The following is a 115343-nucleotide window of genomic DNA, read 5'->3' on the forward strand; positions in this document are numbered from 1 at the left end:
CGCAAGTTCGCAGATAAAAACAATACAGTTGTAAAGACACACTAAAGGTGTACTGTGTATTCCCATTCGGGATCGCAGTACACCTTTTTAGGTTGTTCACAGCAATTTAAACAGCCGTTCCTTACGTGTTCCTCTGAATGGTTGCATCCGGTTCCCTTCACCCATCTCTGGAACACAGTCCAGCAAGTTCAATTGGGTGCAATACGTTATGTCATGTATCCTCCCTAGCCTTTCCAGCCTTCGACCACCAGCGGATACTCTAACAAGATCGGGTAATTTATCCTCGGCATGAGAGGCAGCCTGATGGAGCGCCAGGCCCAAATCGTTCAGCCTAATGGGGAAAGTGGATTGTCGGTACAACTCCTCGATAATGCTGCCTGCACATAAACCATCTTCCAGCGCGAACTCATCCTGATCCCCTGCGCATAACAATAAAATATCCCGGCGCAGCTCGCACAGAACATCCGCGACAGCCTTCACATTGAGAAATGAGCCTGCGAACACATGTCTAGCCTTGGATGCCTTGATCAGGGCACGTGTACCATCTGTCGTAGTCAGAATAATGGTTTTACCCGCAATATTCGGAGTCATATATTCATAGGGGGAATTGCCCACCTCGAATCCTGTAATTTTTTTATTAAAACGCTCCCCACCACGAATGGCATCCTGCACGTTCAATTGTTTCGCTTGAGGAACAGTTTCTACAGCAATGACGTCCGCTGCATCGTATGCCAGTGCCGTAACGATGGTACTGGTCGTTCGCAACACATCGATGACAACCACACATCGTCCTGCAATATCCATTCTTCGAACTTCATTCACATTACCTACCACATCGACTCGCACTCCCCACAACTCCTTTCTGTATTTGGGGATAGGTGGTTCTGTCCTTTTTATCCCGGAATGAATATCACCTGTCTGCAAGCACTATATGCACTTGGATCTAGACGGGTGCCTAGAACAAGAACAGTAGTCTGATCTATGATTTTTAAACTCTCCTCCCTATTTTGAAGAAAATGATAGAGTTCAGCGTCATAAATTCAATGTACACACATAAACTTGAGATATGAACAAGCACCAGGAACGCAATAAAACCGAATTCAAGGTTGGAGGGGCCTATTCATGATGGTGAACTGGAAGGATCTCTTTCCGGAACCGATTCGAACCATTCTGGGAAGAATGCCGCCCGCTTTATTAGATAAAGTGGAGGAAGTACGTATCCGTGAAGGAAGACCACTGGAAATCAATGCAGGAGACACCTATCACTTCCTCACACCCCAGGGCAGTCCGACTTCGAAGCCTGATGAAGCCTATATTCCTTTAAAAGAGGTAACACACAGGCTGCTGGATCTGATCAGCAATCATTCGCTTTATACATTGGAAGAGGAGCTGCGTAAAGGCTTCATCACTATTCCTGGCGGGCATCGGATTGGACTGGCTGGCCGAACAGTGCTAAGTGGAGGCCGCGTCGAATACCTGCGCGACATCAATGGATTCAATGTCAGGGTGGCCCGAGAAATTCACGGAGTCGCTGATCGGATTTTGCCATATCTGCTGGACATGAAAAGTGGACAGGTCATGCACACCTTAATTCTTTCACCTCCGCAGCAAGGCAAGACCACATTACTGCGGGATCTGGCAAGACAGATTAGCAGTGGAACCAAACTTACGGGTGTCAATGAACTTGTTCAGGGCATGCGTCCACGTCTAAAGGTTGGCATCGTTGATGAGCGGTCCGAAATTGCTGGAAGCTACAAGGGCGTACCTGGATTTGATGTGGGACCTCGTACCGATGTCATGGACGGTTGTCCAAAGGCTGAGGGCATGATGATGATGCTTCGCTCCATGTCTCCCGATGTTCTGATCGTGGACGAGATAGGCCGACCGGAAGATGCGGAGGCGGTCATGGAAGCACTACATGCAGGCGTATCGGTCATCGCCACTGCGCATGGTCGTGATCTGGCCGAGCTTTCTTCCAGACCTGCACTGAGAACCCTGATCGTCGAGCAGATGTTCCAGCGTTATGTACAGCTGCAACGGACGAGCCGGGGCATGACCTTTCGAATGGCCGATGGCAAAATGCGCGGTCTCCAGCAGGCAGAAGTGGGAGGTGAGGCCTTTGGTTAACATGCTCGGTGCCGTCATCATTCTGCTGGCCAGTACCCTAGCCGGATTCTACAAGGCGAGGCAGTATGCCTTGAGGCCAAGACAACTGCGAGAATTAATCGCTGCTCTTCAGCGGTTGATGACAGAGATTAACTACGGGCTGACCCCGTTGCCTGATGCTATGGGGAAAATGGGGGCCCAGACAAAAGAGCCTGTTCGGACGCTGTTCCTCCACGCAGCCAAGCAGATGGAGCCACCTCATGGACACACTGCTCGTGAGAGTCTTCAGTCTGGTATAGAAGAGGCGTGGGGAAGATCAGCCATGAAGGCGGACGAGCGGGAGGTCATGCTGCAATTGAGCTTCAGCCTTGGCACCAGCGATCGTCAGGATCAGACCAAGCACATCTCGTTAGCCATTCAGCAACTAATGCATGAGGAATCCCGCGCCCAAGCCGATCAAATGAAATATGAACGAATGTGCCGCAGTCTCGGGATGCTTGTCGGAGCGTTAATCGTCATTCTGATCTTCTGAAATAGCCGGGATAGTGAGGTGCCAAGGTCATGAATTTAGAAGTGAACGCAATCTTTCAAATTGCGGGCATCGGAATCATCATTGCAATGATTCATACGGTGCTGAAACAAATGGGAAAGGAAGATATGGCTCACTGGGTGACCGTGATCGGATTTGTCGTTGTATTGTTCATGGTGGTCCGAATGCTGGACAGCCTGCTGCAAGAGATCAAATCGATATTTCTTTTTCAATGAAAACGGTCATGAAGCCGGGATGGTGGTGACCTGTGGAAATTATCCAAGTTGTAGGTCTGGCGCTCATCGCAACGGTGCTCATTCTAGTTATCAAAGAACAGAAGCCGATGTTCGCTTTTCTGATAGCTGCTGCTACCGGCATCGTGATCTTCATGCTGCTGATTGGCAAGATTGGCGCGGTGATCGAGGTGTTGAAACGGCTTGCCGAGAATTCAGGCATGGAGAGCATTTATCTGAAAACTGTACTGAAAATTATAGGCATAGCGTACATTGCTGAATTCGGCGCACAGATTGTCAGGGATGCAGGCCAGGAGAGCATTGCTTCTAAAATTGAACTTGCTGGCAAGGTGCTGATCCTTGTACTCGCGATACCCATCATCAGCATTATTATCGAAACCGTCATGAAGCTGATGCCGGTATAGAGGGAGGCGTGCGGACTTCATATGAAAATGATGCATCACAAGCCGCAGTGGCGCCTTACCTTCGTGCTGACGCTGTGTTTTCTATTTGCCATCATGGGACAGGTGGCCGCTGGTTCTCCCTCGGGAGAGTGGATGCAGCAGCAGGCTGACCAGCTTCCCAAGGATCAGGTGGAAAAATACTGGGACCAACTCATGCAACAATACGGCGGTTTTTTTCCGGAAGGAAAAACGCCTTCCTTTATGGATATGTTAATGCCCGGCAATGAAGGGTTTAGCCTGAAGTCGGTGTTTATAGCGATTGGAACCTTCATGCTTCATGAAATTTTATATAACGGCAAGCTTCTGGTCACGATTGTGATGCTGAGTGTGCTGAGCATGATTCTGGAGACGTTGCAGACCGCTTTTGAGAAAAACAATATTAGCAAAATCGCTTATTCCATTTGTTACATGGTCATTATTATCATCGCCATAAACAGCTTCAGTGTGGCGATTGGATACGCCAAGGATGCCATTGCCAGCATGATCAACTTTATGATGGCCATGGTGCCCCTGTTGTTTACACTGCTGGCTTCCATGGGAAATGTCATTACCGTTTCTGTGACTCATCCGCTGATCATTTTCATGATTCATCTGGTCGGTACATTGATCCACATGCTGGTGTTCCCGCTACTCTTTTTCTCAGCCGTATTACATCTCGTCAGTTCCTTGTCCGACAAGTACAAGCTTACACAGCTGGCAGATCTCTTACGGAATATTAGTGTAGCTCTGCTCGGTATACTGCTTACGATGTTCCTGGGCGTAATTTCGGTGCAGGGGGCATCGGGCTCCGTGGCAGATGGTGTCAGTCTGAAAGCGGCGAAGTACATCGCAGGCAACTTTGTCCCCATTGTCGGCAGAACGTTTGCGGATGCAACGGACACGGTGATCACAGCGTCACTCCTGGTGAAAAATGCAATCGGACTAACGGGTGTCATCATCATCTTGTTTTTATGCGCGTTTCCTGCACTTAAAATTCTGACGTTAGCCCTGATCTACAACATAACTGGCGCGATCATGCAACCGTTAGGAGATACGCCGATTGTAGGATGTCTGCAAGCGATAGGTAAAAGCATGCTTTACGTATTTGCAGCACTTGCTGCTGTCGGACTGATGTTTTTTCTGGCAATCACGATCCTACTAACCGCAGGCAATCTGACCGTCATGATGAGATGAGGGGATGCTCGATAGAAAGGGGCTGGAAGGATGGGGTGGCTGAGCAGCTGGCTCCGGGAATTGATCATGATAGTTCTGCTGGCGACTTTCGTGGATATGTTATTGCCCAACAGATCCATGGAACGCTATGTCAAGCTTGTGCTGAGCCTCCTTATCCTGCTAACCCTGTTATCGCCTATAACAAAGCTCTTGAAAAGTGATCCTGTTGGCGAGCTTAAGCGAGCGATGACCGCCATGGATTCGCCATCGGATGGAAATGCAACACTTGAACAGATTTTGGCTCAGGGCAGGCGGCTGCAATCCAATGAACAGGAACAATCGCTGCAATGGACAGCCAAAGAGCTGGCTAACGTAATGAAAGGGCAAATTGAAGAAACAACCGGGGAGCGAGTGCAGTCTGTTGAGGTAAAGCTCGCCATGAGTACTACTAAGCCGGAGACGGACTTGACTTCCTCGGTGGAACTTCCGGTGATCCAGTATGTTTTGGTGGAGATGACAGGTGAGGCAGCAGCGGGGAAAGTCAGCCTCAACACAGATCAGCAGGAAGCAGCGGCAACGACAACACCGATATTCGAATCTGACCCGGAATCCGAAGCCACTGAATCACCTCCAGTAAAGGAGCCAATCCAGATTGGTCAGATTGAGGTCCCTGATGTACAGATCGAGGTGAACAGTGGCAGCAATCATGAAAGTAGCATGGGTAAGGGTAACTCTGGCGAACCGCAAAATGGACAGGGAGCTGACTCCACACCTGTGTCGGGTGGGCAGGCAGAGACAAACTCTCAGCAAGGACAGACGTCCTCCCGATCTGAACGAGCAGTACAAATAATTACGCTATTGACAGAGAAGTGGGATATCGATGCCAACAAAGTACAGGTGAAAGAAAAGAAAAGCGCTTCGGCGCTGTAAGAAGGAGGGTATCCGATGAGGCAATGGCTCAAAAAGATGGAAAGCTGGCTCGGCGGAGGAGAAGGCGGGCAGCGGCGCAGTCAAACCTTTCGCTGGCTGATTATCCTTGGTTTGATCGGTGTCGGAATTATGCTGTTCAACTCTTTCGTCAATGTCAAAAAGATTGATTCCGAAAATATCGGTCGCGAGCCTCCTGATCCGGCTACATCCATGGCATCCATACAGGCGGATCCGACGGATCAGAATCCATTTCAGGCGATAGAGATCGCATTTGAGGACAAGATCAAGGGTGTGCTGGAAAATATCGTTGGTGTGGGAACTGTTGATGTGATGGTGACCGTGGATTCTACAGAGGAGCTTGTTGTACAGCGTAATGTGAAGGATTCGCAGCAGCTCACCGAAGAAACGGATGCAAACGGGGGAAAGCGACATATGACGCAATATACCCGGGATGGCGAAATTATAACGTATGAAATATCAGGGGATCAGACACCGATTGTCACGAAAAAGCTCAAACCGCAGATCCGGGGCGTGCTTGTCGTTGCCAGAGGTGCAGAGAACAAGGTTGTGAAGGACCTGATTACAGATGCTGTGGAAAAAGGACTGAATGTTGCGGCCTACCGGATTTCGGTTGTTCCGCGCAAGCAGGATTAGTCCAGAACATGTATCACAAAATTTGATTGTCATAAGAATGAAGCCAATTCGAGGAGGAAGTTCTAATGAATAACAAACGTCAAACGGTATGGCTCGTATCCATGCTGAGTCTGATGGTCATTTTGTCCGCCTATTACCTGTTCACTGAAGATTCCGGTCCGATTAATACGCCTGTAGCTGACAGCACCCAGGTGGATGGTATGAAGCAAGGAGAAGCGAAGGAAACGGCTGGAATCCTTGATCCGACAGAAGGTCTGGTTGTGAATGAAGTGGTGAATGGCGGCGAAGTTACAGGCACTGAAGGAGATCAAACGGCAGCTGAATCTGTGGATAATCCTGCGGTTGTAGACGGTAAAGAAGCTGGAGACACCGAGAAATCACCAGCTGCGGAATCCGGCGAGAAACAAGGTGAAGCGGGTAAAGGCAGCGAGAAAGGTACAGACAAAGGTACAGACAAAGGCGCAGTAACCACCCCTGAGACAAGTACTGGAACAGAAGGCAGCGCAACGAAAACCGATGAGGACGTTCTCAAAGAGATGGAGGAGCAGAATACGGCAGCGTCTGCGAGCAGCCAGTTCCAGAACTACCAGTGGCAGCGTGAGGAGAGCAACAATCGCAAGTATGAAGAACTTATGACCGTTGCGGGTGATCTGAGCAAAACACCAGAAGAAAATGCCAAAGCAACAGAGCAGCTTCGTACGCTGGAAGAAAAAGAAGCCAAAATCAATGGCATCGAAGAAACCCTGTCACAACAGTTTGCCAATGCCATCGTTCAGGAGGATGCCGACAAGTATAAAGTTGTTGTTCTCAGTGACAAACTGGATGTAAAACAGGCGGTTTCCATTGTGGATCTGGTTATGAAAGAACTGGCTGTATCCCAAAATAAAATCAGCGTGCAATACGTGACAGAACAGTAATCTAAAAAATGGAAAAGTAGCCCCGAGAACTGGATCAGATCTCGGGCTCTTTCCATTTTTAATGATTATGATATAATACATAAAGCCATATGACCGTCCTAGTGAGACTGGCATGATGCCGAAGGAGTGAATAATGGAAATGTTTAAATTGAGTGAGATCAAAGAGCTGATCAAACTGGTAGATGAAAGTTCCGTTCAAGAGTTGGAAATTGAAAACGAAGGATCACGGTTGTCGATTCGCAAACCGGGTAAAACCGAGTATGTTCAGGCAGCTGCTATTCAACCGCAAATGATTGCTGCACCACAGGTGCAACCCGCTGCAGTGGTGGCTGAGGCTGCTCCTCAAGTCGATACTACAAGTCATTTACATAAAATTGTATCCCCGATGGTGGGTACTTTTTACAGAGCTTCCTCGCCGGAAGCGGGTCCTTTTGTAAGCGCTGGTGATAAAGTTGTTGAGAAAACAACGGTATGTATCATTGAGGCGATGAAGCTGATGAACGAGCTTGATGCTGACATCAAGGGAGAAATCGTTGAAGTGCTGGTTGAGAACGGACAGCTGGTTGAGTATGGACAACCCCTGTTCCTGGTGAAACCGGAATAACGGTTATAACCGCATAACGGCAACTGCATGAGCTTCGAAGGAGGACAATAACGAAATGAAATTTCAAAAAATACTGATTGCGAACCGTGGCGAAATTGCGGTACGTATTATTCGTGCCTGTCGTGAAATCGGCATTTCGACGGTAGCAGTCTATTCGGAAGCGGATAAAGACTCCCTGCATGTTCGTCTCGCAGATGAAGCGTATTGTATCGGGCCTACACTTTCGAAAGACAGTTATCTAAACTTCACCAACCTGATGAGTGTAGCTACACTGACAGAATGTGATGCGATCCACCCAGGTTATGGATTCCTGGCAGAGAACGCTGATTTTGCAGAAATCTGTGGTTCCTGCAATATTACGTTCATCGGCCCTTCTCCAGAAGCCATTACCAAAATGGGTGATAAGGCTGTCGCCAAACAAACGATGAAGGATGCAGGTGTTCCTGTCATTCCGGGATCCGACGGTTTGGTTGAAAATATGAATGAAGCCATTATGATTGCTAGAGATATTGGATATCCTGTCATTATCAAAGCTACCGCTGGTGGTGGAGGTAAAGGGATTCGTATTGCTGAAGATGAAGAGGCGCTGATCAAACAAATTACAGCTGCCCAGCAGGAAGCACAGAAAGCTTTCGGCAATGCCGGAGTATATCTGGAGAAATTCCTGACAGGCATGAAGCACGTGGAAATTCAGATCATTGCAGACAAACATGGAAATGCAGTGCATCTGGGCGAGCGTGATTGTTCTGTTCAGCGTCGACGTCAAAAGCTGGTGGAAGAAGCACCTTGTCCAATCATCTCCGAAGATGTGCGTACATTGATGGGAGAAGCCGCAGTAAGGGCAGCGCTTGCGGTGAATTACTCGGGAGCAGGTACACTTGAGTTCTTGCTCAGCCCTAACGGTGAATTCTATTTCATGGAAATGAATACACGTATTCAGGTTGAACACCCTGTAACTGAAATGGTTACTGGCGTGGATTTGATCCGCGAAATGATCTCGGTAGCTGAAGGCAATCCGCTTTCATTCCGTCAGGAAGATGTTGTGATCAATGGCTGGTCCATTGAGTGCCGTATCAACGCAGAAGATCCGGACCGTAATTTTATGCCGTCACCAGGCAAAATTGGTTTCTATCTTGCACCAGGAGGACCGGGTGTACGTGTAGATAGTGCAGCTTATCCGGGATACACGATCTCTCCTTATTATGACTCCATGATCGCCAAATTGATCGTGTGGGGAGCAAACCGTGAAGAGGCTATCGCGAAGATGAAGCGTGCATTGGCTGAATTTGCGATTGAAGGCATTTCCACAACGATTCCTTTTCATCAGAAATTGCTGGAGCATCCAACGTTTGTTCGTGGGGACTTTGATATCAAATTTCTTGAGGAAAATGAGATTTAAAAGGTATATTGGGCTTGTTTGTCATAATGTAGCCCAAATGATATAGTATGTAATAATAAGAGCGCATGTCTCCTGCAGAGGATAAGCCGCCGCACATACGCGGATGAAGTTGCAGGAGTTCCGGTAAAGCCGGACCGGAAGGGTTCTGAAGGCCAGGTAGGCCTGAGCACCAGCGCCCTGACGGATGGCCGCAAACTTATTTCGCGAAAGGTGTGTTGAACAGTTATGAGTACACTGCCGACAGAATTTGAACGAACGGATATCGGTGAAATCCAGATCGCACCTGAAGTTATTGAAGTGATCGCTGGACTGGCTACAGTTGAAGTTAAAGGTGTTGCAGGCATGAGCGGTGGATTCGCTGGTGGATTTGCTGAATTGCTTGGTCGCAAAAACCTTTCCAAAGGCGTTAAGGTTGAAGTAGGTCAGCGTGAAGCTGCTGTGGATGTTTCCGTTATTATTGAATATGGTTACCGTCTGCCACAGGTGGCTACCGAAATTCAACAGAACGTGAAGCGCTCCATTGAGAACATGACAGGATTGAATGTGAATGAAGTGAATGTGCACATTCATGACGTTCAGTTCAAGAGCACCGAGAAAGTGGAAGAAATCGACCTGAACAGTCAGCGCGTAAAATAAAAGAAGACAGATTCCCCCGGCATCACTGCCGGGGGTTATCCCGTCTTGGACAGGTCTTCATAATAACCGTAAGCTTGCACCTGAGGGTTATCCTTTTGCCAAAGGGCAGGTTAAGCCATGTTAGTGAGCAAGGGAGGCTGTGCAGTTCGTGGCTAAAATACTGGATCGGCTTCTGTTGTTTATATACAGCATAAGCGTTGGAGCAATATCGGCAGCAGTCATACTTCTTATCAGTGGTGTGCTGCCTTACGAATTGAATTACCAGCAGGAACAAAACGTCATTATTGCGGCGGTAGTTGCAGCAGCGATTTTGTTTATCCTGAGTTTGCGATTTTTCTACATCTCGGTTCGGCGTGATCGTGCTTCATTGCCATCTGTAGATCAGCGTACTGAGTATGGTGATGTGCAGATTTCGATGGAAACGATTGAAAATCTCTGTCTCAAAGCAACTTCCCGTTTCCGGGGAGTTCGTGATGTCAAAGCTCGTATTCGTGTGGTTGAATCCGGACTGGAGATTATGATCCGTGCAGTAGTGGATGGCGAGACGCCAATCCCGACGCTGACAGCCGAACTGCAGAAGGCAATACATGATCATGTACAGGAGATTACGGGTATCCCGGTTTCTTTTGTCACCGTGTATATTGCCAACGTTACCCAGTCGCCTAACTACAAGAGTCGAGTGGAATGAGGTGAGTTTCACTGATGCTGTGGAGAGAGATTTGGGATAGTCACAGAGGCCGAATTACTGGAATTGTCGGCGGCATCTTTTTTGGATTTCTTTATGTATGGATCGGTTTTTGGGATATGTTGTTCTTTGCACTCTTGGTGTTCATCGGTTATACGTTGGGCAGACGAAGCGACTCGAAGCTGGGCTCGTTCATTCCCTGGAGGGAATGGGGGCAATGGCTTGGTGATCGCTGGCGTCCCTTTAAGTGAGCCACCTGAACCCTGCAATATGTTTCTTCCGAAAATAGAGCTGTAGTTTAGGTTGCCCGTTTTTTGGAGGAAACGATTGCAGGTTTTTTTGTGAAAAGGGATAACAATATAATAAGATCTCTGATTCCATCAAAGATTTTATATTTTAAAATAAGCATGATGACGCTCCACAGGGAGCGCTGCAGGAGGCAGGACATGAAAAGACGTTTGGCAAGGGAAATTGCAGTACAAAGTCTGTATCAGATGGAAATGAATGAAGTGGGCGCAGCTGAAGCCGTGAATATGCTGATCAATGAAGCCGCTGAAGACAATGAAACTGAAGTGGTTATTCATGATGCAGATGTAATGCGTACCTACGTGACCGAAATGGTACAGGGCGCATGGAACAATAAAGAAGCGATTGACGGATTGTTGGTCGATTATTTGAAAGGCTGGCAGATTAGCCGTCTGTCACGTGTAGATCGCCAGATTTTACGGCTTTCCACGTATGAAATGGTGTTCCGTGATGATATTCCGGCAAAAGTATCTGTCAACGAAGCGATTGAATTGTCCAAGTATTTTGGTACAGATGAATCGGGTAAGTTCGTTAACGGCGTACTTGGGCGCATGATTCAGGAAGTCAGCACCATCAAAGCAAAACTGTCTTAAGTTACAATTAACTACAGTGCGTGTTCAAAAAGACCGATTTTCAGTACCGAGAAGATGGGATGAAGCTAGAAATGGAGTAGCGGAGCGTAGGGAAAACTACGTGAGCAACGGACATTTCGGCTGAATTTCATATTCGATGCTGATGATGCCGATAGGCATCCTTCGTAATCAAAAGCTGACTTTTTGAACAACCTCTAAAATATGTTCACATAAGGGAGAGAGAGTACAGTGACAGCATCTATTATTAACGGAAAAGAAGTATCCCAAGAAATGCGCGCAAGCATGACAACAGAAGTGAAACAGCTTAGCGAACAGGGGGTAGTACCTGGCCTGGCTGTTGTGCTCGTCGGGGAAGATCCGGCATCCCAAGTATATGTGCGTAACAAAGAAAAAGCATGTCATGACCTCGGTTTCTATTCCGAAGTTCATCGTTTGGATGCAAGCACGTCCCAAGAGGATCTGCTCGCGTTGGTGGACAAGCTGAACAAACAGGAATCCATTAACGGTATTTTGGTTCAGCTCCCATTGCCGAAACATATCGAAGAGAAAGCGGTGATTGATGCAATCGCCGTGGACAAGGATGTGGACGGATTCCATCCGGTTAATGTGGGGAACCTCGTCATTGGAGACGATAGTTTGTTGCCATGTACGCCTGCGGGCGTGATTGAGCTAATCAAGCGTACGGGTCTCGAAATGTCAGGCAAACATGCCGTAGTTATCGGTCGCAGCAATATTGTGGGCAAACCGGTATCCTTGCTGCTTCAACGTGAGAACGCAACGGTAACGATGTGTCATTCCCGTACAGCGAACATGAAAGAGATCACCCGTCAGGCAGACATTCTTGTGGTTGCTATCGGTCGTGCAAACTTTGTGGATGCCGATTTCGTCAAACCGGGTGCTGTTGTAATCGATGTGGGAATGAACCGCTTGGATAACGGTAAACTGGCAGGGGATGTAGATTTCGAGAGCGTGAAGACGGTATCTGGCCCAATTACTCCAGTTCCTGGTGGCGTTGGTCCAATGACAATTACCATGTTGATGCAAAATACACTGATCGCTGCCAAACGCGCTCACGGATTGGCCTAGGTCGAATCTGTGGCAGATCAAAAGATTTACTCCATCAAAGACCTGAACCGATACATCCGGATGAAACTGGAATCGGATCAGGTACTGTCGGATGTATGGCTGCGCGGAGAGATCTCCAATTTTACACATCACTCCAGCGGTCATATGTATTTTACATTGAAGGACAAGGACAGCCGAATTAAGTCCATTATGTTTGCTTCCCATAATCAACGATTGCCCTTTGTACCGAAGGAGGGTGCAAGGGTTATTGCTCGTGGTAATGTTTCGGTATATGAGCGGGATGGACAATATCAGTTCTATGCCACACACATGCAACCGGACGGTATTGGAAGTCTGTATATGGCCTATGAGCAGCTGAAAAAAAAGCTGGAAGACGAGGGGCTGTTCTCTGCATCACGGAAAAGGCCGATTCCCCGTTTTCCACAGACGATTGGTGTGGTTACTTCACCTACAGGTGCTGCGGTAAGGGATATCATGATTACATTGCAGCGCAGATATCCATCTGCCCAAGTGATTCTATATCCAGTACTCGTTCAAGGTAAAGGTGCGGCTCCATCCATTGTGAAGGCCATCAATAACCTGAACCGAATGGGCGAAGCCGATGTGCTGATTGTTGGACGAGGCGGCGGATCACTGGAGGAGTTATGGGCTTTCAATGAGGAGATCGTGGCAAGAGCAATTGTGGGTTCGGCCATTCCTGTGATTTCAGCGGTTGGGCATGAAACGGATTTTACGATTGCCGATTTTGCTGCTGATCTGCGGGCGGCAACACCTACGGCTGCTGCCGAACTGGCAGTACCCAATCGAGCTGAGCTGCTTGATCAGATCGCTCAGCGCCAGCGTCAGCTGCAGCACAGTTTACGTCAGCGTGCTGTTCATAATCGGGAGAGATTGGCCAGATTGCAACGATCACCTGTGCTTGTGCATCCCAGACGTACCTTAATGCAGCATACGGAGCGGCTGGATATGCTGCAGCAGCGTCTTCTGCGAACTGTAGATACACGTATGAAATGGACGACCGAGAAACAGGAGCGTTTGCGTGCAGCGCTGCAGCGGTTCAATCCTCGTGAACAGGTGAATGCTGCAAGACGGGAGAATGCATCAGCCCGGCGTCAGCTGGAGGTTGCAATCCGATCCATCACGAGAGCGAAGCAGCAGCAGTGGAAATCATCTGTACGTCATTTGGATGCGCTAAGCCCGCTCAAAGTTATGTCACGCGGATACAGCCTTGTATACGACGAGCAGGAGCAACGATTGATCAAATCGATGAAGGATGTACAGCCAGGAGATTCGATAAAGATTAAATTAACAGACGGACAGCTGGACTGTCAGGTTTGGGGAATGAAGGAGGACGACAATACCCATGGCGAATGAACCGGAATTGAATTTTGAAGAGGCAATGGCGGCATTGGAAGACATCGTAGGTCAGCTTGAGCATGGTGATGTTCCACTGGAACAGGCCATCGATTTGTTTCAGCGCGGAATGAAGCTTTCCCAACTTTGTGGTTTGAAGCTGGAACAAGTGGAACGTAAGATCGAGATGATCGTAGAAGAGGATGGGGAACTTCGCAAGAAACCGTTCGGCGCTGCCGTCGACGAAAGCGGTGAAGTCAATGAGTAATCGTCCTTCGTTTGAAATGTATCTTGAGGAAGTTACAGCTGAAGTGACGGGAGAGTTGAGGCAGGCTCTTCCTGTTCACTGGGATGTGCCTCAGTCACTGGTTGACGCGATGCAGTATTCACTTATGGCCGGGGGCAAACGCCTTCGTCCACTTCTGGTCGTTGCTGCGGCGGAAGCCTTCGGTGCACAGCGTACAGCTGCATTGCCGGTAGCCTGCGCCGTGGAGATGGTTCATACGTATTCGTTGATCCACGATGACCTGCCTGCTATGGATAATGACGACTATCGCAGGGGAAAATTAACGAATCACAAAGTGTTTGGTGAAGCGACTGCTATATTGGCTGGCGATGCACTGTTAACGCATGCTTTTTACAGTATTGTTCAGGCAGGTCGTCGCAGCGGTGTGTCAGCAGACGCATTATTGTCCATTGTGGAGGATTTGTCCGAACTGGCAGGAGCAAGAGGCATGGTTGGCGGACAAGTGGCCGATATGGAAGGCGAGCAGGGCATGACAGATCTTGCCCAATTGCAATATATTCATCTGCACAAGACCGGAGATTTAATTGTGTTTTCCCTCATTGCTGGCGCTCGTATTGGTGGTGCGACAGAAGGACAGTTGGAGGCGCTGCGTGTATTTGGCAGAGACCTGGGGCTGGCATTCCAGATTCAGGACGATATTCTGGACCTGACGGGTGACGAGCAGAAAATGGGAAAGAAAACGCAAAGTGATGTGAATCAGCAGAAGGTCACATACCCCTATTTTATTGGCATGGATGCCTCTCTTCAAGAGGTGAAGTCCCTGACGCAATCAGCTAAAGATGCACTTGTTAGAGCGGAGTTACCTGACCCTTCCCGACTGATGGAGATCGCAGATTATCTGATGAGTCGAGATCATTAGTTTTGGTTGAGGGTAACTGTTTCAAATCATTCGGAATCGTGTAATCAATTTAATGTGCTTTTTCTGGGCTTCATGAGGAAGGGTTGGTCCAAGTAGGTATGTGAATACATATTGAGGAAGATCATACGAACCATGCTGGCGAAAATACTCGTTATCTGGAGTAAAGTGCCGTAAATTATGATTCTTGTTCTTTTATGTTATAATGTTTTAATGTTATTTAATAAACTGTGTATATATGGATTACACCAAATCAAACAATCTAGGAAAGCGGGGAGATTCTCGTGCTGCTTCCACAAATTAAACAACCCAGTGATCTAAAGTCGATGTCTCAGGATGATCTTGTTCTTTTGTCGGCAGAGATCCGGCAGTTTCTGATTGAGAAGCTGTCCGTTACAGGGGGCCATCTCGCACCCAACTTAGGAGTGGTTGAGCTCACGGTAGCCCTGCATTATTGCTATAACAGTCCAGTGGACAAAATGATTTTCGATGTAGGGCATCAGGCTTATGTGCACAAGGTTCTAACGGGGCGGATGGATCGCTTCGATACACTGCGTCAGCATAATGGCTTGTGCGGATTTGTTAAACGTAACGAGAGTGAACATGATGTATGGGAAGCGGGCCACAGCAGTACATCGTTATCTGCTGCAATGGGCATGGCGCTTGCCCGTGATCTTAAGGGTGAAAACAATCAGGTTATCGCTATGATCGGGGATGGAGCGCTTACAGGTGGTATGGCCTTTGAAGCTCTCAATCACATTGGTCATGAACAGAAAAAGCTGATGGTTATCCTCAATGATAATGAAATGTCCATTGCTCCGAATGTTGGGGCAATGCATAAATATTTGAGCAAAATTCGTTCGGATCGCCATTATTTGAAAGCCAAGGATGACGTGGAAGGAATGCTCAAAAAAATTCCTGCCATCGGGGATCGTTTGGCCAAATCGGCGAGCTGGATTAAAGATAGTGTCAAATATATGATGGTTCCAGGGGTTCTGTTCGAAGAGCTGGGCTTCACCTATTTGGGACCTATTGATGGACACGACATTCCGAAATTGATTGAAACGTTCAAACAGGCGGATAACGTAGATGGGCCTGTAATGGTTCATGTACTGACAACCAAAGGTAAAGGCTATCAGCCGGCTGAGGCCGATTCACACAAATGGCACGGAATTTCTCCGTACAAAATTGAATCAGGTCAAGTACTCAAAGCTGTGGGCAAACCGATGTATACGGAAGTTTTTGGTAAAACGTTGATTGATCTTGCCAAGCAGGATAAACGAATTGTAGCGGTAACACCGGCCATGCCAACAGGTTCGGGTCTCATTCCTTTCAGTAAGGAATTCCCTGATCGCATGATTGACGTGGGTATTGCCGAACAGCATGCAGCAACCATGTGTGCAGCACTGGCTATGGAAGGGTTAAAGCCGGTATTTGCGGTCTATTCGACATTTATGCAACGTGCGTATGATCAAATTGTACATGATATTTGTCGTCATAACGCCAATGTCATGTTCGCCATTGACCGTGCCGGATTTGTCGGTCCGGATGGTGAAACACATCAAGGTGTGTATGATGTAGCGTTTATGCGTCATATTCCGAATATCGTACTGATGATGCCTAAGGATGAGAATGAACTGCGCCATATGATGAAGACGGCGCTTGAATATAACGAAGGCCCGATTGCTTATCGTTATCCACGAAACAATGTTGTAGGGGTGCCTCTTGACGATGAACTCATTCCGATTCCAATCGGTACATGGGAACAGCTTCGTCCATCAGAAGGCTATGCAATTATCGCTTCGGGATCAATGGTACAGCTTGCTGAAGAAGCTGCCGAAACGGTTAAAAGAGAAGGGATTACGGTTGGTGTAATTAACGCTCGTTTCCTTAAACCGCTTGATGAGCAGATGCTGAGTGATCTGGCAGTTCGAGGCACGAAGTTAATTGTGCTTGAAGAAGCTTCCCAAGCAGGCAGTATGGGCAGTGCAGTTCTGGAGTTTTACGCAGAACAAGGGCTGCATGATGTTCATGTGCAACTGATGGGCATTCCGGATCGATTCATTGAACATGGCAGTATTGAGGATCAAAGAGCTGAAGTGGGACTCACGGTTGAGAATGTGAGTTCGGAGCTGCGCAGCATGGCAGCCCAATCTTCATTTGGTATGTCCAGAACTCGGTTCCCTTCATAACAGGAACAATTAGAGAAACTGGAACACATTATTGATTAATTAGGATTACTAGATGATAGGAGAAAGACATGTCACTCCCGAAAGAACGAATTGATGTTCTGCTGGTTGAGCAGGGATATTACGAAAGTCGTGAGAAGGCAAAAGCTGCAATCATGGCTGGTCTGGTATATGCCAACAATGAGCGGATTGAAAAAGCGGGCATGAAGATTCCACGGGAAGCCGAACTGAAAGTAAAGGGTTCAGTACATCCCTATGTCGGCAGAGGCGGATTAAAGCTTGAAAAAGCGATCCGTCACTTCGATCTCGACATGAATGGACTTGTGATGCTCGATATCGGTTCATCCACTGGTGGATTTACCGATTGTGCCTTACAACATGGCGCATCTCATGTATATGCCATCGACGTAGGTTATAATCAGCTGGATTGGTCACTCCGTAATGATAAACGGGTTACTGTAATGGAAAGAACCAATTTTCGTTATGTGACTCCAGAAGATCTACATGGACCTGTGCCGAATTTTGCCAGTATTGATGTATCTTTTATTTCGCTGAGAATTATTTTGCCACCGTTGCTGGCACTTCTGAAGCAACCGGCAGACATTGTAGCCTTAATTAAACCCCAGTTTGAAGCAGGCCGTGAGAAAGTTGGCAAGTCAGGTGTTGTTCGTGATACTAAGGTTCACAAGGACGTTTTGCAGACGATGCTTCGTTTCGCCAATGAACTTGGATTAAAGCTGAACGGTTTAACATTTTCGCCGATTACAGGCGGAGAAGGCAATATCGAATTTCTCGCTCACTGGCGTCTGGAAGAACCAGAAGCAACACTACAAGAGAACGTTCAGGCTTCACTTGATGCACTTGCAGATCAAGTTGCAATGGAAGCTGCCCATACTTTTACAGGAAACTCATCATAGGATGGGTTTCTTTTCGCTGGAAAGGTGACATTATAAAAGGAAATCGGTTGTCGAAGCTCGAATATGTCTTCGAGGTGAGCGATGATGGATGGGCAATATGACACAATGGTTATTGGTGTACTTGCTGTCTGCTTGATTATTTGGCTGTTCTTTGGCTTTCGTAATTGGGTTAATCGTCCGATTCCGGTAAGCTTGTCGGGTATGCAACTGAATTCAGAAATTCAGGATTCACCGGCAGTCGATCTGCTTGAAGCGGAAGGATATGAAGTCATCGGAGGTAAAATGAAAGTTCCTTTAGCTATTGAAGCGGATGAATCCGTTTATTACAGCAGGCTGTTCATTGATTATGTAGCCGAGCGTGATGATGAGAGATATCTGGTGAAGACGTCCCGTCGCAGGCAACCTCTTGAATTTACTGGGCCCTCCCTGCGCGATCGCTTCCTGTATTATTTATTGTTATATCCCGGCTGTGAAGGGCTGCTGTATGTGGACATGGAGGAATTGGATATCAAGGTCATCAGACTCATGGACTATCAGGAAGACGTGTACGATGGAGATGATCTGGACTAAGGGTACTTATGGAGCCTGAAAGTTGTTTATATAACGAATGAGGAATAATGGATGGCAAACTTTAAGGAAATTAGAATTAGTCATTTGATGCAATACATTGAACTTTTAACTGGAGGCATGTATGAAAGGACAACGACACATTAAGATACGTGAAATCATTAGTCAAAACGAAATTGAAACCCAGGATGATCTGGTTGAAGCTTTGCGGAAATCCGGATTTCAGGTGACTCAAGCCACGGTATCACGGGATATTAAGGAGCTTCTTTTAATCAAGATCCCGATGGATGATGGACGATATAAGTATTCGCTGCCTACAGACCAACGATATAATCCGATTCAGAAACTGAAACGGGCCCTCGTGGATAACTTCTTACACATCGATCATACAAACAATCTGGTCGTGATGAAGTGTTTGCCTGGCACAGCTAACTCCATTGCTGCCTTGCTCGATAATATTGAGTGGACTGAAGTGATGGGCACCATCTGTGGAGATGATACGATACTCATTATCTGCCGGACGGAAAGTAACAGTGTGACCGTAATCGAGCGGATTATGGGTTATATTTCCTAGAATATAATGGTTCAAAAACATAATTTCTGAGTGAGTCATCCGGAGGTGTTTTTGCAGATGTTAGTAACATTGTCGATTCGTAATCTGGCTGTTGTAGAAGAAGTTGATGTGGTTTTCCACCCGGGCTTCCATGTCTTGTCTGGTGAAACGGGAGCAGGTAAATCGATTATTATTGATGCCCTGGGTTTGATTGCAGGTGGACGAAGCTCTGCCGATCTGATCCGTTATGGATGTGAGAAGGCCGAGATGGAGGCTCTGTTTGAAATGGAGCCAAGCCATCCGGTATGGGAAACGCTGGAGAAGCTTGGTATCCATTGTGAGCCGGAGGAGCATCTCGTGATTCGCCGTGAACTGAATACCCAAGGCAAAAGTACATCTCGTATTAACGGCCAATTGGTCAATTTAACGATGCTCCGTGAAGTTGGAGAGAAATTAATTAATATTCACGGACAACATGAACATCAAAGTTTGTTGCGCGCAGAAAGTCATCTGGGGCTTCTGGATACATACGGGGCAGCAATCATCGGTCCAGTCAAAACGGAATATCAGGCACGCTACAGTAAATTTATTACGGCGGAAAAAGAACTGCGTGCACTTCAGGAATCCAGTCAACGTGCGTATCAATTGCTGGACATGTATCGCTTTCAGCTTGAAGAGATTGCAGCGGCTTCTCTAACGCAGGGTGAGGATGAATTACTCGGAGAAGAACGGGTCAAACTATCCCATAGCGAGAAAATGATGGACAGTGTTGCTGGTGCATATGATTTGCTTAGCGGTCAACGTGGGTTAGAAGCTGTAAGTATCGCATTGTCACGAATTGAAGATATATCAGGATATGACAGCAAAGGCTTGCAGCCTATTGTTGAACAGCTCCAGTCTGCATTTTATCAGCTGGAGGACGCGACGTTTCAGTTGCGTGATTATCGGGAGAAGATCGAATTTAACCCGGGTAGATTGGAAGAAGTGGAACAGCGGCTGAATCTGATTTCTGGCCTCAGACGGAAATACGGCGACAGTGTGGAACTTATTTTGAATTATTATGAACAAATTAGCCATGAGACCGACCAGCTGGAGAACAAGGATGAACGTCTGGAGAAGCTGCGTAATGAACGTGACAAATTGCTCAAATTAGTCATGGAGTCTGCGGAGGAGCTCAGCCGGGTTCGTAAACAATGTGCCGAGGAACTTGCAGCGCAGGTGGAGAGTGAGCTAAAGGATCTGCAGATGGAGAGAACGACGTTACGCGTTCAGATTACGCCTTTTGAAGATGCAAAAGGGATTGAATGGAATGGGCGTCGCATTCGTCTTACGCGTCAGGGTGCAGATAATGCAGAATTCCTGATTTCTCCGAATCCAGGTGAGCCTTTACGTCCGCTCGGCAAGATTGCTTCCGGTGGTGAGTTGTCCCGAATGATGCTGGCGATGAAGAGTATTTTCGCACGTCATGACCGGATTCCGGTGTTGATCTTTGACGAGGTGGATACGGGGGTAAGCGGAAGAGCAGCACAATCCATTGCGGAGAAATTATATCGCCTGTCCTCCACTTGCCAAGTATTCTCTATTACTCACTTGCCACAGGTCGCCTGTATGGCGGATCATCAGTATCTCATCGAAAAGCATGTGTATGATGGACGCACGATGACACAAGTGGAGTCGCTGTCAGACGAAGGCAGAGTGAAGGAATTGGCACGTATGCTGGGCGGAGTGGAAATTACAGAAAAAACGCTGCATCATGCACAGGAAATGTTGAATTTGGCGGAAGCCAAAAAAGGGTGAAACGAGCGGCTGGCGTAATGATTGACAGTAATAAAAGCCTGGGGGCGAGGTTATCTTATAGGTACGCAATTGGCGACCACCTTTCGTCAAGCGAAAGAAGCAAAGGGAGTGTGACAGCCATTGAATTCCCCCCTCAGGAAGAAATTGCTAGGTCTTTTATTTGCCTTCTTTCTATGTGTGATCAGCCAGGTCATTCAGCCTGTGCAAAGTTATGCTTCATTGCCTGATGAACTTCAGGTATTTGCAGGCAGGCAAGCTGACGTTCATCTCGCTGTACCGGCTGCTTCAAGCGCTGTTGTGGACCGTCCTGACATCATTGGTTTTGATGGAAAGGAAACTGCGGTCCATGTAACGAAGCAACAACCTTTGCATCTTCATCCCCAACAAACGGGACATGCCAAATTAACGTTGAAGTTGTGGGGCAAAATTCCGGTGAAAACGGTTAACGTAAACGTGATTCCGGATTTGCGTGTAGTACCCGGGGGACAAACCATTGGCGTCAAAGTAAAATCTGCAGGTATTCTGGTTGTGGGGCACCATCTGGTCCGTTCTGGACAAGATGAACGTGTATCCCCTGGAGAATCAGCAGGGATTAAGCTCGGGGACCTGATTACTCATATGGACGGTAAACGTCTTGATGGTGTATCGGGCGTAGCTGAAGCTGTTGAGCTTGCAGGCAAGAGCAAAAAAGGAATTGATGTGGTGTTAAAACGCGGCAAAGAAACAGTTAAGACGCGTTTGACACCGGCTTATGATGCCGAAGACAAAGCCTGGAGGCTGGGATTGTACATTCGTGACTCTGCTGCAGGTGTAGGGACATTAACCTTTTATGCTCCGGATCAGGGCGTATATGGCGCTCTGGGACATGTTATTACGGATATGAACACACAGACCTCCATCGTTGTTGGTAGTGGTCAGATTGTTCAGTCTAATGTAACATCGATCTCCAAGAGTGAGTCCGGTGATCCGGGGGAAAAACGAGCTCATTTCCTGAAAGAAAGCAAAATTCTGGGCAATATTGAACGTAATACGGCTTTTGGTATCTTTGGTAAAATGTCCGGTAATCCTGAACATAGCTTGTATTCAAAAGGCATTCCCGTTGCTTTTTCCCATGAAGTAAAAGAAGGTCCTGCGGAAATTCTCACTGTCGTTGAGGGCCAGCAGGTGGAACGATTCTCGATTGATATTGTACACGTAGCAGACCAATCCGAACCGGCAACCAAAGGCCTGGTGCTTCGAATCACAGATCCGAAGCTGCTGGATAAGACCGGAGGCATTGTGCAAGGCATGAGCGGCAGCCCCATTGTGCAAAACGGTAAACTGATTGGTGCTGTGACCCATGTGTTTGTCAATGATCCGAAATCAGGTTATGGCTGCTTCATTGAGTGGATGCTACAGGATGCAGGAGTCATGATGAAAAAGGAACATGCGAAAAACCTTAAGGCGGGTTAACCTCCTTAAGGTTTTTTTGTCGAATGGAAACATATAATATCGGATAATGAAATAAATTATTTATTATATAGCAATGCGAAAAAAAAATAAAGAAAAATAATTTTCGACAGAAGGAATTTCCTCCCCTGTGTCGAAAATTTAACCTGTAAGGAAATGTACGAAACGATGTTTAAATTAAAGGAGGATACCGTTTTGCAAAAAATTGAGGTATTGCTGGCCGATGATAATCGTGAATTTACGAATTTGCTTGCCGAATATATATCCGAACAGGAAGATATGGAAGTAACCGGAATTGCATACAATGGAGAAGAAGTGCTGCAGTTGCTGGAGCAGACTCGCGATGTACCGGATGTACTCATTCTGGATATTATTATGCCTCACCTGGATGGACTTGGTGTTTTGGAGCGTCTGCGCAACCTGAATCTGTCTCCACAGCCCAAAGTCATTATGCTTACGGCTTTCGGACAAGAGAATATCACGCAGCGTGCCGTGCAACTCGGAGCTTCTTATTACATCCTGAAACCGTTTGACATGGAAGTGCTCGCGAATCGTGTGCGTCAACTGGTGGGCACGCAAACTACGATCTCCACAGGTGGTGGTGGCGGTTCATCGATGTTTATGAACAAGTCCAACGTGGTACCGATGGGTAAACACAAAAATTTGGATGCAAGCATTACGTCCATCATACATGAAATCGGCGTTCCTGCGCATATTAAAGGATATCAGTATTTACGCGAAGCCATCACCATGGTGTATAACAATATCGAAATTTTGGGTGCCATCACCAAAACCCTGTACCCAGCGATTGCCGAAAAGTTCAAAACAACGCCGTCTCGCGTCGAACGAGCCATCCGTCATGCCATTGAAGTGGCTTGGACACGTGGCAACATCGACAGCATCAGCCACCTGTTTGGCTATACGATCAACATCAGCAAGTCGAAACCGACGAATTCCGAATTCATCGCGATGGTTGCTGACAAGCTGAGAATTGAGCATAAGGTGTCCTGAAAGGATCAGGAATAACGATCACCTGAACCCAATAAATACTTATTTACACATAAGCGAACACCACGTTTTTATTGAGTCTTCCAAGACCATTAGAACGTGGTGTTTTTTTGCGCGAATAATATGGAATTCCTTTTTAGAAAAATGAAGCAATCTTTATTAAACAGGAGTGGCTGTAGTGAGGCTTTCTCAGATATAAATTTTTGAATGGTGAAATTTTTTACAAACTTTTACTTGCAGTTAACGCTTTCTCAGCAAGAAAGTGGTACGATGTGACCACTGACAAGATCCACATTATAGGTATAAAGGATGAATTAAATGAAGAGAACGACTTTTTTCTGTACATACATAAATGAACTATACAATTCTCTGAAATATGTACATAAATCACTTCAACATTCTATGCTTAGTTACAGACAATTCACCGGACTGCAAAAAATTATGCGTAATAGAATGCTTACTACATATTTTCAGCCAATTTTGAATCTGCAGGACGGGCGATGTCTTGGATACGAGATATTAAACCGTCCTCCCATATCTGATCTTTTTCCAAATGCAGAATCTTTTTATCAATTCATTGGTCATACGGATCAGGTGTTCACATTTGAACGCTTCTGTCGTGAGATTTCGATTGAAAGATTCAGAGACTCTTTAACTACAGAATGTTATCCCGACAGTACCGTTGTTTTTTTAAATATACATCCTCAAGTTTTAGCGGATTCTACTTACCGCAGCGGAGAAACAATCAGTCTATTGAACAGTTATGGTCTATCCCCTGAGCAAGTGGTCTTCGAGCTAACCGAAAAACAGGCAGTCCAGGACTATGTAGAATTCGAACGCATACTCTCGAATTATCGCTCACAGGGCTTTCGGATTGCCATTGATGATGCGGGTTCCGGGTATAGCAGTCTGAAGGCGATTGTAAGTCTAAAACCTGATTTTATTAAATTGGACAGAGCGCTGATTAGTCGAGTGGATACACATCCGGATCAGCAGCACATTGTTAGAATTCTTAAACAATTTGCTGTCGACTCGGGGACCAGTATCATCGCGGAAGGCATCGAGCGTTACGAGGAAATTCATTTTTTACGACGTGAAGGTATCGAATACGGTCAGGGTTACGCCCTTGGAAGGCCTGACACAGTATTAAGGCCGTCTCCCTTATCTTTTCCCGGGTAATTAAGGATTTAAAAAGTAGATGGTATGGCTAGGTATAGAGGAGGCGAATGGTATATTTACGCAAATAGGTGAGATAGCCGATACGATTCCTGTAGTAGCGCCTGAAACAAAATGTGATATCGTCTACAATCTTTTTAAATCAAATCCCAATCTGGAAGGTGTGGCAGTTATGGGAGAACAAGGGGTGTCATTAATGATGCGAGCTCGTTTCTTCCAGCAGATTGGTACACAGTACGGCTATAATTTGTATATGGGACGCCCGGTGGAACTGGTTATGAACGCGCGGGCACTGGTTGTCGATTACGCTGAACAGATTACGGACGTAAGCGTTCTGGCTATGAATCGATCTGAAGAAGAGTTATACGATCTAGTGCTTATAACAGCTGAAGGCGTTTTGTATGGAGCAGTTAGTATCCGGCGTCTGCTGCTTGCTGTTGCGGATGTTCGAGCCGAGATGGCGATATTCATGAATCCCTTGACAGGTCTTCCAGGTAACCGAATTATAGATGAACGATTGGATCAGTTACTACAGCTTGATTATTTTAGTGTTCTATACATAGATTTGGATCACTTTAAATCCTACAATGATAGCTATGGGTTCAAAATGGGGGATCAGCTTATTCAAGCTACTGCTAACCTGCTCCGGAAGCTTTTTGTTTTTCCAGAGGCTTTTCTTGGCCATATCGGTGGAGACGATTTTATTGTGATATTAAATCATCATGAATTTAGGCACGTTTGTGAAGAGGTGATAACAGGTTTTGAGCAGATCAAGGGAGCGTTTTACAATCAGGAGGACTTGGATAAACAGTATGTTTTGGGCGAAGGGCGTTCTGGACTGAACCGAGCTATCCCGCTTGTATCGGTGTCGATCGCTGTGGTCACGAACCGTAGAAAACAGTATGAAAACATTGATCAAATTGTGAGTGAGGCGACCCGGATTAAAAAAGTATGTAAATCGGTAAATGGCAGCATTATTTGTGGGAATGAGGAAGCCGTATAACCAGTAATGTCGGGAAAAACATTAGATACGGAAAAAACCGTTATTTAAAGGTAGAAGAGACCTGTAAATAACGGTTTTTTATTGGAGAATAGTTATCCATTATGTAATCTAATTAAACCCGAATGCCGAGCGATGTATAGGATGGAACAGGGGATGCATTGGATTGAGTCTCTTGAATTTTTCCTGGGTCTTTATCATTCTGCGTAGCATTGGAAATCTTCGATTTATTTTCAGCTTTGTTCTCTTTATTTACTTCCTGATCTTCATCTGCATGAGATGGTGGAGTAGAATGGATAGCTTTTTGTTGGTACCGGTTGGTTGATTTCTTTTAATTTTTCCCCGATAGACTGATCAACCAACCTTACGGATTTGAGAATCAATCTCTTGGACCATCTCACGTTTCATTTGAAAAACAGTTTGTTCTGCGTTCTCCAGCATCATCGACATGCCCATGTCGTTTCCTGTGTCATAATCGAGAACGATCCGGTCTAAGCGGGTTTCTCCTTCTAATGTTTGAATGGACCCGTGCATGCGATCACGCAAACCAACCAGTTTGCCTAACTGATCATAAGTCTGGCTATGTTTGATTAGATGCCCCATTGCCGGAGCCTGATTTTCGTCAGTGAGCTCAGAGGGTTGAGGCTGTTGTTAATTGGGTTGCTCAGACTGTTACAATTTATTTTTTCTTGTAATCTCCTCACTTTTGATTTGAGCGATTTGATTATCGACCTGTTGGATGAAACTCGTTATAGATTTAACTCGTTCTGCCTTAATTATGGAGTCCAACTGATCATTAGATTTGACAGATTGCAGTTCTTCATTAAGCCTGATTTTTTGTTTCATAAGTCCCTGAATTTCCTTATCTCTACTGGAGACTTGACTCCCTGAGGTGAAGCTGCTTTTGGAGGCAGGTCAAATTGAATTCATAATCTTTTCCCTTTCATAGTTATATCGTGGCTACTTACATATATGAAATGTTACGAGAAGCAAATGAAGATACCCTGACGAATAAGTTGACTTTCACTTGTGTGTTGCTTACTTGTTAATAATAAATGATAATGGTTATCAATGAGTGAAGGACTGTTTAGTCAATTTATTAGACGGAGTTGGGTTAATGAAATGTGGAATAATTATTACATACTCTGGAACTATGCTGCTGTGAGTATTGCGGATATACGTTATATGGAGTTAAGGCCAACTGAGGAGCTAACCTATAAATTTCCTGCGAGCACATTTGTGTTCACCATCCAGGGTAAAGCCTATGTGACCATAAACGACCAGAAGCATGAAGTGAGTCGTTTTTATATTCTCCATGGTGGAAAGGGAAGCGTGCTGCATATTGAAGCTGGACAATCCGGATTGAACCTGTTTTACCTTATGTACAAAGTAAGTCTGCCAAGTGGAGGAAGAACCGATTTGGGCAACATGATGGAGCACATGAACCCATTTCAGCTAACCTATGGTTTTGCCCCCAAGTCACCAATTGTGCTGTTGAGCAAGTAAAACAGATATACACGTTATGGAATCAAAAGAACCCCATACATCATTTTCAGGCAAAAAGCCTGTTTTATCCTTTTGTAGAGCAAGTATCAGCACAAATTCCTCATGCTGCATCTCGCTATTCCGTTACGGATCAGGTCAGCAAAGTCATCGAAATTGTGGAATCATCTTATGCGGAGCCATTGACGTTGCATGTTTTGGCAGAGAAGGTTGGCAGCAGTCCCAGAAGTCTGTCCCGCAAGTTTAAGCAGGCCACGGGTTATAGTCCAATCGATTATTTGATTCAGTTCCGTTTGTTCAAGGCCAAGGAGATGCTGCTGCATACCGACGCTACATTGGATGAGATTGCAGCAGGCATCGGTTATCCGGACGGATATTATCTGGGACGTATGTTCAAAAAACATACAGGTGTTTCTCCACTTCAGTTCAAGGAGAAAACATCTGGACCCCTTAAATGGCCTGATCTGACATCGACCTTGGCGCGAAATGACATTTCCAGTGGAAGAGTGGGAAGGTATGTTTATAACGATGATGATAATCATTATCAATATAAACACGGAGGGTCATTGTACATGAATAGACAGACCAGAACGGGAATGCTGCTTAGTATTTTATTAAGTCTTACTTTACTGCTGAGTGCCTGCTCGCCAGGGGCAACTAGTAATTCTGTTGGAGAAACCGCCGGAAGAAATGGGACTTCGAGTGCCACCAGCACAGTAACGGCAGATAGCCAATCGAGCGCTCCCGTGCCTCGGATCATCTCGACAATTAAGGGAGATATCACGGTACCGGCTGAACCCAAGCGAATTGTAGTTGATTTATATTTGGGAAGCCTGATTGCTCTGGGAATCAAGCCAGTCGGTACACCGGAAATGAATCTGAAGAATCCGTATTTTATCAAATCACTTGAGGGCGTAGAGAATATTGGTGAATACGAAACCATTTCTCTTGAAAAGGTATTGGAACTTCAACCAGACCTGATTGTCACGGGTGATCCTGATTTGTTTGATTCTTTTAGCAAAATTGCGCCTACGCTTGTTATTCCTTATGGAGAGTTGAAAAATACCCATGAAGAAATCGCTTATTTCGGTAAAGCGTTGAACAAAGAAAAAGAGGCTGAGTCATGGTTGGCCGACTACGACGGACGAATTGCGGATGCCAAGAAGCGTGTAAGTGAAGCAATCGACGCAGATGCAGAAGTATCCGTTATGCAATTTTACGATAAAGGACCGTTAGCCTTTGGTGATAATTTTGGGCGTGGAGGTCAGGCTGTGTACAGTGCTCTCGGATTGAATCCTCCGGCAGACAAAAAAGAGATATTAATGAAAGATCAGCTTGTTGAAGTCTCGTCCGAATCCATACCCGAATTTGCCGGTGATTACATTATTCTTACGGCAGACAACCTAACTTTGGAGGAATTGAAATCCAAGCCAGTATGGAGTTCGCTTGATGCCGTTAAGAATGATCGTGTGTTTATCTGGAGTCCGGATCGTTCATGGTACTTTGACCCTATTGCAACGTTGGATCAGACCGAGGAATTGGCAGCTTGGTTCACGAAGACACCGGATCAAAAGTAAATCTTTCGGATCATTGGTTGATGAAATTGAATCCTGGTCAAAATTCAGTTGATAATGAAAATTATTATCATCTATAATGAAGGAATAATAGTGAACCACTATAATGCTCCGGTTAAGGATGGTTTGCAGAATAATGACCTGTACAAGGTCTTTGTTCCTGGTGAGACTGGGATTGGAGAGTAATCGATGCAATTAAACGAACAGATGAATAGCTGGAATCATGCGGCTGTTAAAATTCTGGATATACGCCGGATCGTCATGGAGGCAGGGGAGATACAGGAGTCCTATTTGCTTCCGGCAAACGCTTTTATATACAGCATTCGGGGTGCAGCTCAACTTAAATTGGATGGGAAAACACACGAAGCACAGCGATTCTGTATTCTGCATGGTGGTAAAGGATCATCACTGGATATTCGGGTGAGCGAAAAGTTTGAATATTACTTGCTGTTCTACAGGGCATTCCTTGCGTTCCCAACTCATCGTAAAACATGGCGGTTGTCACAACCTCCTCAGATTGCTCCGTTCTCTTTGCAATATGGATTTACGCCGAGCAATCCTCTTGCTATATTGCGCTATTTTGAAGAACTGGAGAAAGCGTGGGATCAGGCGAGCAGACTGGACTTGCTACAAGTAAAAAGTTTGTTCTACCAATTTATTCATGAGCTGTTGTTTCAATTGGCAGAGCAGGAAGTCAGAACAGTGCTTCCAGACCCTATTGAGCAAACACTTCGCTACATCCAGGAGCATTATAGGGAACAGGTGACTCTGGATTTTCTGGCTGAACAATTCAACTACAGCTCCCGTCATTTATCTATGCAATTTAAAAGAAAGACAGGACACAGTCCGATTGATTATCTCATTCAAACGAGACTGACCAAGGCCCGGAATCTGCTTGTGCGATCCGATGCCACCCTGCGCGAAATCGCGGCAGAAGTGGGATACACGGATGTGTATTATTTCAGCCGTATTTTCAAAAAACATGTGGGCCTGTCCCCCACACTCTATCAGCAGAAAATAAGGAACCAGACCCTGGCAGAGGATCGTCCATTACAATTCTCCGAATCATCCATTGGCTGGAGATGGAAGCGAGGATATATTGATTATGAGAATCATTATCAATATATAGACGGAGGGTCTACATCAATGAAAAGAAGAAAAACAAGCTCCAGCATGATTTTGGTTGCACTTTTAAGCATCACAATGCTTTTATCGGCATGCTCCGCTGGCTCTGCAACAACAACAGTTACGGGGGAAGGTACGAATACGAACTCATCTACGAGCACAGCCGCATCTTCATCATCAGATTCAGGTAGTCAAACGAACAATGAAAATGGAACACGCACGGTCTCCACGGTTAAAGGTGATGTTGTTGTCCCGGCAAATCCTAAACGGGTGGTTGTACTTTATCTTCAAGGAGATGTTGTAGCGCTTGGAATTAAGCCTATTGCGACGTCTGACGTATTTGATGGGGCTGCATATAAGAATGAGCTTGAAGGGGTAAATTCACTAGGCACCTGGTTCGAACCAAACCCTGAGGCTGTCATTGATCTGGACCCGGATTTGATCATTGTTCCTTCAGAAGAGACTTACACGCTATTAAAAGATATTGCACCAACTGTGTATGTCCCATATGAGAAAATGACAACGGAAGAAAGACTTCATAGTATCGCTAGCATTTTCGGCAAAGAACAGGAAGCAGACGTTTTAATCGACAATCTTAACAGTAAAGTTGAAGAGAGCAAGAAAAAACTTGCTGATGCAGGTATACTGGACAAAACGGCCTCCATCGTCGAGGGTGGGCTGAAAGAGATGGTCATTGTAGAAAGTAAGCAATACGGCCGAGGATCTCAGGCTATATACGAGTACTTGGAAATGAAAGCACCTGAAGCGGTCCAGAAAAAAATTGACGTCGTTTCCGACGCTGCAGGTTCGACCTTGTCCATGGAAGTTCTTCCTGAGTATATGGGAGACTACGTGTTTCGTTCGGTATATGAAGGGGCAGATAACCTTAACGATAATCCAATCTGGAATAGCATACCCGCTATCAAAGAAGGCCGTCTAATCGAGATTGATTTTGATTTCTTCTATTACTCGGATATCTATTCCATCAACAAGCAAATCGATTTTGTTGTCGAGCATCTACTCGCAGCTCCCAAAGTAAAGTAATCAACAGATAATCAAACCGATGGTAGTTTTGTATAAGAAATGTTTGAATTTTAGCCATTGTAATTTGATAAGTTTCCCATTAGACTAGGAAAAGAGTGATAATGAGAATCGATATCAAATAGTCGAGTGGTTTGGATCGAACTGATGGAGGTAACTACATGGATCAGCATTTGGAATTATATGATGTAACAATTATCGGCGGGGGACCTGCCGGCATGTATTCTGCATTTTACAGCGGGATGCGTGATATGAAGACCAAGTTGATTGAGGCGAAGGATAGATTGGGTGGTCGCATGCTCTTTTATCCAGAGAAAATGATCTGGGACGTTGGCGGCGTTACCCCGATTCTGTGTGAAAATTTGATTAAACAGCTGGAAGAACAGGCGAGAACGTTTGAGCCAACGATTGTGTTCGAACAGCAAATTGAAGGATTCAAACGTCAGCCTGATGGCACAATTCTGCTGACATCGCATACAGGAGAACAACACTGGACACGTACCGTCATATTGGCGATCGGGTATGGTATATATAAAATGGCCAAACTGGAGCTTGAAGGCGCTGACCGTTATGAGGTTACGAACCTTCACTACACAGTACAGGAGCTTGAACCTTTCCGTGGCAAACGGGTACTGATCTCTGGTGGGGGTGACTCCGCTGTCGATTGGGCCAATGAGCTTGAAGCACTGGCAGAACAAGTGACGGTGGTGCATCGTCGTGACCGCTTTGGTGGATTGGAGCGCAATGTACTGCGGATGAGAGAATCCTCAGTAGATATTCGGACACCATACGCCGTTGATACCCTACATAGTCAAAGTGGTGAGATCATCGAACAGGTGACGATATCCCATGTTGAGACAGGTGAGAGTGAAGTTCTTGATGTGGATGCGATTATCGTCAACCATGGCATGAAGAGTGATTTTGGCCCGATCCGGGATTGGGGACTTGATCTTGGTGAATGGCATGTCACCACAACAGAGAAGCTGCAAACGAATATTCCAGGCGTCTTCGCTGCAGGAGACTTTGTAGATTATGGAAGTAAACTGTATCTGATTGCTGGTACATTTACGGATGCGGCCCTCGCGGTAAACAGTGCAAAACTGTATATGGACCCTGAGGCAGAGAAAGTTGCCTATGTGTCTTCCCATAACAGCCGTTTCAAGGAGAAAAATAAAGCACTTGGTGTTGTGGAAGAATAGAATCTCTTCATATAATTCAACTCCAATTGTTCAAATCAAACGAAGTAGTTCTGGCTGATGTCGGAACTGCTTTTTTTTGTTTCCATTTTCGGTATGAACCTCCTCAAATTGCACAACATAGAACAGGCACCGGAATTGAACATGCATCATCAACTGTCTATAATGAGCCTTAGAAGTGAGGAGAAACATCAAGAAACGTTAAACAGATTAGAGTGGAGTGCACAATTATGAAAAAAGAAATTCAACGTATATCCACATTCATTCATCGGTGGTTCAAAGGCCCTGAGAAAAAACGCATCAAATGGTCGGAAGTCTATCTCGCTGTTGCTGGGAAAATGCACCGACTTCTGGTGGAAGGCCGGCGCGCACGTTCAGCAGCCAGGAGGCTGCATCAGGATTTGCCTATTATCGCTTTGGGCCAGATGAAGCTGGAGCCGGGAGATATTTTATATACGCCAAGTTCGGAATCGACTTATTACGCCGGGCATATGGGGATTATTGGACTCGACGGTAAAGTGTATCACGTACACCCTTATGGACCTGTGTTTGCCGATTCCTTGGAATGGTACGTTACCCGCTTTTATGAGGGGGACCGTTTCATTGTATTTCGTTCCCGTTTGAATCAGGCTGGTGTGAAGGCAGCGCAGTGGGTGCATGATCATTATAAGCAGGTGAAATTCTATCGATTGCAGACGAATCTGCGCAGCATTGAACGAAACTATTGTTCCAAATTTATATATCAGGCGTACCAGTTTACATCTGGACTTGATCTGTGGAGCCGAAAGTTTGTGAAGCTGAATCAGGGATATATCTATCCGTTTCGAATTGAGCGCTCACCCGCGCTGGAGGTTCTTGGAACGTTTTATAAATAAGGCTAGTTAACCGACGGAAGTTCCTTACTTTTACAAGAGGAAGGGGCGGGTTCTGTCGGTTTTTTTTGTATGCATAGAGATCAAAAACAGGAAAAAGGCTCAAAACGTCGAATAGAATATGAGATAGGCATGTACAACTTGGAATCGTATACATAACCAATGCAGGATCAATTTTTGCCTAAACATAAGCAATTCACCCCTTAGAAGGCAAACAAGGAAGAGAGAGAAAGAGATGAAATGGCTCAACTTTATGCGCAGGTTCAAATCAACCTCAAACGTAGTAAACCTATCCGACTATACTCCCAGGAAGGAAAGGAGGTATTATTGTTCCATCTGTAGTAAAAAAGTGAAGTCTATTGTGCATTATGCGACTTCCCAGGGAAATGTTACAGGTGTATGCAGTTCTTGTAAATCATTGGCGGAACATCGAGGAATGTTGCCCCTTTAATAAGGAAGAGATACGCTCAGGAAATAACATTGCTTTGATTTATGAGCGTTTTTGTAGTACATTAGCAAATGTATTCGAAGGAGGATTCTAATGTACTCAGGTAGACAAGACGATACTTTATACATCATGACCTACACCTTAAACAGCGGTATCAAGGGTACGGTTCCACTGTCAAATAAGCAGATTATTGAGTGGCTGGATTGCTACAGAAATGAGAAGCGCTTCGTGACCGAAATCGGCAAGGAGTTTTTTGGATTGAATGCAGGGTTGGTAGCAGATTTCAAAGTTCAGAATCATTTATCGGATTATCAGCAGACGATTATGCCTACACAGCAGCAGGATAACATGGAACGTTTGTCCAGCGCATATAAATCAACTGAGTTATTAATGAAGATTGATTGCAAATGTGGCACGGCATATGTTACGGAATCTCCATATAAGCGCACCAAATGGTATTGCACCAAGTGCAAAGAAATTGTATTTTTGGATGCCAAAAAAGGAATGGTAGAAACGTCGCGTGGCGACGCTTACTACATGACCAACAAATATTTTGTTTCCCGGGACTAGCGGGAGATGAGGTATGGGAAGCATCGCTGTGAGGCGGTGCTTTTTTGTGTACACAGAAAGGGCTAATGACGAAGATAAGGAGAGGTATATTAAGGGTATGCTGGTAAAATGGAGATATAATAAAAAAAGCCCTCAGGGGCTTTTTTTGAAATCTCAGGAAACCTGTAGCAGCAGATACCGCCGATCAGAACCTATAGATTGATCATTGAAAAACTGAATCAGCTCAGCATTCAACTTTGTGAGGAGGAATGAAGCAGCAGCGACAGCGCGGCTCATAAGCTTCTGAATCGCCAATCATGACGACTGGTCCAAGCGTTACAGGCTCTCCATTAACGATACGCTGGGTGAAAGCCGCATCCGGGCTTCCGCATACGGCACAGAATGCCGACAGTTTCTCAATGTCATCCGCCATGGCGAGCAAACCGCCTACATATCCAAATTCCTTGCCACGGTAATCCATATTCAATCCATCCACAATGACATGTTTGCCACAGTAGGCTAGCTCGGAGACCAGTTCCATGATGGCACTGCTGAAAAATTGTACTTCATCAAAGGCAACAACATCAGCATCTTTGGTTTGAGTCAGGATCATTTCTACGGATTCCGGGGTCAATTGCCGGGGAATGGAATGAGCAGGCAGACGATAGCCGATACGGCTAACAATCTCGTCTTGGGCAAACCGATCATCTTCGGCAGGTTTGTAAGCAACGACCTTTTTACGGCCAAATTGAATTAATTTCTGACAACGGCGAATGAGTTCACCGGATTTTTCACTAAACATAGGTCCTGTAATTACGGTAATTCGTCCTGTTTGCACAGTTCTGCTACTCCTCTCACATACGGGATTCAACAAAAAAAAGCGACCATTACAGAGTACCACAAAATCTTTAGTAAGAGCCAGAACTAATCTGAGCAGCTTTGTGTTACTATATGGATTGTTAAGCTGTTGGTTACGGCAGTGTAGTGCATAAGCCAGGAGCGATTGAAAAGAGGTGTTAACGATGAGTGAAGCATTATCCGAATTACAAGAACGATATGAACGTTTGAAAGGACAGTCAGTCCTGGACGAAGCTGCGCAGGCGTTGTTTGCAGACTTGTTCGCTGAAGCGGAGCGGCTGCAAGCCAGTAATCTGACGTTACGCAGAACGATTCTGAAGTCCTCTTCCAAAGAGTCGCGTATGTCTACAAAGCTGCGGGATGCATTATACGAATAACCCGGGGACTACTCCGGGTTCTCTTCTGTCTGCAATTTGCGGGGAAATAGAATACCTGCTGTAATTCTGGCAATCATGGCGAAGGTGAGGCCGATACCTGCAAACATATAGATGACCGTAAAAGCCTTGCCGAATCCGGTCGATGGTACAAAATCCGGGTGTCCCACCGTGGTTAACGTTACTGCGCAGAAGTAGAGGGCATCAATCCAGTGCAGCCCTTCAACGCGGGTATAAAATAACGTGCCCGAGAGAAGTGTCGCCGCAGTTAATACAAACAGAGCCAGGAACTTCTGGTCCTTGAAGGCATGAAAAATGCCTTTAAGCAATCTTTTTAGCGTAATGATAAATGAGACCATGTTGATCCATCCTGTCTATGGAAGAGTGGGCATTGTGCATATTCAAGATGCTAACTCTGAATTTATGCAAAATACGTGTTTGAATAAATAAGCATTATACCTGATCGAGTACCGTATATAAAGGCAGATGTAAAGTTCGGAAGTTGAAATGTTGCGTAGCCAGAAAAAATGACAAAAAGCCCGGACTCAGGAAGTCGTACCGGGCGTCTCTGCTTTGTCGGCTGAGGGTGCGCTTTTTGAACGAAAACGGGGGCCTACATAATTACGCTTGCGGTCACGGAACAGAATCCAGCCTCCCAGAAAACTCATGCCTGCGGCGAACAGGACAAGTCCTCCACCAAAGGAGAGCCATTGAAAACCTGGTGAGATCTGCTCGTTCCCATGCTCGGCATAATACAGGAAAAGGGCATCCTTCATCATCAGAAAACCCTTCATTGCCATTAACCCGGGAATGACCAGAACAATAATCGCCACAAATCGTGCAAAGATCAGTCTAGTATTCATCACCATTAAACTCCTTCTGCCTGAGGTTGAACAGGTTGGCGTAAAATAAAGGTTGCGCTTACAGGTCATACCTGATTCCATCATAGCTTGGTTTCCAGAAGCTGTCCATGCGTTTCAGGCTCAAATTTTGAGTTGACTGCTCAAGGGGAGTACAATGGAATATAGATAACGTCTATGAAAAAGAGAATCATTTGAATTATCATCTTACAAATATATTGAAATTGTATTGAAATTATATGGATAGAGGAGAACATTAAAGATGCCAATTACATGTGATGTTGCCATTCTTGGAGGAGGAACGGGAGGGTACGTTGCTGCCATCCGTGCCGCACAATTAGGAAAACAGGTTGTTATTATCGAGAAGGATAAGCTCGGAGGCACCTGTCTGCATCGTGGCTGTATTCCGAGCAAGGCGTTGCTGCGAAGTGCGGAAGTGTATGCAGAGATCCAAGAGAGCGAAATGTATGGAATTGAAACAGCTGGAGCGACACTTGTATTTCCGAAGGTTCAGGCGCGCAAGGATGCAATTGTGGAGCAGCTTCATCAAGGTGTGCAGTATTTAATGAAAAAAAATAAAATTCAGGTCGTACATGCCAAAGGGCGCGTGATCGGACCTTCCATTTTCTCTCCTCAGAGCGGTGCAGTGGCTGTCGAGTTTGAAGATGGCGAGATGGATACGGTTGTGCCAACCAATCTCATTATTGCTACCGGGTCTCGCCCGCGGGTATTGCCGGGTCTTGAGCCAGACGGCCGATACATCATGAGCAGTGATGAAGCTTTGCGAATGGACGAATTACCGGCATCCCTGATCATTGTTGGTGGTGGCGTGATTGGCCTCGAATGGGCATCCATGCTGAATGATTTTGGCGTCGAAATTACAGTTGTTGAAGCCGCTGCTCATGTATTGCCAGCAGAGGATGAAGATGTAGCGAAGGAAATGCAGAGACTGCTTGGGAAACGCGGTGTTCGCTTCCTAACAGGCGCTAGCGTTCTGACAGAGACATATAGCATACAGAAAGACGGTATTCAGATTGATGTCAAGCTGGGGGATGAGAAGCAAGAGACCCTGAAAGCGGACAAGATGCTGGTGTCGGTTGGGCGTCAGGCCAATGTCGAAAATATCGGACTCGAAAATACGGATATCAAACTCGAACGCGGATTTATTGCTGTGAATCAACATCTGCAAACGGGTGAGGGACATATTTATGCAATCGGCGATGTCATCGGCGGATTACAACTGGCGCATGCAGCGAGCCATGAAGGCATTTTGGCAGTGAATCATCTGGCGGGTGAAACGGTACATGCCGTCGAATCACATCGAATCCCGCGCTGTGTCTATACTCGTCCGGAAGCAGCGAGTATCGGATTCACGGAGCGCGAGGCCAAAGAGCGTGGTTATGAAGTGAAGACAGGCAAGTTTCCGTTCCAGGCGATTGGAAAATCTTTGGTTCATGGAAGTCGGGATGGGTTCGTGAAGGTAATCGCAGATGCCAAGACGAATGATATATTGGGTGTACATATGATCGGTACCCATGTGACGGAACTGATCGCAGAGGCCTCTTTGGCTCAGATGCTGGATGCCACACCGTGGGAAGTGGGACAGACGATCCATCCTCACCCAACTTTGTCGGAAATCATGGGTGAAGCCATGTTGGCAGTAGACGGAAAATCGATTGGAATGTAAGCCGGACAGGCTTATGAGAAAGGTCCTTTCCTTTTTTGGGCAAATGGGATTATAATAAGGTTAAGCCAAGTCTTAGTACCAGGTTATAAGATCGGGTAGTAAGACGGGCATAGGCTTTGATTAAAAGGAGGTACCTCATATGAGTTCAAAAGGTACTGCAGACGCGGTCCATCGGCATGAACAGCTGGGACTTAGCGATGGTGAAGTATTGGATATGTATAAATACATGCTGCTCGCACGCAAGTTTGACGAGCGCTGCTTGCTCTTACAGCGGGCCGGCAAAATTAACTTTCACGTATCCGGTGTAGGACAGGAAGCTGCGCAAGTAGGCGCTGCATTTGGTCTCCACCGGGATCACGATTATTATTTACCGTATTATCGCGATTATGGCTTTGTACTGGCGGTCGGCATGACTCCACGTGAGCTGATGCTGTCTGCTTTTGCGAAGGCGGAAGATCCGAATAGTGGCGGACGGCAAATGCCGGGTCACTTTGGTCACAAAAAGCTGCGGATTGTAACGGGCTCCAGCCCGGTTACCACACAGGTTCCGCACGCTGTAGGGTTTGCACTGGCTGCCAAAATGAAGAAGCAAGAATTCGTTTCTTTTGTAACTTTTGGCGAAGGGTCGAGCAATCAGGGCGATTTCCACGAAGGTGCCAATTTCGCAGGTGTTCATAAACTTCCTGTGATCATTATGTGTGAGAACAATCAGTATGCCATCTCGGTGCCAATCCACAAGCAGCTGAGTGGTAAAATATCGGATCGTGCACTTGGGTACGGGTTCCCCGGACTTCGTGTGGACGGAAACGATGCGCTGGAAGTATACGGTGCAGTCAAAGAAGCTCGCCGCCGCGCAATCGCTGGTGAAGGACCTACGCTTATTGAAGCAATGATGTATCGTTTGTCTCCACACTCTACTTCCGACAATGATCTGGCATACCGGAGCAAGGAAGAGGTTGAAGAGAACTGGAAGAAGGACGGGGTCCTTCGTATGAAGAATTATCTGATTGATTGCGGCATCTGGGATGAAGCCCGGGATGCGGATCTGGCTTCCCAGCTTGCGCTGGAAATGAAAGAAGCGACTGAATACGCAGACAACGCGCCATATCCGAAACCTGAGGACACTCTGACGCACGTTTATGCGGACAGCGAAGAAGGGGGACGGTAATCATGGCGGTTATGGAATATATTGATGCAATCCGTCTCGCGATGAAAGAAGAGATGGAACGGGATGAAAATGTTTTTATCCTTGGTGAAGATGTCGGACTCAAAGGCGGCGTGTTTACTACAACCAAAGGATTACAGGATCAGTTCGGCGAAATGCGTGTCATGGACACACCTTTGTCCGAATCAGCCATTGCAGGTGTAGCCATTGGCGCTGCGATGTACGGTATGAAACCTATTGCCGAGATGCAATATTCGGATTTCATGCTGCCTGCAACGAATCAGATTATTAGTGAAGCGGCCAAAATTCGCTATCGCTCCAACAATGACTGGAGTTGCCCGATTGTTATTCGTGCGCCGATTGGCGGCGGTATTTTTGGTGGGCTGTATCACTCCCAATGTCCTGAATCGATCTTTTTTGGCACACCAGGTCTGAAAATTATTGCTCCATACTCGGCATACGATGCAAAGGGACTGCTCAAAGCAGCGATTCGCGACCCGGACCCGGTTCTCTTTTTTGAAAATAAAAAATGCTACAAGCTGATCAAGGAAGATGTGCCGGAAGATGATTACATCGTTCCAATCGGTAAAGCCAACGTGCTTCGTGAAGGAGCAGATATTACGGTTATCGGTTATAGCCAGCCACTTCATTTTGTCATGCAGGCTGCCGAGGAGCTGGAGCGTGAGGAAGGCATTACTGCCCACGTACTGGATTTGCGCACATTGCAACCACTTGATCGCGAAGCCATCATTGCATCCGCTCGTCTGACAGGTAAGGTGCTGATCGTGCATGAAGATAATAAAACCGGTGGTGTAGGAGCCGAAGTTGCAGCTATCATCAGTGAAGAATGTCTGTTCGAACTGGATGCTCCAATTCAGCGTCTCTGCGGACCGGATGTACCGGCAATGCCGATTAGCCCAACATTGGAGAAATTCTATATGCTGAGCAAGGATAAAGCCAAGGAAGCGATGCGTACACTCGCCGAGTATTAATTCGTGTAGTGAGATAGTTTAAAAGCAAAGTTTGGAGTGATATAACCAATGAGTATGAAATGGATCGAGGTCATTATGCCGCAGCTGGCGGAATCGCTGGTCTCGGCTACCATTGCCAAATGGTTGAAAAAACCGGGTGACCGGGTTGAACAATACGAACCGATCTGTGAAGTGATTACGGATAAAGTCAACGCAGAGATTCCATCAACCGTTGATGGAATTATGGGTGACCTGTTGGTCGAAGAAGGTACGACCATTGCAGTTGGTGAAGCCATCTGCCGCATGCAGGTAGCTGCTTCTGATGCGGAAGCAGCAGAGCAAGTCACACAAGATTCGCAGCAACAGAATGGTGATCATGTTCATGTTCAACAACGTGCGAATTACGCACCTGCTTCGGATGCAGCGAGTACAACAAGCCATGATCCCAATCAGCCGATGCGTAACCGCTATTCTCCTGCGGTTCAATCCCTTGCAGCTGAATATGGTCTGAACTTGCAGAGCATTCAGGGCACTGGAGCAGGTGGACGGATTACTCGTAAGGATGTACTGGCAGTCATTGCACAGGGGGGGAACGCGGGCGCAGCGTCTGCACAGTCTTCTCCTGAAGCAGGACAGCAGGTCTCTTCGGGAGTGCCTTCTGGTTCTCCTTTCAGCGGATTGAATCGGGGAAATGCAGACTTGGGCGCATCTGCCGGAGAAACCGTTCCAGCAGCCGACGCAGGCGTTCCTGTGAGACATTCCGGCATACATCTGACCGAAAGTCCGAAAATTCCACAAATCGAAGTAGAGGGCGGCGGACAGGGAAGATCCGAATACTTTATCGACGTCACTCCTGTTCGTAATGCCATTGCTCGTAATATGCGCCAAAGTGTATCGGAAATCCCGCACGCGTGGACGATGATCGAAGTGGACGTGACGAATCTGGTGATGCTGCGCAACAAACTCAAGGATGAGTTCAAGCGCAAGGAAGGCATCAACCTGACGTACTTGTCCTTCATGATGAAGGGGGTCGTTAATGCGATTAAAGACTACCCGATCATGAACTCGGTATGGGCTGTTGACAAAATTATTGTCAAACGGGATATCAACCTGTCGATGGCAGTGGGTACAGAAGACTCTGTACTGACACCTGTAATTAAACATGCAGATCAGCGCAACATCGCTGGCCTGGCTCGTGAAATTGATGAGCTTGCACGTAAGACTCGTGAAGGCACGTTGAAGCTGGACCACATGCAGGGCGGAACGTTCACGGTTAACAATACCGGATCATTTGGTTCGATTCTGTCACAACCTATCATTAACTACCCGCAGGCGGCGATTCTTACCTTTGAGTCGATCGTCAAGAAACCTGTGGTCATCAATGACATGATTGCTGTCCGTTCCATGGCGAACCTTTGTCTCTCCCTGGATCATCGGATTCTGGATGGAGTCATTTGCGGACGTTTCCTCCAACGTGTAAAAGAGAATCTTGAAGGATACACGATGGAATCGAACGTGTATTAAGAGAGAGCAAGTGCATCATTTCAATGAGTTACGAAAGATGCCAAGCGCTGAATAGATGGATAATGGGAAAGTGTATGTGCCAGTGGCCGTGCACTTTTCCCGTTTTCTTCAATGAATGCTCATCATGCAATAAACATTGAAACAGAAGGGTGTGGGGGAATCATGAGCAAGCCGCTGGATGTGGTGTACATACCGATGCTTGATTATGAAGAGGCTTGGAACCGCCAGAAAGCGATTGTGCAGCAACTGGATGAGGGAGAAGGCGCGGAACAGATGCTGCTGCTCCAGCATCCGCCAACGTATACGATCGGTTCACAGAACCACCCGGAGCACCTGCTTCTCAGTGAAGATGAGCTGCGGGAGCAAGGCATCTCCTTGTTTCAAATTGACCGTGGCGGTGATATTACGTATCATGGCCCTGGGCAGTTGGTAGGTTACCCGTTACTTGTTCTTGGGCGGGATGAAGCCTTGGATTTACACGGCTATTTACGTCGCCTAGAGCAGGTGATTATTGATTACCTGGCTGATCAGGGTATCGAAGCGGGACGCAAAGAGGCGTACACAGGAGTGTGGATCGGAGATTTGAAAATTGCCGCCATCGGCGTAAAGTTCAATCGGTGTAAACATTGGCGCGGCTTCGTGACGAGTCACGGATTTGCTTTTAATATTACCTCGGGGATTCAGGACGCAGGCTTTCAGGGGATTGTACCTTGCGGGATTGAGCAGTATGGTGTGACCTCATTGGAGGATATTACAGGCAAGACCTATACTGTAGAGCAGGTTGCGCAGGATATCGTTCCATACTTTAACCGTATTTTCCCGTATGAGATTACCTGGATTACAGAAAAAGAAGCCCTTCCCCGTCTGTAAATCAGACAGTACAAAGGCTTCAGGTTTCTATCCGAACAATAAAGGTTCGAGCGCAATGAAAAGGGTGGACCCAATCATGGCGAGCAGCATGAGATAGATAATGATGCGGAACCATTTCTTTTTTTGCATGATGAGAGAACTCCTTTCAACAATTGAATAAACAGACCATAGTAATTGTATTGTACCGTATCGACGAAAGGTAGGAAAGTCCTATGATAAAACAGCAACGTGTTATTGATCATTTTATGGAACTGGTGCAGATTGATAGTGAAACAACCCATGAACAAAATATATCAAAAGTGTTAAAAGAACAGTTTACTCAACTGGGCCTCAGTGTATATGAGGACGACACCATGGAGAAAACTGGACATGGCGCTTGTAATCTCGTGGTTACCTGGGAAGCCGAGAATACTGAAGAAGCAGCACCAATCTTTTTCACATGTCATATGGATACCGTAACGCCTGGACAAGGAATTAAACCTGAGCTGGGTGAAGACGGCTGGATTCGCAGTGATGGCACGACGATTCTGGGTGCAGATGACAAGGCGGGGATTGCCGCTTTGTTTGAAGCGATTCGAGCTATTCAAGAGAACAACATACCTCATGGGAAAATTCAGTTTGTGATTACTGTTGGGGAAGAGTCGGGTCTGGTTGGTGCACGTGCCATGAATCCGAACGATATTGAAGCCGAGTTCGGTTACGCTCTGGATTCCAACGGAGCTGTGGGTACAATCTGTGTGGCAGCTCCGGCGAGAGCCGAAATTCAAATGAACATCTATGGGAAATCCGCACATGCGGGCGTAAATCCGGAAGACGGCATCAGTGCCATTCAAGTGGCGGCCAAAGCAATTGCGGCGATGAAGCTGGGACGGATTGATGATGAGACTACGGCGAACATTGGCAAATTCCAGGGCGGATCAGCACTGAACGTTGTTTGCGATTTTGTGCAGATTGAGGCCGAGGCACGCAGTATTGTGCAGGAGAAGGTAGAGCTTCAAGTGGCCCAGATGCGTGAAGCACTGGAAACGACATGCCGTAAATATGGTGCAACCGCTGAATTCCGCAGTGAGATTCTCTATCCTGCATTTGGCTTCCATGATGAACACGAGGTTGTTCAGCTTGCACAGCGTGCCATTCGGAGCCTGGGGCTGGAGACTAGCACGTTTGCATCCGGTGGTGGCAGTGATGCCAACATCTTCAATGGGTTCAACATACCTACGGTCAACCTGGCTGTAGGCTATGAGGACATCCATACGACGAAAGAACGCATCCGCGCCGAGGATATTGTGAAACTATCTAAAGTGGTTGTGGCTATTATTCAGGAAACGGCTGCAAGTAAAAAGTAATCCAAAGAGACCGAGGGTGAAACTCCCTCGTGCTTCAACTGAAAAGTCCGAATCCGGTACAAACCGAGTTCGGACTTTTTGGCAGAATCATGGTATATTTCATGGGTATTGCAGACCAAGAACAGTATCATTTACGTCCAGCGAGCATATCAACTAATTTGGCATCTGGACCCCACTCACGCACCCATTGCTTGAGTATGAGCTGGACTTGTCTGGCTTGTCCGACCACGTGTACGGATTGCGGTGTTAAATAACTGTTCATTGGTTGTCCCCCTGATTCGCTATATTTGTTTGAAATCGCTATAAGCTCACCATATGCCAAAAAACAAAGGTTTATACGTATAAAGAGAACCAAAATTCGAAGAAGTGGAGTTGAAGAACAGATGAACCCAACCAATCCTAAACATCCTGCCAATCCAAAACTGGACGAAGAGACGATATCGACAAAGCCCATCTTCGAGGGCAAAGTCATTTCCCTTCAGGTCGACACGGTCAAGCTGCCTAACGGTCAGACCGCTACCCGTGAGATCATCCGTCACCCTGGAGCGGTAGCTGTCCTCGCGCTGAATGGCGATCGTATGCTGGTCGTTGATCAGTATCGTCAGGCTATGGGACGTACCGAAGTCGAGATTCCGGCAGGCAAGCTGGACCCGGGAGAAGAACCTGAAGTGGCAGCAGCGCGTGAATTGCGCGAAGAGACTGGTTATGTAGCCAAATCACTGCGGCATTTGCGTTCGTTTTACACTTCGCCAGGATTCGCGGATGAGATCATTCATCTGTACATCGCCGAGGAGCTCGAAGCAGGAGACATGGCTTTGGACGAAGATGAATTTCTTGAAGTGTCCGAGATTACAATTGAAGAGGCTTATCAGTTGATGGATCAGAATCGGATCAGTGATGCCAAAACGATGATGGCAGTGTATGCATGGGATCTTTACAGAACGACAGGACGGTTTTAATGATGAATGAGCAGCAGACAGCGTCTGCAGGGTGGGGGCCTTGTTATGCTGACCTCCATATTCACATTGGGCGAACTTCGCGCGGTGAAGCTGTTAAAATCAGTGGCAGCCGTGATCTGACATTTGAGAACATTGCTAGAGAAGCCTCGGATCGCAAAGGAATCCACCTACTCGGCGTCATTGATTGCCACTCCCCGGTTGTGCAGATGGACATTGAACAGCTGCTTGAGAACGGCACGATGTCCGAGCTTGAGGGAGGAGGCATTGCGTATCAGGACACAACCATCCTGCTGGGTACGGAATTAGAACTGCGTGAGCCAGGAATGCGGGAGTTCCATATGCTGGCCTACTTCCGTGATCTGAAAACCATGAAGTCCTTCACGGACTGGATGAAACGTTATATGAAAAATGTGAACCTGAGCTCACAGCGGGTATATGTACCTGCGCTTGAGATGCAGGGCGAGATAAAGGCGCGTGGCGGGCTTATTGTGCCAGCGCATGCGTTTACCCCGCATAAAGGCATATATGGCAGCACAGCTCCTCGTATGGCTGATGTGCTGGATACGAGCCTGATCGATGCGGTTGAGCTTGGGCTAAGCTCCGATTCATCCATGGCCAGTTATATTCGGGAACTGGATCAAGTTCCTTTTCTAACGAACTCGGATGCTCATTCTCTGGGCAAGATTGGCCGGGAGTACAACCAGTTACAACTCGAGAAGCCTTCCTTTGACGAATTCAACATGGCACTTAAAGGACAAGCAGGCAGAAGCATTACGGCCAATTACGGTTTGAATCCAAGACTTGGAAAATACCACCGAACCTATTGTGCATCCTGTGGAAGCATTATGGACGAGCATGCGATGTCGGCAGAACGTTGTCCATATTGTGGCAGTGTGAAGCTTGTGCAGGGTGTACTCGATCGCATACTGGCAATCGCGGATCGGGAGAGTCCTCAGGTTCCCGCAACCCGACCTGCTTATCACTATCAGGTACCGCTCGAATTCATCCCGGGTTTGGGGAAAGCCAAACTGCGCCAGCTGCTGGATCGCTTTGGTACGGAAATGAACGTATTACATCGTACAAGCGAGGATGAACTTGCAGAGGTCGTTGGACCGGTTCTTGCAGGTCTTATCGTTGCTGCGCGGAATGGTCAACTTGAATTGTCATCTGGTGGTGGGGGCACTTACGGAAAGGTGTCCAGCAAGGAGTAGAGAGGTTTGCGATAGACCCCGTAAAGTGAGTTCGCATCATTTGGTCGGGAACGACATTTTGTCACGGAGAAGGAAGTGGAATCTGGACAAGAAGTCATACGTGTGCATTCCGGTTCATAAGAATGACTATAAGGATTTCACTCGACATCCTTGCAGCATGATAACCGGAAAGGGGACCCGAACCTGTATGCGTTCTGCCTACTTCACATTCAAAGGCCAAACCTCTTTATATGTATTCGTGGCTGTCTTGTTTCTGGTCGGTGTCATTTTTGGCGCCCTGATGGTCAATGCCCTATCTCTTGAACAGCGCCAGGATCTGGAGGGGTACCTCGGTAACTTCTTCATGACGGTACAGCACAGCGGACAGGTGACTGAGACCGGAACCTATTGGGACATTGCCATGCTTCACCTAAAGTGGGTGGGCCTGATCTTCATTCTGGGTTTATCGGTCATCGGCCTGCCGGGCATATTGGTTCTGGATTTTCTGAAAGGAGTGCTCATTGGTTTTACAGTGGGTTACCTTGTTGGACAGTATTCATGGAAAGGGCTGTTATTTGCCCTGGTTTCCATTGCGCCTCATAATTTATTCGTGATTCCGGTACTGCTCATTTGCAGTGTGTCGGCCATGACCTTTTCCTTATACATTATTCGGAACCGTGTGCTGATGCAGCGGACGCCAGGCCGTCAGAAGCCTTTTGCTTCATATATGGTGTTAACTCTCGTTATGGCAGCGCTGCTGTTAGGGGTTGCGTCATTTGAAACATGGGTTACACCTGCGATGATGCGCTGGGTCACACCGATGCTGCTACCGGCTTAGCATTGCGCGTGATCGTGTAAAATGTTGACTTTAATTATGCACTCCCCCTATAATGAAAGAAGTGGGTTAAGTTGCAGTGTGCAGTGATTTCCTAGGGGGAGGGAGAAAATGGAAGCACGGATCGATAAAATTAAGCAGCAACTACAGTCCCAAGGATATAAATTAACGCCCCAGCGGGAAGCCACCGTAAGAGTACTTCTTGAGAATGAAGAAGATCATCTGAGCGCAGAAGACGTATTCATGCTCGTGAAAGAAAAGGCTCCCGAAATCGGTCTGGCAACCGTGTACCGTACCCTCGAACTGCTGAGTGAGCTGCATGTTGTAGAGAAAATCAACTTCGGCGACGGTGTAGCGCGTTATGATCTACGCGGAGATACATCCAAGCATCACCATCATCACTTAATCTGTGTTCAATGCGGAAGTATGGATGAAATACGTGAAGACTGGCTTGGACCGCTTGAAGAGCGACTGGAGCGGGAATTTAACTTTTCGGTAGTAGATCACCGACTGGATTTCCATGGAATTTGTTACCGTTGCAAAGCTAAAAATGACCAGAAGCCCAAAGATGAAGAATAACATAGCATATCTTCAAGCTCTCACCGGCGGTTTTGACGGGAGAGCTTTTTTGGTCCAGCGTGTGATGTGAGGTTTACCCTGAATGTCATATTCCTGCGTTCGTTAACATACCCTGATTCTAGACGAGTCGGATATGAACCAGAAAGGGGTACAACCCATGATTATATCGCTGCGGAGAGGACTCCGTTTTATTCGATTTATTGTATTTTTTGCTGCATTAGTTTATCTGTTCTATCATGTCCTGGATTTGTTCAACGGATGGATCTCACCTGTGGACCAATATCAGATGCCAACAGGAAATGCGGTTAAAGTATTTCAGGAAACGGTATGGCCAAGTAACGGGGAAGGACGTCCTACGATGGCAGAGCGTCTCCGTTTATTCTATTGGTACGGAGAGTAGCTGGACAGCCAGGGATGCAAATACGGAAGCAGGTTGCCCGTGTGGCAGTCCTGTCAGATGAGGAGCGTTGTGCATGAAGCAGACGATACACGCCTATGCCTTATACTTGGAAGAGGATAAAGGGATGTCGAGCAGCACGCTGGAATCGTATCTTCGGGACGTGGACAAGTTCATCGAATTTGCGGATAAAGAATACGGTATCCGGGAAGCGGAGCAGGTGCGCCGGACGCATGTTATCCTGTTTATAGGCCAGCTGAAACAGGCAGGACGTGCGAATGCAACCATTGCCCGCAGCGTCGTATCCCTGCGCTCCTATTTTCATTTTTTGATGCGGCGTGGTGACATATTACAGGACCCTACGTTTGATGTGGAGGCTCCAAAAGCAGACAAGACACCGCCGCAGGTGTTAACCATCCAAGAGATCGAGTTACTGCTCGCGTCCCCTGATACTCATTCACCGCAAGGGGTGCGTGACCGGGCCATGCTGGAATTATTGTATGCGACAGGCATTCGTGTATCCGAACTGATTGCACTGGATGTGCGGGACGTACAGCCAGGCATGCGCTTTATTCGCTGTGGAGGTGCTGGTAAAGAACGAATTTTGCCAATCGGTGCACCAGCAGCAGAGTGGGCAAGTGTTTATGTGAATGAGTACCGCAATCGGCTAATCAAAAATGAGACGGACGAGCAGGCTCTCTTTGTCAACGTGTCTGGTAGACGATTAACCCGGCAGGGCTTCTGGAAGCTGCTCAAAAAAGCAGCGATGGATGCGGGAATCTCGGGTGAAATCACACCACATACGCTGCGTCATTCCTTTGCGGCTCACCTGATTGCCAGTGGGGCAGATACGCGTGCGGTGCAGGACATGCTCGGTCATGTGGAGCAACCTGGGCAACAGTATGGGCATCATGGCCGCAAAACGATGAAAGAGATTTATGAATCTCATCATCCGCGGGCAAAATAGTTTGTACTTGGTTACAAATCTGAAAAAAAGCAGAACAATAGTCCGAATTAGGATAAAATAAATTAAACACATTTAAACGCCGTTATACATAAGCAAATGCATCATTTCAGCGTGTAGTTAGCGCGTAGTTTGGATTGATACCATTTGCGGATACAGACGGATCGTTTCAACTCAAGGGGGAACATCTTATGACAGCATTAAACCAACAGATGATTTTGGAAGCGGCATCTTATATCCAAAGCAAAAGTACGATTAAACCGGAAGTCGGTTTGATTTTAGGTTCAGGACTTGGCATTTTGGCAGAATTGATTGAAGATGGCGTCAGCATCGCTTATCAGGATATTCCGCATTTTCCGGTGTCCACAGTAGAGGGACATGAAGGTGAATTGCTGGTGGGAACCATCAAAGGCCGTCCGGTCGTGATGATGAAGGGTCGTTTCCACATGTACGAAGGATATGGTCCTGAACTTACTGCCTTCCCGGTGCGAGTTATGAAAGAATTGGGTGTAACTTCCTTGCTCGTAACGAACGCTGCAGGTGGAGTGAATACCTCATATGAAGCTGGTGACCTGATGCTGATCTCGGATCATCTGAATCTCACAGGCAAGAATCCGTTAATCGGACCGAATGACTCCGCACTGGGAGTTCGCTTCCCGGATCTGTCCGAAGCATACAGCCGTCGTCTGCGTGCGCTGGCGAAGGATACAGCCGCGTCACAAGGTTTTGATGTACGTGAAGGTGTATACGCAGGTATGCTCGGTCCAAACTACGAGACACCGGCTGAGATCGTGATGCTGCGTACGCTGGGTGCGGATGCTGTCGGCATGTCTACCGTTTCTGAGGTTATCGTAGCACGCCACGCCGGCCTGGAAGTACTCGGTATCTCTTGTATCAGCAACATGGCTGCCGGCATTCTGGACCAGCCGTTGTCCCATGATGAGGTAATGGAGACGACAGAGCGTGTTCGTGAATCGTTCCTGGCCCTTGTACTGGCTGTTATTCCACAAATGTAATTGTAACTGATCAATAAGAAGAGGCGATTTACCTAATGTGATTCATTGGGTGGGTTGCTTCTTTTTTTTCCTAAACGTGCTGCTCAACTGCTCAGTGAGTGCCAGCTCGTATGTTTGTGTTTCACACGGATTACATAAAAAGTTCGGGAAATCATTCTTTACATGGAATAATTTACTTCAATCGGGCCGACAATGATTAGCAGTACATGCATGGAACATGCAGTAAGCAAGTCATTTGAGGAGGTAACCCTAGTGAAGAAACGAATAATGGCATCGTTCATGACCCTTTGTATCCTGCTGCCCTTGATGGCATCAACCGCGCTGGCTGAAGAGACTCCCAAAGCAGCGGGTGGAACCGATTTGGCCCCGTCGGCACGCTCCGCCATTTTGATGGATGCAGATACGGGCACTGTCATTTTTGAAAAAAACAGTCATGATCAGCTGCCTCCGGCGAGCATTACGAAAATTATGACCATGCTGCTCACCATTGAAGCGGTCGACTCTGGCAAGCTGAAGCTGACGGATAAAGTGAGAACGAGTGAATATGCCGCATCGATGGGCGGATCACAGATTTTTCTGGAACCCGGGGAAGAGATGACGGTCGACGATATGCTAAAAGGTATTGCTATGGCTTCCGGTAATGATGCCTCTGTAGCGATGGCTGAGAAACTTGCCGGTTCGGAGGAAGCCTTTGTGCAACTGATGAATGATCGCGCGAAGGAACTCGGCATGAAGGATACGCATTTTGCCAATTGTAACGGCCTGCCGGTAGAAAACCATTATTCTTCCGCCCATGACATTGCGGTCATGAGCCGTGAACTGCTGAAGCATCCGGGGATTACGAAATATACCGGTGCATACCAGGACTACCTTCGTAAAGATAGCGAGAAGCCATTCTGGCTGGTGAATACGAACAAGCTGGTTCGTTTCTACTCCGGTGCGGACGGGTTGAAAACAGGATATACTTCCGAAGCTAAGTTTTGTCTCTCGGCTACCGCGATGAAGGATGGGTTGCGCACAATTGCGGTAGTACTTGGAGAACCGAATACCAAAACACGGAACAGCGAAGTGTCCTCGATGTTTGATTATGCTTTTGGGCAATACACGATGAAAGCTCTGTACAAGTCAGGGGACCTGCTGGGCAGTCTGAAAATTGAAAAAGGTGAAGTTGCCGAATTGCCGCTGAATGCAACGCAAAATTATAGTGTGCTGATGCGCAAAGGTGCGAAATCGGATGAGATCCGTCATGAATTGCTGATGGCCAAAGAAGTGAAAGCTCCGGTCAAAGCAGGTCAGAGTGTCGGTAAGCTAGTCGTCTACCAGGGCAATGAAGTCATCAAGGAATTTGATATAAAGGCTCCGCAGGATGTGGACAAGGCTGGCTGGTGGAAGCTGTTCAAACGCACAACCTCCAATCTGTTTGATTAAACGGCGATTTATGCAGGTTACGTACATCCTTTGAACATATTTTGTAGTTAAATAGGGGTTTTCTTCTAGTTTTGTCGGGGGGCAGGAAAAGCCTTCGGGAACGTAGAAATCCTTGTTCAAGACAGGGAGGAGAGTGAGCAAACGTGAACTTGCATGTGGAAATGGAACATCACCGCGGGATTCTGATTGTACGATTATCCGGGGAGCTGGATCACCATACAGCTGACATGGTACGGATGCAGATGGATGAAGCCATCCAGCGCAGACAATGCGAGCATCTGGTACTCAGCCTGAAAGATCTGCAATTCATGGACAGTTCGGGTTTGGGTGTCATTTTGGGAAGATACAAGCTCATTAAGAATAAAGGCGGCAAGATGGTTGTCTGTGATGTCAATCCGCCAGTGTATCGTTTGCTGGAAATGTCGGGTTTGTTCAAGATTATGCCGATTTACGAAAATGAGGGAACTGCTCTCTCGGGTCTGGAGGTCGTCTCATGAATGAAGGAACGGGGACAAATTTCATGAATCTGCAATTCGCGGCCAAGTCGGAGAACGAATCGTTCGCACGGGTGACGGTTGCTGCCTTCATCTCCCAGCTTGATCCTACGATGGACGAGCTTAGCGATCTGAAGACGGTCATTTCGGAAGCCGTAACGAACAGCATCATCCACGGTTACAACAACAATCCGGAAGGTGTCGTGTCCATTCAAGCGGAGATTCGCGATGACATGATCACCATCATTGTGGAAGACCGCGGTGAAGGCATCGAAGATCTTGAATTGGCGAAACAGCCGCTGTATACGTCCAAACCCGAACTTGAGCGCTCGGGCATGGGCTTCACCATTATGGAAAACTTCATGGATGAATTCGAAGTCAGCAGTGAGCCCGGCAGAGGCACCTCCATCAAGATGAAGAAAAGGATTGAATCCAAGAAAGCATTGTATAATTAGGGGTTGGTGGTCTTATGGATGCTGAAGTGAAACAGTCTTCACAGACCTATTTGGACGATGCCGAGGTCAAACGGCTGATTGCGCTCAGTCAGTCGGGTGACCATGTCGCACGGGATACGCTGGTGAACTGCAACATCAGACTCGTCTGGTCCGTCGTACAACGTTTTATGAACAGGGGATATGAGCCGGAAGATCTGTTCCAGATTGGTTGTATCGGGCTGCTCAAATCGGTGGATAAATTCGATCTCAGTTATGATGTAAAATTCTCCACCTATGCTGTCCCGATGATTATCGGAGAAATTCAGCGCTTCCTGCGGGACGACGGCACCCTTAAGGTCAGTCGTTCACTGAAGGAGATGGCGAATAAAGTCCGCAAGAAAAGGGATGAGTTGTCCAAAAACCTGGACCGTCTGCCCACGATCAAGGAAGTAGCCGCGGAGCTGGGGGTAACCCCGGAGGAAGTTGTTTTTGCCCAAGAAGCGAACAAACCGCCAACCTCCATACATGAGACGGTGTTTGAGAATGATGGCGATCCCATTACACTAATGGACCAGATTGCCGACGAGTCTCAGGAACGGTGGTTTGACAAACTGGCGCTAAACGAAGCGATTGGCGGTCTCAGTGAACGGGAACGGCTGATTGTATATCTCCGGTATTACCGAGATCAGACTCAGTCCGAAGTCGCCAGCAGACTGGGGATATCCCAGGTGCAGGTGTCACGGCTGGAGAAAAAAATACTTCAATCCATCCGCGACCAGATCGCACAGTGATTTTGGATTGCAGACAACAATATTGGTGTTAAACTACCAATATACGACAACTAACAACCTTCTATCGCGCATTAATATGCGAGGAAGGTTATTTGTCGTTAGCCTGAATGGGTTTGGGACGATTCGACTGCAACAATACTATCAATCCAATGATACATACGGTTCCCAGCCATTGAAATAATCCAAAGGGTTCATGTAACCAGATAACAGTGGTGCCAACGGCAGCAAGTGGCTCCGCACTTCCCATTAGACTTGTTTCTTTGGCTGACAAACTTTTTAAACTTTCGATATAGAACCAGAATGCAATCATCGTCCCGAAAATAATGGTGAAGGCCAAATATCCGTAGGTTTCCAAACGCAAGCTGGCAAAGTCCAAGTTCCACGGTGGGTGGATGAGACTCAGTGCAGCACCTCCGATAATCATTGCCCAGCCGACTACCACGAGTGAATCAAACTTTTCAATCAGTTTCACGGCGTAGAGGGTATAGAAGGCAGCGGTGACTCCGGATAACAACCCCCACGAAACTGCGGGTAAAGGCACAGACAATTGGGAGAGAGAACCATTGGTCAGCAGGAGAAAACACCCGCTCAAAGCCAGAATCGCTGATATAACATCCTTTCTAGTCAGAGCAGCCTGTTTTCGCCAGATCATATAGACCATGATCATGACTGGTGATAGATATTGAAGGAGTGTCGCCACCGCGGAGTTGCCATGTTGAATAGACGCCATGTACGTATATTGAACAGCGAGCATCCCGAGTAATCCGAAAATGATTAGCTGCAAGGCTGTTTTTTTCTGCTTCCACATATCGAAAATTTGCGAGCGCCTTGTGGTGAAGGACTGAACCGTCAGCAGCAGTATACCAGCAATCAGCAGTCGAACTGTTACAAACCAGTTGACTTCAATTCCGTATTGTTGAAACAGCTTTTGTGAAACCGTTCCACCAATTCCCCAGCATATCGCTCCTGTAAGAACAAAGAACAGGCCAGATTTTCTAGATCTTTGAATAGATGCTTTCATGGATAGTTCCCTCACCTTAAATATAAGAATAGTGCTATATTAAAATGAAATAGGCTATAATAATATCAATATCGCACAGATAAATATCATTATATTGAGATGAGGAAATATGCTTAAGACAGAATTCAGGATTGATCAAAACGGGAGAGAGCTGACGGAGCATCGTACGGTTACACTGCCTGTGGCATGTTATGAAACCACGATTGTACGTAATGTTCACGGGCATATTCCTTTGCACTGGCATGATGAATTGCAGTTTGTTTTGGTTGTCCAGGGAGAAGCTCTTTTTCATGTGAATGATCAAAAGGTCATTGTGTCGCAAGGCGACGGGCTGTTTATCAACAGTGGTTGTATGCACATGGCAGAGGAACAGGGTAAGAATGATCATTGTATTTATCTTTGCCTTAATGTTTCTCCTCATTTTGTTGTGCCTTCCGAGCTATATTTGAAGTATGTTCATCCTTATATCTCAGCAACCAATTTACCTTATCTTCATATCAAAAGGGAACTTTCCTGGGGAGCTCAAATCCTTAACGGTATTCGACATGTTAAAAAGGACCTGAATGAGCAGGCTCCATTTTACGAAATGAATGTGGCTTCAAGCCTTTTGACGATATGGAAACATCTGATTACAAGCGGATACGCGCTGGAATATGATCCATCCGAAATCATTAGAAGCAAGCGAATGAAGGACATGGTTGAATGGATTCACCTGCACTTCGCTGAACCCATCCAATTGGAGGACATTGCAAGGGCAGGTCAGTTAAGCCGCTCGGAAACCTGCCGTTATTTTAAGCAAATGCTGAAGATAACCCCTGTGCAGTATGTAATCGATTATCGCATCCAAAAGAGCGTGGAGCTGCTACAACTCCAGGAACGCAGTATTACCGAGATTGCTTATGAAGTTGGGTTTAATAGCACGAGCTATTTTATTAATCAGTTTCGCAAAACCATGCAAATCACCCCGTTAAAGTTTAGAAGAGAAATGGTCAATCCATAAGATGTTCTCCTCTCAATAAGTCGCTAAATTAGCGGCTTTTTTTGTTTTTTTGAATTAATCATAAAAGAAATGTAAAAGAGAAAAAGCTGTAATTAATCCAGCTAATAAAATCTTCTACTACCGTCTTCCCTGCATCATTATTGCAGGCCTTTGGAAAAAAAGGGACCCGTGCAGCGGAGGGATGGAATCGGACAAAAGGAGCGAAGCGTGAGGGTTTGTCCCAAGGATACACATAAGCAACTAAGGCGGTAGATTAGACCTGAAGAAGCGAAGTATACTCGAGCGTGTCCAGAGTAAGCAATTGAGCTGTATCCTTAATGTGCGAGAGTGTGTCCTTCATGAACGAGCAAACGCTGACGAATCTGAGGCGTCTTATTCAAGGATTTGGAGCGCTCGCAGAAATCTAAGAAACCTGAGACACGTTATATCAGGATAAACAGTCGCTTGCAGCTCTTTTTCAGGAGATTTTGGGAAATAACGTGTCTGATGTTCTTTACAATTTAAAAAGAGGGCTCAAAGGCCGAATAAGACGTCCTGTGTTCCTTAGAAAATCGTCTGACAATTCGTCAAAATCAGCCAGCCTCAACATTAAGACCTTTGGGACCCTGACATCCATTATGGTATAGGTTGTCTGAATTTGAAGACATACACTAGTAGAAATCAAACCAAAGAATTTGGAGACAACAGCGATCGGAAGGTTGGTCTGCCATCGGAGTTTCTGGATGCTTTTTTCCTCATACCTCACCCCTGAAAGTTTATTGCAGGCCTTTGGAAAAAAAGGGGACGCGTGCAGCGGAGGGATGGAATCGGTCAAAAGGAGCGAAGCGTGAGGGCTCGTCTAAGGATACACATAAGCAACGAAGGCGGCAGATTAGACCTGAAGAAGCGAAGCGTTCGCCTAAAAGCTTTCTGAAAGAAAGCTACTTCGAAAGCCTACACTGTCTCCGAATTTCTACACAAGTAGAAATCAATCAAGAAAATTTGGAGACAACAGCGATCGAAAGGTTGGTCTGCCGTCGGAGTGTCTGCGTGTATCCTCCCCCCCGAACAACAGCGACCGATGGCCGATCCATCTCGAAGCGCCCGCAGGGTCCAACCAACCTTTTTCCAACCAAAATGTAATAAATTTTCACATTCTTCAAATACTAACCTAAATTACGCAGTAAAGGAGTGTTTCGGATGTCCCTGACACCCACTCCAACGGTCTATGTTCGTTTGCGCAGCCGTATTCGTATCCAAAGGGGCCGAAGTATCAAGCTTGGGGATGTAGCTCACTTGCTCACCTCTCCCGAAGAACAGGAAGGGAGGATGCTTGAGCTTGAATTGATGCGTCCCGGACCGGAGGACGGCAATCTGATCCTCATTGATATATTGCAGATTATCCCCGAGATCCGTCGTGCCTTGCCAGATGTCACCGTTGAATTAATCGGATCGGGTCATACGCTAGTTGAGGTGGTTGTGGGAAGTGGCAAGCCTTCCAAATCTCTGTTCATCCTGGTGTGGCTGCTGCTTTTCTTTGGCTCAGCATTGACCATTATGAATTTTCATGCGGACGTAAACATGCAGGAAGTTCAGATTCGAATTGTAGAGATGATTACAGGTCGCCGGGATGAGCATCCGTATCTGTTTCAGGTGGCGTATTCCCTTGGGATCGGGTTTGGCATGGCGGTGTTTTTCAATCATTTATTCAAGAAAAAGTGGAATGAAGAACCTACCCCTTTGGAAGTGGAAATGTTCCTATATCAGCAAAATGTAGACAAGTATGTGGTGATTGAAGAAACCGAACGTATGCATGACGAGGAACGCAGGGAGATGAATGCGGATGAGCGTTCTTAACGGAGCAATCAGCATTGTACTGGGCATTGCGGGGGGGATCGCGGTAGGGAGCGGTGTGATTGCGCTTATTCTCGTGCTTGATATGATCCCCAGACTAGCTCAGCTTACGCGGACCTACGACAAAACCCATTGGTATGAAGGGGCTTTGATTGGAGGTTCGCTGCTTGGTACCGTTGCGGATTTTTGGCACTGGAAAGTGCATGGAGCGCTGTTGCTCAGCCCGATCATCGGACTGTTTTGCGGTGTGTTCATCGGACTGCTTGCGGCGGCACTAACTGAAGTGCTGAATGTACTGCCAGTGCTGGCGAAACGACTGGGCATGAAATCGTATTTATTTGGATTGCTGCTTGCTATGATTTTGGGGAAGATGACAGGTTCACTGTTTGACTTTTTTGTATACCAGCGTTAAAACGTTAGGCCTAAGGAGGATGGGAAATGGACGTAAGATCGGACAACGACGGGCATGACTCCAGCGAAGCAACATCCGAAGAGATGAAGCATAAATCTCCTTATGAGATTCAGGAGGAAGAAGAAAAGAAGGCTTACGATAAAAAGAAGCAAAATGAAATGTCTGACAGTATCGAGGAATCGGTAGAATATTGGCAGGAAAACGACGATATTTCCCCTCGCATGAGTGATAACAAATATACGCTTCAGCAAGTGTTGGGACTTGGAGAGTCCTTTGATGTGAATATGAGGGAAATGGTCTTGGGTGGCAAACACGTTGGATTACTGCTGCTGACTGGGTTTGCGAAGGATGAGATTCTACTTGAAGTGTTAAAAAGGCTAACTTATCTGACACCGGACCAAGTGTCCGGACACGCGTTGAAATCGTATTTTGAATGTTACATTCCTCATATTCAAGTTGAGCGAGTGGAGAAAATGAGCGCCGTCATTAACAAGGTCCTCACAGGCATGAGTGCCATGTTTGTCGAAGGGGACCGTTCTGTCATCATTATGGATACCCGGAGCTATCCGGTGCGTTCCCCGGAGGAACCTTCGCTGGAGAGAGTGGTGCGCGGTTCAAGAGACGGATTTACGGAGACACTTCTGACCAACGTGGCGTTAGTGCGCCGAAGAATACGGGACCCAGGATTAAAATTTGAAATTATGCAGGTCGGACGCAGATCGCAAACGGATGTCTGTGTTGTATATATTGACGATATCGTGGACAAGGTTCAGGTGGATTCCGTTCGTGAAAAAATCAAACGAGTGAATATCGACGGCATCCCTGCTGCTGATAAGCAGCTTGAAGAAGCAATTATTAATAAGGGGTGGCACCCGTATCCATTGGTTCGTTATTCGGAACGGCCGGATGTGACCGCTTCTCATCTGATGGAAGGGCGAGTTGTCATATTTGTAGATACTTCACCCAGTGTGATGATTCTGCCCACGACCTTTTTTGATCTGTGTGAGCATGCGGAGGAGAACAGACAGACCGCTTTTATGGGGACCTATCTGCGATGGGTACGATTCGGGGGCATTTTGATATCCCTTTTCCTGTTGCCTCTGTGGTTACTGATGGTGATTGACCCGGCGATTAAACCCGTTGGTATGGAATTTATCGGTCCACATAAAAATGCAGAGCTTCCTCTAATTCTACAGTTCCTTCTCATTGAATTTGGGGTCGATTTATTACGGATGGCGGCTGTTCATACGCCCACGCCACTCGCGTCGGCCATGGGGTTGATTGCAGCGATTCTGGTTGGAGATATCGCTGTGAAAACGGGTTATTTTGTGGATGAAGTTGTACTGTATATGGCGATAGCCGCAATTGGCATGTTTGCAACTCCCAGTTATGAGCTTGGATTGGCCAATCGCTTGGTGAGGTTGTTTTTGCTGGTGGCCGTGGCGATTTTCAAGGTCCCTGGCTTCGTAGTCGGGACGACGTTCATTATTGTGGCTCTCACCTTGCATCGCTCCTACAACTCTTCGTATCTCTGGCCATTCATACCGTTTAATGCAAAGGCTTTGGGTAACTTTTTGTTCCGTTTGCCGCTGTTGGAAAATAAAAAACGTCCTTCAATCAACAAAACGCGTGACAATACCAAAATGGACAATGATCCGGACGGGGAACTGCAAAAAAGTAAAAAACACAAATGATCTGCCGAAAAATCCATTCTTCTCATTTTCTAATTTGATATACTGGTGTAAAATCATTGGAATAACAGCTGTTCCAGTATATAAAAAAGTGAGGAATGCAGATTATGTATTTACATGGTACAAGTAAAATAAATGCACAGGGACATCTGGAAATTGGCGGAGTCGATACAACCGACTTGAAAGCACAATTTGGAACTCCCCTGTATGTTGTGGACGAGCAATTGGTTCGTGAGCGCTGCAGAGAGTACATGGAAGCGTTCCGTGCTTCAGGTCTGGGCTTCCAGGTTGCTTATGCAAGTAAAGCATTCTGCGTAATGGCGATGTGTGCCCTTGCTGCGGAAGAAGGACTTTCCCTGGATGTTGTATCCGATGGTGAATTGTTCACCGCACTGCAAGCCGGTTTCCCGGCAGAGCGTATTCACTTCCACGGCAACAACAAAACGCTGGAAGAGATCGAAATGGCGCTTGATGCAGAGATTGGCTGCTTCGTTGTGGATAACTTCAATGAACTGCACTTGCTGCAAGCTGTAGCCGCAGACAAAAATCGCAAAGTTAACATTTTGCTGCGTGTGACGCCTGGTGTTGAAGCGCATACGCATGAATATATCTCGACAGGACAAACGGATTCCAAATTTGGTTTCGATATCGGAAACGGAACGGCATTTGAAGCCATTGAATTGGCTTCCAAGCAGTCAAATCTGGTATTGCTCGGTGTACATTCACACATCGGATCACAAATCTTCGAAGTTGAAGGCTTCCAAATGGCCGTTCAACGCGTTGCTGAGTTTGCAGCAGCTGTGTATGAGCGTCTTAACGTGGCATTCAAAGTGGTTAATCTGGGCGGTGGCTTCGGTATCCGCTATATTGATGGAGATACACCACTTGAAGTTTCACAATACGTAAAAGCCATCACGGATGCGGTGAAAAATCATTTTGCTCAAATCGGCTATGCTGTGCCTGAGATCTGGGTTGAACCAGGCCGCAGCATTGTAGGTGAAGCGGGAACAACACTCTATACCGTTGGAACAAGCAAAGATATTCCAGGGGTTCGTAAATACGTTGCTGTGGATGGTGGAATGACAGACAATCCACGTCCAGCACTGTATGAGTCCAAATATGAAGCTGTATTGGCAAACCGTGCAAATGAGGCTGCTCAGGAAACGGTATCTGTTGCTGGTAAATGCTGTGAGAGTGGTGATATGCTGATCTGGGATCTGGACCTGCCTAAAGTGCAAAGCGGCGATCTGCTCGCAGTAGCTTGCACAGGCGCGTACAACTACTCTATGGCAAGCAACTACAACCGGATTCGTCGTCCGGCAGTGGTATTTGTCAAAGACGGTCAAGGCGATGTTGTCGTACGCCGTGAGACGTATCAGGATATCATCCAGAATGACCTGGTGCCTGAGCGCATTGCAAAGCAACCAGTTACCCGTTAATTAAAGGATATCTAACGGAGCTCTATTATGAAGAAGACAAAAAAGGACACTCCTTTTTTGTCTTCTTTTGCATCTTTAGGGCAGGATTTTGAAAAAATCTTGCTGATTATTTTGCGATCAATCCATTTTCAGTGTACACTAAGAAAAGTGCTATAAAGCTTGGCCCAGGGTCATGCGTTCTGGCACCATTAACGATGGTCAATACGAAAGGAGTCATTTACATATGGCGAAACAAGCGAAAATCAAAATGGCAAACGGCGGAGAAGTTGTAATCGATTTGTTCGATCAAGAAGCTCCAAACACAGTAGCAAACTTTGAGAAACTGGCTAACTCCGGTTTCTACAACGGTCTTGTATTCCACCGTGTTATTCCGGGCTTTGTAGCTCAAGGCGGATGCCCTAACGGTTCCGGTGCAGGCGGCCCAGGTTACACAATCAACTGTGAAATCAACCCGAACAAACATGAGCGCGGAACATTGGCTATGGCACATGCAGGCCGTAACACAGGCGGAAGCCAGTTCTACATCTGCTACCAACCGCAACCACATTTGGATGGACAACATACTGTATTTGGTAAAGTAACCAAAGGTATGGAGTTCGTGGACGCTTTCGAAGGTCGCGACAAAATGGAAACTGTTGAAGTAGTAGAAGCTTAATCAATATCCGTATGTAAACCGTTTCGCAATGAGCGAAGCGGTTTTTGTTTACACTTAAGCTTATTAAAAGTTAGTATGTGACAAAAAGGAACAAAAAACAATTGATTTTTTGACGTTAAAGTGCTAACATCCAATTAATAACGCAACGAATCCTTCAGGGCAGGGTGTAATTCCCTACCGGCGGTGATGCAGTATGTGAGGATATCTTTCCAGCATTGATGCAAAGTCCGTGACCCGTCTGCCTGTGGCAGATGGCTGATCTGGTGTAATTCCAGAACCGACAGTATAGTCTGGATGGGAGAAGGAGAGGGTGCCGTCCTTAGGGACCGCATTCCGCAGGAGTGTTGCTGTACAGTTTTTGATGAATTCATTTCCTGTGCAGGGAGAAATCCGGATACTTCCGGCAATCTTCATACATATGCCACATCATAGAAGCTCTTTACCTGTAATTGAAGTTCATTAAGGTATGTGTCTGCTTTCACTTGCCTGAAATGAAGTTTTGGGCGATGTGTTGTTGGCAATGTATCAATAGTACTGCTGGTGACACATGTCTCTCATCATCCCCATCGAACGGTTTGTTCGACGGGGATTTTTTAATATCAGTAAAGTAAAAACTTCGAAGTATGATGCTCTTGATATTGCAAGAAAAAATTCCGCTAAACGCGGTCTGGCTTCCTTGGAGTACTTCGATAGACGTTTTTTCTTATTGGATATGGAACATGCCTCTCTGTTGGAAGGGAGGTCTATAACTTGAGATTTTAACCGTGGGGTGAACGGACTTGGAAATGATTAATGATGAATTTTATATGGCGCTGGCACTGGATATGGCAGAGCGGGCACAAGGACAGACTGGAATCAATCCGGTAGTAGGTTGTGTCGTTGTTAAAGAAGGACGTATCGTGGGCCTCGGAAGTCATCTCAAACGGGGAACGGGTCATGCAGAGGTTCATGCGCTGAACATGGCGGGCAGTGATGCGGAAGGCAGTACAGTATACGTTACGCTTGAACCCTGTAGCCATTATGGCAAGACTCCACCATGCAGTGAACGTCTCATTCATGAGAAAGTGAAACGTGTCGTCGTATGCTGCGAAGATCCGAATCCGCAAGTCTCAGGCAGAGGGATCAGCATGCTGCGTCAACAAGGGATCGAAGTTGAAGTTGGAGTGCTGCGTGAGCGCGGAAGACGGATGAACGAGAAATTCATCAAATACATTACAACAGGTCTCCCCTTTGTAACTTTGAAGACGGCCTCTACTCTGGATGGCAAAATCGCTACGCGTAGCGGTGACAGCAAATGGATCTCTAACGAGTCAGCTCGCGAGATTGTACACGCGCTTCGTCATCGCCATCAAGGAATTATGGTTGGTGTGGAAACGGTCATTGCAGACAATCCCGAACTCACGACTCGCTTGCAAGTGGAAGGGATCAGCCCGGTACGAATTGTGGTCGATTCCAAGCTACGTCTGCCTGTAGGAGCCAAAATGGTTAAGGATGGCCTTGCACCAACCTGGGTGCTTACAACGGATGAGGCGAGCCCTAAAGCCGCTGAGCGGCTTGAGGCCTATGGGGTGGAGATTATACGTTGTGGTCCAGGACCACGTGTTGATCTGCTAAGTGCACTCAGCAAGCTCGGTGAGCGTGAAATTGGTTCGATTCTGCTTGAAGGCGGGGGTACTCTGAATGGTGCCATGCTGGAAGCGCGATTGGTAGATCGACTGCTCATGTTCATTGCTCCGAAAATTGTCGGAGGATACGAAACACCAGGCAGTTTCCGCTTCGAGGGTGTTGAGCGCATGAGTCAGGCGATTCAATTGCATCAGCTGGAAATTGAGCAAGTTGGAGATAATATTAGCATTGGCGGAATTCCGGTTTGGCCTGAATAAATGAATTGATTGAATTAACAATAACGAAATAAATAAAGGAGGCGGTAGCATGTTTACCGGTTTGGTGGAAGAAGTCGGTCAGATCCGGCGTATAGGTCGGAAAGGCGAAGCGATGGTCCTGAATATCGGAGCTTCCGCCATCATGAACGACTTGAAGATTGGCGATAGTGTAGCCGTAAACGGGGTATGCTTAACTGCGACTACCCTGGAGGGTGGCGGTTTTACTGCTGACGTGATGCCTGAGACATATCGACATACCAATCTTAGTCAATTGCAATCCGGAAGCAAAGTTAATCTGGAGCGAGCCATGTTGTCAGGTGGTCGTTTTGGCGGGCATATCGTTCAGGGCCATGTCGATGGCACTGGGGTCATTGGCAGCATTACACGTGACCAGAATGCGATTGTTTTCGAGATCAAACCTGATGATACGCAACTGTTCAAATATCTGATACCCAAAGGGTCTGTAACCCTGGACGGAATTAGTCTGACCGTTGTGCATACTTCACAGACCGCATTCACTGTATCCATTATTCCACACACCATTGGTGAGACCGTATTAAATGTGAAAAAGACGGGGGATACCATCAATATTGAGTGTGATATTTTGGGCAAATATGTGGATCATCTGTTGCACTATGGTAAGGGACATCAGGAGACAGGTACGGGCAAGCCGAGAAGTATCAGTGAGGATTTCCTTGCTAATCACGGATTTGCTTAACAAATCGTAATTGCTTAACTACAAATATAAATTGAAATAGATACTGGAGGGGGACCTATGTCAGAGAAATCCATTCTGAATTCTATTGAGGAAGCCATCTACGATCTCATGCAGGGTAAACCGGTTATTGTGGTGGATGATGAGGATCGGGAGAATGAAGGTGACTTTATCGCTTTGGCGGAAAAGGCTACACCTGAAGTGATCAATTTCATGATTACCGAAGGCAGAGGTCTGGTGTGTGTTCCCATTACGCAGCAACGTGCCGATGAACTCAACCTGAAACCTATGGTCCAGCAAAATACGGACTTTCATGGGACGGCTTTTACCGTCTCTGTAGATCATAAAGATACCACAACGGGCATCTCGGCTCATGAACGCTCCATTACAGTTAAGGGTCTAATTGATCCCGAAGCGAAAAGCGGAGATTTCCGCAAGCCGGGCCACATGTTCCCACTTATTGCTAAAGATGGCGGTGTGCTACGACGCGCGGGCCACACGGAAGCGGCTGTAGATCTCGCCATTATGTGCGGTTCCTATCCGGCAGGTGTAATCTGTGAAGTGATCAAGGAAGATGGCACGATGGCCAGACTTCCGGATCTACAGGAGATCGCCCGCAAGCATGATCTGAAGCTAATCAGCATTCAGGATATGATTCGGTACCGGAATGAGAAGGAACAGCTGGTTCAACGCGAAGTAGCTGTACGTATGCCAACGGACTTTGGTGAATTCCAGGCGGTGGCCTACACCAATGCGGTGGACAACAAGGAGCATGTTGCTTTGGTTAAAGGCGAAATTGATGGTTCGAAGCCTGTATTGGTCCGCGTACACTCCGAATGTCTCACAGGGGATGTTTTCCATTCCCATCGCTGTGACTGTGGTCCACAATTCGATGCAGCTTTGAAACAGATCCATGACGAAGGCAATGGCGTCCTGCTCTATATGAGACAGGAAGGACGAGGCATTGGACTGATCAACAAGCTCAAAGCCTACAAACTGCAAGAAGAAGGTCTGGACACCGTGGATGCCAATCTGAAGCTTGGGTTTGCTGCCGATCTTCGAGATTACGGCATTGGTGCCCAAATTCTCAAGGATCTTGGCGTTCGTCAAATCCGTTTGTTAACCAACAATCCACGCAAAATTAAAGGGCTTGAAGGTTACGGACTTGAAGTGGTGGAACGAGTTCCGATTCAGATGGAAGAGAACGAGGATAATACGGTTTACCTGCACACGAAGCAGGCAAAACTCGGCCATATGCTAAAGTTCGACGATATCGAGCAGAATGAAGAAAAAAACTGAGTAGCTTTTCTGAGTTAAATAAGTGAAATATTTGCCGAAGATCAGCTGCATACATCATATAATACAATTAGGGAGATGACTTGAATGCCACACTTTTTTGAAGGACATTTGGTATCAGAAGGATTAAAATATGGAGTGGTTGTAGGACGTTTTAACGAGTTCATTACAAGCAAATTGCTCAGCGGAGCACTGGATGCGTTCAAACGTCACGGTGTACAAGATAATGAAGTGGATGTAGCGTGGGTTCCAGGAGCTTTTGAAATCCCGTTGATTGCACAAAAAATGGCTGAAAGTGGAAAATATGATGCAGTCATTACGTTGGGGACGGTTATCCGTGGTTCAACAACACATTATGATTATGTGTGTAATGAGATGGCTAAGGGTGTAGCCGCAATTAACCTGAAAACAGGCGTACCTACAATCTTCGGCCTCGTTACAACAGAGAATATTGAACAGGCCATTGAACGTGCTGGAACAAAGGCAGGAAACAAAGGCTGGGATGCAGCTACTGCCGCGATTGAAATGGCGAACTTGACGAAACAGCTAAAATAGTGCTTATTTAATATAGTGCCCTGCTCTGCGCAGACGAAAACGGGAGACCGGATTCGGCGGCTTAGCGGGGGTTTTTATTTTTCTGGCGGGAGGATTCGTCTAGTGACGGTAGTTACATACAAACTGGAGACTTTTGAAGGGCCTTTGGATCTGCTGCTTCATTTGATCGATAAGGCAGAGATTCATATCCAGGATATTCCCATCAGCGATATTACCGATCAATATATGGCGTATCTGCATTCGATGCAGGAGCTGGAGCTGGATATTACGAGTGAATTTTTGGTAATGGCAGCAACATTGCTGTCAATCAAGAGCAAACTATTACTGCCCAAACCACCGGTAATCGAGGATTTTGAGGATTATGCATATATGGAAGATGAAGATTATGATCCACGTGCCGAACTGATTGCACGTCTGATTGAATATCGCAAATACAAGGGAATTGCGCGTCACTTGCACGAACGGGAGTGGGAACGCAGCCTTATTTTCTCCAAAGAGCCCGAGGATTTGCGGCCGTATATGCCTGTAGAAGCACAATCGAATCCGGTAGAGGGTTTGCATACCTCTGATCTGATTGCAGCCTTTCAGAAGGCGCTGCGTAAGGCGGAGAAGCGGACAACCGTAACTCGGATCCAGCGGGATGAAATCTCGGTTAAGGATCGCATTCGCGATGTTATCGGCGCGTTGGAAAGTATGGGACCGGGGGGCAGGCTGTTATTCTCCAAGCTGCTGGATAACCAAATTTATCGGCATGAGATTGTCGTAACTTTTCTGGCGGTGCTGGAGCTGATGAAGATGAAGCAGATTGTCTGTTATCAGGAGCGGATGTTTGAGGATATCGTTATGGAGTGGAGAGGGGAAACAAAGAATCATGGATTTTCCGAAATTGAAATCGATTATTGAAGGCCTGCTGTTTTTGTCCGGAGAAGAAGGTCTGAGTATCAAACAAATCGCCGAGATCGTGGATCAGCGAGCCGAACTGGTATCGGATGCGATCGAGGAAATGATCGCTGAATTTGCCAAGCAGGGACGAGGCGTACAAATTCTTAAAATTGCAGGGGTAGTCCAACTGGGGACATTACCGGAACATGCAGCTTATTTTGAGAAATTGGCTTATTCACCTGCACGTACCTCTTTATCCCAGGCGGCTTTGGAGACGCTCGCTATTGTGGCGTATCGTCAGCCTATCACGCGGGTGGAGATTGAGGAGATCCGTGGCGTAAAATCCGAACGTGCCATTCATACCCTTGTGAACAAGGATCTCATTCAGGAAGTGGGACGGGCTGAGGCCATTGGACGCCCAATTCTATATGGCACTACCAAGTCCTTCCTGGATTACTTTGGCTTGGCTTCGCTCAAAGATCTGCCTGAGCCAGGGTTGTTTGAAGATTCCGAGAACCTGGAGGAAGAAACACAGCTGCTTTTTGAAAAATTGGATGTGCAGCATGTGGATCTGGATCTTGATAATACAAATCTTGAAGATGATACAAATGCAAACGATATTAATAACGAAGATGATCCTTTGAACTCATAACTTTGCAGTCTGGATCGATCCAAAACCGGTACCCTGTCGGAGGGCCGGTTTTTTTGACGTGGTAAACGGAATGTATTACAAGGTGGTTGTGCAAAGATTAAATGGAATTTTCAGGTCAGACGTGAATTTTTTCCTATATAGAGTGTCATACTAGACGAGAAAAGAATTGAGGGCTTGGAGGTAAGGCCTGTGTGGATTTGGCTTGGAGGAATCGGCTTGTTGATCGCACTGCTTCTTGTCGCAGTCCTCATCTCGTATGTTCATGTGCATTTTACATTCAGGAAACACAATCATGATGATTATGCCAAGATTACGGTTCGTCTGCTATATGGCATTGTGCGTATTAACTATGAAATTCCTAGTATCGTCTTTCGGAATATGAAGGAAGGTTTCCTTGTGAAGACGGAGCAGCGAATGAATCATTCGAGGGGCGAAGCCCAGAGCAACGAGCGTGTTAACAAACGTAAAGTCAAAAAATGGGCTAAGGATGTAAAGATCATGCTCAGGGCAACGGAAGCATTAAAGCTCTGGATCAAGCAAACGCTCACTCGTGTACATATGACTCACTGGTCCTGGTCCACTCGCATTGGCGTCGGCGATGCAGCATATACGGCTGTTCTCATAGGTTGGGTGTGGAGTATCAAGTCGATCATCATTGGATACCTCTCTTATCAAATCCGTTTTGAACAAACGCCAAAGTTACAAGTTGTGCCGGTGTGGGAAGACGAGATGGAGTTCCAAACCGAGCTGGATTGGAAACTAAAGATCCGGATCTCAGCAGTCATGATCGCAGGACTTACGTTGTTAACCCGAGTGCTTCAAGTTGAGGGAGGATGGCGGATGTGGTTCAAACTCCTACAAGAACAACGTCGCAGACGCAAACTAAAGCTCAAGAAACAACACAGTAAATCGCACATATGAGTGCATGTATTGTTCCGTGTTATTTAGCTTTCATGAAAATGATTGCGGGTGCGAGTGGAACAATGGCTCTTGGCTGGATCTATTCGGTAGTTAAAGTGAAGCCGAGTATGCGACAATTTTCTACAGTTTGCTTGCAACTGCCTGGTTTTATTTTGCCGAGTCAGCGGTTTGAAGTATTGAGGTTTAGTTAAATGGCTGGCTTACATAAGTCCCTACAAGTTTGGGGATGATATGGTTAGCTCAAACCTAGCTTAAATTGAAACTGGAGGGAATTCAAATGTCAGATCATCCAATTCAAGGCTTAATGGAAACCGCAATGGAAAATATCAAGGCCATGGTGGATGTCAATACAATCGTGGGCGATGCGGTTGAAACACCTGATGGTACCGTAATTTTGCCGATCAGTAAAGTAGGATTCGGATTCGCTGCGGGTGGCAGTGATTTTCATGTGAGTGATGGAAGCAGCAAAGGTGGAAACGGTGGTAGCAGCGGAAACAGTACTACTGAGCATGCCAGCTCCGCATCAGTTGCCTCACCATTTGGAGGAGGAAGTGGGGGCGGCGTATCCATTCGTCCTATCGCATTCCTGGTAGTTGGCAAACAGGGCGTTCATATCGTGCCGCTTGACAACTCAACGCATCTGTTTGAGAAACTGATCGATTCCACACCGTATGTGATGGACAGAATTCAGGACATGTTCCGCAATCGTAATACAGCACAATCTGCCGAGTCCGGTATTCCTGTCACACCTGATCCTTCTACGTACAGCTAAATGATTCGTCTAAAATCCCTTCCGCAGCGCATGCGAGAGGGATTTTTGCTGTTTTCTAACACTGGGACATACTTCGGGTTGTCCAGACATAAGCTAGTACAAGATTCCAAGTGACCCGGAGGAATGAATCGATGCGAAAATTAATGAAATTTATGGCGTGTATGTTTGTACCTTTGTTTCTGTTTCCCTCTATTGGGCTTGCTGAAGCCCAGGGAACCATACCTGGCCCCTCAAACCATGCGCAAAGCGCTGCTCTCATTGATGTGACTTCAGGCCGAATATTGTACAGCAAGGATGGGGATAAGGAACTCAGAATTGCCAGCTTAACCAAAATCATGACAGCAATTGTTGCGATTGAACACGGTAAACTGGATGACAAAGTAAAGGTAACTTCTTCGGCTTTTGCCAAAGAAGGCTCGTCCATCTATCTCAAGCTGGGTGAAGAAATGACGCTGGAAAATATGCTGTATGGGCTGATGCTGCGATCAGGCAACGATGCGGCCTCGGCGATTGCTGAACATGTCGGTGGATCTGAAGAAGGTTTCGTGCTGTTAATGAACAAAAAGGCAGAGCAAATGGGTCTGACGCATTCCCATTTTATGAATCCCCATGGACTTGATGCAGACGGTCACTACTCTACCGCCAATGATCTGGCACGCTTAACCGCGTATGCGCTCAAGAATCCGGTTTTCAAACGAATTGTAGCTACAGAGAACAAATCAGCTCCAAATCCGAATGAGAGCTGGCAGTACTCCTGGCAAAACAAAAATAAAATGCTGCGGTTGTATGAGGGAGCCGATGGCGTAAAGACCGGATATACCAAAAAGGCGTTCCGTTGTCTCGTCAGCTCGGCTACTCGCAATGGACAACAGCTTGCTGCGGTAACCCTGAACGACGGCGATGACTGGAATGACCATGCTCGCATGCTGGATTTCGGTTTTGAAAACTTCCCTTTGGTGGAAATTGCAAAAAAGGAACAGCCTGTACAGAACACGGATGTAGTCACAGGTCGCGGGTTCACCTATCCTCTGGCGAAGAGTGAGACAGCCTCATTGGCGAAAAAGCTGATTTTACTCGAAAACCGTGCCCAGAAGGGTTCGAAGGGAGATGCAACATCGACAGATCCTTCCTTTGGACTGGCCGGTCGAATTGATATGCAGCTTGACGGAAAACTTGTAGGTTCTATTCCTGTGTATCGCAAAGGAAGTTATATTCCGCCGGAGCCGAAGGCAGAGGATGCAACTCTGGGGGGGATTGGTGAAATTTCTACCTGGGCTTCCGCATGGCGTGCAGTATTAAGCCATTTGTTATCTCCATAATGAGGGGAGGGTTATCCTTTGATCAATGTAATCTGGCTTCTCATGATTGTAACCGGCTTTGCTTTTGCAGCAGCACAAGGCAAAATTGAAATTGTTACACAGGCGGCTTTTGATGGAGCAGCAACCGGAGTAACGGTATGTTTTGGGCTGATCAGTGTGCTCGTGTTCTGGATGGGCATGATGAAAATGGCTGAGGATGCCGGGCTGCTGGGCCGAATTGCGAAGCTGTTGGGTCCGGTTGTTGCCTTTCTGTTCCCGGATGTTCCGCGGAATCATCCAGCTATGGGCTATATTTTATCCAACATGAGTGCCAATCTGCTCGGCCTAGGCAATGCGGCAACCCCAATGGGGATCAAAGCCATGCAGCAGCTGCAAGAGCTGAATCCGGATAAACAAACGGCTTCCCCTGCCATGTGTACTTTGCTGGCTCTGAATACGGCGAGTATCACTATTATCCCGACAACCCTGATAGCTATTCGTCTTAATTATCATTCCGCGAACGCCACGGAAATTGTAGGCACAACGCTAATGGCAACCATTATTGCAACATTTGCAGCCATCGTAGCCGATCGCTGGTACCGAAACAGGGCACTTCACAGGCCGCCGCGTGTACATAAAAGTGATAATCCCGGTATGAAAGGATGAGCAACGTTGTTAACCTTCATCAACTGGATTTCCGTCTGGGCCATTCCGGTTATCATCGCGTTTGTTCCATTATATGCGTTTACCAAAAAGGTCCCGGTCTACGAGTCTTTTGTTGATGGGGCCAAAGATGGTTTCTCTACGGCAATCAGCATTATTCCCCATCTGGTAGGCATGATGGTAGCGATCAGTGTATTCCGTGCCTCCGGTGCATTGGATTATGTGATCAGTCTATTCGCACCACTTGTGTCCTGGATGGGGGTTCCGGGAGAAGTATTGCCACTCGGTATTTTGCGTCCTTTGACCGGGACAGGCTCGCTTGCTTTTACGACAGATCTGATCAAAACGTATGGTCCTGACTCGATGATTGGCCGCATGGCTTCTACGATTCAAGGCAGTACGGATACAACACTATATGTATTGACAGTTTATTTTGGAGCGGTAGGTATACGTAATGGTCGATATGCGCTCAAAGTTGGGTTGTTTTCCGATGTGGTTGGTTTCATTGCTGCCTTGGTCATTTGTTTAATTGTATTTGGGTAAAAAATATGCCCTCTCCTTCCGATATACGAATTATGCTAGAATGAAAGCGGAGGAGAGTGAGAACCATGCAAAAGAGTTGGAAAAGAATGCTCCGCTTTGGGATGTCAGGCATGCTTGCCATTGCGTTGCTTGCAGGACAGACGGGATTGGCTGCGGCTCAAGCCGTTAATACGATTCATTTTACAGGTTACTTCGATAAACAGTTACGTGCTCAGTTGGCCGTTACAGCGGATTCTTTTCCAGTTGTGAACGTACGTCTGGTCAAGCAGGATGAACCCGATACAGTATATTATGATGTAGGTACATCCATACTGATCTCCAAGGATGAGGTGCTAACCAACTATCATGTCATTCAGGATTATGCTGAACTGTCTGATGGGGATGAAGGCACACTTACTGTAGCAAGCCCAGGTCATCTGGACAAGCCGGTTAAAGCGAAAATCGTTAAAACAGATCCGGTGACAGATATGGCATTGCTGAAGCTGGACAAAGAAATCGACGCACAACCGGTGACGTTTGCAAATGCGAAAGATAATCAAATCGTCTATACCATCGGTTTTCCTAAAAATTCCGCCGGGGAACTTGTGCTGTTGGACGAACAATTCCCTTCAACTTTCAATACAATCGCCAAAAGCCGAGTATTTAATTCACAGGATTCGGACGTTCCAGGCAAGAAGGGCATTGGCAGTATCGTAAAATCAGTGGCACAAGGCAATTCAGGTGGCCCTGTTCTGGATCAGAACAATCGGGTTATTGGCATGATGACCTTTGTATACGGAGGACGTACTTATTATATTACTTCCAAAACGTTGCAATCCTTCATTAAAGAAAGTGAATCCCCTGGAAAAAAACAGGTCGTTGTTGCAGGTAAAGTATCCAGCTAACCTTATTCACATTGCATTGGTTACATACGGTTGAAATTGAACGGCTCACCTTAACGCTCCTGTCGCATACAGGCAGTGAGAGGGTGAGCTTTTTTGGACTGAATTTATAGCTAAATGCAGCTTAAAAGGTCTTTACAACCCCTGCGTTAACAAAATCGATGGATTATCCTTGTGATTTCCGGCCTTGATGGGTATCATTAGTGTGAGGTGACATGACAAACATGGAAAGATTACAAAAAATTATCGCACAGGCAGGCATTGCATCCCGCCGCAAGAGCGAGGAACTGATCCTGTCCGGCAAAGTAGAAGTTAACGGGGAGGTCGTAACCGAACTGGGTACGAAAGCGAACCCCGAAGAGGATATGATTACGGTTAATGGTAAACCGATCCGCAGTGAAAAGAAAGTGTACATGATGTTGAACAAACCGAAGGGTGTTATCACAAGTGCTTCAGACCCGGAAGGTCGGAAAATTGTATCCGACTATCTTAAAGGTGTCAAAGAACGTGTGTATCCCGTTGGTCGTCTGGATTATGACACAGAAGGCTTGCTCATTCTGACCAATGATGGTGAATTTGCTCATTTGCTCACGCATCCGAAGCATCACGTACCGAAGACGTATCTGGCAACGGTTAAAGGGGTTCCCCATGGTACTGCCCTGGAGAAATTAAAGACAGGCATTATGCTGGATGACGGCATGACCGCTCCTGCAGAGGTTGAATACAAGGATGTCGATACGGCAGGCAATGAAGCTGTAATCTCCATCACGATTTACGAAGGACGTAACCGTCAGGTTAGACGTATGTTCGAAGCGATTAACCATCCGGTAACACGTCTGAAACGGATTTCGTTTGGTGGCATTTTGCTTCAAAACCTGAAACGGGGACTCACACGCAATCTAACCAAAGAAGAAGTCAACAACCTGATTACGCTCGCAAAATCAGAACCCGCCAAAAAAATGAAAAAAAGGTAATGTGAGGACACATAATTTTCATAAAAGCGCCGCAGTTTTGTGACGGAATTCGCTATAATTGTTCATAGGATGTTCACAGTTGTCCAAGACCGTTATATGCGAATGCTAGTCACTCAAGCTTTTTGCATAAATCCCCGGAGCGACTTTCAATCCGCATGAGTTAGATCGAAATGGTTTTAATCGTCTAATTCTTGTACCCGGGAGCGTTTAGAATCAAATTATGCAAAATGCTGAATTAAAAGGGGAGCAGCACATGGGGAAATCAAGAAGAGCGGTGCAAATCGTCATTTTGTTATTGATCCTGGTGTTGGGCGGATATGCGATTACTACATCGGTATCCGGCTCGAATGGCAAGCCAAAAGAAGGGGACAAGGCTCCTTCTTTTGAACTGCTGGGCCTGGATGGACAAGTTCATACGTCTGAGGAATACAAAGGCAAAGCCATGGTAATCAACTTCTGGGGAACTTGGTGTGAGCCTTGTGTCAAAGAGATGCCTGCGCTACAAGCTCAAGCGGACAAATGGAAGGACCAGGGTGTGCAATTTGTTGGTATCAATGTTGGGGAAGACCAGATGACCGTGGAAAATTTTGTTCGACAGGTGGGCGTTACGTTTCCGATTATGCTCGACCGTGACAAAAACTCGATCCGGGATTTCGGTATATCTCCGATGCCAACGACATTTTTTGTCTCCGACACGGGTAAAATCTCCACCATTCATATCGGTCAACTTGATTTGGACACACTTGACGCTCAAATTTCACAATTGGCGAAACAGCCCTGACAGGAGGTCTAGTCGTGTTCCAAAATACGAAATGTGAGTGCGGACACCAAAATCCGGTGGGCACTGTACTGTGTGAAGCATGCGGCAAGCCGCTGCTGGAGGCCGAGGTCAAATCGGATGAAGTATTGGAAATGCGTTATGATGGCATGGCCCGTCGTTCGCAGCGTACGAATCCCAAAATCATTGACCGCATATGGAACTTTTTTTCATCGGTCAAAATTGCTGTTTACATGATTGTGTTTACGCTTGTAGGTTCCATGCTGGGCACGATCTATCCACAAGAAAGTACATTTCTGAATATTGATCCATCCGTATATTATAAGGACACATACGGTCAATTGGGTCATATCTATTATCTGCTGGGTCTATCCCATACATATGAATCCTGGTGGTTTATTTTGCTACTGGTGCTGATCGGTGCCTCACTGGTCATATGCAGTCTTGACCGGGTACTTCCACTGTACAAAGCGCTGAATAAACAGAAAATACGCAAACACATGCAGTTTCTTACACGCCAGCGACTGGTGTACCAAGGCTCCATAGATGAGGCATCAGAAGACTGGATTAAGAAAGCGGTTACGCCGCTTAAAAAGAAAGGTTACCGTGTGCATACCGAGGGTAGTGCATTGCTGGCTGAGAAGCAGCGATTCAGTCGCTGGGGACCTTATGTTATCCATATCGGCTTGATTATCTTTCTGCTCGCAGTACTTGCCCGAGGACTTCCCGGGCTCAATCTGGATGAGCATGTTGCTTTTCCCGAAGGTGAGATCAAGAAAATACCGAATACCTCCATGTATTTGAAAAATGAACAGTTTAATGTTGAGTTTTACAGTGAAGATGAGGTTCCAGAACAGTTCCGTAATTTGAACAAAACCGTTCCAAAACTGTTTGAAACCAAAGTGGTGTTGTACGAATGTACGGCAGATTGTTCTGATCCTTCGAAAAAACCTCAATTGACCGAGGTGGACCGACATGATGTTCGAGTGAATCATCCACTGAATTACAAGGGATTGAAAGCATATCAGTTTGATTATGATCTGACACCAACGATTCGTTCGGTAACGCCTGATTTGGTCAATGCTCAGACAGGTGAGAAATACGGAGCAATCCAAATTGCTATGGTAGATACACAGCGAACGTTCGAAGCTGGACCTTATAACCTGACTGTAAAAGAAAAATATATGGATTTTGGGCTGGATGAAAATGGAGAACCTAAGTCAAAGTCTCCTTCACCGAATGCGCCCGCCTTTCTATTTAATATCAAGGGACCCAATTTACCTAAAGAGGGAATGCAGTACTTGTATTTTGCGAAGCAGATCGATAAACAGCGTTTTCAACAGGATGCAATTAACGAACAGCTGAATGGAGGAGCCATTCCTTTGCAGCTGGAGGTTGACAGCATGGATAAGGTGGACATTATTCAATCCGTGAGTTACCTCAATATCCGTATTGATAAGGCCATGCCTTTTGTATGGGTTGGGGCAGGAATCGTTATGTTGGGTCTGGTTATGGGCTTTTACTGGCACCACCGACGTATTTGGATTCGGATTGATAATGGACAACTCACCCTAGGCGGCCATACGAACAAAAACTGGTTTGGATTTAGGCGTGAGGTTGCAGCTGTGTTAAAACATATGAATGTGGAAGTGGATGAGAAGTCGTTGGATAACGGGGGGAACCAAACATGAGTTTATTGGATTTCAGCAGCGACGCATTTATCGTATCTTTTTTTCTATATTGTGCCGCATTTATGTTATATGGCGTTGCCGTCATGGGCAAAAAATGGAGTAATCGTGACCCGCAAGCTCATGTAGAACGATGGGGAAAACGAGCCTTTATTGCATCAACGGTTGCACTAGCTGCACATCTTATCTTCTTTGGTACACGCTGGGCTGGAGCAGGCCATATACCCGTAAGTAATATGTATGAGTTTATGAGTTTTTTATCCATGATGATTATGGTCGCATTTATTGTAGTTTACGCCATATATCGTAAGTCGTTGCTAGGACTGTTTGCATTGCCACTAACCATCATTATTATGGCATATGCAGCCGTATTTCCTCAGGAAGTACAGCCGCTGATCCCTGCTTTGCAATCGATATGGCTCAAGATCCATGTGACGTTGGCTGCACTTGGCGAGGCATTCTTCGCCGTAGGCTTTGCGGCAGGATTCATGTACTTGTTACGCACGGTCGACTTCAGTGGCAAGGATAAGTCATCCAGACGCCAGCGAGGATGGGTTGAGTTTACATTAATCACTATCGTCGTTGTGGTTGGGTTTATCGGTTCGGTATTTGCTTTCCGTGCTTCCGGATATGAGGCGGTTTTTGTTCAGGAAACCACGAGCATTGACACAGAGGTACAGGAAAATAGTACAATAGAGAAAGTGATTTATCGTATGCCTCCTATTTTTGCACCTTATAATAGCGAAGTGGAGAGCATAAAACCGTTTCTTGGCATGAAGGAACCTTTACTTGAAACACCTTCCTGGATGAACGGAGTTAATGCTGGGCGCAAACTGAATACGGTGGTCTGGTCTTTGATTGTAGGGCTGATCTTATATGGACTTATTCGTTTAATTGTAAGAAGACCGCTTGGACAAGCTCTGCAGCCGATGCTGGACGGCATTGATGCCGACGATCTCGACGAGATTAGTTATCGCGCAATTGCTATCGGATTCCCGATATTTACATTGGGAGCGTTAATTTTTGCTATGATTTGGGCTCAGATTGCCTGGAGCCGCTTCTGGGGATGGGACCCCAAAGAGGTGTGGGCACTGATAACATGGTTATATTATAGTGTGTACCTGCATTTGCGTTTGTCCAGAGGCTGGCAGGGCCGCAAGTCTGCCTGGCTTGCAGTACTTGGATTTTTGGTCGTTATGTTTACGCTCGTTGGTGTGAACTTGATTATCGCCGGGTTGCATTCTTACGCAGGGGCAGACTAGGATAGGTAGTTTCGTGAAGTTCCCGAGAGAAATCCATGAAACACATACGTAAGCCCCTACGTCCAATGGGGCATTCAAATATTGTTCGCCAGATCGAACATAATAGAAGTGATGAGGAGTTATTGCAAAGGGGCTGGAGTGGAATGGCTGAACATGAGAACCGTATACTAGTCGTGGATGATGAGGAAAGAATCCGACGGCTTTTGAAAATGTATCTCGAAAAAGAAGGTTATGAAATCGATGAAGCAGAGGATGGGGAAACTGCGCTGCGAAAAGCAACTGCTGGTGACTATGGTCTGATTTTGCTTGATGTGATGTTGCCGGGCATGGACGGCGTTGAAGTATGTACCCGTTTGCGTCAGGTGAAATCAACTCCGGTTTTGATGCTTACTGCAAAAGGTGAAGAAATCAACCGCGTTCAGGGCTTTGAAGTTGGAGCAGATGATTATGTCGTTAAACCGTTCAGTCCACGTGAAGTGATTTACCGGGTGAAGGCAATTCTGCGTCGTTCTTCTGCGACAGCATATCTGTCCAAGGAGAGTAATTCAAGCAACAATATCGTATTTCCTCATTTGGTCATCGAACATGATGCTCACCGCGTAACTGCGGGTGGGGAGGAGATCAGTCTAACACCGAAAGAATATGAACTGTTGCATTATCTTGCGACATCTCCAGATAAAGTTTTCTCCAGAGAAGAGCTGCTGAAGGATGTATGGAATTATGAATTCTTTGGTGATCTTCGTACTGTGGATACACATGTGAAGCGTCTTCGCGAGAAGTTAAACAAGGTTTCGCCAGAATCAGCGGCGATGATTACGACGGTGTGGGGTGTGGGTTATAAACTGGAAGTACCGAAGTAGTTTTAGTTTCTGGAGATCGCTGGTCGGGAAGTTATGGATTACGATTATTTGCCTTGTGGGCTGTGTACTCATAGCATTGGGTCTTTTTTTGCTGCCGTATATTGATACGAATTTTGCGGAGTCTGAGTCGAGAGATATCAAACGTTTGTTCACGTATGTTTGTATTATCGGATTCAGCTTAACGACCTTTTTTGCGCTGTTTCTTTTCACGAAAATTACGCAGCCGATGCAGCAGTTAATTCAGGCAGCCAATGCGATTCGGAAAGGTAACTACGGTACGCGTCTCTCCCTTGTAACAAGCGATGAGATTGGAGAATTAGGTAATACATTTAACCATATGGCTGCACAGCTGGAAGATAACATTCGCAACCTTAACCATGAGAAAGAACATCTGGCAAGCGTGCTCCGAAGCATGACCGATGCCGTAGTGACATTCGACGGTGAGGGAAAAGTTATTTTGACAAACCCTCCTGGTGAGAAAATCATGCAGGCTTGGTGTGATTTGGATTGGGCACAGATGGATGAGGGACAGGGTTTGGATAATTCTGTGAATTCTTCACGAGAGGTACCGGAACCACTTGTTCCTTTGTTCAAAATGGTGATGGAGCAAGGTGTCGATCAGAACTCTAACGTGCATGTGCAGCAGGGCGTCTGGTCTGTTCAGATGGCACCTTTGTATGCGGATAGTGTCGTACGAGGCGCGGTAGCTGTGCTTCGTGACGTAACGGAGGAAGTGCGACTGGAGAAGATGCGTCGTGATTTTGTCGCCAACGTATCCCACGAAATACGTACTCCGCTATCCATGATGCAAGGGTACAGTGAAGCTCTTTTGGATGGGATGGCGGCTTCTCCGGAAGAAAGTGAAGAATTAATTCAAGTGATTCATGATGAGTCTTTGCGTATGGGCAGGTTGGTTAAAGATCTGCTTGATCTTGCGCGAATGGAAGCGGGTCATACGGATATGGCCGTGAAGGAAGTGGATCTGATTGAACTATTGGAGCGTGTCTATAGAAAGTTCTCTGTACGTTCCAAAGAACAGGATATCCATCTTCGGTTTGAGTGCAAACAGACTTCGATTGAACTTCACCAGGCTGACGAGGACCGGCTTGAACAGGTATTTACAAATTTGCTGGATAATGCGTTTCGGCATACTCCCTCAGGCAAAAATGTTGTCATATCTGCAGAGCTGTTATCCGATATCCGGACACCTCTAGCTAAAGTGACTGTAAAAGACGAGGGCGTAGGCATTCCGTCTTCTGATCTGCCATTCATCTTTGAACGATTCTACAAAGCAGATAAGGCTCGTGTTCGGGGTGAAAGTGTCGGTACAGGGCTGGGGCTCGCAATTGTAAAAAATATTGTAGATGCACATCACGGTACCATTATCGTTAATAGTGTACTTGGCGAAGGTACAGAGTTTATTTTACAATTTCCTGTGGATTCTTCGAAATAGCCCGAATTCATACAAAAAGTGCGAAAGCACCCTCATGCTGAGGGTGCTTTTTTTGTTGAACAGTACCGTTTAATCTTGTTCAACGTGGAACAAGTATGTTCACTTTTTTTGCATCAAAAAGGTGTCCAAGATAATTTTACCTCTTATGAAACATAAGCTTGAAAAGCGAAGAAGTTAGAGGAGGAGTGGATTAGGCATGTCTGATGAAAGAAAAAGGGTGAATATTAAAGCTTTTTTAGAAGGAAGATCCTTTCGAGCGGGATCACCGTTTATTCCAATTACATCGAGTGAAGTGGAGCAGTTTGAGTCCATTTTGAAAGCACTGGCATTGACTATTCCTGTAGCTGTAAGTCAGCCTACAGCGTCTAATATTCTCGCGTTGCAAAACAGTTTACGGAGTTTGCTCACTTTTGTTAATACCTCTGGTTTTCGAGCTGGGGTGAAAGCGGAGTTACAATCCGTTCTGGAACTAACTATAGCAGGTTCTGAAGTTGTACCTGTAGCCGTCATCAATCTGGCTGGCAACTTGCAAAATTTGCTCGATGATTTGTTAAGTATAACGTTGCTTCTGGAAGTTCCGCCTGCGGAAAAAGATAAACTGGTCGGATTGATTCGCTCCATATCTGTATCCTTGAGTCGTGCTACCAGTTCATTTGGTACATCGGGAACACCCGGTCCTCCAGGCCCCCCGGGAGTTCCAGGAGTTCCAGGAGTTCCAGGTGTTCCCGGAGTCCCAGGTCCGGCTGGCCCAGGGGGGACAGTTGGGCCAGTGGGCCCGGTAGGTCCGGTAGGTCCGGTAGGTCCTCAAGGGCCCCAAGGTGTACCAGGTGCGCAGGGGCTGCCGGGAGTTGGACTGTATGATATATCCGTTTTTGATCCAGCTCAGGCACCTGGCTATGTGCAAGGTCAAGTAGTTTCGTATAACGGCAGTCTTTATGTTGTTAACGTGAATGATCCTACCGGAGTACCGGGAAGTTCTCCAGACTACACGTCGTTTTTGTCAGGAGGAACGACTGGAGCAACAGGGGCAGGTTTTACGGGCTCTATTCCATTCGATCAGGCGCTCGCACCAGGTTATCCGGCAGGACAAATTGTAACATTTGGCGGTAGTACCTATATTACTAATGTGGCATCGCCAACGGGAACACCGGGTAGTTCACCGGATTATACTTTGCTAGCAGCGGCCGGAGTTACTGGAGCCACCGGGGTAACAGGTGTGGGACTCGGTGGTTCTGTTCCGTTTGATCCGGCAGTAGCACCAACGTATCCAGCGGGTCAAGTCGTAACGTTTGATGGCAGCACGTATATTGCAAATGTCGCATCGCCAACGGGAACGCCGGGAACATCCCCTGATTACATATTATTGGCTGGTGCTGGGGCAACGGGTGCGAAAGGGGCAACCGGCGTCGGTGTAACGGGCGCAACCGGAAATACGGGTGTAACGGGAGCCACCGGTGCAGGCCTGACAGGCGTCGTTCCATTCGACCCAGCAGTAGCACCAACGTATCCAGCGGGTCAAGTCGTAACGTTTGATGGCAGCACGTATATTGCAAATGTCGCATCGCCAACGGGAACGCCGGGAACATCCCCGGATTACACGTTGCTGGCTGGTGCTGGGGCAACGGGTGCGAAAGGGGCAACCGGCGTCGGTGTAACGGGCGCAACCGGAAATACGGGTGTAACGGGAGCCACCGGTGCAGGCCTGACAGGCGTCGTTCCATTCGACCCAGCAGTAGCACCAACGTATCCAGCGGGTCAAGTCGTAACGTTTGATGGCAGCACGTATATTGCAAATGTCGCATCGCCAACGGGAACGCCGGGAACATCCCCGGATTACACGTTGCTGGCTGGTGCTGGGGCAACGGGTGCGAAAGGGGCAACCGGCGTCGGTGTAACGGGCGCAACCGGAAATATGGGTGTAACGGGAGCCACCGGTGCAGGCCTGACAGGCGTCGTTCCATTCGACCCAGCAGTAGCACCAACGTATCCAGCGGGTCAAGTCGTAACGTTTGATGGCAGCACGTATATTACGAATGTCGCATCGCCAACAGGCACCCCAAGAACGTCCCCAGATTACACGTTGCTGGCTGGTGCTGGGGCAACGGGTGCGACAGGGGCAACCGGCGTCGGTGTAACGGGCGCAACCGGAAATACGGGTGTAACGGGAGCCACCGGTGCAGGCCTGACAGGCGTCGTTCCATTCGACCCAGCAGTAGCACCAACGTATCCAGCGGGTCAAGTCGTAACGTTTGATGGCAGCACGTATATTACGAATGTCGCATCGCCAACAGGCACCCCAGGAACGTCCCCAGATTACACGTTGCTGGCTGGTGCTGGGGCAACGGGTGCGACAGGGGCAACCGGCGTCGGTGTAACGGGCGCAACCGGAAATACGGGTGTAACGGGAGTCACCGGTGCAGGTTTGACAGGCGTCGTTCCATTCGACCCGGCAGTAGCACCAACATATCCAGCGGGTCAAGTCGTAACGTTTGATGGCAGTACGTATATTGCAAATGTAGCATCGCCAACGGGAACGCCGGGAACATCCCCGGATTATACGTTGCTGGCTGGAGTAGGAGCTACGGGAGCGACAGGGGTTACCGGAGTCGGTGTAACGGGAAGTACCGGAGCCACGGGAGATACGGGAGTAACCGGAGCAACAGGGGTCAGTGTAACCGGAAGTACCGGAACAACCGGAGATACGGGTGTAACTGGGGCGACTGGAGATACAGGAGCTACGGGGGTAACTGGAGCTACAGGGGTCAGTGTAACCGGAAGCACCGGAGCCACGGGAGTAACCGGAGCAACCGGAGCAACCGGAATAATTGGAGTTACGGGAGAGACAGGAATCACCGGAGCCACCGGAGCGACGGGATTAACCGGGGCCACTGGGGTTGCGGGCTTAACGGGTGCAACAGGGGTCAGTGTAACCGGAAGTACCGGAACAACCGGAGATACGGGTGTAACCGGAAGTACCGGAACAACCGGAGATACGGGTGTAACTGGAAGCACAGGAACAACAGGCGTTACGGGGGATACTGGATCAACGGGAGTAACAGGTGCTACTGGAGTGAGCGTCACAGGAGCAACTGGGGCAACTGGAGGTACAGGAGCAACTGGGGCAACTGGAGGTACAGGAGCAACTGGTGATACAGGTGTAACCGGAGCCACTGGAGTTACCGGCGATACAGGGGCTGCGGGGGTAACGGGTGCTACCGGTGTTGGTGTAACAGGAGTAACAGGAGTAACAGGAGCAACTGGTGATACAGGTGTAACCGGAACCACTGGAGTTACCGGTGATACAGGGGCTGCGGGAGTAACGGGTGCAACAGGAGCAACCGGAATAACCGGAGCCACAGGAGCCGGTGTAACTGGAACCACAGGAGCGACAGGCGTTACGGGGGATACTGGATCGACGGGAGTAACAGGTGCTACTGGAGTGAGCGTCACAGGAGCAACTGGGGCAACCGGAGGTACCGGAGCGACGGGTGCAACAGGAGCAACAGGTGCAACAGGAGCAACAGGTGCAACAGGAGCAACTGGTGATACAGGTGTAACCGGAGCCACCGGTGTCAGTGTAACGGGAAGTACTGGGGCAACCGGAGGTACAGGAGCGACGGGTGCAACAGGAGCGACGGGTGCAACAGGAGCAACTGGTGATACAGGTGTAACCGGAGCCACTGGAGTTACCGGCGATACAGGGGCTGCGGGGGTAACGGGTGCTACCGGTGTTGGTGTAACAGGTGCAACAGGAGCAACTGGTGATACAGGTGTAACCGGAGCCACTGGAGTTACCGGTGATACAGGGGCTGCGGGGGTAACGGGTGCTACGGGTGTTGGTGTAACAGGAGTAACAGGAGTAACAGGAGTAACAGGAGTAACAGGAGTAACAGGAGCAACTGGTGATACAGGTGTAACCGGAACCACTGGAGTTACGGGAGAGACAGGAATAACCGGAGCCATTGGGGTTACGGGCTTAACGGGTGCAACAGGAGCAACTGGAATAACTGGAGTTACGGGAGAGACAGGAATAACCGGGGCCACTGGGGTTACTGGCTTAACGGGTGCAACAGGAGCAAGCGGAACAACTGGGGTTACCGGAGCCACAGGAGCCGGTGTAACTGGAAGCACAGGAGCGACAGGCGTTACGGGGGATATTGGATCGACGGGTGCAACAGGAGCCACAGGAACCTCTGTAACATCTAATTCAGCTTTTGGTGAAAACACAAATGGAACCATCCTTGTTATTTTGGGTGGAACACTAATACCATTACCAAACAACCAAAATATAGGCACTGGCATAACCATCAATGGAGCGAATGATACTTTCACTCTTGCCAATGCAGGGCGTTACTATATCTCTTACAAAATAAATCTGACAGCCGCACTTGCTATTCAATCCCGTATATTACTTAACGGGGCAGCAATTCCAGCGAGTGTAGTTTCACCATTACTTTCCCTCAGTCAGTTACAGTCTGACTTTATTGTGACGGTAACTGCTGGAGCTACAATACAGTTCCAATTATTTGGTCTTGTTGCTACAGCTGTCCTCTCTCCACCAGGAGCTACAATAAACATTATTCAATTAAGTTAATGCATGAATTACGATCTTAAAAAAGAAGTTTGAGTTTATAGAAAAGAGGCGACCCAATAAGGGTTCGCCTCTTTTTTATCTTATGAGTGAATAGTCCGACAATAATTAATTCAAAACGATTTCAACGGCTGTATTGATTTCCTGAAGAGCAGCGAGTTGCACCAGAACATCTTTTGGAACTTCTTTGTCAACAGTCAGAATCATGATAGCTGCCCCACCAATGATTTTACGTCCGACTTGCATGGAGGCGATGTTAACTTCGTTCTCTCCAAGCAAAGTCCCAACGCGTCCGATAATCCCCGGTTTATCATTATGCGAAATCAGAATCTGGTGACTTTCGGGAGCAATATCTACTGGGAATTTGTCCAGACGCACGATACGTTCACCGTAACCGGCGAGCAGTGTACCCGCAACACGACGCTCCTCGGCATCCTGAGTCGTCACCAGTGTGACGGTAATCAGATTTGTAAATCCTTTCGTCGCCGACGTTTGGCTAACCACTACGTTGAGATCCCGCACTTTAGCCAAATGCATGGAGTTGACAATATTGGCTTCTCCGCCTAAATGTCTTGCCAGAATACCTTTTACAATGTAACGAGTCAAAGGCGAAGTATCCACTTCCGACAGATCTCCAGCGTAGTCGATCCGAATTTCCTGAACTGCATTTTGAGTGATCTGAGCTGCAAAGCTACCCAGTGTTTCACCCAGTTTAAAGTACGGCTGCAGTTTGTTCATTACAGTTGGGGCTACTGCAGGCATGTTAACTGCGTTTTTGAACGGTTCATTGCGCAGGATATGCAGGACTTGCTCGGATACGTCGATCGCTACATTTTCTTGTGCTTCTACTGTGGATGCACCAAGATGAGGCGTTACAATAATGCTAGGATGATTCAGGAACGGGTGATCAGCAGCGGGTGGTTCGCTCTCGAATACGTCAAATGCTGCACCAGCAACGATACCTCCATCAATTGCTTCTACAAGGGCCATTTCGTCAACGACTCCACCACGGGCACAGTTGATAATACGCATACCTTTTTTCATTACTTCGAATTGTGGGCGGGAAATCATATGGCGTGTCTCAGGTGTTAATGGTGTGTGAACGGTCATAAAGTCGGCATTGCGAATGATGTCATCCACACTAGCCAGCTTAACCTGAAGTTTTTCTGCGCGATCTTGAGTGAGGAACGGGTCGTAAGCCAGGATATCCATTCCGAACGCTTTGGCACGTTTAGCTACTTCGCTACCGATTCGTCCCATACCAAGTACACCCAGCGTTTTATTTCTTAACTCTACACCCAGGAAGGTTTTACGATCCCAAGTACCTTGAATGGTTTTGGCATATGCCTGAGGAATATGTCGTGCCAGTGCCATCATCATGGCAAATGTATGCTCACATGTCGTAATCGTATTACCGTCAGGGGCATTAATAACAATGATACCGCGTTGGGTAGCAGCTTCCAAATCAATGTTATCTACACCAACGCCAGCACGTCCGATGACTTTAAGGTTTGTACCTGCTGTCATAATACGATCTGTTACACGAGTCTGACTTCGAACCAGAAGGGCATCATAATTGCCGATAATTGCAACAAGCTCATCTTCGCTAAGACCTGTTTTCTTCTCAACTACAACATCATTTGCATCCACCAGCTGCTGAATTCCCAGATCACTAATCGGGTCCGACACTAACACTTTGTACATGGTTTCTTCCTCCTTAGGTATGTGTATCTATATCGTCAAGGTTTCACCTCACGAAAGAGGCATTCCTTAAAACCATTAAAACTCTTCCTTCCAACAACGCGGTGTCGCAGTAGAGGAGGAGGGTGTAGCGAATAGGGCGATTTCCACGTTTTTACTCTAAAATAAATCAAAAAACTCTCAATCCACATACTGCTTGCGCAATAAGGGACGAGAGTTGTCGTGGTACCACCCTAATTCACCGCCGTTTCGCAACGACAGTCTTAGCGGTCAATGAAGACCGAAGAGGATAACGGGTCTAAACCGATTGCACCTACTCCAATTTCAATGCAATAACTCAGGAGCGCTCAAGATCATTTGCCTGCCACCGATTTACACCATCCATCGGCTCTCTGTAAGACAAAGCAACATCTTTTTTCCATCATCGTGTTTAACGTGACTAATTTTTTCATAATGTATCATGGCTTACATGAGCATGTCAATAGGCTTAAATGTTTTAATTCGATTTACTAATAAGATTTTCTTCAGTGGAGGAGAAGGCGCATAGATGTAAAGAATTGACTTCCTTGATCGTTCAAAATAGCTCGATTACAAGCTGTTTTGTGAATCGGATTTTAACACATTAATGAACTAATTCAATAGATATCGCTTCGCTTAAAAACCGGGACTTGGGGCAGGCCTTGAACCTATTTGGTTTTTTGGCTATCATTTAGTATACTATCCGATTGGACAACGAATTTGTTATCCATCAAATATAAGTCAAGAGGACAGACACAGGCGATGAAAAAATTAAAGTTTCCCAAGTTCAAGATTCAGAAGGCTGAACCACAGCAACTCACCGAGCGTTTGCTTCTGATCAATCTATACTTTACACAAGGGTTAACTTTGATCATTGGGGTTGTATGGATTTTATTGCAGAAGAGAAATCTTTTTGATGTACTTGCGTTGCCAGACAGTTACCAGTTTATATGGTGGGGGCTTGGTCTTGCTGGCATTATGCTTGTTATGGACTTGATTCTTTCTTATGTTATTCCTCAAGAGAGCATGGACGATGGGGGAATTAATGAGATGCTGTTTCGCAAGCGTCCAATCTGGCACATTGTATGCATAGCGGCCATCGTTGCTGTTTGTGAGGAATTGTTATTTCGTGGAGCCATACAACATGCGTTAGGTCCTTACTGGACAAGTATTTTATTTGCGGTCATCCATATACGCTATTTGCGGCACTGGATTCCGACTGGTTGGGTATTTGTTTCGAGCTATGGATTGGGTTGGATTTATATGCAATCCGGCACATTATGGGCGCCTATATTATGTCATTTTATTATTGATTTGGTGTCTGGATTAGCGATACGTTTTCGGAGGGGATCATGAATCAGCAATTAAGTAGAATGAAGACTTACGGCAGTCAGCGCCATCGTCACTCGGATAAAACAGAGACATCTGAGCGTCCTGAAGCTTCTCAGGTAAATTTGGTTGTTGAATCAGCTGCTGCCTCAGAGGTGGGAGGACTCACACCAATTACCTCGGTCTCCATACCAAGATCACAACGCAAGTCTTATGCATCATCGCTGGAAAGTCCGGTACTTCCCCGGCGGGCTCCAGCACGTGCCAATAAAGTACAAAAGCCATCAGATGAAGTCGTTTCCGAAGCGGGTACACTTCCTACGCGGACTGAGCTTCATCCATCTCGCCGTTTACGTCTCAGTAAACGATTTGTTAACTCGCTCATATTAATATTTGTTTTGCTTACAATCAGTCTGGTTTGGTGGGGGATAAAAGGAGCACCTTCATTGGATACTTTCCTTCCATGGCCATGGTAATACTGGCGTGGATCGTTGCCGTTATTTTGGCCGTGTTTGCCTTGCTGGTTCATATGTGGCGTGAGGCGCACCTTCATCACATTGTTTCAGAAGAGGTTGAAGTTCCGAATTTGCCCTCTTCTTTTGATGGCAGCAAAATCCTGTATGTATCTGATATCCATAAACGCATGCTGAAAAAGAATGACCTGGAACATCTTCGGAATCAGGTGGACTGGGTTATCATTGGGGGAGATGTGGCGGAAAAAGGAATTTCATGGCCCATCGTCAGACATAATATGAGCTTGTTATCTTATATCGCACCTGCCTTTACAGTGTATGGAAACCATGATAAAAGAGCAGGAACTGTGCATCTTGAACGTATATTTCGAGATACGGGCGTTCATCTTTTACAGGATTCTACCGCTTATCTTCGTAAAGGAGAAAGTAAATTATGCCTGGTCGGAATTGATTATCGTTCACGGCGAGGGGATTCGCTGCTTGCAGAATTGGACACCAAAGATTGCAAGATTGCCATCGTCCATGATCCCTTAGAGGCTCTTCATTTGAATGCTCCTGTTGATCTGATATTGAGTGGTCACACACATGGAGGACAATTGGTAATTCCAGGCTTCGGCCCTGTCTTTCTTAACAAAGCGTATCGCTCCGTGTCTAGCGGATGGTTCTCTTTGAAAAAGGATGATAATGATACCGAGCAAGCAGGCAAAATGCTGGTAAGCAGAGGATACGGAACAAATCATTTGCCGTTCAGACTTTGTTGTCCCGCAGAAATGCATATGATTACTTTGCGAGTGCTCTCAAACAAACAGCCTTGATCCGCTTAGGACCAAGGCTGTTTGTTATAAATTTGTAAGTTCCTTCATGTCAATTCCAACTCATCAATGATTGATAGTAAGCAGAATGTTGGGCAAATAATCGATGCTCAGCGTGCTTCCAGTTCAATGGAGCGAGGATCGACAAAAGAGTAGCCTTTCTGTTCAAGTTTGGTTAACAACTCATCCAACGCTTCAACCGTCCATGGCAACTCATGCATCAAAATATTACTGCCTGGATTTAATTGATCGAGCACATTCTGGATCACTTTCTCCGGTTTGTTTTTGGTGCTCTTATCCCAATCCAGTGAACCATTGGACCATGTCATGTATAACATGCCGTTCTTCTTGACTGTGGCCTTTAGTGCATCATTTCCAGAACCGAACGGCGGGCGGAAAAACTGAGGTTCCACACCAATCGTTTCTTTCACAATCTTTTGCACATCGTTTACCTGTTTGGCGGCTGCTGTGGTGGACATTTTTTTCAGATCCTCATGATCCCACGCATGATTTCCTACAACTTGACCACGTTCATGAATGATCTTGAGCAACTCGGGATGACTTTTCACGCGGTAGCCGTTAACAAAAAAAATCGCTTTCGCGTCATGGTTATCCAAGGTATCGATTAATCCATTAATCATTTTTTCTTCTTTGGGCCCATCATCAAATGTCAATAATACAACCTTGCTTTCGCTCGTTTTATCGTTGGGTTTGATGTAGTAATTGGCGTTCATGTGATACGTTTTTTCGATATTATCTTCGGTTGCTTGTGATCCTGAAGTAATATCAGTTCCTTCTTTTTCTGTCGGAGATGTTTCGTCATCACTTGGTGATTCTTGATCCGAATTGGAGTCCGTTGAGGACGAGGAATCCGTGGTTGGTGTTTCACCTGTGCCAGCGGAAGTTGGCTCGTTCTGCTGCTCCTGTGTTGAAGTAACCGAATCATTGCTGGAGTTCGTGGATTCAGGTGTTTTTTCCTCCGTTGTACTACAAGCTGACAACAGCATGCATGCGATCATAATTAAGGCGGTGGTGTGTCTAATCATGATTTCAACTCGCTTTCCTGTATTTATGCGGAATGAGATGACGCACTCCCGCAAACACTAGTTGTGATTTTAACATTAAAAGGAGGTTGGTGTAATGAAGGCGTCATCCTTTTTCTGGGGTGTTGTAATTGGCGTAGCAGCCAGCACTTGGCTGTCCAAAGGTAAAATGTCAATGCTGTCTTCCGGTTCATCCCGCAACATGATGAATCAGGCCAAACACAAAATGATGGAGATGACGTTCCCGGGCATGGACGGATTCAGCTCCAAACCAAACGAACAGAGCGGAGATTCCCACAAAAGCACGCATAAAAAAAGTGCTAAGCCGATCACTCCGCAGGAAAAAGAAGAGAACATGAACATGCTCAAAGATTTTATTCGCTCCAATCCGGATGTTAAACATGAAGTTGAGCAAATTTTAACTCAAACAAACACAACAGTACCGGGTTTATAAACACAAACCTCCCATTAGAATCATCCACAGTCCTGTTTTGATGTGGAATGATTCTTTTTTTGTCGATTTTACTTCGTGCATTTGCAGGTATAAAATGATAACATAACTACATAGATTTATTTTCAGCACATATTGTTTTGTGCTTCATAATCTGTTATAAGACTTGCTTATAAAGGGGAGATCCTGTATGAAAATAGAACGATTAAGTCACGATAAGATACGGATTTTCCTGACCTTTGACGATCTGAGCGAGCGCGGAATACAAAAAGAAGATATGTGGCAGGAAATACCTAAAGTTCATGAACTGTTCACTGAAATGATGGACCAGGCCTATTCCGAACTTGGATTTGATGCTACAGGTCCACTTGCTGTCGAAGTATTCGCACTTCCCGCTCAAGGGATGGTTGTCATTGTCACCCGGGGGAAATATGATCCGCAACAATATGGTTCAGGTAATGAGGATGATTTGCCTGAAGAAGTATATGAGATGGAAGTTACACTTGAGCAGAGCGATTCCATCGTCTACGCATTCAAAGATTTTGAAGTGCTAATTGAGGCTGCACATATGTTGCATCAGCACGTAACGGATGCCGGAAGACTTTATTCCTATAAAGACAAGTGGTTTTTGCATTTTGAACCGGATGACTTGGATTCCACCAAACATGCAGCATTGATTGCCTTGCTTGCTGAATTCGGTGAAGGATCTTCCGTTACCCCTGCCGTCATGGAAGAGTACGGAAAGGTTGTTATGCCTGAACAAGCGGTTGAGGTTATCTGCACCCACTTCAAACGTCAGGATTAAGCTCTAGTTGTAATCGCGTCTTAGTTGGAGGAGGGAATTTCGGTGCTTTTGTTTTCGGTTTTAGCGGCAGCAGTAGCTCCGGGTCTCGCCTTGTTAACATACTTTTATCTGAAAGACCGTTATGACTCTGAACCTCTTCACATGGTATTTCGAGTCTTCCTCATGGGGATTCTGATGGTATTGCCTGTGATGATTATTCAACGTGGCATGATGATCTGGCTTGGAGATAATCCTTATGTTGAAGCCATCCTCATTTCGGGTGGGGTTGAAGAGTTCGTCAAATGGTTTGTGATATACCATATCATCTATAACCACACCGAATTTGACGAGCCTTATGATGGGATTCTATACTCTGTAGCTGTTTCACTCGGATTTGCTACGGTTGAGAATGTGTTGTATGCCTTTGCGGGGAATGCTTCCGTCTCAGCCATGTTCATTCGTGCATTGCTTCCTGTATCGGGTCACGCCATGTTTGCAGTAATTATGGGTTATTACATGGGGCGGGCCAAGTTCTCGGATGGCAAGAAAAAACGTTGGTTTCTTATGCTTTCACTCGTCTTGCCGTTCTTCTGGCATGCCCTTTACGATGTCATTATGAATACGATGGTCAATCATTGGTTGTGGTTCATTGCGCCGTTGATGGCCGGATTATGGTACGGAGCGATGGGCAAAATTACAAGGGCCAACAATCGTTCTCCTTTCCGTTTTGTGAAGCGTGAGGAAGAGATTAAATTATAAAAATACGGACACACTGGTGGACATGGAGCGCAACCTGCGCCTAATGCCCCGGTGTGTTTTTTGTTGCAATAAAATAAAAATTCCCGGGGAAAGACAAATAGAAACGGGGATACGCGTGATGAGAATCAAAATTAAAATCAGATGCAAACAATGCGGAGAACGTTTTACACTGCGAGGCAAGAAGGAAAGAGGAAGAATTGAGACCGGTTTTAAACAGTGTTTGTGTGACAATCGGGACCAGTTCGAAATTGAGGAAGATGGCGGCACAAGCTGGGTGCAATTGAATTAAACAGACCGTTTGGGATCATGCGTGATAAGCCCGTCATTGGACAGACTGGAAATCGCATGCATAAGAGGTCTTTCTTCGATCCACAATAGAGGTAGTGGCTTAGAAGAAAGGAGACTCTACCGATGTATAAACGTTTAAGTTCAGTTATGTTTCCGATATTTGCAGTTCTGTTAATCGGTGCTCTCGTATGGGGTTACCAAGAGAACCAGGAGAAAAATGCAATTCTGATCAAGGCAGAGAATCAATATCAGCGTGCCTTTCACGATTTATCTTTTCATATGGACAAATTGCACTCGGAGATTGGGAATACACTGGCCGTCCATGCTACGTCCCAAGGGATGCATCGCAAAGGTCTGATGAATGTATGGCGACTTACCAGTGAAGCGCAGAATGAGATTAACCAATTGCCGCTTACGATGTTGCCATTCAGTGAAACGGAGGAGTTTCTCTCCCGCATCTCCAACTTTGCTTATCAGGCGTCCATGCGTGATCTGACCAATGAACCTTTAAGTGAGAAAGAAATGGGTAACTTGAAAAAACTGTATGCGAATTCATCCGAGATCACCAAAAATTTGCAGGATGTACAGCAGAAAGTCATTTCCGACCGTTTACGCTGGATGGATGCCGAGTCGGCTATGGCAACGGAAGAGCAAACGATGGACAATACCATCGTGGATGGTTTCCGGACTGTGAACAAAAAGGTACAGGAATATCCTGAACTTGATTGGGGCCCTTCAGTCTCCAGCATTTATGCCAAACGTTCGGTGAAAAAGCTGGATGGTCTACCTGTGACCAAAGAGCAGATCCAAACTAAAGCTGCGAAGTTTTCGAATGCTGAACACGGCAAGATTCAAGTACAGGAAAATGGTAAAGGTACAGACTGGGAATCTTACACAGCCACGATTGATCAATCCAAAGACAGCAAATTGAGTATGGACTTCACGCGTAATGGCGGTCTGCTCATCTCTTACAGTGACACTCGGCCAATCGGAACAAAGAAAGTAACACGTAAGGAAGCTATGGCAAAAGCAGATCATTTCCTTTCCAATAAGGGTTACAAAGATATGAAGGCAGTCAATTATGACGAATTTGGCAATCTCGGTAACCTGACCTATGTCCGTAAACAAGGTGATACCCTGATCTATCCAGAAAAAATGTCTGTTCGGGTTGGCCTTGATAATGGGGATGTTACCGGCTTTCAGGCAAGTGATTTTGTATATGAGCATCAGAAGAAGCGGGAGATTCCAAAAGCAGCGCTCACGGTTGAACAAGCCCGCAAAAAGCTGAATCCGGAATTCAAGGAGAGCTACGCTCGCAAATCACTCATTAAGAATGATTACAGCAAAGAAGTTCTGTGTTACGAATTCGGTGGACGCATCAATGGTGCAAAATATAAAATTTACATCAACGCCGATACAGGTACGGAAGAAGCCGTTGAGGAAATCAAACCGGTGAATGAGACCACATAACATCAAGAGCCGGGATCATGATAAATGAAAATGAATTACTGAAACAGACCACGTAGTGGTCTGTTTTTTGTTGTCCACTATGAGAAAGGTCATGGTATAATAGTCCTTGTACATACGATACGAAGATAAAAAGCTAAGGTGGCGGTGAACAGCTTGTTTCCCAAAATAAATGAAGTTTTATACATCCAGATTGCCTCTGCAGATGAAAAAGAGGAAAGCAAAGAATATAAATCACGCATAGCGGATGTGGATGACAACAGTTTCCTGATCGAAGTTCCGATGCAACAGGGAAGCAGTCGGTTGAAACGGTTGTTTTTTGGTGAGGAATTGTCCATTTCCTATATTACAGAAGACGGGGTTCGTCATTATTTCAACACGTATGTGACCGGATTTGAAGAAGATGTAGTTCGGCTAGTACGAATTCGCAAGCCATTGCCGGACGACATCACCAAAATCCAGCGTCGCAGTTTTCTGCGTGTTCATGCAAACCTTGAAATGGCCATCCAGAGCGAAGATCTAACCCGAGCCGTGGGCTTGACTGAAGATATCGGCGGCGGGGGATTGTCCATTTATGGTGAACCCGGTTTTGTTATTGCGGAAGGGCAGAAGCTCAAGTGCTGGTTGCTTATTCCTTATCGGAATGCAGTGATTGAGCATGCGAATTTTGAAGCTGAAGTGGTTCGGATCAAAACACTGGAGACGGGCAGACAGCTATGCATGTTAAAGTTTGTGCAGATTACGGATTCGGAACGACAGAAGATCATCAAGTTTTGCTTTGAACGGCAATTGGATTATCGCACGAAATAAAGAATGGGGATTGGCTGGGATAAAAAGGTGCAGCAGTGGGCACTGTAATGGAAAAAACGGAGGTTCAGCTTGTGAACAATCGCAATGCATCCCGCAGATACGAGCGCCTGTATTATGTTTTATCCAAACGAATGGAAAGAAGGGCTCTGCTGCTGATTACAGCTCTTCTTGTTCTGCTTGTGATCTATCAGTTATTACTTCTTGTGCCTGATATGAAAAAGAATATGACCTCCATTGATCGTCTGGAAGGAACACCAATTCAGATGCAAACGGTACACGAACAATCACATCACTGATTTGTCTGTTTTTGCATCCATGTGTATAGTGTGGTATAATTTTGACGATGCAGGCAATGCCTGTTTTTTTATTGAGGCTTATCGTTTGAGGAGGAATGCCCCGTTGGCAAGCCAGAACACATCAGAGAACGGGAAGATGAACGTCGCAATTGACGGACCTGCCGGTGCCGGGAAAAGCACGGTGGCCCGATTGGTTGCAGAGGCGCTCGCGTATATATACGTCGATTCTGGCGCAATGTACCGTGCGGTAACCCTGCATATGCTTCGAAAAGGTATTTCACCGGAAGATGTGCCAGAGGTGCTTCAGGAAACCCAAAAGCTGGTCATTGATTTACAACCGGATCCCGACGGACAGAAAGTGTTCTGTAATGGGGAAGATGTTACCTCGGAAATCCGCTCCCGTGAAGTGACGGGAATCGTGTCCCGATATGCGCAAATCGAGGGGCTGCGTACGCAATTGGTGGATACACAGCGGCAAATGGCTTTGCGCAAGGGCGTCGTCATGGATGGACGCGATATCGGAACGACAGTATTGCCCGACGCGGAAGTGAAAATCTTCATGACTGCCAGTGTGGAAGAGCGTGCACTTCGCCGCTTCAAAGAACTGGATCCCTCAGAAGGACTGACGTTGCAGCAGCTTGAGCGAGACATTGCCACCCGTGACAAATTGGATGAAAGTCGGGAAATATCCCCGCTTCGCTGTGCTGAGGACGCTACTGTGCTCGACACAACAGAGATGAGCATCCATGAAGTGGTTGACAAAATCGTGTCTTATTGCACAATGGTCAGAGGAGAGATCGGTCTATGATTTACACATTTTGCAGCACATTACTGCGGATCATTTACACCATTCTTTTCCGCCTGGAGGCAGTTGGACGGGAGAACATCCCGAAAGAAGGCGGCGTACTTTTATGTTCTAATCATATCAGTAACTTTGATCCTCCAACGGTTGGTATCAAGATTCGTCGTCAGGTGCGCTTCATGGCCAAAAGCGAATTGTTTGATATCCCGGTCTTTGGCCGAATTATCAAAGCCGTAGGCGCTTTTCCCGTTAAACGTGGAGGCGTCAGCAAGGAATCCATCAAGACCTCACTCAACATTTTGCGTGACGGTGAAGTGCTTGGTATTTTCCCTTCGGGAAGCCGACACAATGATGGAGGCATCGGCAAAAAAGGGGCAGCGAGTTTCGCTCTCCGAAGTGGTGCTACAGTTATTCCTACTGCTATTATCGGTAACTACAAGGTTTTTCGTAAGATGAAAGTGGTTTATGGAGCACCGGTGAATTTGGACGAGTTCAAGGAAGATCCATCCGGCGATGCGCTGGAGAGAGCGACGGAGAAGATTATGTCCAAAATTAATGAAATGGTGCAAACAGGCGTGCCGAGCAAATAACGGCATCGTCGGACAACTGAGTGCATGTTTCCATTTCTTTGAGGGAAGCTAAGTTAGGCATTCAGTTCTGAAAGTGTTTTGAACTCTGCTACAGGCAGGTTTGAATATAATGGGGTTTTTGAATTGAGGAGGGTATTTGACATGTCGGAAGAAATGAAAAATCAAGAAGCAACCCAAGATGAGTTGGATCAATTCGTTTCCTTGAAAAAAGGAGATACCGTAAAAGGAACCATCGTCAAATTGGAAGATAACCAAGCCTATGTGAGCATTGGATATAAATATGACGGTGTAATTCCAATTCGTGAACTGTCTTCCCTACACGTAGACAGCGCGTCTGATGCAGTTGAAGTTGGACAAGAAGTTGAAGCTAAAGTACTTAGCATCGACGACGAGAAAGAAAAACTCGTTCTGTCCAAACGTGCAATCGACAGCGAAAACGCTTGGGATCAATTGCAAAAGCATTTTGAAGACCAAGACGTATTCGAAGTTGTTGTAGCTGACGTTGTTAAAGGCGGTCTGGTAGCAGACGTGGGCGTACGCGGATTTATCCCGGCTTCCATGGTAGAGCGCCATTTCGTTGAAGATTTCAGCGATTACAAAGGACGCACATTGCGTGTTAAAGTGAAAGAGATCGACCGTGAGAACAACAAAGTGATCCTTTCCCAAAAAGACGTACTTGAGCAAGAATTCGAAGCAAACAAAGCTACGGTTATGGCTGGTTTGCAAGAAGGTCAAGTTATCGAAGGTACAGTACAACGCTTGACTCAATTCGGTGCTTTCGTTGATGTGGGCGGAGTAGACGGATTGGTTCACGTATCCGAGCTGGCTTGGACACACGTTGACAAACCATCGGACGTTCTGTCTGAAGGCGATAAAGTAAACGTTAAAGTGCTGAAAGTTGATCCTGAAAAAGGTAAAATCAGCCTGAGCATGAAAGCTGTTCAACCAGGTCCTTGGGAAACAGCTGGCGACAAATTCAATTCTAGCGATATCGTAACAGGTGTTGTAAAACGTCTGGTTGACTTCGGTGCTTTCGTTGAAATCGCTCCTGGTGTTGAGGGACTTGTGCATATCTCGCAAATCTCCCACAAACATATTGGCACTCCGCACGAAGTGTTGAAAGAAGGACAAGAAGTTCAAGTTAAAATCTTGGATATGAATCCTTCTGAGCAACGTGTAAGCCTGAGCATTAAGGAAACTGAAGAAGCTCCTGCTCAAGCACCAAAATCAGAAAGACCTGCTAGAAACAACGCTCCACGTGAAGAAATCAACAACCCGAACGTTTCCTTGAGCAATCAAGGTCTGAGCATCACGCTCGGCGAGCGCTTCGGTGACAAACTTAGCAAATTCAAATAAGTTAACAATGCATGGTTCTTAGTTATATACTGCATATTTTGCTGAACAATAAAAGCAAGATCGGCGAGCCCCAGCGGGTTCGCCGATTGTTGTTATTGCGAGTATAACGGCATGAAACGTTAGCCAAGACAGGTGTTTTTTGCTATGATGAGTATCGTAAGTATGGACAGGAGGAGTGGAATGTATGGCAAGACCCGTTGTGGCAATTGTCGGGCGACCGAATGTGGGCAAATCCACCATTTTTAATCGGATCATCGGCGACAGATTGGCCATTGTGGAAGACAAGCCGGGCATTACCCGTGACCGTATCTACGGAATCGGCGAATGGAACGGTAAACCATTTAGCATTATCGATACAGGTGGTATCGAAATCGACGGCGAGGACGTCATTTTAAAATCAATCCGGATGCAGGCAGAGCTCGCCATTGAAGAAGCGGATGTTATTGTATTCATGTGTGATGCAAAAGCAGGGATTACGCAATCTGATGAAGAAGTCGCAGAGATGTTGTACCGCTCAGGCAAGCCTATCGTTGTAGCCGTTAACAAAGTGGATAATATCGGGCGCAGTGAGCTCATTTATGAGTTTTATGGATTTGGATTTGGTGATCCAATCGGAGTATCGGGAAGTCATGGTACAGGTGTAGGTGATTTGCTCGACGCCATCGTAGAGAAATTGCCTGAACTTGAGGAAGAGACTTACGATGACGATGTCATTCGTGTAGCTCTGATCGGACGTCCTAACGTGGGTAAATCTTCATTGGTGAACGCCATTTTGGGGGAAGAGCGTGTTATTGTCAGTGATGTTGCTGGAACGACGCGGGACGCGATCGATACACCGTTTGAAAAAGATGGCCAGCGCTATGTGCTGATTGATACAGCAGGTATGCGTAAACGTGGTAAAGTCTATGAAACCACGGAGAAATACAGCGTGATGCGTGCGATGCGTGCTATTGAGCGTGCAGATGTTGTTCTGATTGTTATTAATGGCGAAGAAGGCATTATTGAGCAGGACAAGCATATTGCAGGTTATGCATTTGAAGCAGGCAAAGCCTCCATGTTTGTTGTGAACAAATGGGACGTTGTAGAGAAGTCTGATAAAACAATGAATGAGTTTGAGAAAAAAATTCGGGATCATTTCCTGTTTATGACTTACGCTCCGGTTGTATTTTTGTCAGCTAAGACAAAACAACGCTTACAAAAATTGTTGCCTGTGGTGCAACGTGTGGCCCAGCAGCACTCTATGCGTGTTCAGACGCATCTGCTTAACGATGTAGTGTCTGATGCCGTAGCCATTAATCCGCCACCAACAGATAAAGGACGCAGAATGAGAATCAACTATGTGACTCAGGTTGCCGTTAAACCTCCGACCATGGTTATTTTTGTGAACGATCCGGAATTGATGCACTTTTCTTATGAACGTTACCTGGAGAATAAAATTCGTGCAGCGTTTGATTTTGAAGGGACGCCAATTCGCATATTTACTCGGAGGAAGTCCGACGAAGGTTAGGGGAGAAGTTTGTGATTTTACAAATCGCAGCGATTGTATTGAGCTATCTGCTCGGTTCAATCAGCTTTAGTGTCCTCCTTGCAAAAGCACTACGGGGGATCGATATCCGTCAACACGGAAGCGGAAATGCAGGGGCTACCAATACTTTGCGGATATTGGGTAAAGGACCAGCAATTCTGGTACTGCTGTTGGATGTACTCAAAGGTATTGCGGCCGTTTGGATTGGTGTTTGGTTCAGCAATGGTTCTGATTGGATTCCTGCACTTAGTGGTATAGCTGCCATTGCAGGACATAACTGGCCGCTGTACTTCCGTTTCCGTGGAGGAAAAGGAATTGCGACAGCGATTGGTGTACTCGTGACTCTTGCACTTATTCCTGCGCTATGCGCCGGGGTATTTGCGATCCTGTCCATCGTATTGACACGATATGTTTCATTGGGTTCCCTTATTTTTGTAGCTTTGACACCGCTCTGCATCCTTGTGTTACCCGGATATTCGATGAGTATCTTCTGGGGAAGTCTGATTATTTGTCTGTTTGCGTTCTGGAGACATCGTACCAATATTGCGAAGCTCGCCAAAGGACAGGAAAATAAATTGGGATCGAAAAGCCCTGGAGGGGGAAAACGCGTTGTCTAAAAAAGTTGCTGTTCTGGTTGCGGGCAGTTGGGGTACTGCACTTGCCAGTGTATTGGCTGCCAATCAACTGGATGTGATCATGTGGACACGTGGTGAAGACCAGGCCGCAGAGATCAATACTAAACATACAAACCAACGCTTCCTTCCCGATGCAGAGCTGTCACCCCGTATTCAGGCAACCACGGATATGGCGACGGCAGTTGAAGGGGCTTCTGCTGTGTTAATTGTTGCTCCTTCATCGGCGATGCGTTCGGTAGCTCATCAGCTTAAGGCCTATTACAAACCGGAAATGTTAATCATTCATGCAACCAAGGGATTTGAGACAGAAAGCCTGAAACGCATGTCCACAGTCATTTCGGAAGAACTCGAATGTGAAGAAGGACGTATCGTTGTACTTTCTGGTCCAAGCCATGCGGAAGAAGTGGTTAAGCGTTGCCCAACAACGGTTGTTGTGGCATCACTGGATAAAGCTTCTGCCGAGGCAGCCCAAGGTTTATTTATGAATGCTTATTTCCGTGTGTACACAAATCGAGATATGATCGGTGTAGAACTGGCGGGAGCGTTCAAAAATATTATCGCGCTGGGAGCAGGGATGTCAGACGGGCTTAACTTTGGTGACAATGCCAAAGCAGCGTTGCTAACACGTGGGCTGGCCGAGATCACACGCATCGGTGTGGAGATGGGAGCGAATCCGCTCACGTTCTCCGGACTTGCAGGGATCGGCGATTTGGTCGTGACCGCGACTAGTCAGCATAGTCGTAACTGGAGAGCCGGTTCCTTGCTGGGCAAAGGACAGAAGCTGGACGATGTTTTGAATTCCATGGGCATGGTTGTGGAAGGTATTCGGACCACACAGGCCGCCCACTTTATTTCTCAGAAATATGGTGTGCAAATGCCGATTGCAGATCAGCTTTATCACGTTCTTTTTCAGGAGAGACAGCCGCGGGATGCTGTTGAAGCTTTGATGGGACGTGATCCCAAGACCGAAATGGAAGTCATGACGCTTGAAACCTGGGAGCAGTGGCATTCCTGATGGCAGCGTAGGCAGTTTTCCCGAAATGAGAAGCTTATTCACCTTTTTTGCGGTGCACTCATATTATACACATGAGTATTGCCGGAGGAGGGGAGACGAATGGCTAACAACATTTCCAAGGAAGCGCTGAAAGCGATCAACAAAAAAACAGGGAAATCGATTACGGAAGGTGCCGTCAAGAAATTGGCGAGTACAGTAAAACCGTCCACCATGCAGAATGAAGCTCAGTTGCGCCAACTGATCAAGCAAGTATCCGCCATGGCAAAAGTGCCGGTATCTGAGGATACAGTTCAGGATATCGTGAGTGCCGTCAAAAAAAGCGGATTAAACCCAAACAGTATGGAATCATTAATGAAAATGATGATGAAAAAATAATAGATCGCGCCTGCGTGCAGGCGATCGAGCAAGACAAAAAGACAAGTCGGCATCTGCCGGCTTGCTTTTTGTCTTTTTTTTGGAAAGCTGAGCAATGTTTCGTGTTATAATAGTTGCAATTGTCACAGTGTCAGTGATGAATAACGGACTGAAGGGGAGAACTCTGGATTATGAACGCGATGGACAAGATGTGGCTATCATTGGTCGCAATCCTCATTATGGGACTATCTGTATTCCTGATTACGTTTGCTCGATCCAAAACGAAAGGCATTGTACGGGGGATTCTTTCTTTAATTGCTTTTCTCATTATGCTGATTGGCTTTTTCGGCGGAATAGCTTCTCTGACCTGATCTTTCTCACCTGAGAGATAACATCCGCATAAACACATCATAAGAACTGACACAACGAAAACGGATGAAGGGAAGTGAGCGGATGAGGCCGCATGAAACGGAGGATCGGACAGAGCGCTATCCGGAATTACACGCGGCTTTGCTGGAAACGGCGAAAGCTTGGGATGCAGAGCCTTATACGTGGCTGCTTGGGGGAAGCTGTGGGTTGTTGCTCCAACAGGTGGAATTACAGCAGGCTCCCAGAGATATTGATGTTTACGCTGATATCACCGCCGCGAAGTTGCTTCATAAATCTGCGCCTGGAATGGTGCTGGACGAGCCTGTCGTAGATAAGACGGGACCTTATGCCTCGCTGCTCAGTCATTATCAGGTAGGGACTTGTTCGTTGGAACTGGTTGGTGGTTTCGAAGTATGGTCACGTAAAAGCTGGTACCGCATTGAAATTGAGCATGTATTGGCCAAGTATGCACCTGAAGCCAAAGTGGGTTCTTACACATTGCGTCTAATGCCACTTGCTCATGAGCTGTTATTCAATCTAATGAGAGGCCGTGCCGATCGTTACGAACCCATTGCAAGACAGATTCGGCAGATGCCCGAATTACATCAACCTCTAATGACTTTATTGGGGAAGCAAAATATATGGACAAGCCGATTTAGAGCAGAAGTGGAAGAGCTTGTTGGCTTCGAATGGCCTCAGTAGGTTGGGAGGAAGAATGATGGATTACAATATTACATTTTTACCGCAAAATAAAACGATTCGGCTAAAGCCAGGGGTAACGCTATTAAATGCTGCACGCCGTGCAGGGGTGAAAATAGCAACGCGATGTGATGGAAAGGCAGCCTGCCTGATGTGTAAGGTGAAAGTAGATTCGGAACATCTTGCAGCACTGCATCCTCCAACAGATGCGGAGAGGCGTAAGCTAGGTTCACTGCTGGATGCAGGCACTCGGCTGTCATGTCAGGCGAAGGTTCGGGGATCGGTGACAGTTCATGTTCCGGAGGACCCGCTGAAGGCAGCGATTCGTAAACAATTGGAGCGTCAGCAGCAGGAAGAGGACGATTGGTTCTAAGAATACCTGAGTGGAACGATTCAAGGAGGATACGGATGAACGTGAATATGACGAAGAACGTGAAACCAAGAGGGCAGAGGCGTCATTTGCAGAAGATGTCCTGTCTGCTCTTATTCCTGTTGTTTTCTATCACTGCAACGGGGTGTATGTATCAATCCCAGAGTAATCCCGATCCCAAAATAGCTTATAGGGAAAGCGTAAGCCGTATTCAAACTGCGGTAGAAGCATTCCAACAGGATCAAGGGATTTTGCCCATGGTCAATGCAGATATGGAAACACCGAAATATGAAAAATTCAGAGTTGATCTGTCCAAGCTGAAACAGCAGGGGTATCTGGATGAAATACCGGGCACTGCGTTTGAGAGTGGTGGGAGCGCTTACTTTCTCATTCAGGATGAAGAAGTGAACCCGACTGTCAAAGTCATGGATCTTCAAACGGTACAGAAAGTAAATGATGTTCAACGAATGGTCAATCAGTACAAGTCCGTACATAACAATCAACTGCCAAGTGGGGAAGAACTGTACCCGGGTCTGTACGCTGTAGATATGGAGCAAGCCGCACAGGCGGGTGCCCCAGCGGTTACACTGAATAGTGTATATTCGGGTCAGGAGCTGCCTTTCATGATGGATGATGAGGGCAATGTGTATGTGGATTATGCTTTTGACATTATGCAGGCTGTAGAGAAGTCAGAGAATCCTCCATCGAAAGTGGAAGATATGCGTGATTTCTTGCTGGAGCATTCTTATTTTGTCCCTGTAAAATCGGTTGCCTACACCTGGCAGAATAATACCCCAGTTGCAAGAAAGTAATCATGAGCGTTAATTCGATTCGAATGCACATAATCCAATGAATTGACCTTAAAGTAAAAAAAGAGATATTCCGCATCACGGAATATCTCTTTCTTATATGCTGGTTTATAGTTCATATCATATAGTTCCCATCATATGGCCCACAAGCTATATTTCGATTACTTTGTTTAGACCTCGACTTTATAACTCAAGTCAAGTTCATCGCCGGGTAATCCCCGAATACCCCAATGACTGCGCGGTGTTTCAAAAAGGGTAATCTCCACATCATTAGGCGACAATTTCAACTGTTCATCTATTCGTGTGAATAATTGCTGAATGAGTTCTTTCTTGACTTGATCTGTGCGGCCTTCGAACATGCTGATTTCAATAATGGTGTACCCTGCTGAACGATCAGAGGGAAAAAGAAAATCATCCGTGCTCATGGGAAAGTAGCGTTGAAACTTCTTGTTCTCTGGTAATCCCACAACGTCCATCATAACCGAGTGTATGACTTGTGAAAGCTGTTCTTTCAATGGGTTCAGATGCTCACCTAGTCCATATACTTTAATCTGTGCCACGCTCATCTCACCTTTCTCAGCTCGTTATCTCTGCTCTTCTCTGCTAAAAAATGCCTTACTCTCACATTATACCTCCTGTACGGCTTGAACGGTACCACGAAACCCAAATCAATGATCCGGCATAAAAGCTTCGGCACGCTCATAAAGTAGATTGAAATAAAGACGCGCAGTCCGAGAGCGGGGCGATTCTCTTAAGGCAACTACCTTGAGAAAAAAACAAAAAATACGCGTCATAATGCTGCATACGGATACATAAGATGATACTAGTCCAATTGCATGTACGAGTTAACGCCGCTTTCGCCGGTTTCATCAGAATGCAACGTTCGGCGGCGGACGACTTCCGGGCACTCACAAAGGCGGCTCTACCGTTGCAGGGATTTCAGTCTTCTGATTGAAAAAACGAAGCGGATGCTCTTTAGCATTTTTCCTTCGGAGTAATTTAGGGAGGGGATTTCATTGGAGAAAGTGGACATTTTTAAGGACATTGCCGAGCGGACCGGAGGGGATATCTATCTCGGGGTTGTCGGCGCAGTCCGGACAGGTAAATCAACATTTATCAAACGTTTCATGGAAACGATTGTCTTGCCAAACATCACAAACGAGGCAGACCGCGGGCGGGCAGTTGATGAATTGCCACAGAGCGCAGCTGGCAAAACAATCATGACTACGGAGCCAAAATTCGTACCGAATAACGCGGTTCAAATCAAGGTCGCTGAGGGACTTGATGTCAATGTGCGCCTTGTGGATTGTGTAGGTTACGCGGTGGAAGGAGCCAAGGGATACGAGGATGAGAATGGACCACGCATGATCTCCACGCCTTGGTTCGAAGAACCGATTCCTTTTCAGGAAGCAGCCGAAATTGGCACACGCAAAGTCATTCAGGAGCATTCCACACTGGGTGTGGTGGTCACAACAGATGGCACGATCGCTGAGATTGCCCGGAGTTCATATGTGGAATCAGAGGAACGTGTCATTGCCGAACTGAAGGAAGTGGGCAAACCGTTTGTGCTGGTCATCAACTCCACTCGCCCTCGCAGTGAAGAAGCGCTGCAGTTGCGCAGTGAGCTTGCTGCCAAGTATGACATTCCGGTTATGACACTCAGTGCAGCTACAATGACCGAAGATGATGTAACAGGTGTGCTTCGCGAAGTATTGTATGAGTTCCCTGTGCATGAAGTGAACGTGAATCTGCCGAGCTGGGTGATGGTACTGAATGAAAACCACTGGCTGCGCAGCAACTACGAAAATTCCGTTCGCGACACGGTTAAGGATATCCGCAGGCTGCGTGACGTGGATCGGGTTGTTGCTCAGTTCATGGAATATGAATTCATCGATCGAGCCGGACTGAGCGGCATGAACATGGGGCAGGGTGTGGCAGAAATCGATCTGTATGCACCGGATGAATTATACGATCAGATCCTCGTGGAAGTTGTTGGTATTGAAATTCGAGGCAAGGATCATCTGCTGCAATTGATGCAGGAATTCTCCCATGCGAAGAGGGAGTACGATCGCTTCGCTGAGGCGCTGGAGATGGTCAAAACGACCGGCTACGGTATCGCAGCGCCATCCCTCGCTGAGATGGCACTGGATGAGCCAGAACTCATCCGCCAGGGTACCAAATTCGGCGTCCGCCTGAAAGCAACTGCACCATCCATTCATATGATCCGGGTCGATGTGGAATCGGAGTTTGCACCGATTATCGGAACGGAAAAACAGAGTGAGGAACTGGTGAGGTACTTGATGCAGGACTTCGAGAACGATCCGATCAAGGTATGGGATTCAGATATGTTCGGTCGTTCGCTGCATTCCATCGTGAGAGAAGGCATTCAGGGTAAAATTGCGATGATGCCAGATAACGCACGATACAAATTGCAAGAGACATTGGGACGTATCATTAACGAAGGTTCAGGTGGATTAATCGCCATCATTCTGTAAGTCCAAAAGGCCGTAGGGGTAAACCTCGCGGTCTTTTTCTTGTTTTATTTTCATGATTCTGGATGAACTGGATAAGATACTTTAGTTTCGAATAAAAACTTAGCGAGTTTTAGCTTTAAATTACTAAAACCCATTTACATACTAGGGATTAGCCGTTATATTAATATTCAACTATTGTGATCGAGATCACAGAGAGTGTGAACAGGGGGAGAAAGAGATGAGAGGGAAAAATTCAAAATGGGTATGGTTGAGTGTGCTGCTTGTATTTACATTGGCGCTGTCCGCTTGCGGAATTAAAAAAGAACCTGCTTCAACTACAGCTTCCGGCGCAACGGAGGACAAGCCTCAAACCGAAGCAGTAACAGGTCCACTCAGCGGAAAACGAATTGCACTGATTATGGAATTTAACACAGGTACGTTCTCACAACAATACGTGCAAGGGGTTAAAGAAGAAATCGAAAAATTTGGTGGACAACTGACTACGTTTGTCGCCGATAATGATAAAGCCAAAATGGTTTCGTTGCTCGATAGCGCAATTAACCAGAAATTCGATGCCATTCTAACGGATCATGGGGATTCCTTGCTGACGCCGGGCGTGAAAAAGGCAGTAGAACAAAATATCCCGGTTGTTGTTTTCGATGCAGATATTAACGTTCCGGGAGCAACAGTGTTGTCCCAGGATGATCAGAAGATGGCTGAGCTTACGCTCGAGCAAATGAAAAAAGATATTAACGGACAAGGCAATATCGTAAAAGTATGGGTAGCCGGCTTTGCACCAATGGAACGTCGTCAGATTGCTTATGGCAAGTTCCTGAAAGAGAACCCGGACATCAAGGAGATAGCAACGTTTGGTTCAGCACAGAACCCGGCGCTGGATACACAAGCTAAAATGGAAGCGATTCTGAAACAATATCCAAAAGGTGAAATCACGGCGGTATGGACTGCATGGGATGAGTTCGCTAAAGGTGCGGCGCGTGCCATTCAGCAAGCAGGACGTGACGAGATCAAGGTATATGGTATCGACATGAGTGATGAAGATTTGCAGATGATCCAGGATCCGAAAAACCCTTGGGTAGCTTCCGCAGCGGTTGATCCAACCGACATTGGACGTGTTCAGGTTCGTTATGCATACCAGAAGCTGAATGGGGATGAGACTGAGGATCAAGTGGTTCTCAACCCGGTTTATGTACAGCGTGATGCGCTGCCAGACAAACAAATCTCCACTTCAGAGCTGTCCGAGTATGTGGAGGGCTGGGGAGGAAGTACACAGGGAATCAAGGATTGGATGTCGGAATACGGAGTTACTGCTAAATAAAACAGCGTAACGGGGGCGCGCCACAAGGCGCGCTTTTTCCTACCATGATGAAAAAACTACATGAGAATGTGATACTCCCGGAGGGGAGCGATTGGAGGTTGGCGTCATGAGTACTGCACCGATTCTGCTTCAAATGGAACATATCCACAAGCAGTTTGCAGGCATTCCTGCACTGAAAGACGTGGAGTTCTCCGTCAAAGGTGGGGAAATACACGCGCTGCTTGGTGCGAATGGTGCCGGCAAGAGCACATTGATGAAAATTCTGTCTGGTGCCTATCAACTGGATCAGGGCAGCATCCAATTAAGTGGGCAAACGCTTCATCTAAATTCACCGGGAGATGCCAAAGCGAGTGGAATTCACTGTGTGTATCAAGAGGTAGATGCTGCGTTGGTTCCCCAATTGACAGCTGCCGAGAACATTATGCTGGATCAATTGGCGTCACCTGGCGGAGGTTGGTGGAAAAGTCCGCGGAAACTGCAACAGCGTGCGGCTGAAGCTTTACAGCAATTAGGAGCGGCTATATCCGTTCACAAAAAAGTAGCCGACCTGACGCTCGCGGAGAAGCAGATGATTCTGCTCGCACGTATCCTGATTCAGGATGCCAAGGTCATTATTTTTGATGAACCAACTGCACCGCTAAGCCAGGAAGAAACGGATGCTTTTTTCCGAATTGTTCATTTATTGAAAGAACGCGGTGTGGCATGTATTTTCATTACGCACCGTCTTCCTGAAGTTACGAGTCACTGTGACCGCGTTACCGTTATGAGAGATGGACAACATGTGTTTACGGGTGAGGCAAAAGAGCTTACGATCAATGATCTAGTGACGCAGATGCTCGGAAAACCGTTTGAGGAAGAGTTCCCCAAGACAGAAGCACCGGTAGGTGAAGTGCTGCTGGAAGCAAGAGGACTTCGGCGTGGAGTCCGCGTCAAGGGGGTGGACCTGTCTGTTCGTCGAGGCGAAGTGCTTGCTGTGGTAGGGCTTGTAGGTGCGGGGAAAACGGAATGTTCCCGTTTGTTGATTGGTGCAGATCGGCTGGAGAGTGGAGAGATTCGGCTTAACAATCGTGAGCTCCGTCTTTCCCAACCTGCTGATGCTGCGGCTCTGGGCATTGTCTCTGTGCCTGAGGAACGGCGGAAACAGGGGATTCTGATTGAGGAAAACGTGGAACGGAATTTGAGCTTGCCTTTGCTTGGGCGTCTTAGTAGATTAGGTTTTGTAAGTCGAAAGCGAGAGCGTGAGAATGCGGAATCTTTAGTGCAGCAGCTCGGTATCAAAACATCCTCAGTGCGGCAGGAAGTGAAGTATTTAAGCGGTGGAAATCAGCAAAAGGTGGCCATTGGCAAATGGCTGAATGCCGACGCAGACGTATTTATCTTTGATGAGCCAACAAAAGGTGTGGATATCGGCGCCAAAAGTGACATTTTTCGCATCATTAACGAACTGGCTTTGGCGGGTAAAGCTGTTATCTATTTCACGTGTGAACTGGATGAAGGATTGGGCATAGGTGATCGGATTGCAGTCATGTGTGAAGGGACCATTGTAAAGGAATTCAAACGGGGCGAGACCAATCAAGAACAGCTGCTATACTACGCAAGCGGTGGACAAGAGGTGGAAGCATGAAGGATAAATCATTGGATTTTGCGTTCCGTTATGGCGCGATTATCGTTATTATTGGTGTTATCGCATTTTTCGGTATTAAATTGCCTTATTTCTTCACGTATAGTAACTTGACCGATATTTTGGGTTCAATCTCTATCGTGACATTTGTGGCGATAGGTGTTACCTTATCTCTCATTGTAGACGGATTTGATCTTTCAGTGGGGGCAACCGTCTCGCTGACAACTGTCGTTACCGCTTCATTAATGATTTGGTATCAGCAGCCGCTGGCAGTTGTCATTATCGTCCCACTGATTATTGGGGCTGTGATTGGTTGGCTTAATTCCTTGCTCATTGTGAAACTTCGTATTCCCGATCTGCTGGCTACCCTTGCCACAATGTACATTATCGGTGGAATTCATAAAACGTATGCTCAAGGATACACGATCTATAACCATATGCAGTTTCCAGACGGAAGCAAGGCTGCTGGAGAGATGGATCCTACATTTCTGCAGCTGGGGCAAGGGAAATGGCTGGGAATGCCGATTTCGGTCATCCTGCTGCTCATTGCGGTTATCGGTGTGCATATCTTTTTGACGTATACGAAGTATGGGCGCCAGATGTATGTTACTGGGGGAAATGAAGAAGCGGCACGCCTATCCGGTATTAAGGTGAAAAAGGTGCGTACACTCGCTTATGTAGCTGCTGGAGTGTTTGCTGCAATCGGCGGTATTATCTATGCATCGAAAGTAGGTTCAGGGCAAATTGATGCCGGTTCTCCGTTGTTAATGGAATCTGTGGCCGCTGTGTTTGTCGGATTCTCTGTATTTGGTGCAGGTAAGCCAAACGTGATCGGAACATTCATTGGCTCGGTTCTAATTGGTGTACTGGTGAACGGTTTGACGATGATGAATGTTCAATATTTCACGCATGATATTGTAAAAGGTGGGGTACTCGTGCTTGCTCTGGCCGTTACATTTTACGTGTTAAACCGCAACCGCACTTGAAATTGTGTGCTGTCTGTATTAGTATAAAATTTGTTCGGCGTCTGAAACAACCTTTGTTTCAGGCGACATTCTGCCGGAAATGACTGTTGACCGCAGGCCGAGATTTGTGTTCATCACGCTCAAGATGTACGTAGATTTTTTGTGTATGAACGTATATTTCGCTATAAAACGGAAACACAGTATAACATTCAGGACATTGATTCAGGAGGTGAAAAAACAAATGAACAAATCAGACTTGATTACACACGTGTCTGAAGCGACAGAATTGTCCAAAAAGGATGTAACGAAAGCGGTTGATGCCGTATTCGAAGCAATCTCTGAGGCTCTTCAAAGCGGAGACAAAGTACAATTGGTTGGTTTTGGGAACTTCGAAGTTCGCGAGCGCTCTGCACGTAAAGGACGCAACCCGCAAACAGGTGAAGAAATCGAAATTCCTGCGAGCAAAATTCCTGCATTCAAACCAGGTAAAGCGCTCAAAGACGGAATTAAATAAGATTTCTACATATTCCATATGTCGACAAAAAGACCGTGACTTGTTCACGGCCTTTTCTTTTGTCTTTAATCATTGTTCTTCCTGTCGTTTAGCGACTCCGGTTCATCCGGTTGCTGCGCATAGGCAATCAGAATCAGTTCTTCTCCAGCAGCTGAGGACAGTTGCTGTTCGGTTTCTTTTAACTGGCGAATATGCTCGTCTGTCAGTGCTGCGGGAATGTATTTCATAGAGACTCTCCTTTCTGTGGCTGGATCACTTGTAGTATGACCTGGGAGTAACAGATTATTGCTCTCCATTCACATAAGGGCTGGTTGACAAATGAAACAATCTTAATCATCATTAACGCTATTGAACAAGGAGAGGGGATGTGCGTGATGGATCATCCAACCGGCAGTGATTATATCGTAATTAAGGCGGAGGAGAACGGTGTTCAGGTGATCGGCTTAACCCGAGGTCAGGATACCCGTTTCCACCATACCGAGAAGCTGGATAAGGGAGAAGTCATGTTTGCCCAATTTACCAATCATACTTCCGCCATTAAAATCCGTGGAAAAGCCACGCTGATCACCAAGCATGGACAGATTCAGTCTGAATAATGAAAATTGCAGGCATAGCCTGCTTTTTTTCATTGTACAATGAGGTATGAGCCTTTACCGGACAGACTACACTAACAGGTAAGGGCAGGGAGGCATTTATGAAACCGCGGATGATCGTGACTGCTTCGCTGCTGGCAACGGTTGCGGCGGTCCTTCTGCTTGTTGCCATACAAACCTTACATATGCGTACCTTGGGCGGTGAAAACATACAAGCCGTTTCTGCGACGCAGCATCCCGTCCAGCTAACGGAAGACAACCTGGTGGATGTGCTGAGCACCATGAAATTATCGACACCCATTGCCAGGGTGGAGTGGAAACAATCCATTTTAACGCTTGATCTAAAGGTGACCGGAACCAGCACAAGTTACACCGAAATCTATGGTAATATGGCTACTGTGGCAGATTTGGGCTTTCGAAGTCTGGATAACGTTGAACAGGTCATGCTGCGTGTTATGGCAGAGGATGAATGGCTTCACAAAAGACATTTGTTGATCGCTGCGGATTTTCGACGTGGGGAATGGCCGATGTATGCGATCGAAACGCTTCGAGACTGGAATAGCCCGATCCTCTCCGACGAATTGAAGGACTGGTTTCACATGATGGAGACCGAACTTTGGAAGAAGCAATTCGAAATGTCAAGTCAGGGGTAATAGAATAGCAGGATTCAGTGCGTGCCCGATAAACATATGCTATAATATATAAGATTGTAGTGCAGAAATGGTTTAACAATGCAAAGGCTCGGAGGCTGAGAATGAATTCATATCGCGTACCCCAACTAGCAAAGAAATATACGGATTACGACATGATTCGACAACATACGGAAATCCCATCATTTCCGGATAGCCGGGCTCGTCTGCTGCAGGTATTTGTGGGCCGCACAGACGAAAAGGTGCATGATGAGCTATACGCTCTCGCAACCTCGCTCGTTCAGTTGGCCATGGATACGCATGATCGAATCGATACGATATCCGGAGAGCGTAGAGAAGTGGAGATGCGTTCACGCCAGCTGAATGTTCTTGCCGGAGATTATTTCAGTAGTCGTTTCTATCAGTTGCTTGCCCATGCAGGCAAAATTGAAATGATCGGTAAACTTAGTGGTGCTGTATCCGAAGTGAATGCTCGTAAGATGACGCTGTATGAACGGATGAAAAAGCTTCTCGTTTCGGCTGAAGAATACTTGCGTGAAACAATACAGCTGAAGATGCAGCTGTTTCTTTCTTTTACAGGCATGATTCGCGATGACGAAGCATCACTATGGAACGACCTGTTGACCGAATTCAGCTACTGCGAGGCAATTATGGAAGAGCTGCAGCAGATGAATGACGAACAGAACTTTTATCACAGTTATGCTTTCTGGCATATTTACGAGTATGGTAATGACGACGAGCGGAATATGCTGCGTCAGCCAGAGCCGGATACAAGAGCATGGAGCGGTATGGTGCTGAAGTATCGGATCGGCGAGTTTTTGCTGGACAAGCTTCGTGAGTGTACACACCGTATACAACTGTTGCTGCAAGACGAGGAAGATCAACTGGGCCTGCATGAGATCAATGCAATTCTGGAGCCTTACCTGACGTATTTGCAGCCTTCACATGCGGCAGTAAGGGAAGATTGAGGGGGAGACAGACGAATGGGGAGCGGAGAGACCAAACCTAAAGAAGAATTTGTCCATTCTGTTTTTCAGAGTATAGCCGGTAAATATGACGTCATGAATGATATTCTGAGTTTCCGCAGGCACAAGGCTTGGCGTAAATTCACCATGAAGAAGATGAATATGTCCAAAGGTGATACCGGTCTTGATCTGTGCTGCGGCACATGTGACTGGACGCTCGCGATGGCTGAAGCAAGTGAAACAGGTCACATGCATGGACTGGATTTCAGCAGCAACATGTTAGAGGTGGGACAAACCAAGGTTGACGCTGTAAATCGTCAAAAACAAATTACGTTGGTACAGGGCAATGCGATGTCGCTTCCCTTTGAAGACAATTCATTCGATTATGTGACGATCGGTTTTGGACTGCGTAATGTACCGGATCTGAGACAGGTTCTGTCGGAGATGAAACGTGTAGTGAAACCGGGTGGCATGGTGGTGTGCCTGGAATTGTCCAAGCCGACATGGCAGCCGTTTAAAGGTATTTATTATTTTTATTTTGAACAAGTATTACCCAATCTTGCCAAATTGTTTGCCAAACGTTATGAGCAGTATAAATGGCTGCCGGACTCACTTGCACTTTTTCCAGGAAGAAAGGAACTGGCCGATATTTTCGCTGAAACTGGATTAAAGCAAGTGCAGGCCTATCCTCTGACCGGAGGTATTGCGGCATTGCATATTGGAACCAAGGAGAATCAGCATGTTTAGGAAAATTCGCATCTTTTTAGAAATGATCAAAATTGAACACACGCTTTTCGCTTTACCTTTTGCATTTATGGGAGCCATCCTCGGTTCCATGGTAGTGAATGATACATTCCCGACCTGGATGCAGATTATGTGGGTACTACTGGCTATGATTGGTGCAAGAAGTGCTGCTTTTGGCTTGAACCGCATGATTGACCAGGCCATAGACAAGAAAAATCCACGTACCGCGATGAGAGCAATTCCGGCCGGTTTGTTGAAAAATGGTGAGGTCGTTATTTTTATCATAGTATCATTTGTGCTCTTGTTCTGGGCCTCATCCAACCTTAACGTGTTATCCATGCAGCTGTTGCCGATAGCTGTATTTATGCTGGTATTGTATTCATATACCAAACGTTTCACCTGGTTGTGTCACGTAGTGCTTGGTATGACCATTGGTCTGGCTCCACTTGGGGGTTGGGTAGCGGTAACGGGTACGATGGATTGGACAGCGATTGTGCTGTACGTTACGATTGTGTTCTGGACTGCAGGGTTCGATATCATCTATGCATGTCAGGATCTGGATTTTGATCAGGGCGAGGGTCTTCATTCCATACCTTCCCGTTTTGGTCTTAACAAATCATTGCAGATCGCAAAGTTCTTCCACGTGATTACAGCAATCGGTTTTCTTGCTTTGTTATTGTTGACCGATCTGAGCTGGTGGTATGGTGCCGGAATGCTGATTACTTATGGTATCCTCTTCTATGAACACTATATTGTATCGCCAAATGACATGAGCCGGGTGCAGACCGCATTCTTTACAATGAACAGTGTGCTCAGTCTGGTTGTATTCACATTTACTTTAATTGATCTGGCGGTGAAATAAAGATGCAGCAGCCGGACAATAAACGACTAGTTGTCGGAATTACCGGGGCCAGTGGAAGTATATATGGCATCAGATTAATTGAAACGCTGCTTGATCTTGAATACACCGTGCATCTGGTGATCTCCAATGCTGGGTGGCGTGTATTAAAAGAAGAAATGGACTGGGATGTTGCGAATCGGGACCGTGTACTGGAAGAAAAATTCGGCGGCCGTGCGGGTTCCCTGATCTATCATCCCGTTAGTGATATTGGTGCCTCCATCGCAAGTGGTTCTTTCCTGGCAGAAGGCATGATTATAATGCCGTGCTCCATGGGTACTCTTTCATCCATTGCACAAGGCTCGTCGGACAATCTGATGTCCCGGGCTGCTGATGTCATGATGAAAGAGGGAAGAACGCTGATTTTGGTGCCACGTGAGACGCCACTGCATGCCATCCATCTGGAAAACATGCTGAAGCTCTCACGGCTTGGTGTCCGAATGATTCCGGCCATGCCTGCTTTTTATTACAAACCCCAAACGATGGACGAGTTGATTCTGTTTCTGGTGGGTAAAGTGCTCGATAGTTTGCGCATCCCGCATCAACTGTTTACCAGATGGGGAGAACCGGATGAACGGGGATAGCTTCTGAGTTTCCTTTAATTTTGAATCTGCTGACCGAAATGCAGTGGCAACTCAACTTGCTGTCCCCCAATCCCGGGGTATTGGTGAGCGCTGATGGTGATGTTTGATGGAACCACAGCCTTGACCCATGCTCCGGCAACTTCTGTACTTATGTTTCAGAACAAGTCGCAGAGTTTAATTCCCGGATGTCGGCCTTGACATTCGAAGAAGATTAGTACGTCTTAGAAGAACACAAGCAGGAAAGGCAAGCCCTGGTTTTTCGTTATGCCTGCAGGCCCGACTTGCTGGAGGGGAAGGTAAGCATGGATTTATGGACTGACAATACGCTGACACGGGTGAACGAATGAAACTATTGGATATTTTCGGGTTGTTAAAAAAAGACATGGACTACATTGAAAAAGAGCTGTATCGCAGTGTTCAGGGAGAACAGAAGCTGCTAAGCGAAACGTCACTTCACCTGCTCAAGGCAGGGGGGAAACGTTTGCGTCCGGTATTTGTGTTACTCGGTGGGAAATTTGGTACATACGACATTGAACGTCTGAAGCTGGTAGCGGTTCCGCTGGAACTGATTCATTCGGCTTCTCTGGTTCACGATGATGTTATTGATAACGCCGCGACACGCAGAGGTAAACCAACGGTGAAGTCCAAATGGGATAATCGGATTGCCATGTACACCGGAGATTACATTTACGGCAAGGCGCTTGAAATGACTGCGGGCCTGTGCGATCCGGCGATACACCGTATTCTGGCCAAAGCGATGGTGCAGATGTCCATTGGTGAAATGGAGCAAATTCGGGACTTTTTCAATACGGGACAAAGTGTACGTAATTATCTCTTGCGCATTCGTCGCAAAACGGCGCTTCTTATTGCTGTCAGCTGCCAATTGGGGGCGCTTGCTACTCGTGCGCCGGAACATGTATCTTCGTTGCTGTACACCTACGGTTACAACGTGGGTATGGCGTTCCAGATTCAGGACGATGTGCTTGATCTGGTTGGAACCGAGAAGCAACTGGGCAAGCCTCCAGGCAGTGATATGAAGCAGGGAAATATTACGCTGCCTGTACTGTATGCATTGCAGGAACCCAACTTGCGTGAGCCTTTGCTGGAGGAGATAAGCCGCGTTCAGCACGAGGAGGGACGGGCGAGTGCATCCGATGCGATTGGAATGATTCGCCAAAGTCAAGGAATTGCTAAAGCAGAAGCCTTGGCTGACCGATATATGAAGAAAGCGCTCGATGCTCTGGATCAACTGCCTAACATCAAGACCACCAAAAACTTGCGTGATATCGCTCATTTTGTAGTCAAACGTACGCATTAATATGTTTGGACTTTACTCTGCTATGGACGGCGCCTTTTCATGATGCAGTTTTTCGTGTAGCTGTTCTCACTTAAAAAAATAATGTTCATGTGATATTCCTCATTGGGAGGATTTGGACATGTATGTTACAATCAAAGGGATTGCGTTTACATAATGAAATAACTTTGAACCGTGAGTGAGGAGTGAGCCTATGGATCGTACATTTTTGATGGTGAAGCCGGATGGTGTGCAGCGTGGTTTGATTGGGCGTATCGTTAGCCGTCTGGAAGACAAAGGATTTAAGTTGGTGGCAGGCAAGCTGGTGCAGATGTCTGAAGATCAGGCCAAACGCCATTATGCTGAACATGAGGGGAAACCGTTCTTCGATGATCTGGTTCGTTTTATCACATCTGGACCTGTATTTGCTATGGTCTGGGAAGGTGACGACATCGTGGCGCTTGCGCGCATCGTAATCGGGAAAACCAATGTGAAGGAAGCGGCTCCGGGTACCATTCGCGGAGATTTCGCCAGCCACACACCGCATAATCTGATTCATGGGGCGGATTCACCGGAAAGCGCCACTCGTGAAGCAGCAAACTTCTTTGCTCCGGATGAGCTGGTAACGTACGACAAGAGCATCGCAGCCTGGTTGTAATTTTTTAGCCAGAAGGGTGATACGATGCTGGAGCAGGAACAACTACTAGACCCGGATT

124 protein-coding genes, 1 riboswitch and 1 other annotated feature (2 of these 126 running past the window's edge) are annotated in these 115343 nt (G+C 46.7%); of the genes, 112 read left to right on the top strand and 12 right to left on the bottom strand.

Annotated features, from left to right (window positions below; translation table 11 throughout):
* Positions 1-17, top strand: partial view of an aspartate kinase gene (locus HW560_RS16840; protein ID WP_090900813.1) — the 3' portion only. Its footprint begins 1237 nt before the window's first position; the window shows 17 of its 1254 coding nt (coding positions 1238-1254); its start codon lies off the left edge, out of view; it ends in the stop codon at positions 15-17.
* Positions 18-96: 79 nt separating this feature from the next.
* Here HW560_RS16840 and HW560_RS16845 read toward each other — a convergent pair whose 3' ends face one another.
* Positions 97-846 carry a 2-phosphosulfolactate phosphatase gene (locus HW560_RS16845; protein ID WP_179263996.1) on the bottom strand — a complete coding sequence of 250 codons (750 nt, stop codon included), beginning with the start codon at positions 844-846 and terminating at the stop codon, positions 97-99.
* A gap of 276 nt (positions 847-1122) precedes the next feature.
* Here HW560_RS16845 and spoIIIAA point away from each other — a divergent pair, with 276 nt between their 5' ends.
* The 27 genes from spoIIIAA to HW560_RS16980 all read left to right on the top strand — a co-directional run bounded on the left by spoIIIAA (position 1123) and on the right by HW560_RS16980 (position 25469).
* Positions 1123-2127 (top strand): stage III sporulation protein AA, encoded by a 1005-nt coding sequence (gene spoIIIAA / locus HW560_RS16850; protein ID WP_090900807.1) that lies wholly within the window; start codon positions 1123-1125, stop codon positions 2125-2127.
* On the top strand, positions 2120-2638 hold the full coding sequence (gene spoIIIAB / locus HW560_RS16855; RefSeq protein ID WP_090900804.1) for a stage III sporulation protein SpoIIIAB: 519 nt from the start codon (positions 2120-2122) through the stop codon (positions 2636-2638). Before spoIIIAA ends, spoIIIAB begins: the two co-directional genes overlap by 8 nt.
* Positions 2639-2667: 29 nt before the next feature.
* On the top strand, positions 2668-2871 hold the full coding sequence (gene spoIIIAC / locus HW560_RS16860; RefSeq protein ID WP_017687585.1) for a stage III sporulation protein AC: 204 nt from the start codon (positions 2668-2670) through the stop codon (positions 2869-2871).
* A gap of 32 nt (positions 2872-2903) precedes the next feature.
* Positions 2904-3293: a stage III sporulation protein AD gene (gene spoIIIAD / locus HW560_RS16865; RefSeq protein ID WP_017687586.1), complete on the top strand. Its 390-nt coding sequence runs from the start codon at positions 2904-2906 to the stop codon at positions 3291-3293.
* Positions 3294-3314: 21 nt separating this feature from the next.
* Positions 3315-4505 (top strand): stage III sporulation protein AE, encoded by a 1191-nt coding sequence (gene spoIIIAE / locus HW560_RS16870; RefSeq protein ID WP_111618834.1) that lies wholly within the window; start codon positions 3315-3317, stop codon positions 4503-4505.
* 30 nt (positions 4506-4535) lie between these two features.
* Entirely contained in the window at positions 4536-5414 is an 879-nt protein-coding gene (gene spoIIIAF, locus HW560_RS16875) for a stage III sporulation protein AF (protein ID WP_179263998.1), read from the top strand.
* A gap of 15 nt (positions 5415-5429) precedes the next feature.
* Positions 5430-6068 carry a stage III sporulation protein AG gene (spoIIIAG, locus tag HW560_RS16880; protein WP_090900793.1) on the top strand — a complete coding sequence of 213 codons (639 nt, stop codon included), beginning with the start codon at positions 5430-5432 and terminating at the stop codon, positions 6066-6068.
* 65 nt (positions 6069-6133) lie between these two features.
* A complete protein-coding gene (locus tag HW560_RS16885) occupies positions 6134-6985 on the top strand; it encodes a SpoIIIAH-like family protein (RefSeq protein ID WP_179264000.1) in 852 nt (283 codons plus the stop codon).
* 139 nt (positions 6986-7124) lie between these two features.
* Positions 7125-7589 carry an acetyl-CoA carboxylase biotin carboxyl carrier protein gene (accB, locus tag HW560_RS16890; protein WP_063565765.1) on the top strand — a complete coding sequence of 155 codons (465 nt, stop codon included), beginning with the start codon at positions 7125-7127 and terminating at the stop codon, positions 7587-7589.
* Between the two features lie 55 nt (positions 7590-7644).
* Positions 7645-8988, top strand: a complete 1344-nt coding sequence (gene accC / locus HW560_RS16895; protein ID WP_090900788.1) for an acetyl-CoA carboxylase biotin carboxylase subunit — start codon at positions 7645-7647, stop codon at positions 8986-8988.
* A 225-nt stretch (positions 8989-9213) separates the two neighbouring features.
* Positions 9214-9624 (top strand): Asp23/Gls24 family envelope stress response protein, encoded by a 411-nt coding sequence (locus HW560_RS16900; protein WP_024630996.1) that lies wholly within the window; start codon positions 9214-9216, stop codon positions 9622-9624.
* Between the two features lie 148 nt (positions 9625-9772).
* The gene (gene amaP, locus HW560_RS16905) at positions 9773-10312 is read left to right on the top strand and encodes an alkaline shock response membrane anchor protein AmaP (protein WP_090900785.1); all 540 of its coding nucleotides are present in this window, start codon (positions 9773-9775) and stop codon (positions 10310-10312) included.
* Positions 10313-10326: 14 nt separating this feature from the next.
* Positions 10327-10560 carry a DUF2273 domain-containing protein gene (locus HW560_RS16910; RefSeq protein WP_053784412.1) on the top strand — a complete coding sequence of 78 codons (234 nt, stop codon included), beginning with the start codon at positions 10327-10329 and terminating at the stop codon, positions 10558-10560.
* Positions 10561-10755: 195 nt separating this feature from the next.
* A complete protein-coding gene (nusB, locus tag HW560_RS16915; RefSeq protein ID WP_063565701.1) occupies positions 10756-11208 on the top strand; it encodes a transcription antitermination factor NusB in 453 nt (150 codons plus the stop codon).
* Positions 11209-11436: 228 nt separating this feature from the next.
* Positions 11437-12294 carry a bifunctional methylenetetrahydrofolate dehydrogenase/methenyltetrahydrofolate cyclohydrolase FolD gene (folD, locus tag HW560_RS16920; protein ID WP_076291880.1) on the top strand — a complete coding sequence of 286 codons (858 nt, stop codon included), beginning with the start codon at positions 11437-11439 and terminating at the stop codon, positions 12292-12294.
* 9 nt (positions 12295-12303) lie between these two features.
* The gene (gene xseA, locus HW560_RS16925) at positions 12304-13668 is read left to right on the top strand and encodes an exodeoxyribonuclease VII large subunit (RefSeq protein WP_179264002.1); all 1365 of its coding nucleotides are present in this window, start codon (positions 12304-12306) and stop codon (positions 13666-13668) included.
* The gene (gene xseB / locus HW560_RS16930) at positions 13658-13915 is read left to right on the top strand and encodes an exodeoxyribonuclease VII small subunit (RefSeq protein WP_063565703.1); all 258 of its coding nucleotides are present in this window, start codon (positions 13658-13660) and stop codon (positions 13913-13915) included. Before xseA ends, xseB begins: the two co-directional genes overlap by 11 nt.
* Positions 13908-14813 carry a polyprenyl synthetase family protein gene (locus HW560_RS16935; protein WP_179264004.1) on the top strand — a complete coding sequence of 302 codons (906 nt, stop codon included), beginning with the start codon at positions 13908-13910 and terminating at the stop codon, positions 14811-14813. The genes xseB and HW560_RS16935 overlap by 8 nt, the downstream gene beginning before the upstream one ends.
* A 281-nt stretch (positions 14814-15094) precedes the next feature.
* Complete coding sequence (gene dxs, locus HW560_RS16940) at positions 15095-17002, top strand: 1-deoxy-D-xylulose-5-phosphate synthase (RefSeq protein WP_179264006.1); 1908 nt, start codon at positions 15095-15097, stop codon at positions 17000-17002.
* A 68-nt stretch (positions 17003-17070) separates the two neighbouring features.
* Positions 17071-17916 carry a TlyA family RNA methyltransferase gene (locus HW560_RS16945; protein WP_179264008.1) on the top strand — a complete coding sequence of 282 codons (846 nt, stop codon included), beginning with the start codon at positions 17071-17073 and terminating at the stop codon, positions 17914-17916.
* Positions 17917-17997: 81 nt separating this feature from the next.
* Positions 17998-18486, top strand: a complete 489-nt coding sequence (locus HW560_RS16950) for a hypothetical protein (RefSeq protein WP_256222170.1) — start codon at positions 17998-18000, stop codon at positions 18484-18486.
* Between the two features lie 121 nt (positions 18487-18607).
* Positions 18608-19057: a transcriptional regulator AhrC/ArgR gene (ahrC, locus tag HW560_RS16955; RefSeq protein WP_063565708.1), complete on the top strand. Its 450-nt coding sequence runs from the start codon at positions 18608-18610 to the stop codon at positions 19055-19057.
* Between the two features lie 57 nt (positions 19058-19114).
* Positions 19115-20833, top strand: a complete 1719-nt coding sequence (gene recN / locus HW560_RS16960) for a DNA repair protein RecN (RefSeq protein WP_090900766.1) — start codon at positions 19115-19117, stop codon at positions 20831-20833.
* A 120-nt stretch (positions 20834-20953) separates the two neighbouring features.
* Positions 20954-22285: a SpoIVB peptidase gene (gene spoIVB / locus HW560_RS16965; protein WP_090900763.1), complete on the top strand. Its 1332-nt coding sequence runs from the start codon at positions 20954-20956 to the stop codon at positions 22283-22285.
* A gap of 192 nt (positions 22286-22477) precedes the next feature.
* Positions 22478-23293, top strand: coding sequence for a sporulation transcription factor Spo0A (gene spo0A / locus HW560_RS16970; RefSeq protein WP_076291888.1), 816 nt, complete (start codon positions 22478-22480; stop codon positions 23291-23293).
* Positions 23294-23731: 438 nt separating this feature from the next.
* Positions 23732-24469, top strand: a complete 738-nt coding sequence (locus tag HW560_RS16975; protein ID WP_257031345.1) for an EAL domain-containing protein — start codon at positions 23732-23734, stop codon at positions 24467-24469.
* Between the two features lie 19 nt (positions 24470-24488).
* Complete coding sequence (locus tag HW560_RS16980) at positions 24489-25469, top strand: GGDEF domain-containing protein (protein ID WP_257031346.1); 981 nt, start codon at positions 24489-24491, stop codon at positions 25467-25469.
* Between the two features lie 351 nt (positions 25470-25820).
* Here HW560_RS16980 and HW560_RS16985 read toward each other — a convergent pair whose 3' ends face one another.
* A complete protein-coding gene (locus HW560_RS16985) occupies positions 25821-26069 on the bottom strand; it encodes a hypothetical protein (RefSeq protein WP_179264012.1) in 249 nt (82 codons plus the stop codon).
* Positions 26070-26588: 519 nt separating this feature from the next.
* On the opposite strand from HW560_RS16985, the gene HW560_RS16990 reads away from it, so the two are divergent.
* From HW560_RS16990 to HW560_RS17015, 6 genes are all read left to right on the top strand, one after another.
* Positions 26589-26972, top strand: a complete 384-nt coding sequence (locus HW560_RS16990; protein ID WP_179264014.1) for a hypothetical protein — start codon at positions 26589-26591, stop codon at positions 26970-26972.
* A gap of 155 nt (positions 26973-27127) precedes the next feature.
* Positions 27128-28546, top strand: coding sequence for an AraC family transcriptional regulator (locus HW560_RS16995; RefSeq protein WP_257031347.1), 1419 nt, complete (start codon positions 27128-27130; stop codon positions 28544-28546).
* A 186-nt stretch (positions 28547-28732) separates the two neighbouring features.
* Complete coding sequence (locus tag HW560_RS17000; protein ID WP_179264018.1) at positions 28733-30712, top strand: AraC family transcriptional regulator; 1980 nt, start codon at positions 28733-28735, stop codon at positions 30710-30712.
* A 158-nt stretch (positions 30713-30870) separates the two neighbouring features.
* Positions 30871-31908, top strand: coding sequence for an NAD(P)/FAD-dependent oxidoreductase (locus HW560_RS17005; protein ID WP_090900749.1), 1038 nt, complete (start codon positions 30871-30873; stop codon positions 31906-31908).
* Positions 31909-32135: 227 nt separating this feature from the next.
* The gene (locus tag HW560_RS17010) at positions 32136-32780 is read left to right on the top strand and encodes a hypothetical protein (RefSeq protein WP_179264020.1); all 645 of its coding nucleotides are present in this window, start codon (positions 32136-32138) and stop codon (positions 32778-32780) included.
* Between the two features lie 538 nt (positions 32781-33318).
* The gene (locus HW560_RS17015) at positions 33319-33795 is read left to right on the top strand and encodes a hypothetical protein (protein ID WP_024630975.1); all 477 of its coding nucleotides are present in this window, start codon (positions 33319-33321) and stop codon (positions 33793-33795) included.
* Positions 33796-34018: 223 nt separating this feature from the next.
* Here HW560_RS17015 and HW560_RS17020 read toward each other — a convergent pair whose 3' ends face one another.
* Positions 34019-34612, bottom strand: a complete 594-nt coding sequence (locus HW560_RS17020) for a thymidine kinase (protein WP_024630974.1) — start codon at positions 34610-34612, stop codon at positions 34019-34021.
* A 184-nt stretch (positions 34613-34796) separates the two neighbouring features.
* Between HW560_RS17020 and HW560_RS17025 the strand changes: the two genes are divergently transcribed.
* On the top strand, positions 34797-35009 hold the full coding sequence (locus HW560_RS17025) for a hypothetical protein (RefSeq protein ID WP_064636776.1): 213 nt from the start codon (positions 34797-34799) through the stop codon (positions 35007-35009).
* 8 nt (positions 35010-35017) lie between these two features.
* On the opposite strand, the gene HW560_RS17030 is transcribed toward HW560_RS17025, so the two are convergent.
* Positions 35018-35365, bottom strand: coding sequence for a potassium channel family protein (locus HW560_RS17030; RefSeq protein WP_024630972.1), 348 nt, complete (start codon positions 35363-35365; stop codon positions 35018-35020).
* Positions 35366-35551: 186 nt separating this feature from the next.
* Complete coding sequence (locus HW560_RS17035; protein ID WP_064636780.1) at positions 35552-35875, bottom strand: DUF2627 domain-containing protein; 324 nt, start codon at positions 35873-35875, stop codon at positions 35552-35554.
* A 253-nt stretch (positions 35876-36128) separates the two neighbouring features.
* Between HW560_RS17035 and lpdA the strand changes: the two genes are divergently transcribed.
* From lpdA to lipB, 5 genes are all read left to right on the top strand, one after another.
* Entirely contained in the window at positions 36129-37553 is a 1425-nt protein-coding gene (lpdA, locus tag HW560_RS17040; RefSeq protein ID WP_109998534.1) for a dihydrolipoyl dehydrogenase, read from the top strand.
* A 139-nt stretch (positions 37554-37692) separates the two neighbouring features.
* Entirely contained in the window at positions 37693-38721 is a 1029-nt protein-coding gene (locus HW560_RS17045; RefSeq protein WP_179264022.1) for a thiamine pyrophosphate-dependent dehydrogenase E1 component subunit alpha, read from the top strand.
* A gap of 2 nt (positions 38722-38723) precedes the next feature.
* Complete coding sequence (locus tag HW560_RS17050) at positions 38724-39710, top strand: alpha-ketoacid dehydrogenase subunit beta (protein WP_053784434.1); 987 nt, start codon at positions 38724-38726, stop codon at positions 39708-39710.
* A gap of 48 nt (positions 39711-39758) precedes the next feature.
* Positions 39759-41213 (top strand): dihydrolipoamide acetyltransferase family protein, encoded by a 1455-nt coding sequence (locus HW560_RS17055; RefSeq protein WP_179264024.1) that lies wholly within the window; start codon positions 39759-39761, stop codon positions 41211-41213.
* Positions 41214-41375: 162 nt separating this feature from the next.
* The gene (gene lipB / locus HW560_RS17060) at positions 41376-42083 is read left to right on the top strand and encodes a lipoyl(octanoyl) transferase LipB (protein WP_179264026.1); all 708 of its coding nucleotides are present in this window, start codon (positions 41376-41378) and stop codon (positions 42081-42083) included.
* Positions 42084-42110: 27 nt separating this feature from the next.
* Here the strand turns inward: lipB and prli42 are convergent, their stop codons facing one another.
* Positions 42111-42212, bottom strand: coding sequence for a stressosome-associated protein Prli42 (gene prli42 / locus HW560_RS17065; protein WP_090810668.1), 102 nt, complete (start codon positions 42210-42212; stop codon positions 42111-42113).
* An 83-nt stretch (positions 42213-42295) separates the two neighbouring features.
* Between prli42 and HW560_RS17070 the strand changes: the two genes are divergently transcribed.
* The gene (locus HW560_RS17070; RefSeq protein ID WP_179264028.1) at positions 42296-43429 is read left to right on the top strand and encodes a M20/M25/M40 family metallo-hydrolase; all 1134 of its coding nucleotides are present in this window, start codon (positions 42296-42298) and stop codon (positions 43427-43429) included.
* Between the two features lie 127 nt (positions 43430-43556).
* Here HW560_RS17070 and HW560_RS17075 read toward each other — a convergent pair whose 3' ends face one another.
* The gene (locus HW560_RS17075) at positions 43557-43691 is read right to left on the bottom strand and encodes a Z-ring formation inhibitor MciZ (RefSeq protein ID WP_090900723.1); all 135 of its coding nucleotides are present in this window, start codon (positions 43689-43691) and stop codon (positions 43557-43559) included.
* A 121-nt stretch (positions 43692-43812) separates the two neighbouring features.
* Here HW560_RS17075 and HW560_RS17080 point away from each other — a divergent pair, with 121 nt between their 5' ends.
* The 11 genes from HW560_RS17080 to sigF all read left to right on the top strand — a co-directional run bounded on the left by HW560_RS17080 (position 43813) and on the right by sigF (position 52516).
* Positions 43813-44388 (top strand): NUDIX domain-containing protein, encoded by a 576-nt coding sequence (locus HW560_RS17080; protein ID WP_090900720.1) that lies wholly within the window; start codon positions 43813-43815, stop codon positions 44386-44388.
* Positions 44388-45599, top strand: coding sequence for an endonuclease Q family protein (locus HW560_RS17085; protein ID WP_257031348.1), 1212 nt, complete (start codon positions 44388-44390; stop codon positions 45597-45599). Before HW560_RS17080 ends, HW560_RS17085 begins: the two co-directional genes overlap by 1 nt.
* A 187-nt stretch (positions 45600-45786) precedes the next feature.
* Entirely contained in the window at positions 45787-46416 is a 630-nt protein-coding gene (spoIIM, locus tag HW560_RS17090) for a stage II sporulation protein M (RefSeq protein ID WP_179264030.1), read from the top strand.
* Positions 46417-46524: 108 nt separating this feature from the next.
* On the top strand, positions 46525-46992 hold the full coding sequence (locus tag HW560_RS17095) for a ferric iron uptake transcriptional regulator (RefSeq protein ID WP_024630961.1): 468 nt from the start codon (positions 46525-46527) through the stop codon (positions 46990-46992).
* 157 nt (positions 46993-47149) lie between these two features.
* On the top strand, positions 47150-47392 hold the full coding sequence (locus HW560_RS17100) for a DUF4227 family protein (RefSeq protein ID WP_024630960.1): 243 nt from the start codon (positions 47150-47152) through the stop codon (positions 47390-47392).
* 73 nt (positions 47393-47465) lie between these two features.
* Positions 47466-48356 (top strand): tyrosine recombinase, encoded by an 891-nt coding sequence (locus HW560_RS17105; RefSeq protein WP_179264032.1) that lies wholly within the window; start codon positions 47466-47468, stop codon positions 48354-48356.
* 188 nt (positions 48357-48544) lie between these two features.
* The gene (locus HW560_RS17110; RefSeq protein ID WP_090900713.1) at positions 48545-49369 is read left to right on the top strand and encodes a purine-nucleoside phosphorylase; all 825 of its coding nucleotides are present in this window, start codon (positions 48545-48547) and stop codon (positions 49367-49369) included.
* Positions 49370-49675: 306 nt separating this feature from the next.
* Complete coding sequence (locus HW560_RS17115) at positions 49676-50797, top strand: D-alanyl-D-alanine carboxypeptidase family protein (RefSeq protein ID WP_256222220.1); 1122 nt, start codon at positions 49676-49678, stop codon at positions 50795-50797.
* Between the two features lie 143 nt (positions 50798-50940).
* Positions 50941-51294 (top strand): anti-sigma F factor antagonist, encoded by a 354-nt coding sequence (gene spoIIAA, locus HW560_RS17120; RefSeq protein WP_036663380.1) that lies wholly within the window; start codon positions 50941-50943, stop codon positions 51292-51294.
* Positions 51291-51746, top strand: coding sequence for an anti-sigma F factor (gene spoIIAB, locus HW560_RS17125; protein ID WP_062324397.1), 456 nt, complete (start codon positions 51291-51293; stop codon positions 51744-51746). Before spoIIAA ends, spoIIAB begins: the two co-directional genes overlap by 4 nt.
* A 14-nt stretch (positions 51747-51760) precedes the next feature.
* Positions 51761-52516: an RNA polymerase sporulation sigma factor SigF gene (gene sigF, locus HW560_RS17130; protein ID WP_109998526.1), complete on the top strand. Its 756-nt coding sequence runs from the start codon at positions 51761-51763 to the stop codon at positions 52514-52516.
* A gap of 88 nt (positions 52517-52604) precedes the next feature.
* On the opposite strand, the gene HW560_RS17135 is transcribed toward sigF, so the two are convergent.
* Positions 52605-53537, bottom strand: coding sequence for a DMT family transporter (locus HW560_RS17135; RefSeq protein WP_179264034.1), 933 nt, complete (start codon positions 53535-53537; stop codon positions 52605-52607).
* A gap of 109 nt (positions 53538-53646) precedes the next feature.
* On the opposite strand from HW560_RS17135, the gene HW560_RS17140 reads away from it, so the two are divergent.
* The 25 genes from HW560_RS17140 to HW560_RS34240 all read left to right on the top strand — a co-directional run bounded on the left by HW560_RS17140 (position 53647) and on the right by HW560_RS34240 (position 83237).
* Positions 53647-54537 (top strand): AraC family transcriptional regulator, encoded by an 891-nt coding sequence (locus HW560_RS17140; protein WP_090900705.1) that lies wholly within the window; start codon positions 53647-53649, stop codon positions 54535-54537.
* A gap of 1179 nt (positions 54538-55716) precedes the next feature.
* Positions 55717-56373, top strand: coding sequence for a stage V sporulation protein AA (locus HW560_RS17145; RefSeq protein WP_090900702.1), 657 nt, complete (start codon positions 55717-55719; stop codon positions 56371-56373).
* On the top strand, positions 56360-56782 hold the full coding sequence (locus tag HW560_RS17150) for a stage V sporulation protein AB (RefSeq protein ID WP_063565738.1): 423 nt from the start codon (positions 56360-56362) through the stop codon (positions 56780-56782). The genes HW560_RS17145 and HW560_RS17150 overlap by 14 nt, the downstream gene beginning before the upstream one ends.
* An 83-nt stretch (positions 56783-56865) precedes the next feature.
* Complete coding sequence (locus HW560_RS17155) at positions 56866-58476, top strand: spore germination protein (protein WP_090902520.1); 1611 nt, start codon at positions 56866-56868, stop codon at positions 58474-58476.
* 104 nt (positions 58477-58580) lie between these two features.
* Positions 58581-59912: a diaminopimelate decarboxylase gene (gene lysA, locus HW560_RS17160; RefSeq protein WP_090900699.1), complete on the top strand. Its 1332-nt coding sequence runs from the start codon at positions 58581-58583 to the stop codon at positions 59910-59912.
* A gap of 223 nt (positions 59913-60135) precedes the next feature.
* The gene (locus HW560_RS17165) at positions 60136-60567 is read left to right on the top strand and encodes a peptidylprolyl isomerase (protein ID WP_024630947.1); all 432 of its coding nucleotides are present in this window, start codon (positions 60136-60138) and stop codon (positions 60565-60567) included.
* A 146-nt stretch (positions 60568-60713) separates the two neighbouring features.
* Positions 60714-60877, top strand: a riboswitch (FMN riboswitch).
* 469 nt (positions 60878-61346) lie between these two features.
* The gene (ribD, locus tag HW560_RS17170; RefSeq protein ID WP_179264036.1) at positions 61347-62450 is read left to right on the top strand and encodes a bifunctional diaminohydroxyphosphoribosylaminopyrimidine deaminase/5-amino-6-(5-phosphoribosylamino)uracil reductase RibD; all 1104 of its coding nucleotides are present in this window, start codon (positions 61347-61349) and stop codon (positions 62448-62450) included.
* A 49-nt stretch (positions 62451-62499) separates the two neighbouring features.
* A complete protein-coding gene (gene ribE / locus HW560_RS17175; protein ID WP_090900696.1) occupies positions 62500-63168 on the top strand; it encodes a riboflavin synthase in 669 nt (222 codons plus the stop codon).
* A gap of 57 nt (positions 63169-63225) precedes the next feature.
* Positions 63226-64464, top strand: coding sequence for a bifunctional 3,4-dihydroxy-2-butanone-4-phosphate synthase/GTP cyclohydrolase II (locus tag HW560_RS17180; protein WP_090900693.1), 1239 nt, complete (start codon positions 63226-63228; stop codon positions 64462-64464).
* Between the two features lie 84 nt (positions 64465-64548).
* Complete coding sequence (gene ribE, locus HW560_RS17185) at positions 64549-65016, top strand: 6,7-dimethyl-8-ribityllumazine synthase (protein ID WP_062324408.1); 468 nt, start codon at positions 64549-64551, stop codon at positions 65014-65016.
* 102 nt (positions 65017-65118) lie between these two features.
* Positions 65119-65919, top strand: a complete 801-nt coding sequence (locus tag HW560_RS17190) for a segregation and condensation protein A (protein ID WP_024630942.1) — start codon at positions 65119-65121, stop codon at positions 65917-65919.
* Positions 65888-66550, top strand: a complete 663-nt coding sequence (scpB, locus tag HW560_RS17195) for an SMC-Scp complex subunit ScpB (RefSeq protein WP_090900690.1) — start codon at positions 65888-65890, stop codon at positions 66548-66550. Before HW560_RS17190 ends, scpB begins: the two co-directional genes overlap by 32 nt.
* A gap of 189 nt (positions 66551-66739) precedes the next feature.
* On the top strand, positions 66740-67471 hold the full coding sequence (locus HW560_RS17200) for a DUF2953 domain-containing protein (protein ID WP_090900687.1): 732 nt from the start codon (positions 66740-66742) through the stop codon (positions 67469-67471).
* Positions 67472-67748: 277 nt separating this feature from the next.
* A complete protein-coding gene (ytfJ, locus tag HW560_RS17205; protein WP_090900684.1) occupies positions 67749-68243 on the top strand; it encodes a GerW family sporulation protein in 495 nt (164 codons plus the stop codon).
* Between the two features lie 131 nt (positions 68244-68374).
* On the top strand, positions 68375-69562 hold the full coding sequence (locus tag HW560_RS17210; protein WP_090900681.1) for a D-alanyl-D-alanine carboxypeptidase family protein: 1188 nt from the start codon (positions 68375-68377) through the stop codon (positions 69560-69562).
* Positions 69563-69604: 42 nt separating this feature from the next.
* Entirely contained in the window at positions 69605-70207 is a 603-nt protein-coding gene (locus tag HW560_RS17215; RefSeq protein ID WP_371129172.1) for a nucleoside recognition domain-containing protein, read from the top strand.
* A 6-nt stretch (positions 70208-70213) separates the two neighbouring features.
* Positions 70214-70747 (top strand): spore maturation protein, encoded by a 534-nt coding sequence (locus HW560_RS17220; protein WP_062324415.1) that lies wholly within the window; start codon positions 70214-70216, stop codon positions 70745-70747.
* Between the two features lie 65 nt (positions 70748-70812).
* Positions 70813-71631, top strand: a complete 819-nt coding sequence (locus HW560_RS17225; protein WP_090900675.1) for a S1 family peptidase — start codon at positions 70813-70815, stop codon at positions 71629-71631.
* A 221-nt stretch (positions 71632-71852) separates the two neighbouring features.
* On the top strand, positions 71853-72602 hold the full coding sequence (locus HW560_RS17230; protein WP_024634051.1) for a pseudouridine synthase: 750 nt from the start codon (positions 71853-71855) through the stop codon (positions 72600-72602).
* Positions 72603-72855: 253 nt separating this feature from the next.
* The gene (locus tag HW560_RS17235; RefSeq protein WP_063568320.1) at positions 72856-73383 is read left to right on the top strand and encodes a redoxin domain-containing protein; all 528 of its coding nucleotides are present in this window, start codon (positions 72856-72858) and stop codon (positions 73381-73383) included.
* Positions 73384-73397: 14 nt separating this feature from the next.
* Positions 73398-75071 carry a cytochrome c biogenesis protein ResB gene (locus tag HW560_RS17240; RefSeq protein WP_090900672.1) on the top strand — a complete coding sequence of 558 codons (1674 nt, stop codon included), beginning with the start codon at positions 73398-73400 and terminating at the stop codon, positions 75069-75071.
* On the top strand, positions 75068-76330 hold the full coding sequence (ccsA, locus tag HW560_RS17245; protein WP_179264038.1) for a cytochrome c biogenesis protein CcsA: 1263 nt from the start codon (positions 75068-75070) through the stop codon (positions 76328-76330). Before HW560_RS17240 ends, ccsA begins: the two co-directional genes overlap by 4 nt.
* Before the next feature lie 143 nt (positions 76331-76473).
* Positions 76474-77190 carry a response regulator transcription factor gene (locus HW560_RS17250; RefSeq protein WP_017687664.1) on the top strand — a complete coding sequence of 239 codons (717 nt, stop codon included), beginning with the start codon at positions 76474-76476 and terminating at the stop codon, positions 77188-77190.
* The gene (locus HW560_RS17255; protein WP_305729131.1) at positions 77159-78643 is read left to right on the top strand and encodes an ATP-binding protein; all 1485 of its coding nucleotides are present in this window, start codon (positions 77159-77161) and stop codon (positions 78641-78643) included. The genes HW560_RS17250 and HW560_RS17255 overlap by 32 nt, the downstream gene beginning before the upstream one ends.
* A 196-nt stretch (positions 78644-78839) precedes the next feature.
* Positions 78840-83237, top strand: a complete 4398-nt coding sequence (locus HW560_RS34240) for a BclA C-terminal domain-containing protein (protein WP_179264040.1) — start codon at positions 78840-78842, stop codon at positions 83235-83237.
* Positions 83238-83342: 105 nt separating this feature from the next.
* Here HW560_RS34240 and serA read toward each other — a convergent pair whose 3' ends face one another.
* Positions 83343-84938 (bottom strand): phosphoglycerate dehydrogenase, encoded by a 1596-nt coding sequence (serA, locus tag HW560_RS17265; protein ID WP_090900660.1) that lies wholly within the window; start codon positions 84936-84938, stop codon positions 83343-83345.
* A gap of 200 nt (positions 84939-85138) precedes the next feature.
* Positions 85139-85369 (bottom strand) — a binding site (T-box leader).
* A 346-nt stretch (positions 85370-85715) separates the two neighbouring features.
* On the opposite strand from serA, the gene HW560_RS17270 reads away from it, so the two are divergent.
* From HW560_RS17270 to HW560_RS17280, 3 genes are read left to right on the top strand one after another with little or no spacing between them, the layout of a single operon-like run.
* Complete coding sequence (locus tag HW560_RS17270) at positions 85716-86309, top strand: CPBP family intramembrane glutamic endopeptidase (protein ID WP_090900657.1); 594 nt, start codon at positions 85716-85718, stop codon at positions 86307-86309.
* On the top strand, positions 86306-86758 hold the full coding sequence (locus HW560_RS17275) for a hypothetical protein (RefSeq protein ID WP_179264042.1): 453 nt from the start codon (positions 86306-86308) through the stop codon (positions 86756-86758). Before HW560_RS17270 ends, HW560_RS17275 begins: the two co-directional genes overlap by 4 nt.
* On the top strand, positions 86746-87570 hold the full coding sequence (locus tag HW560_RS17280) for a metallophosphoesterase (RefSeq protein WP_090900651.1): 825 nt from the start codon (positions 86746-86748) through the stop codon (positions 87568-87570). Before HW560_RS17275 ends, HW560_RS17280 begins: the two co-directional genes overlap by 13 nt.
* 107 nt (positions 87571-87677) lie before the next feature.
* Here the strand turns inward: HW560_RS17280 and HW560_RS17285 are convergent, their stop codons facing one another.
* A complete protein-coding gene (locus HW560_RS17285) occupies positions 87678-88613 on the bottom strand; it encodes a polysaccharide deacetylase family protein (RefSeq protein WP_179264044.1) in 936 nt (311 codons plus the stop codon).
* Between the two features lie 94 nt (positions 88614-88707).
* On the opposite strand from HW560_RS17285, the gene HW560_RS17290 reads away from it, so the two are divergent.
* From HW560_RS17290 to HW560_RS17375, 18 genes are all read left to right on the top strand, one after another.
* Entirely contained in the window at positions 88708-89064 is a 357-nt protein-coding gene (locus HW560_RS17290) for a hypothetical protein (RefSeq protein ID WP_090900645.1), read from the top strand.
* 187 nt (positions 89065-89251) lie between these two features.
* Positions 89252-89866 carry a genetic competence negative regulator gene (locus tag HW560_RS17295; protein ID WP_090900642.1) on the top strand — a complete coding sequence of 205 codons (615 nt, stop codon included), beginning with the start codon at positions 89252-89254 and terminating at the stop codon, positions 89864-89866.
* Positions 89867-89908: 42 nt separating this feature from the next.
* Positions 89909-90604, top strand: a complete 696-nt coding sequence (gene prsW, locus HW560_RS17300) for a glutamic-type intramembrane protease PrsW (protein WP_076288920.1) — start codon at positions 89909-89911, stop codon at positions 90602-90604.
* Positions 90605-90722: 118 nt separating this feature from the next.
* A complete protein-coding gene (locus HW560_RS17305) occupies positions 90723-90893 on the top strand; it encodes a hypothetical protein (RefSeq protein WP_167434663.1) in 171 nt (56 codons plus the stop codon).
* 122 nt (positions 90894-91015) lie between these two features.
* Positions 91016-92362 carry a germination protein YpeB gene (ypeB, locus tag HW560_RS17310; protein ID WP_090900639.1) on the top strand — a complete coding sequence of 449 codons (1347 nt, stop codon included), beginning with the start codon at positions 91016-91018 and terminating at the stop codon, positions 92360-92362.
* A 153-nt stretch (positions 92363-92515) separates the two neighbouring features.
* Positions 92516-93169 carry a flagellar brake protein gene (locus HW560_RS17315; RefSeq protein WP_090900636.1) on the top strand — a complete coding sequence of 218 codons (654 nt, stop codon included), beginning with the start codon at positions 92516-92518 and terminating at the stop codon, positions 93167-93169.
* A gap of 71 nt (positions 93170-93240) precedes the next feature.
* Positions 93241-93465 carry a hypothetical protein gene (locus tag HW560_RS17320; RefSeq protein WP_143067039.1) on the top strand — a complete coding sequence of 75 codons (225 nt, stop codon included), beginning with the start codon at positions 93241-93243 and terminating at the stop codon, positions 93463-93465.
* Positions 93466-93568: 103 nt separating this feature from the next.
* Positions 93569-94273, top strand: a complete 705-nt coding sequence (cmk, locus tag HW560_RS17325; protein ID WP_090900630.1) for a (d)CMP kinase — start codon at positions 93569-93571, stop codon at positions 94271-94273.
* Positions 94270-94857, top strand: a complete 588-nt coding sequence (locus tag HW560_RS17330) for a lysophospholipid acyltransferase family protein (protein WP_090900627.1) — start codon at positions 94270-94272, stop codon at positions 94855-94857. The genes cmk and HW560_RS17330 overlap by 4 nt, the downstream gene beginning before the upstream one ends.
* A 141-nt stretch (positions 94858-94998) precedes the next feature.
* A complete protein-coding gene (gene rpsA, locus HW560_RS17335) occupies positions 94999-96213 on the top strand; it encodes a 30S ribosomal protein S1 (RefSeq protein WP_076288924.1) in 1215 nt (404 codons plus the stop codon).
* A 184-nt stretch (positions 96214-96397) separates the two neighbouring features.
* Positions 96398-97720, top strand: coding sequence for a ribosome biogenesis GTPase Der (der, locus tag HW560_RS17340; RefSeq protein ID WP_024630683.1), 1323 nt, complete (start codon positions 96398-96400; stop codon positions 97718-97720).
* An 11-nt stretch (positions 97721-97731) separates the two neighbouring features.
* On the top strand, positions 97732-98355 hold the full coding sequence (gene plsY, locus HW560_RS17345) for a glycerol-3-phosphate 1-O-acyltransferase PlsY (protein WP_090900624.1): 624 nt from the start codon (positions 97732-97734) through the stop codon (positions 98353-98355).
* Entirely contained in the window at positions 98348-99388 is a 1041-nt protein-coding gene (locus HW560_RS17350) for an NAD(P)H-dependent glycerol-3-phosphate dehydrogenase (protein ID WP_090900621.1), read from the top strand. Before plsY ends, HW560_RS17350 begins: the two co-directional genes overlap by 8 nt.
* Positions 99389-99487: 99 nt before the next feature.
* Positions 99488-99763 (top strand): stage VI sporulation protein F, encoded by a 276-nt coding sequence (locus HW560_RS17355; protein ID WP_024630680.1) that lies wholly within the window; start codon positions 99488-99490, stop codon positions 99761-99763.
* A gap of 170 nt (positions 99764-99933) precedes the next feature.
* Entirely contained in the window at positions 99934-100113 is a 180-nt protein-coding gene (locus HW560_RS17360; protein ID WP_053780676.1) for a DUF2768 family protein, read from the top strand.
* An 82-nt stretch (positions 100114-100195) separates the two neighbouring features.
* Positions 100196-100813 (top strand): hypothetical protein, encoded by a 618-nt coding sequence (locus HW560_RS17365; protein ID WP_090900618.1) that lies wholly within the window; start codon positions 100196-100198, stop codon positions 100811-100813.
* 16 nt (positions 100814-100829) lie between these two features.
* Positions 100830-101183: a 2Fe-2S iron-sulfur cluster-binding protein gene (locus tag HW560_RS17370; protein ID WP_090900615.1), complete on the top strand. Its 354-nt coding sequence runs from the start codon at positions 100830-100832 to the stop codon at positions 101181-101183.
* Between the two features lie 35 nt (positions 101184-101218).
* Entirely contained in the window at positions 101219-101992 is a 774-nt protein-coding gene (locus tag HW560_RS17375; RefSeq protein WP_256222167.1) for a hypothetical protein, read from the top strand.
* Between the two features lie 167 nt (positions 101993-102159).
* Here HW560_RS17375 and HW560_RS17380 read toward each other — a convergent pair whose 3' ends face one another.
* Positions 102160-102549 carry a tautomerase family protein gene (locus tag HW560_RS17380; RefSeq protein WP_090900612.1) on the bottom strand — a complete coding sequence of 130 codons (390 nt, stop codon included), beginning with the start codon at positions 102547-102549 and terminating at the stop codon, positions 102160-102162.
* A gap of 456 nt (positions 102550-103005) precedes the next feature.
* Here HW560_RS17380 and spoIVA point away from each other — a divergent pair, with 456 nt between their 5' ends.
* The 5 genes from spoIVA (at position 103006) to HW560_RS17405 (ending at position 108899) form a co-directional block, all read left to right on the top strand.
* Entirely contained in the window at positions 103006-104484 is a 1479-nt protein-coding gene (spoIVA, locus tag HW560_RS17385) for a stage IV sporulation protein A (RefSeq protein ID WP_076288931.1), read from the top strand.
* 217 nt (positions 104485-104701) lie between these two features.
* Positions 104702-105799: a sugar ABC transporter substrate-binding protein gene (locus HW560_RS17390; protein ID WP_090900609.1), complete on the top strand. Its 1098-nt coding sequence runs from the start codon at positions 104702-104704 to the stop codon at positions 105797-105799.
* Between the two features lie 106 nt (positions 105800-105905).
* On the top strand, positions 105906-107423 hold the full coding sequence (locus HW560_RS17395; protein ID WP_179264046.1) for a sugar ABC transporter ATP-binding protein: 1518 nt from the start codon (positions 105906-105908) through the stop codon (positions 107421-107423).
* Positions 107420-108406, top strand: coding sequence for an ABC transporter permease (locus HW560_RS17400; RefSeq protein ID WP_063566763.1), 987 nt, complete (start codon positions 107420-107422; stop codon positions 108404-108406). Before HW560_RS17395 ends, HW560_RS17400 begins: the two co-directional genes overlap by 4 nt.
* Before the next feature lie 220 nt (positions 108407-108626).
* Positions 108627-108899, top strand: coding sequence for an HU family DNA-binding protein (locus HW560_RS17405; protein WP_024630670.1), 273 nt, complete (start codon positions 108627-108629; stop codon positions 108897-108899).
* Between the two features lie 65 nt (positions 108900-108964).
* On the opposite strand, the gene HW560_RS17410 is transcribed toward HW560_RS17405, so the two are convergent.
* Entirely contained in the window at positions 108965-109126 is a 162-nt protein-coding gene (locus HW560_RS17410) for a hypothetical protein (RefSeq protein ID WP_177185752.1), read from the bottom strand.
* Between the two features lie 147 nt (positions 109127-109273).
* Between HW560_RS17410 and mtrB the strand changes: the two genes are divergently transcribed.
* From mtrB to HW560_RS17455, 9 genes are all read left to right on the top strand, one after another.
* Positions 109274-109495, top strand: a complete 222-nt coding sequence (gene mtrB / locus HW560_RS17415) for a trp RNA-binding attenuation protein MtrB (protein WP_024630669.1) — start codon at positions 109274-109276, stop codon at positions 109493-109495.
* A 98-nt stretch (positions 109496-109593) separates the two neighbouring features.
* The gene (locus HW560_RS17420; RefSeq protein ID WP_179264048.1) at positions 109594-110145 is read left to right on the top strand and encodes a hypothetical protein; all 552 of its coding nucleotides are present in this window, start codon (positions 109594-109596) and stop codon (positions 110143-110145) included.
* A gap of 101 nt (positions 110146-110246) precedes the next feature.
* A complete protein-coding gene (locus tag HW560_RS17425) occupies positions 110247-111110 on the top strand; it encodes a heptaprenyl diphosphate synthase component 1 (RefSeq protein ID WP_090900599.1) in 864 nt (287 codons plus the stop codon).
* A gap of 15 nt (positions 111111-111125) precedes the next feature.
* Positions 111126-111854, top strand: a complete 729-nt coding sequence (locus HW560_RS17430) for a demethylmenaquinone methyltransferase (protein WP_090900596.1) — start codon at positions 111126-111128, stop codon at positions 111852-111854.
* A complete protein-coding gene (locus HW560_RS17435; protein WP_063566766.1) occupies positions 111847-112713 on the top strand; it encodes a UbiA-like polyprenyltransferase in 867 nt (288 codons plus the stop codon). Before HW560_RS17430 ends, HW560_RS17435 begins: the two co-directional genes overlap by 8 nt.
* 2 nt (positions 112714-112715) lie before the next feature.
* The gene (locus tag HW560_RS17440; protein WP_090900592.1) at positions 112716-113333 is read left to right on the top strand and encodes a UbiX family flavin prenyltransferase; all 618 of its coding nucleotides are present in this window, start codon (positions 112716-112718) and stop codon (positions 113331-113333) included.
* Between the two features lie 343 nt (positions 113334-113676).
* Positions 113677-114651, top strand: a complete 975-nt coding sequence (locus tag HW560_RS17445; RefSeq protein ID WP_179264050.1) for a polyprenyl synthetase family protein — start codon at positions 113677-113679, stop codon at positions 114649-114651.
* A 190-nt stretch (positions 114652-114841) separates the two neighbouring features.
* Complete coding sequence (gene ndk / locus HW560_RS17450) at positions 114842-115285, top strand: nucleoside-diphosphate kinase (RefSeq protein WP_090900586.1); 444 nt, start codon at positions 114842-114844, stop codon at positions 115283-115285.
* 24 nt (positions 115286-115309) lie between these two features.
* Positions 115310-115343: the beginning of a CheR family methyltransferase gene (locus tag HW560_RS17455; protein WP_076288938.1), read on the top strand. The gene runs 761 nt beyond the window's last position; 34 of the gene's 795 nt are visible here — the first part of the coding sequence; the start codon lies at positions 115310-115312; the stop codon falls past the right edge of the window.

Origin of the sequence: Paenibacillus sp. E222 (assembly GCF_013401555.1) — a bacterium.
Lineage (GTDB): Bacteria > Bacillota > Bacilli > Paenibacillales > Paenibacillaceae > Paenibacillus.

Bases quoted from the DNA above. Each gene is read 5' to 3' on its own strand.
- sigF (WP_109998526.1), top strand. From the start codon at position 51,761: ATGGATGCTGAAGTGAAACAGTCTTCACAGACCTATTTGGACGATGCC.
- spoIIM (WP_179264030.1), top strand. From the start codon at position 45,787: ATGCGTTCTGCCTACTTCACATTCAAAGGCCAAACCTCTTTATATGTA.
- ccsA (WP_179264038.1), top strand. From the start codon at position 75,068: ATGAGTTTATTGGATTTCAGCAGCGACGCATTTATCGTATCTTTTTTT.
- HW560_RS17100 (WP_024630960.1), top strand. From the start codon at position 47,150: ATGATTATATCGCTGCGGAGAGGACTCCGTTTTATTCGATTTATTGTA.
- HW560_RS17045 (WP_179264022.1), top strand. From the start codon at position 37,693: ATGAGTTCAAAAGGTACTGCAGACGCGGTCCATCGGCATGAACAGCTG.
- HW560_RS17115 (WP_256222220.1), top strand. From the start codon at position 49,676: ATGGCATCAACCGCGCTGGCTGAAGAGACTCCCAAAGCAGCGGGTGGA.
- HW560_RS17285 (WP_179264044.1), bottom strand. From the start codon at position 88,613: ATGATTAGACACACCACCGCCTTAATTATGATCGCATGCATGCTGTTG.
- HW560_RS17235 (WP_063568320.1), top strand. From the start codon at position 72,856: ATGGGGAAATCAAGAAGAGCGGTGCAAATCGTCATTTTGTTATTGATC.
- HW560_RS17440 (WP_090900592.1), top strand. From the start codon at position 112,716: ATGCAGCAGCCGGACAATAAACGACTAGTTGTCGGAATTACCGGGGCC.
- HW560_RS17095 (WP_024630961.1), top strand. From the start codon at position 46,525: ATGGAAGCACGGATCGATAAAATTAAGCAGCAACTACAGTCCCAAGGA.
- HW560_RS17445 (WP_179264050.1), top strand. From the start codon at position 113,677: ATGAAACTATTGGATATTTTCGGGTTGTTAAAAAAAGACATGGACTAC.
- spoIIIAG (WP_090900793.1), top strand. From the start codon at position 5,430: ATGAGGCAATGGCTCAAAAAGATGGAAAGCTGGCTCGGCGGAGGAGAA.
- HW560_RS17025 (WP_064636776.1), top strand. From the start codon at position 34,797: ATGAGTGAAGCATTATCCGAATTACAAGAACGATATGAACGTTTGAAA.
- HW560_RS17000 (WP_179264018.1), top strand. From the start codon at position 28,733: ATGCAATTAAACGAACAGATGAATAGCTGGAATCATGCGGCTGTTAAA.
- HW560_RS17275 (WP_179264042.1), top strand. From the start codon at position 86,306: ATGAATCAGCAATTAAGTAGAATGAAGACTTACGGCAGTCAGCGCCAT.
- ahrC (WP_063565708.1), top strand. From the start codon at position 18,608: ATGAAAGGACAACGACACATTAAGATACGTGAAATCATTAGTCAAAAC.
- HW560_RS17405 (WP_024630670.1), top strand. From the start codon at position 108,627: ATGAACAAATCAGACTTGATTACACACGTGTCTGAAGCGACAGAATTG.
- HW560_RS17360 (WP_053780676.1), top strand. From the start codon at position 99,934: ATGAACGCGATGGACAAGATGTGGCTATCATTGGTCGCAATCCTCATT.
- HW560_RS17430 (WP_090900596.1), top strand. From the start codon at position 111,126: ATGGGGAGCGGAGAGACCAAACCTAAAGAAGAATTTGTCCATTCTGTT.
- ypeB (WP_090900639.1), top strand. From the start codon at position 91,016: ATGTATAAACGTTTAAGTTCAGTTATGTTTCCGATATTTGCAGTTCTG.
- HW560_RS17225 (WP_090900675.1), top strand. From the start codon at position 70,813: ATGCAAAAGAGTTGGAAAAGAATGCTCCGCTTTGGGATGTCAGGCATG.
- HW560_RS17210 (WP_090900681.1), top strand. From the start codon at position 68,375: ATGCGAAAATTAATGAAATTTATGGCGTGTATGTTTGTACCTTTGTTT.
- accB (WP_063565765.1), top strand. From the start codon at position 7,125: ATGTTTAAATTGAGTGAGATCAAAGAGCTGATCAAACTGGTAGATGAA.
- HW560_RS17295 (WP_090900642.1), top strand. From the start codon at position 89,252: ATGAAAATAGAACGATTAAGTCACGATAAGATACGGATTTTCCTGACC.
- HW560_RS16975 (WP_257031345.1), top strand. From the start codon at position 23,732: ATGCGTAATAGAATGCTTACTACATATTTTCAGCCAATTTTGAATCTG.
- HW560_RS16935 (WP_179264004.1), top strand. From the start codon at position 13,908: ATGAGTAATCGTCCTTCGTTTGAAATGTATCTTGAGGAAGTTACAGCT.
- HW560_RS17250 (WP_017687664.1), top strand. From the start codon at position 76,474: ATGGCTGAACATGAGAACCGTATACTAGTCGTGGATGATGAGGAAAGA.
- HW560_RS17075 (WP_090900723.1), bottom strand. From the start codon at position 43,691: ATGAACAGTTATTTAACACCGCAATCCGTACACGTGGTCGGACAAGCC.
- HW560_RS17425 (WP_090900599.1), top strand. From the start codon at position 110,247: ATGAATTCATATCGCGTACCCCAACTAGCAAAGAAATATACGGATTAC.
- HW560_RS17270 (WP_090900657.1), top strand. From the start codon at position 85,716: ATGAAAAAATTAAAGTTTCCCAAGTTCAAGATTCAGAAGGCTGAACCA.
- HW560_RS17080 (WP_090900720.1), top strand. From the start codon at position 43,813: ATGAACCCAACCAATCCTAAACATCCTGCCAATCCAAAACTGGACGAA.
- HW560_RS17005 (WP_090900749.1), top strand. From the start codon at position 30,871: ATGGATCAGCATTTGGAATTATATGATGTAACAATTATCGGCGGGGGA.
- HW560_RS17375 (WP_256222167.1), top strand. From the start codon at position 101,219: ATGAACGTGAATATGACGAAGAACGTGAAACCAAGAGGGCAGAGGCGT.
- HW560_RS16910 (WP_053784412.1), top strand. From the start codon at position 10,327: ATGCTGTGGAGAGAGATTTGGGATAGTCACAGAGGCCGAATTACTGGA.
- HW560_RS16980 (WP_257031346.1), top strand. From the start codon at position 24,489: ATGGTATGGCTAGGTATAGAGGAGGCGAATGGTATATTTACGCAAATA.
- prli42 (WP_090810668.1), bottom strand. From the start codon at position 42,212: ATGCAAAAAAAGAAATGGTTCCGCATCATTATCTATCTCATGCTGCTC.
- HW560_RS17215 (WP_371129172.1), top strand. From the start codon at position 69,605: ATGATTGTAACCGGCTTTGCTTTTGCAGCAGCACAAGGCAAAATTGAA.
- ribE (WP_090900696.1), top strand. From the start codon at position 62,500: ATGTTTACCGGTTTGGTGGAAGAAGTCGGTCAGATCCGGCGTATAGGT.
- HW560_RS17390 (WP_090900609.1), top strand. From the start codon at position 104,702: ATGAGAGGGAAAAATTCAAAATGGGTATGGTTGAGTGTGCTGCTTGTA.
- serA (WP_090900660.1), bottom strand. From the start codon at position 84,938: ATGTACAAAGTGTTAGTGTCGGACCCGATTAGTGATCTGGGAATTCAG.
- HW560_RS16990 (WP_179264014.1), top strand. From the start codon at position 26,589: ATGTGGAATAATTATTACATACTCTGGAACTATGCTGCTGTGAGTATT.
- HW560_RS17435 (WP_063566766.1), top strand. From the start codon at position 111,847: ATGTTTAGGAAAATTCGCATCTTTTTAGAAATGATCAAAATTGAACAC.
- spoIIIAA (WP_090900807.1), top strand. From the start codon at position 1,123: ATGATGGTGAACTGGAAGGATCTCTTTCCGGAACCGATTCGAACCATT.
- nusB (WP_063565701.1), top strand. From the start codon at position 10,756: ATGAAAAGACGTTTGGCAAGGGAAATTGCAGTACAAAGTCTGTATCAG.
- HW560_RS17105 (WP_179264032.1), top strand. From the start codon at position 47,466: ATGAAGCAGACGATACACGCCTATGCCTTATACTTGGAAGAGGATAAA.
- spoIIIAE (WP_111618834.1), top strand. From the start codon at position 3,315: ATGAAAATGATGCATCACAAGCCGCAGTGGCGCCTTACCTTCGTGCTG.
- lipB (WP_179264026.1), top strand. From the start codon at position 41,376: ATGAGCAAGCCGCTGGATGTGGTGTACATACCGATGCTTGATTATGAA.
- HW560_RS17155 (WP_090902520.1), top strand. From the start codon at position 56,866: ATGAAGCATAAATCTCCTTATGAGATTCAGGAGGAAGAAGAAAAGAAG.
- HW560_RS17280 (WP_090900651.1), top strand. From the start codon at position 86,746: ATGGCCATGGTAATACTGGCGTGGATCGTTGCCGTTATTTTGGCCGTG.
- HW560_RS17050 (WP_053784434.1), top strand. From the start codon at position 38,724: ATGGCGGTTATGGAATATATTGATGCAATCCGTCTCGCGATGAAAGAA.
- HW560_RS17150 (WP_063565738.1), top strand. From the start codon at position 56,360: ATGAGCGTTCTTAACGGAGCAATCAGCATTGTACTGGGCATTGCGGGG.
- HW560_RS17420 (WP_179264048.1), top strand. From the start codon at position 109,594: ATGAAACCGCGGATGATCGTGACTGCTTCGCTGCTGGCAACGGTTGCG.
- HW560_RS17400 (WP_063566763.1), top strand. From the start codon at position 107,420: ATGAAGGATAAATCATTGGATTTTGCGTTCCGTTATGGCGCGATTATC.
- HW560_RS16985 (WP_179264012.1), bottom strand. From the start codon at position 26,069: ATGGGGCATCTAATCAAACATAGCCAGACTTATGATCAGTTAGGCAAA.
- lpdA (WP_109998534.1), top strand. From the start codon at position 36,129: ATGCCAATTACATGTGATGTTGCCATTCTTGGAGGAGGAACGGGAGGG.
- HW560_RS17035 (WP_064636780.1), bottom strand. From the start codon at position 35,875: ATGGTGATGAATACTAGACTGATCTTTGCACGATTTGTGGCGATTATT.
- spoIIAB (WP_062324397.1), top strand. From the start codon at position 51,291: ATGAATGAAGGAACGGGGACAAATTTCATGAATCTGCAATTCGCGGCC.
- HW560_RS17010 (WP_179264020.1), top strand. From the start codon at position 32,136: ATGAAAAAAGAAATTCAACGTATATCCACATTCATTCATCGGTGGTTC.
- HW560_RS16900 (WP_024630996.1), top strand. From the start codon at position 9,214: ATGAGTACACTGCCGACAGAATTTGAACGAACGGATATCGGTGAAATC.
- HW560_RS17055 (WP_179264024.1), top strand. From the start codon at position 39,759: ATGAGTATGAAATGGATCGAGGTCATTATGCCGCAGCTGGCGGAATCG.
- HW560_RS17355 (WP_024630680.1), top strand. From the start codon at position 99,488: ATGGCTAACAACATTTCCAAGGAAGCGCTGAAAGCGATCAACAAAAAA.
- xseB (WP_063565703.1), top strand. From the start codon at position 13,658: ATGGCGAATGAACCGGAATTGAATTTTGAAGAGGCAATGGCGGCATTG.
- HW560_RS17110 (WP_090900713.1), top strand. From the start codon at position 48,545: ATGACAGCATTAAACCAACAGATGATTTTGGAAGCGGCATCTTATATC.
- HW560_RS17145 (WP_090900702.1), top strand. From the start codon at position 55,717: ATGTCCCTGACACCCACTCCAACGGTCTATGTTCGTTTGCGCAGCCGT.
- HW560_RS17290 (WP_090900645.1), top strand. From the start codon at position 88,708: ATGAAGGCGTCATCCTTTTTCTGGGGTGTTGTAATTGGCGTAGCAGCC.
- ribE (WP_062324408.1), top strand. From the start codon at position 64,549: ATGCCACACTTTTTTGAAGGACATTTGGTATCAGAAGGATTAAAATAT.
- ndk (WP_090900586.1), top strand. From the start codon at position 114,842: ATGGATCGTACATTTTTGATGGTGAAGCCGGATGGTGTGCAGCGTGGT.
- HW560_RS17370 (WP_090900615.1), top strand. From the start codon at position 100,830: ATGGATTACAATATTACATTTTTACCGCAAAATAAAACGATTCGGCTA.
- der (WP_024630683.1), top strand. From the start codon at position 96,398: ATGGCAAGACCCGTTGTGGCAATTGTCGGGCGACCGAATGTGGGCAAA.
- HW560_RS17165 (WP_024630947.1), top strand. From the start codon at position 60,136: ATGGCGAAACAAGCGAAAATCAAAATGGCAAACGGCGGAGAAGTTGTA.
- ytfJ (WP_090900684.1), top strand. From the start codon at position 67,749: ATGTCAGATCATCCAATTCAAGGCTTAATGGAAACCGCAATGGAAAAT.
- spoIIIAF (WP_179263998.1), top strand. From the start codon at position 4,536: ATGGGGTGGCTGAGCAGCTGGCTCCGGGAATTGATCATGATAGTTCTG.
- HW560_RS17180 (WP_090900693.1), top strand. From the start codon at position 63,226: ATGTCAGAGAAATCCATTCTGAATTCTATTGAGGAAGCCATCTACGAT.
- lysA (WP_090900699.1), top strand. From the start codon at position 58,581: ATGTATTTACATGGTACAAGTAAAATAAATGCACAGGGACATCTGGAA.
- rpsA (WP_076288924.1), top strand. From the start codon at position 94,999: ATGTCGGAAGAAATGAAAAATCAAGAAGCAACCCAAGATGAGTTGGAT.
- HW560_RS34240 (WP_179264040.1), top strand. From the start codon at position 78,840: ATGTCTGATGAAAGAAAAAGGGTGAATATTAAAGCTTTTTTAGAAGGA.
- HW560_RS17410 (WP_177185752.1), bottom strand. From the start codon at position 109,126: ATGAAATACATTCCCGCAGCACTGACAGACGAGCATATTCGCCAGTTA.
- HW560_RS17305 (WP_167434663.1), top strand. From the start codon at position 90,723: ATGAGAATCAAAATTAAAATCAGATGCAAACAATGCGGAGAACGTTTT.
- HW560_RS17015 (WP_024630975.1), top strand. From the start codon at position 33,319: ATGTACTCAGGTAGACAAGACGATACTTTATACATCATGACCTACACC.
- HW560_RS16950 (WP_256222170.1), top strand. From the start codon at position 17,998: ATGATGGATGGGCAATATGACACAATGGTTATTGGTGTACTTGCTGTC.
- HW560_RS17395 (WP_179264046.1), top strand. From the start codon at position 105,906: ATGAGTACTGCACCGATTCTGCTTCAAATGGAACATATCCACAAGCAG.
- recN (WP_090900766.1), top strand. From the start codon at position 19,115: ATGTTAGTAACATTGTCGATTCGTAATCTGGCTGTTGTAGAAGAAGTT.
- HW560_RS17070 (WP_179264028.1), top strand. From the start codon at position 42,296: ATGATAAAACAGCAACGTGTTATTGATCATTTTATGGAACTGGTGCAG.
- HW560_RS17085 (WP_257031348.1), top strand. From the start codon at position 44,388: ATGATGAATGAGCAGCAGACAGCGTCTGCAGGGTGGGGGCCTTGTTAT.
- accC (WP_090900788.1), top strand. From the start codon at position 7,645: ATGAAATTTCAAAAAATACTGATTGCGAACCGTGGCGAAATTGCGGTA.
- HW560_RS17230 (WP_024634051.1), top strand. From the start codon at position 71,853: ATGGAAAGATTACAAAAAATTATCGCACAGGCAGGCATTGCATCCCGC.
- HW560_RS16945 (WP_179264008.1), top strand. From the start codon at position 17,071: ATGTCACTCCCGAAAGAACGAATTGATGTTCTGCTGGTTGAGCAGGGA.
- spoIIIAC (WP_017687585.1), top strand. From the start codon at position 2,668: ATGAATTTAGAAGTGAACGCAATCTTTCAAATTGCGGGCATCGGAATC.
- HW560_RS17365 (WP_090900618.1), top strand. From the start codon at position 100,196: ATGAGGCCGCATGAAACGGAGGATCGGACAGAGCGCTATCCGGAATTA.
- HW560_RS17030 (WP_024630972.1), bottom strand. From the start codon at position 35,365: ATGGTCTCATTTATCATTACGCTAAAAAGATTGCTTAAAGGCATTTTT.
- HW560_RS16885 (WP_179264000.1), top strand. From the start codon at position 6,134: ATGAATAACAAACGTCAAACGGTATGGCTCGTATCCATGCTGAGTCTG.
- HW560_RS17135 (WP_179264034.1), bottom strand. From the start codon at position 53,537: ATGAAAGCATCTATTCAAAGATCTAGAAAATCTGGCCTGTTCTTTGTT.
- mtrB (WP_024630669.1), top strand. From the start codon at position 109,274: ATGGATCATCCAACCGGCAGTGATTATATCGTAATTAAGGCGGAGGAG.
- scpB (WP_090900690.1), top strand. From the start codon at position 65,888: ATGGATTTTCCGAAATTGAAATCGATTATTGAAGGCCTGCTGTTTTTG.
- HW560_RS17140 (WP_090900705.1), top strand. From the start codon at position 53,647: ATGCTTAAGACAGAATTCAGGATTGATCAAAACGGGAGAGAGCTGACG.
- HW560_RS17330 (WP_090900627.1), top strand. From the start codon at position 94,270: ATGATTTACACATTTTGCAGCACATTACTGCGGATCATTTACACCATT.